The sequence below is a fragment of the Bifidobacterium scardovii JCM 12489 = DSM 13734 genome (genome assembly GCF_001042635.1).
GTDB classification, from domain to species: Bacteria; Actinomycetota; Actinomycetes; order Actinomycetales; family Bifidobacteriaceae; genus Bifidobacterium; species Bifidobacterium scardovii.
The window spans coordinates 57672-173014 of record NZ_AP012331.1 but is presented as its reverse complement, the minus strand read 5'-3'; the positions used below and the strand labels follow the sequence as shown (position 1 = coordinate 173014).

At 64.0% G+C, this 115343-nt stretch carries 90 protein-coding genes, 2 tRNA genes and 3 pseudogenes (1 of these 95 only partly in view); 43 read left to right on the top strand and 52 right to left on the bottom strand.

Annotated features, from left to right (window positions below):
• A protein-coding gene (locus BBSC_RS12685) for a tetratricopeptide repeat protein (RefSeq protein ID WP_051923212.1) crosses the window boundary here: on the top strand, positions 1 to 1183 show its 3' portion. Its footprint begins 74 nt before the window's first position; only the last 1183 of its 1257 coding nucleotides appear in the window; the start codon falls outside the window, past its left edge; its stop codon occupies positions 1181 to 1183.
• A 307-nt stretch (positions 1184 to 1490) separates the two neighbouring features.
• Here BBSC_RS12685 and ilvC read toward each other — a convergent pair whose 3' ends face one another.
• The 9 genes from ilvC to fbaA form a co-directional block, all read right to left on the bottom strand.
• The gene (gene ilvC, locus BBSC_RS00705; protein ID WP_081892974.1) at positions 1491 to 2588 is read right to left on the bottom strand and encodes a ketol-acid reductoisomerase; all 1098 of its coding nucleotides are present in this window, start codon (positions 2586 to 2588) and stop codon (positions 1491 to 1493) included.
• Positions 2589 to 2769: 181 nt separating this feature from the next.
• Positions 2770 to 4134, bottom strand: a complete 1365-nt coding sequence (locus tag BBSC_RS00700) for an MFS transporter (protein WP_033519622.1) — start codon at positions 4132 to 4134, stop codon at positions 2770 to 2772.
• 509 nt (positions 4135 to 4643) lie between these two features.
• Entirely contained in the window at positions 4644 to 6398 is a 1755-nt protein-coding gene (locus BBSC_RS00695; protein WP_231649357.1) for an MFS transporter, read from the bottom strand.
• Positions 6399 to 6578: 180 nt separating this feature from the next.
• Positions 6579 to 8099: a sucrose phosphorylase gene (gene gtfA / locus BBSC_RS00690; RefSeq protein WP_033519623.1), complete on the bottom strand. Its 1521-nt coding sequence runs from the start codon at positions 8097 to 8099 to the stop codon at positions 6579 to 6581.
• Positions 8100 to 8781: 682 nt separating this feature from the next.
• On the bottom strand, positions 8782 to 9930 hold the full coding sequence (locus BBSC_RS00685; protein WP_081892975.1) for a LacI family DNA-binding transcriptional regulator: 1149 nt from the start codon (positions 9928 to 9930) through the stop codon (positions 8782 to 8784).
• A gap of 196 nt (positions 9931 to 10126) precedes the next feature.
• Positions 10127 to 10501, bottom strand: coding sequence for a fluoride efflux transporter FluC (locus BBSC_RS00680; protein ID WP_033519624.1), 375 nt, complete (start codon positions 10499 to 10501; stop codon positions 10127 to 10129).
• Positions 10498 to 11262: a fluoride efflux transporter FluC gene (locus tag BBSC_RS00675; RefSeq protein WP_231649356.1), complete on the bottom strand. Its 765-nt coding sequence runs from the start codon at positions 11260 to 11262 to the stop codon at positions 10498 to 10500. The genes BBSC_RS00680 and BBSC_RS00675 overlap by 4 nt, the downstream gene beginning before the upstream one ends.
• A gap of 336 nt (positions 11263 to 11598) precedes the next feature.
• Entirely contained in the window at positions 11599 to 12885 is a 1287-nt protein-coding gene (locus tag BBSC_RS00670) for an adenylosuccinate synthase (protein ID WP_033519625.1), read from the bottom strand.
• Positions 12886 to 12990: 105 nt separating this feature from the next.
• On the bottom strand, positions 12991 to 14079 hold the full coding sequence (gene fbaA / locus BBSC_RS00665; RefSeq protein ID WP_033519626.1) for a class II fructose-bisphosphate aldolase: 1089 nt from the start codon (positions 14077 to 14079) through the stop codon (positions 12991 to 12993).
• Positions 14080 to 14711: 632 nt separating this feature from the next.
• Between fbaA and BBSC_RS00660 the strand changes: the two genes are divergently transcribed.
• Together BBSC_RS00660 and BBSC_RS00655 are read left to right on the top strand one after the other, a co-directional pair.
• Complete coding sequence (locus BBSC_RS00660; protein ID WP_051923221.1) at positions 14712 to 15770, top strand: polysaccharide deacetylase family protein; 1059 nt, start codon at positions 14712 to 14714, stop codon at positions 15768 to 15770.
• 170 nt (positions 15771 to 15940) lie between these two features.
• Positions 15941 to 16579, top strand: coding sequence for a mismatch-specific DNA-glycosylase (locus tag BBSC_RS00655; protein WP_033519627.1), 639 nt, complete (start codon positions 15941 to 15943; stop codon positions 16577 to 16579).
• A 230-nt stretch (positions 16580 to 16809) separates the two neighbouring features.
• Here BBSC_RS00655 and BBSC_RS00650 read toward each other — a convergent pair.
• The 11 genes from BBSC_RS00650 to BBSC_RS00600 all read right to left on the bottom strand — a co-directional run bounded on the left by BBSC_RS00650 (position 16810) and on the right by BBSC_RS00600 (position 32542).
• A tRNA-Gly gene (locus BBSC_RS00650) sits at positions 16810 to 16883 on the bottom strand.
• 136 nt (positions 16884 to 17019) lie between these two features.
• Positions 17020 to 18678, bottom strand: a complete 1659-nt coding sequence (locus BBSC_RS12680) for a tyrosine-protein phosphatase (RefSeq protein WP_051923213.1) — start codon at positions 18676 to 18678, stop codon at positions 17020 to 17022.
• A 76-nt stretch (positions 18679 to 18754) separates the two neighbouring features.
• Entirely contained in the window at positions 18755 to 19903 is a 1149-nt protein-coding gene (locus BBSC_RS00640; RefSeq protein ID WP_046726271.1) for an ABC transporter ATP-binding protein, read from the bottom strand.
• 2 nt (positions 19904 to 19905) lie between these two features.
• Entirely contained in the window at positions 19906 to 21552 is a 1647-nt protein-coding gene (locus tag BBSC_RS00635; protein ID WP_046726270.1) for an ABC transporter permease, read from the bottom strand.
• Entirely contained in the window at positions 21542 to 22582 is a 1041-nt protein-coding gene (locus tag BBSC_RS00630) for an ABC transporter substrate-binding protein (protein ID WP_033519628.1), read from the bottom strand. Before BBSC_RS00630 ends, BBSC_RS00635 begins: the two co-directional genes overlap by 11 nt.
• Before the next feature lie 211 nt (positions 22583 to 22793).
• Positions 22794 to 23711: a MurR/RpiR family transcriptional regulator gene (locus tag BBSC_RS00625; protein WP_081892980.1), complete on the bottom strand. Its 918-nt coding sequence runs from the start codon at positions 23709 to 23711 to the stop codon at positions 22794 to 22796.
• On the bottom strand, positions 23708 to 24655 hold the full coding sequence (gene htpX / locus BBSC_RS00620) for a zinc metalloprotease HtpX (RefSeq protein WP_046726269.1): 948 nt from the start codon (positions 24653 to 24655) through the stop codon (positions 23708 to 23710). Before htpX ends, BBSC_RS00625 begins: the two co-directional genes overlap by 4 nt.
• Positions 24656 to 24731: 76 nt before the next feature.
• The gene (locus BBSC_RS00615) at positions 24732 to 25760 is read right to left on the bottom strand and encodes a serine hydrolase (protein ID WP_033519630.1); all 1029 of its coding nucleotides are present in this window, start codon (positions 25758 to 25760) and stop codon (positions 24732 to 24734) included.
• 411 nt (positions 25761 to 26171) lie between these two features.
• Positions 26172 to 27623: an FAD-dependent oxidoreductase gene (locus BBSC_RS00610; protein WP_033519972.1), complete on the bottom strand. Its 1452-nt coding sequence runs from the start codon at positions 27621 to 27623 to the stop codon at positions 26172 to 26174.
• A gap of 238 nt (positions 27624 to 27861) precedes the next feature.
• The gene (locus tag BBSC_RS00605) at positions 27862 to 30219 is read right to left on the bottom strand and encodes a heavy metal translocating P-type ATPase (protein WP_033519975.1); all 2358 of its coding nucleotides are present in this window, start codon (positions 30217 to 30219) and stop codon (positions 27862 to 27864) included.
• Positions 30220 to 30607: 388 nt separating this feature from the next.
• Positions 30608 to 32542: a trypsin-like peptidase domain-containing protein gene (locus tag BBSC_RS00600; RefSeq protein ID WP_046726274.1), complete on the bottom strand. Its 1935-nt coding sequence runs from the start codon at positions 32540 to 32542 to the stop codon at positions 30608 to 30610.
• A 518-nt stretch (positions 32543 to 33060) separates the two neighbouring features.
• Between BBSC_RS00600 and tgt the strand changes: the two genes are divergently transcribed.
• The 5 genes from tgt to BBSC_RS00575 all read left to right on the top strand — a co-directional run bounded on the left by tgt (position 33061) and on the right by BBSC_RS00575 (position 37872).
• Positions 33061 to 34362: a tRNA guanosine(34) transglycosylase Tgt gene (gene tgt / locus BBSC_RS00595; RefSeq protein ID WP_033519973.1), complete on the top strand. Its 1302-nt coding sequence runs from the start codon at positions 33061 to 33063 to the stop codon at positions 34360 to 34362.
• 177 nt (positions 34363 to 34539) lie between these two features.
• Complete coding sequence (locus tag BBSC_RS00590) at positions 34540 to 36099, top strand: gamma-glutamyltransferase family protein (RefSeq protein WP_197074457.1); 1560 nt, start codon at positions 34540 to 34542, stop codon at positions 36097 to 36099.
• A gap of 355 nt (positions 36100 to 36454) precedes the next feature.
• A complete protein-coding gene (locus BBSC_RS00585) occupies positions 36455 to 36775 on the top strand; it encodes a transposase (RefSeq protein ID WP_162180140.1) in 321 nt (106 codons plus the stop codon).
• Complete coding sequence (locus BBSC_RS13820; RefSeq protein WP_269447127.1) at positions 36772 to 37203, top strand: transposase; 432 nt, start codon at positions 36772 to 36774, stop codon at positions 37201 to 37203. The genes BBSC_RS00585 and BBSC_RS13820 overlap by 4 nt, the downstream gene beginning before the upstream one ends.
• Positions 37204 to 37789: 586 nt before the next feature.
• Positions 37790 to 37872 (top strand) — tRNA-Leu (locus BBSC_RS00575).
• 139 nt (positions 37873 to 38011) lie between these two features.
• Here BBSC_RS00575 and BBSC_RS00570 read toward each other — a convergent pair.
• On the bottom strand, positions 38012 to 39103 hold the full coding sequence (locus BBSC_RS00570) for a tyrosine-type recombinase/integrase (protein WP_033517596.1): 1092 nt from the start codon (positions 39101 to 39103) through the stop codon (positions 38012 to 38014).
• Between the two features lie 3 nt (positions 39104 to 39106).
• On the bottom strand, positions 39107 to 39715 hold the full coding sequence (locus BBSC_RS12675; protein ID WP_144414379.1) for a helix-turn-helix domain-containing protein: 609 nt from the start codon (positions 39713 to 39715) through the stop codon (positions 39107 to 39109).
• Between the two features lie 142 nt (positions 39716 to 39857).
• On the opposite strand from BBSC_RS12675, the gene BBSC_RS00560 reads away from it, so the two are divergent.
• The 11 genes from BBSC_RS00560 to BBSC_RS00515 all read left to right on the top strand — a co-directional run bounded on the left by BBSC_RS00560 (position 39858) and on the right by BBSC_RS00515 (position 45648).
• Positions 39858 to 40073 (top strand): hypothetical protein, encoded by a 216-nt coding sequence (locus BBSC_RS00560; protein WP_033517599.1) that lies wholly within the window; start codon positions 39858 to 39860, stop codon positions 40071 to 40073.
• Positions 40070 to 40297: a hypothetical protein gene (locus BBSC_RS00555; protein ID WP_033517600.1), complete on the top strand. Its 228-nt coding sequence runs from the start codon at positions 40070 to 40072 to the stop codon at positions 40295 to 40297. Before BBSC_RS00560 ends, BBSC_RS00555 begins: the two co-directional genes overlap by 4 nt.
• Positions 40298 to 40477: 180 nt before the next feature.
• The gene (locus BBSC_RS00550) at positions 40478 to 40711 is read left to right on the top strand and encodes a hypothetical protein (protein WP_033517602.1); all 234 of its coding nucleotides are present in this window, start codon (positions 40478 to 40480) and stop codon (positions 40709 to 40711) included.
• Positions 40708 to 42072: a hypothetical protein gene (locus BBSC_RS00545; protein ID WP_033517604.1), complete on the top strand. Its 1365-nt coding sequence runs from the start codon at positions 40708 to 40710 to the stop codon at positions 42070 to 42072. Before BBSC_RS00550 ends, BBSC_RS00545 begins: the two co-directional genes overlap by 4 nt.
• 225 nt (positions 42073 to 42297) lie before the next feature.
• A complete protein-coding gene (locus tag BBSC_RS00540; protein ID WP_033517606.1) occupies positions 42298 to 42492 on the top strand; it encodes a hypothetical protein in 195 nt (64 codons plus the stop codon).
• 1 nt (position 42493) lies between these two features.
• Positions 42494 to 42796, top strand: a complete 303-nt coding sequence (locus BBSC_RS00535) for a hypothetical protein (RefSeq protein ID WP_033517607.1) — start codon at positions 42494 to 42496, stop codon at positions 42794 to 42796.
• A gap of 254 nt (positions 42797 to 43050) precedes the next feature.
• Positions 43051 to 43431, top strand: a complete 381-nt coding sequence (locus BBSC_RS00530; RefSeq protein ID WP_033517609.1) for a hypothetical protein — start codon at positions 43051 to 43053, stop codon at positions 43429 to 43431.
• A gap of 223 nt (positions 43432 to 43654) precedes the next feature.
• Entirely contained in the window at positions 43655 to 43789 is a 135-nt protein-coding gene (locus BBSC_RS14320) for a hypothetical protein (RefSeq protein ID WP_269429191.1), read from the top strand.
• Between the two features lie 5 nt (positions 43790 to 43794).
• The gene (locus tag BBSC_RS00525) at positions 43795 to 44946 is read left to right on the top strand and encodes a phage major capsid protein (RefSeq protein WP_051923215.1); all 1152 of its coding nucleotides are present in this window, start codon (positions 43795 to 43797) and stop codon (positions 44944 to 44946) included.
• Between the two features lie 149 nt (positions 44947 to 45095).
• Positions 45096 to 45281: a hypothetical protein gene (locus tag BBSC_RS00520; RefSeq protein ID WP_033517611.1), complete on the top strand. Its 186-nt coding sequence runs from the start codon at positions 45096 to 45098 to the stop codon at positions 45279 to 45281.
• Positions 45282 to 45384: 103 nt separating this feature from the next.
• Entirely contained in the window at positions 45385 to 45648 is a 264-nt protein-coding gene (locus tag BBSC_RS00515; protein WP_033517613.1) for a hypothetical protein, read from the top strand.
• Between the two features lie 646 nt (positions 45649 to 46294).
• Here the strand turns inward: BBSC_RS00515 and BBSC_RS00510 are convergent.
• The gene (locus BBSC_RS00510) at positions 46295 to 47083 is read right to left on the bottom strand and encodes an aminoglycoside 3'-phosphotransferase (protein ID WP_033517615.1); all 789 of its coding nucleotides are present in this window, start codon (positions 47081 to 47083) and stop codon (positions 46295 to 46297) included.
• A gap of 211 nt (positions 47084 to 47294) precedes the next feature.
• Here BBSC_RS00510 and trhA point away from each other — a divergent pair, with 211 nt between their 5' ends.
• Entirely contained in the window at positions 47295 to 48287 is a 993-nt protein-coding gene (trhA, locus tag BBSC_RS00505; protein ID WP_392387059.1) for a PAQR family membrane homeostasis protein TrhA, read from the top strand.
• Between the two features lie 60 nt (positions 48288 to 48347).
• Here trhA and BBSC_RS00500 read toward each other — a convergent pair whose 3' ends face one another.
• The 3 genes from BBSC_RS00500 to BBSC_RS00490 form a co-directional block, all read right to left on the bottom strand.
• Positions 48348 to 48797: a GNAT family N-acetyltransferase gene (locus BBSC_RS00500; protein WP_033517619.1), complete on the bottom strand. Its 450-nt coding sequence runs from the start codon at positions 48795 to 48797 to the stop codon at positions 48348 to 48350.
• Between the two features lie 114 nt (positions 48798 to 48911).
• Positions 48912 to 49280: a metallopeptidase family protein gene (locus BBSC_RS00495; protein WP_033517621.1), complete on the bottom strand. Its 369-nt coding sequence runs from the start codon at positions 49278 to 49280 to the stop codon at positions 48912 to 48914.
• Between the two features lie 425 nt (positions 49281 to 49705).
• Positions 49706 to 50038: a putative heavy metal-binding protein gene (locus tag BBSC_RS00490; protein WP_033517623.1), complete on the bottom strand. Its 333-nt coding sequence runs from the start codon at positions 50036 to 50038 to the stop codon at positions 49706 to 49708.
• Between the two features lie 203 nt (positions 50039 to 50241).
• Between BBSC_RS00490 and BBSC_RS00485 the strand changes: the two genes are divergently transcribed.
• Both BBSC_RS00485 and BBSC_RS00480 read left to right on the top strand, forming a co-directional pair.
• A complete protein-coding gene (locus tag BBSC_RS00485; protein WP_033517732.1) occupies positions 50242 to 50655 on the top strand; it encodes a (deoxy)nucleoside triphosphate pyrophosphohydrolase in 414 nt (137 codons plus the stop codon).
• Positions 50656 to 50761: 106 nt separating this feature from the next.
• Positions 50762 to 53938 (top strand): DEAD/DEAH box helicase, encoded by a 3177-nt coding sequence (locus BBSC_RS00480; protein WP_033517624.1) that lies wholly within the window; start codon positions 50762 to 50764, stop codon positions 53936 to 53938.
• A 3-nt stretch (positions 53939 to 53941) separates the two neighbouring features.
• Here the strand turns inward: BBSC_RS00480 and BBSC_RS00475 are convergent, their stop codons facing one another.
• The 4 genes and pseudogenes from BBSC_RS00475 to BBSC_RS00460 form a co-directional block, all read right to left on the bottom strand.
• A complete protein-coding gene (locus BBSC_RS00475) occupies positions 53942 to 54862 on the bottom strand; it encodes a glycosyltransferase family 2 protein (RefSeq protein ID WP_033517625.1) in 921 nt (306 codons plus the stop codon).
• A 76-nt stretch (positions 54863 to 54938) separates the two neighbouring features.
• The gene (locus BBSC_RS00470; RefSeq protein ID WP_046726128.1) at positions 54939 to 55607 is read right to left on the bottom strand and encodes a pyridoxamine 5'-phosphate oxidase family protein; all 669 of its coding nucleotides are present in this window, start codon (positions 55605 to 55607) and stop codon (positions 54939 to 54941) included.
• On the bottom strand, positions 55604 to 56560 hold the full coding sequence (gene msrB, locus BBSC_RS00465) for a peptide-methionine (R)-S-oxide reductase MsrB (RefSeq protein WP_081892983.1): 957 nt from the start codon (positions 56558 to 56560) through the stop codon (positions 55604 to 55606). The genes BBSC_RS00470 and msrB overlap by 4 nt, the downstream gene beginning before the upstream one ends.
• Positions 56561 to 56634: 74 nt before the next feature.
• A pseudogene (locus BBSC_RS00460) lies at positions 56635 to 57072 on the bottom strand (EamA family transporter); the annotation flags it as partial.
• Positions 57073 to 57358: 286 nt separating this feature from the next.
• Here BBSC_RS00460 and BBSC_RS00455 point away from each other — a divergent pair.
• The 5 genes from BBSC_RS00455 to BBSC_RS00435 all read left to right on the top strand — a co-directional run bounded on the left by BBSC_RS00455 (position 57359) and on the right by BBSC_RS00435 (position 61916).
• Complete coding sequence (locus BBSC_RS00455) at positions 57359 to 57913, top strand: carboxymuconolactone decarboxylase family protein (protein WP_046726129.1); 555 nt, start codon at positions 57359 to 57361, stop codon at positions 57911 to 57913.
• Positions 57910 to 59076 carry an iron-containing alcohol dehydrogenase gene (locus BBSC_RS00450; protein ID WP_033517629.1) on the top strand — a complete coding sequence of 389 codons (1167 nt, stop codon included), beginning with the start codon at positions 57910 to 57912 and terminating at the stop codon, positions 59074 to 59076. The genes BBSC_RS00455 and BBSC_RS00450 overlap by 4 nt, the downstream gene beginning before the upstream one ends.
• A 90-nt stretch (positions 59077 to 59166) precedes the next feature.
• Positions 59167 to 60282 carry a methionine ABC transporter ATP-binding protein gene (locus BBSC_RS00445; protein ID WP_171818088.1) on the top strand — a complete coding sequence of 372 codons (1116 nt, stop codon included), beginning with the start codon at positions 59167 to 59169 and terminating at the stop codon, positions 60280 to 60282.
• A complete protein-coding gene (locus tag BBSC_RS00440; protein ID WP_033517631.1) occupies positions 60279 to 60959 on the top strand; it encodes a methionine ABC transporter permease in 681 nt (226 codons plus the stop codon). The genes BBSC_RS00445 and BBSC_RS00440 overlap by 4 nt, the downstream gene beginning before the upstream one ends.
• Positions 60960 to 61046: 87 nt before the next feature.
• On the top strand, positions 61047 to 61916 hold the full coding sequence (locus tag BBSC_RS00435; RefSeq protein WP_033517633.1) for a MetQ/NlpA family ABC transporter substrate-binding protein: 870 nt from the start codon (positions 61047 to 61049) through the stop codon (positions 61914 to 61916).
• A 353-nt stretch (positions 61917 to 62269) separates the two neighbouring features.
• Here BBSC_RS00435 and BBSC_RS00430 read toward each other — a convergent pair whose 3' ends face one another.
• From BBSC_RS00430 to BBSC_RS00420, 3 genes are all read right to left on the bottom strand, one after another.
• Complete coding sequence (locus tag BBSC_RS00430) at positions 62270 to 63346, bottom strand: iron-containing alcohol dehydrogenase family protein (RefSeq protein ID WP_033517635.1); 1077 nt, start codon at positions 63344 to 63346, stop codon at positions 62270 to 62272.
• Between the two features lie 145 nt (positions 63347 to 63491).
• A complete protein-coding gene (locus tag BBSC_RS00425; RefSeq protein WP_081892985.1) occupies positions 63492 to 64808 on the bottom strand; it encodes a pyridoxal phosphate-dependent aminotransferase in 1317 nt (438 codons plus the stop codon).
• Between the two features lie 204 nt (positions 64809 to 65012).
• Positions 65013 to 65381 carry a YccF domain-containing protein gene (locus BBSC_RS00420; RefSeq protein ID WP_033517637.1) on the bottom strand — a complete coding sequence of 123 codons (369 nt, stop codon included), beginning with the start codon at positions 65379 to 65381 and terminating at the stop codon, positions 65013 to 65015.
• A gap of 376 nt (positions 65382 to 65757) precedes the next feature.
• Here BBSC_RS00420 and BBSC_RS00415 point away from each other — a divergent pair, with 376 nt between their 5' ends.
• Complete coding sequence (locus BBSC_RS00415; protein WP_033517639.1) at positions 65758 to 66213, top strand: Hsp20/alpha crystallin family protein; 456 nt, start codon at positions 65758 to 65760, stop codon at positions 66211 to 66213.
• A 214-nt stretch (positions 66214 to 66427) separates the two neighbouring features.
• On the opposite strand, the pseudogene BBSC_RS00410 reads toward BBSC_RS00415, so the two are convergent.
• From BBSC_RS00410 to BBSC_RS00370, 9 genes and pseudogenes are all read right to left on the bottom strand, one after another.
• Positions 66428 to 67503, bottom strand: a pseudogene (locus tag BBSC_RS00410) (alpha/beta fold hydrolase).
• 111 nt (positions 67504 to 67614) lie between these two features.
• Positions 67615 to 69939 carry a YhgE/Pip domain-containing protein gene (locus BBSC_RS00405; protein ID WP_033517641.1) on the bottom strand — a complete coding sequence of 775 codons (2325 nt, stop codon included), beginning with the start codon at positions 69937 to 69939 and terminating at the stop codon, positions 67615 to 67617.
• Complete coding sequence (locus BBSC_RS00400) at positions 69936 to 72668, bottom strand: YhgE/Pip domain-containing protein (protein WP_033517643.1); 2733 nt, start codon at positions 72666 to 72668, stop codon at positions 69936 to 69938. The genes BBSC_RS00405 and BBSC_RS00400 overlap by 4 nt, the downstream gene beginning before the upstream one ends.
• A 312-nt stretch (positions 72669 to 72980) precedes the next feature.
• Positions 72981 to 73877, bottom strand: coding sequence for a family 43 glycosylhydrolase (locus tag BBSC_RS00395; protein ID WP_046726130.1), 897 nt, complete (start codon positions 73875 to 73877; stop codon positions 72981 to 72983).
• 248 nt (positions 73878 to 74125) lie between these two features.
• Entirely contained in the window at positions 74126 to 75103 is a 978-nt protein-coding gene (locus BBSC_RS00390) for a carbohydrate ABC transporter permease (RefSeq protein ID WP_033517647.1), read from the bottom strand.
• The gene (locus BBSC_RS00385) at positions 75103 to 76044 is read right to left on the bottom strand and encodes a carbohydrate ABC transporter permease (protein ID WP_033517648.1); all 942 of its coding nucleotides are present in this window, start codon (positions 76042 to 76044) and stop codon (positions 75103 to 75105) included. Before BBSC_RS00385 ends, BBSC_RS00390 begins: the two co-directional genes overlap by 1 nt.
• A 131-nt stretch (positions 76045 to 76175) precedes the next feature.
• The gene (locus tag BBSC_RS00380; RefSeq protein WP_033517649.1) at positions 76176 to 77561 is read right to left on the bottom strand and encodes an ABC transporter substrate-binding protein; all 1386 of its coding nucleotides are present in this window, start codon (positions 77559 to 77561) and stop codon (positions 76176 to 76178) included.
• A gap of 664 nt (positions 77562 to 78225) precedes the next feature.
• Positions 78226 to 79329, bottom strand: a complete 1104-nt coding sequence (locus tag BBSC_RS00375) for a LacI family DNA-binding transcriptional regulator (protein WP_269429192.1) — start codon at positions 79327 to 79329, stop codon at positions 78226 to 78228.
• A gap of 1318 nt (positions 79330 to 80647) precedes the next feature.
• Positions 80648 to 83161 carry a prolyl oligopeptidase family serine peptidase gene (locus BBSC_RS00370; RefSeq protein WP_033517744.1) on the bottom strand — a complete coding sequence of 838 codons (2514 nt, stop codon included), beginning with the start codon at positions 83159 to 83161 and terminating at the stop codon, positions 80648 to 80650.
• Between the two features lie 279 nt (positions 83162 to 83440).
• Here BBSC_RS00370 and BBSC_RS00365 point away from each other — a divergent pair, with 279 nt between their 5' ends.
• From BBSC_RS00365 to pknB, 7 genes are read left to right on the top strand one after another with little or no spacing between them, the layout of a single operon-like run.
• The gene (locus BBSC_RS00365) at positions 83441 to 84142 is read left to right on the top strand and encodes an FhaA domain-containing protein (RefSeq protein WP_033517651.1); all 702 of its coding nucleotides are present in this window, start codon (positions 83441 to 83443) and stop codon (positions 84140 to 84142) included.
• A gap of 25 nt (positions 84143 to 84167) precedes the next feature.
• Positions 84168 to 84704 carry an FHA domain-containing protein FhaB/FipA gene (locus BBSC_RS00360; RefSeq protein WP_033517654.1) on the top strand — a complete coding sequence of 179 codons (537 nt, stop codon included), beginning with the start codon at positions 84168 to 84170 and terminating at the stop codon, positions 84702 to 84704.
• Positions 84705 to 84711: 7 nt separating this feature from the next.
• Complete coding sequence (locus BBSC_RS00355) at positions 84712 to 86385, top strand: PP2C family protein-serine/threonine phosphatase (protein ID WP_033517656.1); 1674 nt, start codon at positions 84712 to 84714, stop codon at positions 86383 to 86385.
• Complete coding sequence (locus BBSC_RS00350; RefSeq protein WP_033517746.1) at positions 86382 to 87776, top strand: FtsW/RodA/SpoVE family cell cycle protein; 1395 nt, start codon at positions 86382 to 86384, stop codon at positions 87774 to 87776. The genes BBSC_RS00355 and BBSC_RS00350 overlap by 4 nt, the downstream gene beginning before the upstream one ends.
• Positions 87773 to 89236: a peptidoglycan D,D-transpeptidase FtsI family protein gene (locus BBSC_RS00345; RefSeq protein WP_033517658.1), complete on the top strand. Its 1464-nt coding sequence runs from the start codon at positions 87773 to 87775 to the stop codon at positions 89234 to 89236. The genes BBSC_RS00350 and BBSC_RS00345 overlap by 4 nt, the downstream gene beginning before the upstream one ends.
• Positions 89233 to 90252 (top strand): serine/threonine-protein kinase, encoded by a 1020-nt coding sequence (locus tag BBSC_RS00340; RefSeq protein WP_231649091.1) that lies wholly within the window; start codon positions 89233 to 89235, stop codon positions 90250 to 90252. Before BBSC_RS00345 ends, BBSC_RS00340 begins: the two co-directional genes overlap by 4 nt.
• On the top strand, positions 90249 to 92414 hold the full coding sequence (gene pknB, locus BBSC_RS00335) for a Stk1 family PASTA domain-containing Ser/Thr kinase (protein WP_033517660.1): 2166 nt from the start codon (positions 90249 to 90251) through the stop codon (positions 92412 to 92414). The genes BBSC_RS00340 and pknB overlap by 4 nt, the downstream gene beginning before the upstream one ends.
• 208 nt (positions 92415 to 92622) lie before the next feature.
• Here the strand turns inward: pknB and BBSC_RS00330 are convergent, their stop codons facing one another.
• The 3 genes from BBSC_RS00330 to BBSC_RS00320 all read right to left on the bottom strand — a co-directional run bounded on the left by BBSC_RS00330 (position 92623) and on the right by BBSC_RS00320 (position 95594).
• Positions 92623 to 93267, bottom strand: a complete 645-nt coding sequence (locus tag BBSC_RS00330; RefSeq protein ID WP_033517662.1) for an anthranilate synthase component II — start codon at positions 93265 to 93267, stop codon at positions 92623 to 92625.
• A gap of 312 nt (positions 93268 to 93579) precedes the next feature.
• The gene (locus BBSC_RS00325) at positions 93580 to 94620 is read right to left on the bottom strand and encodes a class E sortase (RefSeq protein WP_046726139.1); all 1041 of its coding nucleotides are present in this window, start codon (positions 94618 to 94620) and stop codon (positions 93580 to 93582) included.
• Positions 94621 to 94805: 185 nt separating this feature from the next.
• The gene (locus tag BBSC_RS00320; protein WP_033517664.1) at positions 94806 to 95594 is read right to left on the bottom strand and encodes a DUF881 domain-containing protein; all 789 of its coding nucleotides are present in this window, start codon (positions 95592 to 95594) and stop codon (positions 94806 to 94808) included.
• A 99-nt stretch (positions 95595 to 95693) separates the two neighbouring features.
• Between BBSC_RS00320 and crgA the strand changes: the two genes are divergently transcribed.
• Positions 95694 to 96152, top strand: coding sequence for a cell division protein CrgA (gene crgA / locus BBSC_RS00315; protein WP_033517665.1), 459 nt, complete (start codon positions 95694 to 95696; stop codon positions 96150 to 96152).
• A gap of 164 nt (positions 96153 to 96316) precedes the next feature.
• Here crgA and BBSC_RS14110 read toward each other — a convergent pair whose 3' ends face one another.
• Together BBSC_RS14110 and BBSC_RS00300 are read right to left on the bottom strand one after the other, a co-directional pair.
• On the bottom strand, positions 96317 to 97918 hold the full coding sequence (locus tag BBSC_RS14110; protein ID WP_308201342.1) for a THUMP-like domain-containing protein: 1602 nt from the start codon (positions 97916 to 97918) through the stop codon (positions 96317 to 96319).
• Positions 97919 to 98582: 664 nt separating this feature from the next.
• Positions 98583 to 99395, bottom strand: a complete 813-nt coding sequence (locus BBSC_RS00300) for a rhomboid family intramembrane serine protease (protein ID WP_046726132.1) — start codon at positions 99393 to 99395, stop codon at positions 98583 to 98585.
• A gap of 257 nt (positions 99396 to 99652) precedes the next feature.
• Between BBSC_RS00300 and BBSC_RS00295 the strand changes: the two genes are divergently transcribed.
• Positions 99653 to 99871, top strand: a complete 219-nt coding sequence (locus BBSC_RS00295; protein WP_033517666.1) for a hypothetical protein — start codon at positions 99653 to 99655, stop codon at positions 99869 to 99871.
• A gap of 514 nt (positions 99872 to 100385) precedes the next feature.
• On the opposite strand, the gene BBSC_RS00290 is transcribed toward BBSC_RS00295, so the two are convergent.
• Positions 100386 to 102842 (bottom strand): glycogen/starch/alpha-glucan phosphorylase, encoded by a 2457-nt coding sequence (locus tag BBSC_RS00290; protein ID WP_033517668.1) that lies wholly within the window; start codon positions 102840 to 102842, stop codon positions 100386 to 100388.
• Positions 102843 to 103240: 398 nt separating this feature from the next.
• Here BBSC_RS00290 and BBSC_RS00285 point away from each other — a divergent pair, with 398 nt between their 5' ends.
• Complete coding sequence (locus BBSC_RS00285; protein WP_033517757.1) at positions 103241 to 103687, top strand: sterol carrier family protein; 447 nt, start codon at positions 103241 to 103243, stop codon at positions 103685 to 103687.
• A gap of 80 nt (positions 103688 to 103767) precedes the next feature.
• On the opposite strand, the gene BBSC_RS00280 is transcribed toward BBSC_RS00285, so the two are convergent.
• Positions 103768 to 104172: a DUF3073 domain-containing protein gene (locus tag BBSC_RS00280; RefSeq protein WP_033517669.1), complete on the bottom strand. Its 405-nt coding sequence runs from the start codon at positions 104170 to 104172 to the stop codon at positions 103768 to 103770.
• A 141-nt stretch (positions 104173 to 104313) separates the two neighbouring features.
• On the opposite strand from BBSC_RS00280, the gene trpS reads away from it, so the two are divergent.
• A complete protein-coding gene (trpS, locus tag BBSC_RS00275) occupies positions 104314 to 105414 on the top strand; it encodes a tryptophan--tRNA ligase (protein ID WP_033517671.1) in 1101 nt (366 codons plus the stop codon).
• Between the two features lie 80 nt (positions 105415 to 105494).
• Here the strand turns inward: trpS and BBSC_RS00270 are convergent, their stop codons facing one another.
• The 3 genes from BBSC_RS00270 to BBSC_RS00260 all read right to left on the bottom strand — a co-directional run bounded on the left by BBSC_RS00270 (position 105495) and on the right by BBSC_RS00260 (position 108959).
• Positions 105495 to 105851, bottom strand: a complete 357-nt coding sequence (locus tag BBSC_RS00270) for a nuclear transport factor 2 family protein (protein WP_033517673.1) — start codon at positions 105849 to 105851, stop codon at positions 105495 to 105497.
• A 261-nt stretch (positions 105852 to 106112) separates the two neighbouring features.
• Entirely contained in the window at positions 106113 to 106865 is a 753-nt protein-coding gene (locus BBSC_RS00265; protein ID WP_144414378.1) for a hypothetical protein, read from the bottom strand.
• 135 nt (positions 106866 to 107000) lie between these two features.
• Positions 107001 to 108959, bottom strand: a complete 1959-nt coding sequence (locus BBSC_RS00260; protein WP_033517675.1) for a threonine/serine exporter family protein — start codon at positions 108957 to 108959, stop codon at positions 107001 to 107003.
• Between the two features lie 317 nt (positions 108960 to 109276).
• Between BBSC_RS00260 and BBSC_RS00255 the strand changes: the two genes are divergently transcribed.
• The 4 genes and pseudogenes from BBSC_RS00255 (at position 109277) to BBSC_RS14425 (ending at position 115292) form a co-directional block, all read left to right on the top strand.
• Positions 109277 to 112036, top strand: coding sequence for a phosphoenolpyruvate carboxylase (locus BBSC_RS00255; RefSeq protein ID WP_033517677.1), 2760 nt, complete (start codon positions 109277 to 109279; stop codon positions 112034 to 112036).
• Between the two features lie 529 nt (positions 112037 to 112565).
• Positions 112566 to 113846: an OFA family MFS transporter gene (locus BBSC_RS00250; protein ID WP_033517679.1), complete on the top strand. Its 1281-nt coding sequence runs from the start codon at positions 112566 to 112568 to the stop codon at positions 113844 to 113846.
• 135 nt (positions 113847 to 113981) lie between these two features.
• Positions 113982 to 114278, top strand: coding sequence for a hypothetical protein (locus BBSC_RS00245; protein ID WP_033517681.1), 297 nt, complete (start codon positions 113982 to 113984; stop codon positions 114276 to 114278).
• Positions 114205 to 115292: pseudogene (locus BBSC_RS14425) on the top strand (virulence RhuM family protein). The gene BBSC_RS00245 and the pseudogene BBSC_RS14425 overlap by 74 nt, the downstream one beginning before the upstream one ends.
• The last annotated feature ends 51 nt before the right edge of the window (positions 115293 to 115343 follow it).

Sequence of the window (115343 nt, the reverse complement as noted above, 5' to 3'; positions counted from 1 at the left end):
CACACCGACGCCGTTGATGTCCGCCGACAAGGAAGCGACCATGAGAGAAGCCGAAGAACTGTACGATCTCGCCAAACGATACCAAGCCGGCGACGATGGCGTGGGACAAAACCCGCACAAGGCATTCGAACTATGCCGCGAGGCCGCGCTCCTGGGGTATCCCGCAGCCCAATACCTGCTGGGTCAGCTATACGATTCCGGCTGCGGGACCGATGAGGACGCCGCTCAAGCGGTGGATTGGTACCGCAAGGCGGCATGCAACGGCGACGTATCGGCGCAGTATGAACTTGCGAGTCGGTATGAGAAGGGGAAGGATGTGCCGCAGGATCTGGCGGAGTCGCTGCGCTGGCATCGGTCCGCCGCTTTGCAGGGGTGCGCGCAGTCGCAATACACGCTGGGCGACGCCTATATGAACGGCAAAGGCGTGGACGCCGATGCGGAATATGCCGAGGCCTGGCTCCGGGTGCTCTCGGCGAATCCGAATGCGGACGCCCTGCAGCGGTACTCGGCAAGATATCTCATCGGCGATCTGTACCAGCACAAGGAGAAGATTGCCCGGGAAGTCGGGGGAAGCGGCCTCCGCGAAGCCAATCAGGCGTTCCGATGGACGCTGTATGCGGCGTCGTGCGACGACCCGGTCGCCGGATATGCGCGGAGTACGATCGCCTCATTCTACTGGTATGGGTATGGCGTGCCACGCAATGCGGAACGTTCCCGGTACTGGGACGACATCGCCGTAAAGAACGCAGAGGACATGAGCAAACTCATCGACTACGGGCACAGCAAATACATAGCGCACTTGCAGGGCGACGCGCTGATGACCCGCCGGGAACGGTATGACGCCGCTCACGATTGCCTCACCTATGCCGCGGCGATGGACCTGCCCGATGCGATATCGTATCTGGAAATCCGTGATACCACCATCGCCGATATGGCGGCGAAGCACAAGGTGAGCGACGATGACATCATCTCCGTCCTTCGCGAAAGCGGCTATGAAACGATTCTGGGCAGAGCCGCGCAGCCGGGGGATAAGTTGGACGGCATCGCCGTTACCGTCATCGATGCGCACTACCGAAACCTTCGGCTTGTGGACGCTCAGACCGTGGACGAGGCCATTCTCAACGAGGCCAGGATACTGGACGAGATGCGGGAGGCCGATAGGGAGTGCCTCCGCCGCGAATAAACGCGGAACGCTATCTACGTATTCCACGTCATCACTTCGTTTAGTAATTCCGGCTCCCCTCAGACTGCTTCGCGGCCAGCTCATCCTGCGAGAGGGGAGCCAGATGCAGTAGGCGAACTTATGAGGCGCGGCACACCATAACGGCCGAAAGCGTCCGGTAAACGTCCGGCAACCGTCGTGCCGCACGGCCCGGCACGCAAAAGACCCGCCGCTCCCGAATGAACGGGAACGGCGGGTCTCGTTATGCACCGCCCTCAGTCAGCCTGCGGCTGACGGCTCCCGGCAGCGGGAGCCGGAGCGGGAGCAATCACTGCACCTGGGCGCGAGCGATCTTGCCGGTGAAGGACTCAGCCTCGTCCTGGTCCTTGGCCGGGCCGTTGTTCCAAGAGAACATGGCGCGCAGCTTCGGGCCGACGGTCTCAAGGTGCGGGTGAGAGTACTCTTCCTGCAGCTTCTTGAACTTCGGGGCGCCGGCGGCCTGGTCATCCATGAACTCCTTGGCGAAGGAGCCGTCCTGAATGCGCTTGAGCTGGTACTGCATGCGCTTCTTGGTCTCCTCGGTGATGACCGTGGAGGTGTAGTCGCCGTACTGGGCGGTGTCGGAGCAGGACCAACGGGCCTTGTTCAGGCCACCCTCGTTGGCCAGGTCGACCAGCATCTTCAGCTCGTGGAACACCTCGAAGTAGGCGATCTCCGGCTGGTAACCGGCCTCGGTCAGCACGTCGAAGCCCATGTCGCACAGGTGGTTGATGCCGCCCATGAGGACATCCTGCTCGCCGAACAGATCGGTCTCGGTCTCCTCCTTGAAGGTGGTCTTGATGGCGCCGGCGCGCAGAGCGCCAAGGGCCTTGGCGTAAGCCAGGCACAGCGGCCAGGTCTTGCCGTCCGGGTCCTGCTCGACGGCCACGACGACCGGGACGCCACGGCCGGCGGCGTACTCACGACGCACGATGTGGCCCGGGCCCTTCGGGGCAACCATGAAGACCGGGTGATCCTCGGAAGGCTTGATGTAGCCGTAGTGGATGTTGAAGCCGTGGGCGAAGGCCAGAGCGGCGCCCGGCTTCAGGTTCGGCTCGACCTCTTCCTTATAGACCTTGGCCTGGTACTGGTCAGGCAGCAGGATCATGACCACGTCGGCCTCGGCGACCGCGTCGCCGACCGACTTGACCTCGAGGCCCTGCTCCTTGGCGAACTCGACCGACTTCGAGGTCGGACGCAGGCCGACCACCACGTCGACACCCGAATCGCGCAGGTTCAGCGCATGCGCGTGGCCCTGGGAGCCGTAACCGAGGACGGCGACCTTCTTGCCATCGAACACGCTCAGATCAGCGTCTTTTTCGTACCAGATTGTTGCTGCCATGATTGGCACTCCTTTGTAGAGGTAGCGATGATGTCGAGCTAGCATGCTCGGCAACCGTTGTGATTGCGAATGGATTTTCCGTTCGGGATTGTGTCCCTATCTCACGGAAGCGCCATCCGCCTCTGGGGACTGTTCTAGTCCCCCTTACATTGGCGTGATCGCTCACGTCCAAATATTGAATGTGTTTTTGCTCTCGTAACGAGAGCCTGCTTATCGGGCGCCGATATCACTTGGTGAAATCAACGTCTTTGGTCTCACGGCACGTCAGCACCGACACCAGGCAGCACACGGCCATCACGGCGAGGTACAGACCCACGGAGTGGACGCCCCAGTGGGCGCTCAGCCAAGTGGCGATCGTCGGCACGAAGGCCGCGCCGACGATGGCGGCCAGGTTGTAGCCGATGCCGGAGCCGGAGTAACGCACGTTGGCGTCGAACAGCTCGGGCAGGAAGGCGCCGATCGGCCCGAAGGCGATGCCCATCAGCGCGAAGCCGACGCACAGGAACACCATGTTGGCGAAGAAGTTCTTCTGGCCGACCAGACCGCCGTCCAGCAGGAAGGGGAACGCCACGGCGAACACGACCAGCGCGCAGGAGGAGAAGGTCAGCACGCGACGGCGGCCGATCTTGTCCGCGTACAGGCAGGACAGCACGATGAACAGGGCGAACACGCAGATGGAGACCATCAGCATGAGCAGGTATTCCTGGTTGGTGAAGCCGAGTCCGCCGCCGCCTTCGCCCTGCTCCTTGGTGCCCCAGGCGAGGGACCAGGTGGCGAGCGTGTAGAACAGCGTATAGGTCACGGCCACGAGGAAGGTGGCCTGCAGCACCTGACGCCACGACTTGCGGAAGACCTCGGTCAACGGGGACTTGACGACCTTCTTCTGCTCCTGGGCCATGCGGAAGATCGGGGTCTCCTCCATGTGGACGCGGACCACAAGGCCGACGATCACCAGAACGGCGGAGAGCAGGAACGGCACGCGCCAGCCCCAGGCCAGCATCGCGTCCTGATCATTGAAGGACTCGAGCACGAAGTAGGTGCCGTTGGACAGGAAGAAGCCGATCGGGGCGCCGAGCTCCGGGAAGGAGCCGTACAGGGCTCGCTTGTCCTCGGGGGCGTTCTCGGTGGCGACCAGCGCCGCGCCGGACCATTCGCCGCCCAGACCGATGCCCTGCACCAGGCGCAGCAGGCACAGGACCGCGACCGCGGCGACGCCGACCTGATCGTAGGTGGGCAGGCAGCCGATGAGGAAGGTGCCGACGCCCATGGTCATCAGGCTCACGACCAGCGTGGCCTTGCGCCCCAGGCGATCGCCGAAGTGGCCGAAGATCAGCGAGCCGAGCGGGCGGGCGACGAAGGCGATGGCGAAGGTGAGGAAGCTCATCAGCATCGCGACGGTCGGGTTGGTCTTGTCGGAGAAGAAGATGTGCGGGAAGTAGTTTGCCGCGGCGGTGCCGTAGGCGTAGAAGTCATAGAATTCGATGGCCGTGCCGACCATCGAGGCGGCGATGACGGTTTTGACCGAATCGCGCACCAGCGCGCCGGCTTTGCCGGCGACGGTATTTCCAGTCGTGGTTTCGACTGCTGACATGATGTCTCTCTTCTGCGTTCGCCACGTTTCACAATATGTTTCACATTGTTCCACGCGGGGTTTCACGGTTGGTGGATATCTGCGGTTGCGCTGTGCGAGCTTGGAATGACGGGCGGTGACCTTGTGGGGCGCATCAAAAAAAGCCCCGCCACGGTGGCAGGGCTTCAAGAAAAGCTTGTGACTCGCTCTCAGCCCTGCCTTCGTTGGCGGGGCTTCAAGCTGTATGCCGAATCAGTCCGCCAGCGAAGACGGAATAATAATTCGTGCGGACAGCAGAGCGTTGGTGTGATCAACGGCAGCGTAGGCAGTGTATCCAGTCATCGTGGCGAACCTCCTTCCGGTATCGAACGTTTCCGCCGAGCTGTTTGCTCGACTGGTCCCATAACATAGGAGCGCCCCCGCCGATGTACCAGTGGGTGTTCACATTGTGAACACCCACTCTCGTGTCGCCGGCCATCGCCGATCCACGTCGCCGATCGGAGGCCGCCCGCCGTACGGCCACGGGCCGCCTATCTGGCGCAGACCATCAGCAGGGCCGAGACCAGCACAAACACCAACGCGGCGACGAACAGTGCGAAGTACCCGAACGCGACGGCCACGCACGCGCCGATCACGGAGGCATTCGCCGGCGCGATCACATTGGCCACGTTGAACATGCCCAGATCACGCCCGGACGTACGCGGATCGGGCAGCGTCTCCAGCACGAGCGTCTGGTTGAACACGTCGTACAGGCCGAACGCGAAGCCGGAAACCAGGGCGAACACGGCCAATCCCGTCATGTTCGGCGCGACGACCGGCACCAGCATGAGCACGCCGTACAGCACGCAGGCGGGAACCGCCACGCGCCGCGCGTCCTCGACCCGGTCCGCGATCCGCCCGGCTACCAGCGAGGCCAGCGCGGAGCCGGCCAGCGTGGCGAGCGCCATCAGCGCCAGCATCAGGCCCGTGGGAATCGTCGCGGGGAAGGACGACATCGTCCGGCACTGGACGGCATCGGCCACGCCGTGCCGCACGATCAGCCACAGGAACACCGAGACGAAGCCGGCGCCGGTCATCATGCACAGCCGCGCCGCGAAGGCCATGCGGAACCTGGGAGCGTCCTGCGGCATGCGGAACTGCGCATGCACGCTCCCCAGATCGAACGGCTGGCGCGCGTCAGCTTGGCTGGAACGCTCCCTTGGCCACACCAGCAGGGGGATGATCGCGCACAGCAGGAACATCACCGCGCAGACGGCGAAGGGCAGTTCGCCGAACCCGCCGACCATGCGGCCATCGACCACGATCACCCCGAACGCGGCGAGCCAGACGCCGGCCGCCTGCCCGAGCATCAGCCCGACGCCGCGCCAGCGCATGCTGCGTTCGCGGAACTTGTCGGGCATGCGTTCGGCGAATGCGGCCGCGAACGGCGTGGCGACCATCGCGTATCCGATGTTCAGCACGATCCACAACAGCAACGCGCCGCTGATGCCTTCGATGGCACCGAGCATCAGCGTGCCCAGCGCGCACAGGGCGCCGCCGGCGAGGATCCACGGTGTGCGGCGGCCGATCGCCGTGCGCGTGCGGTCCGACACGACCGCGACGACGGCGTTGGCGAACAGCGCCACCACACAGCCGATCGCAATGATGGCAGCCAAGGGGATCACGGACGAGACGCCCAGCATGCCGTCCGCCTCGCCGTTGTGGCAGAACGCCGCAAAGTCATCGAAGTATCCGTTGCCAGCCAGCCGGTCCACCACGGCGGGCAACAGCACCATATTGAGCATGACCCACGGGATGGTGCGCAGCGCGGCCGCAAGGCCGAAGCCCCACGTCAGGCGCCTGACCTGCGCGGCGTCGGGGCGCTGCCCGTCCGCGGAGACCATCGGATCGCGCATGTCGAGGAACGCGGAGGACATGTCGGGGATCGCCGCGTCGACCGCCGACGCAGCGGTTGCGGGGGAGCCGGCCGCGGACAGGCGGGCGGCCTGGGTCTCCGGCTGGGCGGCGGCCGCCTCCGGAGCGCGGCGCCGCAGCGGCACGGCCAGGCGGGCCACGGCGGCCTTGTCCTCGGGGCTCAGCGCCTTCTCGTAATCCGGCCGGTCGTCGATGCCGGGGCGGATGAAATGCTGGCCGGGCAGCGGGCGGGGTTGGGGCGCCGGCTGAGGCTGGGGTTGGGACTGGGGTGTGGATTCTGCGGGAGATTGCGGGGATTGGGCCGGGCTCTCAGGGGATTGGGCCCCACACTGCGGGGATGTCGATTGCTGATCGTACTGATCGTCGGTCATGGCGTAGTGCGCTCTCTTACTTACTCTCTATTGGTGTACGGGACGTATCGTAATAGCGGTCTCAGACGCCTTGCGCCGCGCCGCACGCGACTCGCCTATGGCTGCGCCCCTTTCCGCCGCGGCCCGTCCAACAGGGCGGCGGAAGGAAGGGGCGCGGTGCAGGCGGCGGCCGGAACGCGATCAGGCCGCGACGGGCGGGTCGGCGATCAGATCGCCGGTCGTATGCTTGCCGGCGGCATCGGTCCAAGTCAGCGTGGCGACGGACTCGTCGCTGTCCACACCCAGCCCCTTGCCCGGCTCGAACACGAGAGCGGCCGTGCTCGCCCCGTCGGCGGACGCCCACTTCAGCGTGATCGAGCGCTCGCCGTCCGCTTCATAGCCGAACTCGCCGTTGAAGGCGGGCAGCGTGTTGCGGAAGCGGCACAGCGCGTTGAGCGCCTTGACCACCGGACGCTCCAGCTGCTCGTCGATCTCCGCGGTCGAGTAGTAGTGGCGGTTGATGTCGCGGCCGACATTCGTGCGGCGCAGCAGCTCCATGTCGTTCACGCCGGCGAGCGCGCCGACGTAGTACACCTGCGGCACGCCCGGCACGAAGAACTGCACGGCGCGGGCGGCGATGTAGTGCTGGTCATTGCAGCCGAGCGCCGAATAGTACGTGCTGTTGACCTGGTACAGGTCGAGGTTGGACGCGGCGGCGCCGGTGGCGGCCTGCGATTCGCCGTGGGTGTTGGCGTGGATCGTGTTGACCAGATCGTCCACGTCCTTGTCGGGCACCAGGCCCTTGAGGGAGCGGTCAAGCTGGTCGGAGCCGATGTCGATCACGCCGATGCCGTCGTGCGTGTCCAGCACGGTGACGGCGTTGTTCGGCCGCACCTCGACCCAGTGGGCCACGGCGTCGGTCCTGCCGGTGAAGATCGCGTGCAGCAGCAGCGGGGGCAGCGCGAAGTCGTAGACGCGGTCGACCTTGTGCGCGATCTCGACCTGCTTCCGGTAATAGCTGTGCACCTCGATCAGAGTCTCGAGGCCGCGCTTGGCGCCCTCTTCCTTGATGCGTTCGATGAGTGCGAAGGTCTTCGGCGTCATGAAGCAGCTGGAGTGGGCCTCCTTGGCACCGTAGCCGACGGCGTCGAGGCGGATCGAGCTGACATGGCTCTCGGCCAGGCGGTCGAGGATGGAGGTCAGGTACGCCCACCCCTCCGCGGAATCGGTGTCGATATCAACCTGCTGCGGGGTGAACGTGGTCCACACCAGACGCGTCTTGCCGGCCCAAGTGTAGTGGGTGAACGGCAGGCCCGGGCGCGGGCGGTAGATGCCGGCGAGCTCCTCCTCGGTGGCGCCGTCGGGGAAGATGGTGCTCATGGTCAGGAACATCCCGTAATACGGGCTGTCCTCGCCGCGCTTCATCACGTCCTGGAACTGCTTGGACTCCCAGCTCATGTGATTGACGATCGTATCGACCATGATGCCGTGGGTCTTGCTCAGTTCGCCGATGTCGTCCCACGTGCCCAGACGCGGATCGACCTCGGTGTGGTCGACCGGGTCGAAGCCCGCGTCGGCCCCGTCGAACGGCGTGAAGAACGGCAGGATGTGCACGCCTTCGTACACGCCATCGAACCGGGTGCGCAGTATGTCGGTCAGCGACGCGAGGTTGCCGTCCCCCAGGCGATCGGCGTAGGTAATGAGCTGAACGGTGTTGTCCATCATTCCTCCTTGTGTGTCGGGTTCGCGCGCCGCGATGCCCCGTATTGCACCGCGATCACGCGAACCGTGATTGGTTTTATGGTATCGAACCGGTTCGATGCTGTCAAACCACCCCACCACACCCGATCCGCCACACGCATTTTCGGTTGTCGGCAGTCCCGATGCACGGGAAAGCCGAGTTGTCGGTGCGCCACTTTCGAGACCAAGCTCCAACAGCCCGTTGTTGACGTTGCCAACCCGCATTGTAGGGCTAAAAACCGGCCGGTCTCCGATCCCACGCACCGACAACTCGAAGCTAGTGGCCTATCTTGCAAATGGCGGAGTGGCTGATCCTCCCGCTGGATGGATAGCCCTGTGGGCTATCCATAGCAGTGCACGGAAGTGCACGCCGCATGTAATGTCGGGAGGTGGCGCGTAGCGCCGGGGGTGGTCGAATGCTTGACGCTGCATTGTTTCCGGCCACCCCCAGCCGGCTGCGCCGACAGCCCCCGACATTACATGCGACGTGCGCTTCGCGCACTGCTATGGGCAATCCACAGGATTGCCCATCCAGCGGGGGCGCGAACCACTCAATCATTTGCGAGACAGACCACTGGGATACCGTCAGGGAAAAATGGCCACCGATCCGGCGCCGCAGCGGCGTTGACGCGGCGTTGACGCAGTGCCGGATCGGCCGGCCGGGTCAGCGCGTGGTCTCGCCCGCACGCATCCGCACGGGAACGAACACGGACGATTCCGCCGCGGCCTCGGTCCCCGCGATGCCATCCGCGCGAATGGCGTCGCCGGCATCCCCGGCCTCACCGGAACCGCCTTCGCCCGCACCTTCAGCATCCGGTTCGGCACCCAGCGCGGAGGCTCCGGCGCCCTCCGCCGGCGAACCCTCTATCGCGTCCATCATGCGCGTGGCGATCGCGGCCGCGATGGACTCGAAATTCTGGCAGACGGCCGTCAGCCGCATGCCCGCGACATCGGCCAGATACGTGCCGTCATAGGCGATGATCTGCAGGTCCTCCGGAATGCGGATGCCCCGCCGCATCGCCTCCTGCACGCAGTACGCGGCCCCGATGTCCGAGCACACCACGGCATCCACCGCGTCCTCGCCGTCATACCGCTCGAACACCTCGCGCACGGCCGAACCATAGCCGCCGAAGTCGTAGACCTCGCCCGCCTCGATGTAGTTGTGCCGGATGCCGGCGCGGTCCAGCTCGCCCTCAAGCGTCAGGTAGTAGCGGATCGTCGGGAAGGTGGTGCCCTCCCCCATCGGGCGATCATGGAATTGCTCGCGGGGGCCGCCGATCATCGCCACATGGCGGGCGCCGGACGAGATCAGCTGCTCGGCGATCAGACGGCCGCCCTGCTCGTGGTCGGAGCCGACCGAGGGGATGTTCGAGCCGAGGAACCGGTCGAACGCCACCACGGAACGGCCGACCGACTCCCAGTACTCCGGGTCGTGGGTGGTGTGCGACGACACCACGATGCCATCCATCATGCGCCGGCGCAGCCTGTCGACGTATTCGGTCTCGCCGGAGTCCGTGTCCATGGTGGAGCACAGCAGCGTGCGCAATCCGCGCGCGGAGAACTCGCGCTGCAGATTGGCGGTCAGCGTGGCGAAGAACGGATGGCGGATCGTCGGCACGATCACGCCCACGATATTGGTGCGGTCATGGTACAGATTGCGTGCCAATTCGTTGGGGATATAGTTGAGTGACCGCATCGCCTCGCTGACGCGATCGCGCATTTCGTCAGAGACATAGCCGGTCCCGTTCACCACCAGGGACACCGTGCTCAAGGACACTCCGGCCTTTTTGGCAACATCACGCATACCTACCACAGCACACACTCCTTCGTTTCGCATGAACCCAACCACCACGACAAACTTCGTCAACTTGTCTTATTATAGTTCATGGTCGAACCGGTTCGCTCGCGAAGCGGGACAAGATACAAGGCGCCTACACAAAAACCTTCCATCACACGCTCGTGCTGCCGCTTGCACCCGCCCGCGCCGGCCGCAACCGACCGGCGGCCGGCTATCTGGTCGCCGCGATCAGCGTCCAGCCCAGCGCGACGCAGCACAGCGGCACCAGAATCGTCGCCAGGCAATACAGCGCCGCCATGCCGAAACGTTCCTTGCGCGCCAGCGACACCATCTCGTTGATGGCCGTGGAGAACGTGGAGAATCCGCCGAGGAAGCCCGTGACGAACAGCAGGTAGGTGTACTCGTCGACCGTCTGGTAGGCATAGGCCGCCGCCGCGACCCCCGCGCAGAACGTGGCGATCACGTTGATCACGAACGTGGACAACGGGAATACGCGGTTCCACCAGCGCTGGATCGACGTGTTGAGAATGAAGCGGGTCACCGCGCCCAAGCCGCCGCACAGGGCGATCAACAAAGCCGTGGTCATTGCTCGCGAGCCTCCCCCCGCATCGGATCGGCGACCAGCGGAATCTCATCCGTCACCGGATCCGGCTCGAACGATGGCACCAGCGTGGTGTCCTGGCCCTGGCCGGAGATGCCGCCAAGCGCCAGCCCACCAGCCGTCGCCTGGCCGTGCCGCAGCGGCTGCCCGTAGTCGCCGGACGGCGGAGCCGACGCCCTGACCGAAGACCCGGGATTCGCCAGCGATTCGCGGATCACGCTCACCGACCGTTTCGTCGCAAGCACGAGCGCGATTCTGGTTCCGAGCCATGCCACGATCAAGCCGCATGCGAAACTGACCAGCGTATAGAACATGAAGCCCGCGACCCTGCCCTGATGAACGGAGGTCAGGTCCTCGATGGCCATCGCGGACAGCGTCGAGAAACCGCCGCACATGCCCATGCCGACGCCGCGGCTGGCCAGTTGGCGCACGCGCTTGCGAATCCACGACGCCTGGGACATGTACGTGGTGAGCATGGCGAAAATGCAGCATGCGAGCATATTCGCGGTAAAAGTGGCCAGATGGAACGAATGCAGGAAGCCGCTGGATGCCGGCGAGGCTGGAATGACCAGGCTGAGGCCGTAGCGCATCGCCGTGCCGAAGAAACCGCCGACGAACACCACCAGATACATCATGCCGTCGGCCAGCGGGTTGAACCGGGCCTGCATGCGCTTGAACGGCGCCAACGGGATCTGCGGCGGCGCGGCATGGCCGCCATCATTCAGGCGCACCGCCGACGCGGCCATCTCCATGGTCGCCGGAGCCGGTTCCCCGGCAACGGCTCCCGGTTCGTTGGCCGGTTCGGCGCCTGATTCGGCTCCCGGCTCCGCAACGGCGTCCGAGCTCTCCGAATCAGCGGCATCGCCCTGATCACGGGGCTCACGAGGTTCACGGGGCTCACGCGAGTCGCGCGCGGGCGGCAACGGCGGCGACGGCGGAGGGGGCGCAGCCGCCTCCCCCGCGTCATCCGCAACGGCATGATCCGGCGTTCCCGGCATAACCGCACTCAAAATCGGCAGTTCGAGTGCTGGGACGTCATCGTCAGTCATCGTGAATCTTCAGGAAATTCGAAGTGACGGCGATCAGTCGATCAGCGAACGGATCTGAATGATATGGTCGCGCTGCGGGCCGGTGCCGATCACGGAGATGCGGCATCCGGACAGCTCCTCGAGGCGCTTCACATACGCCTGGCAGGTGGCCGGTAGGTCCTCGAAGCGGTGCACGCCGGAAATGTCCTCGTCCCAGCCGGGCATCGTCTCGTAGATCGGCTTGGCCGCGGTGAAGGCCGCCTGATCGGTCGGCATATCGTCGTAGCGTTCGCCGTCCACGTCATAGGCGACGCAGATCGGAATCTCCTTGAGCCCGGTGAGCACGTCGAGCTTGGTGAGCACGATGTCGGTCAGGCCGTTGACCTGGCTCGCATAGCGGTTGACCACCGCATCGAACCAGCCGCAGCGGCGCGGGCGGCCGGTGGTCACGCCGAATTCGTGGCCCTGCTGGCGCAGCCATTCGCCGGATTCGTCGAACAGCTCGGTGGGGAACGGGCCCTCGCCGACGCGGGTCACATACGCCTTCGAAACGCCGATCACGCGGGTGATCTTGGTCGGGCCGACGCCGGTGCCGGTGCAGGCGCCGCCGGCGGTCGGGTTGGAGGACGTCACGAACGGATAGGTGCCGTGGTCGACGTCCAGCATGGTGGCCTGCGCGCCCTCGAACAGCACGGTCTTGCCCGCGTCGAGGGCCTTGTTGAGGATCAGGCCGGTGTTGGCGACATACGGCTTGAGCCGCTCGCCGAGCGCGAGCAGTTCGTCGGTGGTGCGGTCCACGTCGACGGCGCGGCGGTTGTACAGCTTGACCAGAATCTGGTTCTTCTGGTGCAGGCTGGCCTCGACCTTGTCGCGCAGATGCTGCTCGTTGAACAGGTCGTGGACGCGGATGCCCACGCGGTTGATCTTGTCGGCGTAGGCCGGGCCGATGCCACGGCCGGTGGTGCCGATCTTGTGCTTGCCGAGGAAGCGCTCGGTCACCTTGTCAAGCGTGCGGTGATACGGCGCGATGACGTGCGCGGCCTCGCTCACCAGCAGACGGGAGCAGTCCACGCCGCGGCTCTGCAGGCCGTCGATCTCCTCGAACAGCACTTCCGGATCGATGACGACGCCGTTGCCGATGACCGGGGTGGCCTTCGGGCTGATGATGCCGGACGGCAGCAGGTGCAGCGCGTACGACTCGTCGCCCACGACCACGCTGTGGCCTGCGTTGTTGCCGCCGTTGAAGCGCGCCACATAGTCGACCTTGGTGCCGATCAGATCGGTCGCCTTGCCTTTGCCTTCGTCGCCCCACTGGGCACCGATCAATACGATTCCGGGCATAACACACCTCCGCAACATCGCCTTTTCCGCCGAACACAGACTACCGTACAGCCTCTACCGCTACCACGCCGGCGAACGCGAGTCCGAAGGCCGCCCGCCGCTTCGCTACTTCAGTGCCTTGCCGGCCGAGCCGAGCTGCCGGCACGCCTCGACCACGCGGGCGGCCATGGCCGATTCGGCCTCGCGGCCCCAGGAGCGCGGGTCGTACAGCTTCTTGTTGCCGACCTCGCCGTCGATCTTGAGCACGGCGTCGTAATGCGCGAACATGTGGCCGGCGACCGCGCGCGTAAAGGCGTACTGCGTGTCCGTGTCGATGTTCATCTTGACCACGCCGTAGCTCACCGCGCGAGCGATCTCGTCGGGCGTGGAGCCGGAACCGCCGTGGAACACCAGCGCGAAGGGCTTGCGCTCGGGCATGTCCGGCAGCGCGCACGCGGACACCGCCGACGCGCCCAGCGACCCAAGACGGCCGTCGAGGGCCGCGTCCCACACTTCGGACTGGATGTCGCGCAGCAGTTCCGGGCGGAGCTTGACCACGCCCGGCTTGTATGCACCGTGCACGTTGCCGAAGGTGAAGGCGGCCATATAGCGGCCGTGCTCGCCGAGGCCGAGCCGCTCCGCCACGCGCACGCCGTCGGCCGGCGTGGAATACAGCTTTTCGTTGATCTCCGCGGAATGCCCGTCCTCCTCGCCGCCGACCGCGCCGATCTCGATCTCCAGCACCGTATGCGCGCGGACGGATTTCTCGAGCAGCTCCGCAGCGATGTCCAGGTTCTCCTCCAGCGGCACAGTCGAGCCGTCCCACATATGCGACTGGAACGTCGGCTCCTCGCCGCGCTTGACCTGTTCGGCCTCGTGCGCGAGCAGCGGGCGGACCCAGCCGTCCAGGTACTGCTTGGCGCAGTGGTCGGTGTGCAGCGCGACCGTGATGTTCGGGTAGCGCTTCGCCACCTCGTGCGCGAATGCGGCGAACGCGAGCGACCCGACCACGCGGTCGTTCACGCTTTGGCCGGAGAAATAGGAGGAGCCGCCGACCGACACCTGGATGATGCCGTCGGACTCGGCCTCGGCGAATCCCTGCAGCGCGGCGTTGAGCGTCTGCGTGCTGGTCACGTTGATCGCGGGATAGGCGTATCCGCCGTGGCGGGCGGCATCCAGCATTTCGGCATAGCGTTCGGCAGTTGCGATAGTCATGGCTTCCATTATCCCGCCGCCGAGTGACGAATCGCATTGTCGGGGAGGCCTCGGCGGCGAATGTGCGCAAGATCACCTTGCCCGCGCGGCGCGGAGCTCACCGAATGGCGGTATGCCGGCGGAACGGGGCGCAGCGGGCATCGGAATCGGCAATCCATGGGGTCATTCCCGCGTTTCCGCCCCGGCGTACACCCCCGAATCCCTTGGCTACGCACCGCTGCCGGAGCGCGGCCGGCCGGCATATCCCAATCCCGGAAACACTCCGGCCGCAGTACCAGCACGATCGGAAACGATCCATAACCATGCCGGGCAATACCCCCTTGCCGCGGCATGGCACGACATGATGCCGCAGGGCATCGCGCTCCGCGCGCCACCAGCCATACAATAAGCTACATGCCATGAGCCGCACGCCGGAAGCACCGGTCGCGCAGGCGGGCGCGCCGGGCCGATCGGCCGCAAGCGTCAATAGGATTACAGGGAGAGGCATGTACGGCAACGCATCACGGGTGAATCCGCCATTGGGCAGGCACCACAGGCCACTCAAACGGCGCGTATGGCCGCGTGTGCTGGCCGGCATAGCGATCACTGTGGCGATCGCGGCCGGAGCCTGCGCGGCGGCATGGTCGTGGTGGATGTGGCAACATCACTGGCGTTCCATCGACATCACCGTCAACGGCTCATCGGTCAGCATGCGCGTCGACACCACGCTGGGCGCGCTGATGGCCGGCAACGATGATTTCGGCGCCGTTCCCGGGCGGTTGCTGGCGGTCACCGGCGACGTGCTCGACCAGCATGGCGGGGAACCGGTCAGCACCGCGGTGAACGGCCATGAGATCGCCGCGCGGGACCGCGAGACCACCGCCGTTCCCGAGCACGCCGACGTGACGGTCGAATCCGGCAAGGATACGACCGAAGCACATGACGTGAGCCGCGAACCGGTGCCGCACGGCTCGAATATCGTGATCGCCGGCGGCGCCATCCAACGGGTCAGGCAACACGGGCGCGACGGCGTGCGCGAGATCTGGGTCGGCAAGAAGTCCGGGAAGAAGGCCGACAAGGGCGTCACCGAACCGCCGGTCGATCTGGTGGTCGAGCCGCTCAATCCCAGACCGGCCGGCCGCAAGGTGATCGCGCTGACCTTCGACGACGGGCCGGGCCCGCAGAGCCCGGCGATCCTCGACATCCTGCGCGACAAAGGCGTTCACGCCACATTCTTCAATCTGGGCTCGCAGGCCGCGGCGTTCCCGGCGGTCGAGCAGCGCGCTCTGGCCGAGGGGCACCAGATCGCCAATCACAGCAACACGCACCCGGATCTGACCAAGCTGGACAAGGCCGCGATGCGGGCCGAGATCACCGGCGGATTCGCCGGCATCAAGGCCGCATCGGGCGTGGATACGCGGATCCTGCGAGCGCCGTACGGGGCGTTCGGCACGAAGCAGTGGACCGACGCGTCGGATCTGATCGACATGAACGTGCTATGGGACATCGATACGCTGGATTGGAAGCGCCCCGGGCCGAACGCCATCCACGACGCGGTGCTCAGCAACGCGCACAACGGCGCCATCGTGCTTATGCACGACGGCGGGGGCGACCGCTCGCAGGACGTCAAGGCGCTGCCTCGCATCATCGACGATCTACGCGCCCAAGGGTACGAATTCGTCACCATCGATCAGCTGATGCAGATGGCGTGAGGGGGCTTTGGTACGGCACAGTCGAGTTGTCGGTGCACGCTCTCGGACACTCCCCCACATATAACGTTTGACATGCGCCATTCGATCCAGAACAACCGGTTTCACTACTGACCGGCGCACCGACAACTCGAACCTACGCCGCAAACCGCCGTAAGCGGGGCACGACTACCATGGAACCCGTGAGCGATATTCGACATTCTCCGCTGGAAGGCCGTCGTCCGAAACGCACCGAGCTCGCCGGTTTCGTCGACGGCACGGTCGACGACATCCGCTGCCCGCACCCCAAACTGCTTATCGTGGGCATCAACCCCGGGTTATGGACGGCCGCGGTCAACGCGCCCTTCGCCTATCCCGGCAACCGATTCTGGCCGTCGCTCTTCGCCTCGGGGCTCACGCCGTGGCAGGTGGACGCCAGTTACGGCCTGCATCTTCGCGATGAGCGCATGATGATCGACCGCGGCATCGGGCTTACCAATCTCGTCAATCGCGCCACCGCGAAAGCGAGCGAGCTGAACACCGCCGAGCTGCGCCAAGGCGCCGATCGGCTGCGGGAGCTGTGCGCGAGGATCCATCCCCGGGTCATTGCGATACTGGGCATCACGGCGTACCGGCAGGCGTTCGCCGACAAGTCCGCCTCGCTGGGACTGCAGGACCTCACCGCGGAAGAGACCGACCGGTTCGGAGGCGCGCAGCTGTGGGTGATTCCCCAGCCCAGCGGGTTGAACGCGCACGCCACCATGCCGGTGCTGGTCGACTGGTGGCGCAGGGTCGCCGACGCAGCCGGTCTGGATCTCGCCGCCGCGCGCTAGTATCCCATGCCGTTACTTCGTTGGGTAATTCTGGCTCCCCTCAGCGAGGGGAGCCAGAATTACCCAACGAAGTAACGGCGCGAAATACTAGCGAAGACGCACCGTGACGGGGCTGCACAGCAATGGGACCTCGGTAGGGCACTGAAACGGGCCCTATGCCTCCCGTGGCACAGAAGCGCCGCCTGCACCCCGAAAAACAAAGAAACCGTTGGAATTCCAACGGTTTCTGGTGGAGCGGATGACGGGAGTCGAACCCGCCTCTACAGCTTGGGAAGCTGTCGTTCTACCGATGAACTACATCCGCGCTCGCACGCTTGCGCGCACGAGTTGCCAGTCTACCACGGATCACGGGACAGAGGCAATGCCGCCACGGCGCATCCGCGGCGGCGTGAAAAAGACGCGAAAGCGACGCGAGGCAACGCGAAGGCAACGACGGCGTATCAGCGCGCGGCCGCCAGCTCGACGCTCGGCCGCGAATGATGCTGGTGCCCCGGATGGGTGGAGGTGCCGGCCGGCACCGAAAACAGCGTGTCGTCGGCAAGGGACATCGGCACCGTCGTGACGCGCAGTCCCTCGGGGCCGAGCTCCTCGATGCTGAAGGCGGTGCCGCTGCGCCCCTCGACCAGCCCCGTTCCGGCGTCCATGCGCTGTTCGTAAGCCATGGATGGCGCCACGCATACCGGCACGCCGTGGAACACGCCCTGCATCGCATGGTGGAAATGCCCGGCGAGGATCAGCCGCACGTCCGCGCCGGAGATCGCGTCCGCCAAGGCATCCGCGTTATGCAGCGCGATGTGCCGCAGCGACGGCATCAGCGATCCGACGGGGCTGTGGTGCATGACCAGAATCGACGGACCGCCGCAATTCCCGCTCGCCGAGTCCCGACCGGACAAGCCGGCCCCGTCCTGATCGGCCCCGTCACCCGCGCACGGCGCGTGCAGACTCTTCCGCAGCCCGGCCAGCGCCTCGGGAGCGATATATCCCTCGCTGCTGTCGAGCAGATGCAGGGTGTACCCGCGGACGCCGAACGACTGCGGCGCGACGGCGGCCGTGGTATACCGCCCGAGCGCATCCGCCGCGGCATCCACGTCGTCATGGTTGCCCGGAACGACGCACAGCGGCGCGCCAAGATCGTCGGACAGCCGCTGCAGCGCCTCGCATACCCGCCGATAGGCGCGAACGTCATGGTGGATCAGATCGCCGGTGACGACGATCGCATCAGGCCGGACCGCCAGGGAGCGCAGGTAATCGGGGACCTTGGCCACCGCATCCAGGGAGTCGATGTGGCCGAACAGCCGTGCCGGGGGCTGCTCGGCATGCAGATCGGACAGGTGCAGTATGGTGAGCCGCCCGGCGGACGCGCATTTGCCGCGCAGGGCCGCGAGCTGGGTCTGCGCCAGGCCGTTGCGCAGCAGATAGCGCACGGCGCCCTGCGGCCCCTGCAACTGGTCGCAGATCGACGCCATCATGCTCACCGGGCTGTCCAGCCGCATGCGAAGGGTGTCGGAATGCTCGGGCTCGCCGGGCGCATCCTGGTCGACCTCCTCCAGCGTGCGCCGGCGGATGGCGTCGCCCAGCCGGCCCCCGGAAAGCGCGTAGTCGTCGATGATCCCCTGTTGGGCAGACCCCGCGGCGAGCCGGGCCAGCGCGACGACCAGCCCGGTTCGGTCCTTGCCGATGCTGCAGTGCACCAAAGCCGCGCCCGGCGCGTCGGCGATGGCGCCGACGGCCCGCGCGAGATCCGCGCCGCGGTGCCGGAGCATGAACGCGTAGATGCCTTCCAGCGTGCCGGTGCGCGGCGCTCCGCCTTCAAGGCGGTATATCGGGACCGGCACGGTCGTGATGCCGCGGAAATGCCGGGGATGCCCCTCGCCGGGTTCGCGCAGGTCGACGATGGTGGACACTCCGAGCCCCCGCAACCGTGCTTCGTCGGCGTCGGTCAGATCGTCCGGCGCCGCGGAGCGGATCAGCCACGGGCTGCCGTCATCGCGCCGCTCCACGACCCGGGCGTTGCTGCACCGCTCGAACCGCACCTCGCCGCCGTCCGCCGCGGTCGCCGTGCCGGTTCCCGTACCGCCGGCTCCTTCACTGCCATTCATGACACATGTATCCATTTATTCGTTCCTGTTGCCTTTCACGCATGGCCACGGCGCCCAGGCACCGGGCCGCACGCCCCTACCGTTCGTCGGCGCCGTCCAGATAGAACATGCCGCGGCCCACATTCAGGGCCACTGGCTCGCCGGTTCTGGGCGCGATGCCGCTCACCGCGCACCGGAATTCCAGTCCGCCCCAGTTCACGACGACCGTGTTGACCACCTGCCCGTACAGCGACGCCGACACGACCGGCGCACCGGCCGAAGCGCCCTGCGCACCGGAACCGGAACCGGCACCGGCACCGGAGCCCTCGTCGCCGTGCCACGCACCCAGCGACACGGCATGCGGCGACACGGCAAGCACACCATGGCCCCAGGTGCCGTGCGCGGCGACATGATCCAACGGCACGGTCAGCGGCAGCGAGTCGGCGCGGAACCCGCGCTCGTCGCATGTGCCCGGTATCAGCGTGGCATCGCCAAGGAACGCCGCGACCATCGGGCTGGCCGGATTGTCCAGCAACTCGCTCGGCGTGCCGATCTGACGGATGCGCCCATGGTCGAGGATCGCGATGCGGTCGGCCAGCGCCAGCGCCTCGCCGCGGTCGTGCGTCACATGCACGGCGGTCAGATGCAGCTGCGCGGTCATATGCTTCAACTCGATGCGCAGCGCCTCGCGCAACGGCTCGTCCAATGCGGACAAGGCCTCGTCCAGCAGCAGCATGCGCGGCTCGGCCACCACGGCACGCGCGATGGCGACGCGCTGCCGCTGGCCTCCGGACAGTTCGCCGGGGTCGCGGTCGGCGTACCCGTCCAAGCCGACCATAGCGAGGGCCTTCGAGACCCGCGCGCTGCGCTCGGACCGCGGCACGCGGGCCTGCACCAGCGGATAGGCCACGTTCTGGCCGACGTTCATGTGGGGCCAGATCGCGTGCTGCTGGAACACCATGCCCAGATGCCTGCGTTCGGGCGGCACGTTGACGTGCGGCGCGGCCATGGTTTCGCCGTTCATCCGCACGCTGCCGGACATCGGATTCAGGAATCCCGCGATCGTGCGCAGCAGCGTGGTCTTGCCCGAGCCGGACGGCCCGATCAGCACCATGAATTCGCCCGGGCGCACGTTCAGACTCACGTCGTCGAGGCCCAGATTGCCGTTGCCGTAACGCACGGTCACCCCGTCGACGTCCACCGCGTCGGCGACCGCCGCTCCGGGCTCAGCCAGTTGTGTGTTCATGCTCATCTTCCTCTCATGGCCCGCGTCACCATCCGCAGCGCGGCGAGCCCAATAACGGTAATCAGCAGCGACAGCGCCGCGGCCGCGTTGTACGCGCCGGACTGCTGCAGCCCGAATATGACCACGCCGAGCGTCTGCGCATCGGGGGCGAGCAGCAGCGACGAGATCGTCAGCTCGCGCACGGCGGTCAGCACCACCATCGCCGCGCCGGTGACGGCGGCCGAAGCGCCCATCCGCCAGATGACGTCACGCATGGCGGTCAGCGGCGAAGCCCCGCTGATGCGTGCGGCGTCGACCAGTGCGTCGGGAATGGCCTTGAGAGGCGCCTCGACCGTCTGCACCACCAGTCCGATGAAGGCCGTCACGTATGCGGCCAGGATCACCCACGGGGTGTTGAACAGGCCGACGTGGGGAGCCAGCAGCAGCCAGCCGACCGCGATGATCAGCCCGGGCACCGACTGGGGCAGCAGCGCGATGCTGCCGAGCGCGTGGTCGGAGCGCTTGCGCGAGCGGGATGCCAGCGAGCCGATCGCCATGCCGACGATGCCGCAGATCACGCCGGCCCCTATCGACAGGGCCAGCGACGTGGTCAGGCCGACCATGGTCGTCGGGCTTTCGAAGGCGGTCCGGTAGCTGTCGAGCGTCAGGTTCTGCCAGGTCAGGGGTATGCCCGGCGCAGCCAGCAGCGACTGCGAGGCCAGGGCGAACAGCGGCAGCAGCGTGATCGCCGCGCCGAACACCCACAGCACCGCCGCGATCGGCAGGCGACCGCGCAATTGCAGCGGCGTCGCGTTCGCGGAGCGCGGCGCGAACATCACCGTGCGCTGCGGGATCCGCTTGACGGCGGACAACGCCAGCATCGTCACCGCCAGCATCATGATGCCGATGCCGGCAACCACCTGCAGCGGGTTGTCGACCGACCCCGACTGGACGTAGCGGTAGATCAGCGTGGCCAGCGTCGTGTACCGTTCCGGCGTGCCGACGATCGAGGGGATGCCGAAGTCAGCCAGATTGCTGACCACCTGCAGGATGAACGCGCTCAGCGCGGCCGGGGCGACCAGCGGCAAGGTCACCGAGGACAGCACCCGCAGCGGGGCCGCGCCGCTGATGCGCGCCGCCTCCTCCAGCTCGGACGGCACGCGGTCCAGCGCGACCGAAATCATCAGGTACGCCACCGGGTAGCCGTGCAGCGCCAGCAGGAAGATCACGCCGTCGGCGCCGTACAGGTTCCACAGCGTGTGGCCGAACCACTGCGTCCACTGCATGTTGATGGGGCTGGCCGGACCGAACACGCCGGTCCACGCGATGGCGCCGATGAACGGCGGCACCAGCAGCGGGGTGAGCAGGATCATGCGCAGCGCGCCGCGCCCGGGCAGATCGGTGTGCTCGACGAAGATCGCCAAAGCCAGCGCGACCACGGTGGCGATGACGGCGGCGGACAGCGACGACACCGCGCTGTTGATCGCGGCCTGCAGCACTTCGCCGTTGAGCACTTCGGCGCCGCGCCACGAGAAGATGCCGTACACGGCGATCGCACCCAGCGGCATCACCACGAACAGCAGGCAAAAGACCCATAATACGGCGCGAAGCGCCCCGAGCGACCGCCCGGAACGCCTCGCGGAGGTCACGGCGATGGTGTCAGCCGACATGATCCGTGAACGACTTGAGCGCTTCGCTCTTGGTGCTGGTCACCGAGGCGAGGTCTGGGTTGAGCAGCTTGATCTTGTCGAGCGCCGGGGCGCCCTCCGGGCTGCCGACGTCGTTGCGCACCGGCAGGTAGTTCTGCTTGACGGCGAGCTTCTGCCCGCGCTCGCTGAGCACGTAGTCGATGAACGCCTGAGCGGCCTTCTCGTTCTTGGTGGACTTGAAGATGCCGATGGGCTCGGAGACGAACGGCACGCCTTCGGACGGATAGGACACGGCGACCGGCGAGCCCTTGGACTTCAGGTCGCGGATCAGGTAGTCCACGACCACGCCAATCGGCTGGGTGCCGGAGGCGACCGCCTGGGAGACCGGGCCGTTGCTGTCGGCGATGACGGGCTTGTTGGCGCCCAGATCGGTGAACCACTGCTCGCCGAGGTTCTTGTCCATGTACCACACGGCCGCATTGTAGGCGGCGGCGCCGGAGACCGAGGGGTTCGGCATGACGATCTTGCCGTTGTACTGGGAGTCGGCCAGGGACTTCCATGACTTCGGCGCGGACTTGACCGCGTTCGTGTTGTACGCGATCACCGTGGGGATCACGCGGGTGCCGGTGTAGTAGTGGTCCACGTCGGCCACGCCGCTGATCAGCTTGTCGGCCTCCTTCGGCTGGTATGCGGCCAGCGAGTCGGACTTCTTGTACTTCTCGAAGGTGGAGGCGTCGGCGGCCCACAGGATATCGGCCTTGACGCCGCCGTTGGCCTGCTCGGACTCGATGCGGGCGTTCAGGTCGCCGGTGCCGGCGCGGAACACCTGCACCTTGACGTTCGGCTCGACCTGGTTGAAGTCGCGGGTCAGCTCGTTGAGCTTGTCCTGCGGCTCGGAAGTGTAGACGGTGATGGTGCCGCTGAGCGACGAATCCTTGGCGGTGTCCGAAGATGCCGCATTGGTGTTGGCGTCGGCGCTGCCGCAGCCGGAGAGCACCATCATGGCCGCGAGCGCTCCCGCGGCGACGGTGGCATATGCACGAACCTTCATGTTTTACCTTTCCTCATGGCTCGCCGCACTACCTCAGCCCGGCGAACCAGCTTTATTCCAGAATTCCGTGAACCATGAAATGAATTCCACTAATGATTATCCGCAGGAACCCTACGCGGGAATGACGCCGATATGACTGATCGGCGACGGCAAGTTGAACATTGGGAAATATCGACGGATGCACACCGGATACGAATCGGATACGGACCGCTCAACGATCGGCCGAATCCGTCACCGATTCCGCGATCACCTCGCGCACGTCGTCTTCGCCGTCGCCCGCGGAACGCTCGCCGACCATGGCGCACAGCGCCTGCAGCGCCACCAATTCGGCGACGCGGTCCGCCCCGGGATCGACGCTGTGCGCCTGCGGCATCACCCCGGTGACCAGCGCGACGTCGGCGAGATCGGCCAGCGGGGCCTTGGAGAAGTTGGTGACCGCCACCACCGCCGCGCCGCGTTCCTTGGCGATCCGGCAGGTGTTCAGCGTATGGACGTTGGCGCCGGAGTAGCTCACCGCCAGGCACACATCGCCGCCGACCAGCGTGTGCGCGCAGAACTGCTGGCTGATGACGTCGGCGGGAGCGCGCACCGGCAGACCAGCCACGGACAGGCGCAGCGCCGCGTCCTGTATCGGGGGGGAGGAGAACCCGGTCGCCGCGCATAGGATCCGGCGCGCGTTCACCAGCAGCGCCGAGGCGCGGTCCATGGCCGAAAAATCAATCGTCCCCGCCGCGACCGTCAGCGCGGCGATCGCGTTGGAGAACGCGGCCGAAGCGGCCGACTCCTCCGCGACGGTGTCGCTCGCCGCCGCATCGCGTTCGGCATCGTCCGATATCCGGGCGAATTCCAGACGGATGTGCTGGTACCCGCGGAAGCCGACCCGCTGGCAGGCCCGCACCACGGTCGACAGCGACGTGCCGGCGTGCTCGGCCACATCGGCCGTGGACCAATTGGGCACATCCTGCGGATGCATCAGCATGGCGGAGATCACCCGGCGCTCACCGCCGCCCAAAGCCGGCAAGGCGGCCCGCAGCTGGGCGAGCAGGGGCGGGTCGGACGGTGACGACGCCAAACCAGCCGCGGCATCCACCGCCGGTTGGGTCACGTCAGGATGCGCGGCCGAGCTCATCGGCCGACGCCCACACCGGGCCCATAGGATTGCGTGATGCCCTGGGCGCGCATGTCCTGCGCCATCTGCATGAGGCGGGCGATGCGCTGGTCGGTCGGGGGGTGGGTGGAGAACAGCTTCGAGAAACCGGTCGCCGAGAACGGGTTGGCGATCATCATCGCGGACACGGACTGCGTGCCGGCGGTCTTGGCCATCGGCGTGGTCTGCGCGCCGTACGAGATCTTGTTGAGCGCCGAGGCGAGAGCCTCCGGGTCGCCGGTCAGCAGGCTGCCGTCCTCGTCGGCGTCGTACTCGCGCGTACGGGAGATCGCCATCTGGATCAGCGATGCGGCGATCGGCGCCAGCACCACGCTGATCAGCACGCCGATCAGGCCGAACGCACCGGAGCCTTCCCGGTCGCGGTCGTTGCGGGACCCGCCGCCGAGATACATGAGCGAGTAGCCGAGATAGCTGATCACCGTCGCCATCGCGGAGGCGACGGCCGAAGTCAGGATGTCGTGGTTGTAGACGTGCATGAGCTCATGGCCGAGCACGCCGCGGATCTCGCGTTCGTTGAGCAGCTGCAGGATGCCCTGCGTGCAGCATACGGCGGCGTGCCGCTCGTTGCGCCCGGTGGCGAAGGCGTTGGGGCTCATGGTCGGCGCCACATAAATGTGCGGCATCGGCTTGCCGGCCTTGGCCGACAGTTCGCGCACGATGCGGTACAGCGCCGGGGCCTCCTGTTCCGACACCTCGCGCGCGCGCATCGACGCGATGGCGAGCTTGTCGGAGAACCAGTAGGATGCGAACGTGGTGGCCAAGCCGATGACGATGTATACGCTCAGCGTGCTGCGGCGAGCCCCGGTGGCCCACCAAATGAGCATGATGATGCCCCACATCAACGCGAAAAGCAGCGTTGTTTTCAGGCCGTTGAAATGGCCGTGCACCCGCAGTTTGCCGTTCATAGTGCACACACTAAATTCACTGTCTGAATGTTGGCTGGATATCCGCCGCGAGCGGAAACCGCCCCGGCCGCGCGGGTCAGGCGCTCATCGACGCGCTGTGGATCGAGTCGAGCAGCGCGATCAGATCGGTCAGCAGCCCGTATTCGCCGCACGCGTCGGTCATGACGGCCAGCACGTAGTCGCCCGACGCCGACGAGACGATGCCCGCATCGTTCAACGCGTAGTAATCGCCTTCGCCGTTGATCCACCCAGCCTTCGAGTACACGGCATATTCGTCGCCCAGAGCCATGTGGATGCTGGAGTTCAGCGTGTCGCCGAATTCGCCGGCGAGCCACTGGCGGGCGCTGTCGGAAGCGGAGGACGAGGCGGCGGAGGAGGACGAGGAGGCATCCGAGGAGACGGAGGCGCCGTCGGCGTTTGCGTCGAAGAGGAAATCGTAGCCCTGCGCCCACATGCGCGCCATATCGCCGGCGGACAGATACAGGTACTTGGCCTCGGTCACATCCGCATCCGTTCCGGCTTGGGCGGCCCATTGCGCGAACGGGGCGGCTCCGTAGGTGTCGTACAGCGTGACGTAGGCGTCGTTGTCGGAGACGGTGATCGCCTGATCGATCAGCTGCTGTATGTAGGCGTCCGATTCCGTAGCGCCCTGCGAAACCACATCTAGGTCAAGGGCGCCGGTCGCGGCGAGCGACAGCACGTACGGCCCCTTGATCGCCGACGCGGAGTAGCGGGCCGTGCCGCTGTACGAGGAGAGTGCCTTTCCGGTGGTCATGTCGACCATCACGAACGATGCGGAATAACCGTATGACGAGAATACGGACAACTCCTGCTCGAGCTGCATCTGCGCGTTGGAGTCGAGGGCGAACCCCGACTCGGAAATCTGCGCGGTGCCGTCCAGCCCGGCGATGCCGTTCAGCGCGGTCTCGGTGGGCGTCAGCGTCTTTGCCGCCTCGCTTCCGGCATCCTTGTTCGCCGCGGACTTGTCGGCCGGGGCGGAGGACGAGGAAGACGCCACGTCGTCCAGGCTCCGCGACGCGGAAATGTCCGATATCACGCTGCCGGCAACGCATGCGACGACCAGCGCCGCGGCGGTGCCGACCATCAGACGGCGGCGGCGATACGTGCGGGCCGAAACCGGCGCGGAGTAGTGCGAAGCGGCATGCCCCGATACATGACGCGTTTGATGTGGCGCTTTCCTGTTCCGTATTGACATACCAACCTCGATACGTGGTGCTCACCGGTGCTTTTTTGGGTTCCTTGCAGTAAGGTACCAGCGGTGCAGCCCCCGCAACGCGGAAAATCCGGGGAATACGCTGAGAACGGATGGGGAAAACGGGGATTATCGGGGGATAAGTTGGCGCATATGACGAACCGCGCCCCGGCCGGCCGGATCTGGATTCGTTCAGATCCGGCCGGCCGGGGCGCGGTTCACGGATAGTGCCGGCGGCGGCTCGCAGCATCAGTACTCAGTCGGCCGCAGCGAGCACGCTCGGGTTGGCGGACGCCTCCGGCGTCACGCGTGGGCGAGATCGCGCATCTGGTCGGGTTCGATGACCTTCTTGTGCTCGCGGCCTTCCTTGGCGCCTTCGGAACGCTCGAACGCGTCGATCTTCTTCCAGCCGGCGAAGTCGATCGGCTTGACGCCGCGGCTCTCCAGCAGCCGGTCGATGGATTCGGGGTCGCGGTCCGCCGCCACGCGGCCGCCCTCGGCGGCCTTGGCGAGATCCTCGAGCATGTTGGTGACGATCATCAGGGCGTCGGACTTGGTCGAGCCGATCAGGCCGACCGGTCCGCGCTTGGCCCAGCCGGTGGCGTACAGGCGCTCGCGGACGTCGCCGCCGTCGGCCTCGGTCGTGATGCGGCCATCGCCGTTCGCGTTGGCCAGGTGCGCGCCCTTGTGGTCGTAGACGATGCCGGGGGCCTCGGCCGGCTGATAGCCGATCGCGTGGTACACGGCCTCGACCGGGTAGTCGGTGAACTCGCCGGTGCGGTGCATTTTGCCGTCGGCGCCGGTTTCGGTGCGCTCGACGCGGATCGCGGTCACCTTGCCGTCCTCGCCGAGCACCTCGGTCGGGGCGGAGTTGAAGTGGACGTAATACTTGCGGTCGGCGGGGTTGCCCTCGAAGTCGACGTCGCCGTCGTCCTCCATGTCCTCGGCCATCTCGCGGATCGCGAACAGCTCTTCGACCATCTGGCGGGTCAGCTTGTCCTTGCCGGCCACCTCGATGGTGTCGTCGTCGAGTTCGAAATCGTCCTCGTTGATGATGAGCTGCACGCCGGGCAGCTTCTCCATTTCGCGCAGCTCCTGCACGCTGAACTTGGCCTGGGCCACGCCGCGGCGGATGAACAGGTGCAGCACGCGCGCCTTGTTCCGCCCGATGCCCTCGTAGACGTTGTCGGGGATGTCGGTCTTGGCCTTGAGGTCGTCGGCGTTGCGCATAAGCTCGCGGGCCACATCCATCGCGACGTTGCCGCCGCCGATCACGGCGACGTTTTCCGCGGTGAGCGGCCATTCGCGCGCGCCGGTCGGGTACCCGTCGTACCACTCGACGAACTTGGCGGCGCCGTACACGCCGTCAAGGTCCGCTCCGGGCAGGTTCAGCGGCTTGTCCTTGACCGCGCCGGTGGCGAACAGCACGGCGTCGTAGCGCGCGAGCAGATCGTCGAGGGTCACGTCCTTGCCGAACTCCACATCGCAGTACAGGTGGATGTCGGGGTTGTCAAGCGTCTTCTCCAGCGCGGAGGCGATGAACTTGATGGAGGGGTGGTCGGGGGCCACGCCGTAGCGCACCAAGCCGAAGGGCACCGGCAGCTTCTCGAACAGGTCGATGCGGGCGGCGGTGCCGAGGCCCAGCTCCTCGCCGAGCTTCTTGAGCTGGCGCAGGAAGATGTCGGAGGAGTAGACGCCGGCAGGACCGGCGCCGATAACGGCAATGCGGAGTTCAGTATTCACAGATTCAGTCACGCGTTACAGCCTAGCGCAAAGCCTTCCGTTGCAACAGGGGGCGGGTGGTGGGAATTCTGTTCGTTTGGCGATGATTTGTGTGTTTTGGAGTCATACCGCATACGCGAGCGGCGCCCCAGGCGGCGCGCGGAGCCCAGTGCCCTGCTGTTCGGCATTGCACGTTCGTCTGTCATGTCCGGTTTCCCTCGCCGAGGCTGAGGGAAACCGGACGTCATCCGCGCATTAGCGCGATCTGGAGCTAATCCCGATCGATCAGCGCGGTGAGGGCCCAGAGGATGCTCACCACGTCGATGGCTTCCTGGAGGAAGGCGCCGACAACGACGGGAATGAGGTTGAACGCGGCGGCGACCATGCCGACGAGCGCCAGCGCAAGGCCGGCGATCACGGCTTGGAGCATCACGCGCTTGGTGCGCCGGGCGATGGCGATGGCGCGCGGCACGGCGGCGATGTCGTCGTTCATGACGACCACTTGGGCGCTCTCGGACGCGGCGGTGGAAGTGCCGTCGGTCATGGCCACGCCGATGTCCGCCACGGCGAGCACGGGGGCGTCGTTCACGCCGTCACCGACCATCATCGTGACGGCGTTGCCATTGGTGGCGGCCTTGACGGCGGCCACCTTGTCTTCGGGGAAGAGCTCGGCATGGACCTCGTCGATGCCGACCTCACTCGCGATGATTTCGGCGGAGGCGCGCTTGTCGCCGGTGAGCATGGCGAGCTTGGCGACGCCCAATGCATGCAGCTCGGCGAGCGCCGTTTTGGCGTTGGCTCGCGGCACATCACGCAGCACGATGCGCGCGATCAGCCGGCCATCAACGGACACATAGGACGCCATCTCATCCGGCTGCAGCAGCCCGAAGCGTGTGCGGATGTCATCCGCAGGAACCACCGCTTCACGCCCCCGCCGGCGGGGGCTGTCAGTCGCAGACTGACTGGAGGTGGTCCGATCAACCGCCAGAAATCCGTCCTCCCCGGCAGCCGCGAAAGACAGCCGGCCCACGCGCACCGCGTGTCCGTTCACTTCGCCGGAGACGCCCTTGCCGGCGTCTTCATTGATGTTCTTGACGACCGGATACTCACGCCCATGCCCAGGCCAGCTGGCCTCCGGCTCAGGGCACAGGCGCTGGCCGTCCTCGAACCGCCGGCGCAGCCGGGCCATCGCCTCCGCGCCGGCCTTGGCGATGCCCTTGGACAGGATGTGCACCGAATAGCTTTCCACCACGCCGGCCATCATCAGCACGTGATCCTCGTCAAGTTGAGCCGCGGCGCCGGGCAGCATCTCGACGCGCACCACCTGCGGTTGCTTGACGGTGAGCGTGCCGGTTTTGTCGAAGAACACCTGCGTGACCCGCCCGAGGTTCTCGAGCACGTCCTGCGCCTTGATGAGCACGCCGGCTGCGGCAAGGCGGCCGGTGCCGGCGATGTACGCCACCGGCGCGGCGATGAGAAGCGGGCAGGGCGTGGCGAGCACCAGCACCTGGGCGAATCGCGTCGGTACGCCGGACACCGCCCATGCGATGCCGGCGATCGCCAGCGAGAGCACGGTGAAGGGCACGGCCAACCGGTCGGCCGTCTTCACCACGGCCGGGCGCGACTCCTGCGCGGACGAGACGAGTTCGAGGATGCGCTGGTACTGCGAATCGGCGGCAAGCTGGGTGGCCCGCATGGCCAGAGCGGTCGAGCCGTTCACCGCGCCGGACATCACGCGGGCGCCGGCGAACACTTCGCGCGGCATCGGCTCGCCGTTGATGTTGCTCAGGTCCAGCGTGGCCGAGCCGGACAGCAGTTCGCCATCGACCGGCACGGTCTCGCCGGGCAGCACCATAAGCACATCGTCCAACTTCACCTGCTCGACCGGCACCGTGTCGAAGCGGTGCGCGGCTGCCTGGCCCCGGCTCTGGCTCCCCTCAGTATCGCTTCGCGATCCAGCTCCCCTCAGAGCGGGGAGCCAAGTTTCTTGGTTCTTGCTCCGCGAACCGACATCCCCCAGAGAAGAAAGCCCAGCGCCACCACCTTGGCTCCCCTCTCCGAGGGGAGCTGTCGGCGAAGCCGACTGAGGGGAGACTGCCTGAGGGGAAGGCATCGCCAGAGCCGAGTCCACACGCCTGAAACCGTCGGACGAATCGCCCTTATCGGCGGCAAGCCCACGCCCAACACCGGGCAGGGTGACGACGTGCGCGGTCCTCGGCGCGGCGTCGAGCAGCACGGTCAGGCTGTGTTCGGCCTTGGCCTGGGCATATTCCTCGATGGCTTCTCCGGACGTGACCATCAGGGCGACCGCCCAGCTCGCCCAGTATTCATGGACGGCGACGGTGGAAAGGATCGCGACCACGGCCAGCAGGTCGACGCCGGCCCGCCCGTGGCGAAGGTCGTCGATCATGCCGCGCACGGTGTCGACGACGATGATCAGCACCAGCACGATGACCAGCCACTGCCCCAGCCCGGGACCGCCGAGCACCGGCATCGCGATCGCGTCGCCCCACGGCCGCCAATCGCCCAGCAACGCCAGCGGTATCGCGGCGATGACGACGACGGGCAGCATCGGCACGAGACGGCAGACAGAAAGAATTGTGGTGAAGAATTTGATGAGTCCGCTCATCATTGCTCCTTACGCTCGTATACGGAGTCGACTGCGGCAAGCGTGGCCCGCGCAATCGGCGCTGCGATCACGCCTTGTTAACCCACCGGCGGCTCTGCCGGGGCCTGTTGGCTCCCGCTCGACCTTCCGATACACGGCGTAAAGATGTTCGTATTCAGTTATGTGTTTAGTGTCATGCGCGGCGTGCGGAACAACACGGGTTCCGCCTCTCGCGCCCTGCCCACACTATCAGCCGGCGCTCGGCGACATGCCGGGAGGAAGCCTCTCTTGCCGGAACCCACGAAAAAAGGCGTGGCGGGGAACATTCCCTGCCACGCCCTGATAAGCGCCCGGTATCGACCGGTATCGGCCAACGGCCGCCGATCATGCGGCGAGCCGCCCGCCGGCTTTACCACAGGCCGAACGGATCGGAGAAGCCGCCGTCGTCACCGGAGCCGCCGCCGTTCTGGCCGTTCGAACCGTTGCCATAGCCGTCGGAGCCATTGCCGTACCCGTTCGAACCGTTGCCGTTCTGGTCATTCTGGTTGTTCTGGTTGTTGCCGTTCGACTTCGAGCTGCCGGAGCCGTTCACGGACGACTCCTCCTGATCGAGCGTCACATCCACATCCATGGTCTTGCCGTCGCGCACGATGGTGAGCGTCACCTTGTCACCGAGAGCCGAGGCGCGCACGTAGCCGAGCAGCGAGTAGTTGTTGCTCACCGCGTTGCCGTTGAAGGCGACGATGGTGTCGTTGGCCTTCAGGCCGGCCTTGTCGGCGGGGCCACCGGAGACGACCGCGGAGCCGCCGGTGGACGAGGTGGCGATCTGCGCGCCGCCGCGGGTCACGCCGTCAGCCTCGACCGTGGCGCTCTTGATCGTCACGCCGAGCGCGACGTGCTTGACCGAGCCGTCCTTGACGATCTCGTTCGCCACGCGCTTGACGAGGTTCGACGGGATCGCGAAGCCGATGCCGATCGAACCGGCGGAGTCGGACGACGTCGCCGTGGATGCGATGGACGAGTTGATGCCGATCACCTGGCCGGCGCCGTTGAACGTCGGGCCGCCCGAGTTGCCGGGGTTGATGGCCGCGTCGATCTGCACGGCGTTGGTGACGACCTCGTTGTTGTTGTCGTCGGTCACGGTCACCGGGCGGTTCAGCGCGGAGACGATGCCTGTGGTGGCGGTGTCGTCGTAGCCGAGCGGGTTGCCGATGGCCATCACGTTCTCGCCGACGGCGAGCTTGTCGGAATCGGCGAACTCCACGGGCTTCAGATCGCTCGGCGGGTTGTCGAGCTTGATCACCGCCAAATCGGTGGTGGAATCGGTGCCAACGACCTGCGCGGAGTACATGGTGCCGTTGGCGAGCGTCACCTGGATCTGCTGCGCGCCGGAGATCACGTGGTTGTTGGTGATGATGTGGCCTTCGGTGTCGAGAATCGCGCCGGAGCCCTTGGCGGTGCCGTTGCTCAGCACGGTCTGGATGGAGACCACGGAGTTGGACACGCTGCTCGCCACGGACGTCCAGTCAACGGATTCGCCGCTCTTGACGGTGGCCGAGCCGGAACCGGACTTGTTGGAATCCACGCTTGTCAGCGAGCTGGTGGTCGGCACCTTCACCCAGCCGTTGGTGATCGCCGTGTAGCCGACGCCCAGGCACAGGGCGGCGGACACCAGCGCGGCGACCACGGCGACGATCACGCCGTTGACGGTCTTGGACCCCTGGGAGACGCCCGGACGGCCCGGCTGCGAACCGTTCGTCATCGGCCCGTTCGCGCCGAACGGCGGGAACGGGGGCTGCGAACCGTTCTGCTGGCCCTGGTTCTGGGGGTTCTGCCCCTGCTGGCCTTGGCCGTTGTTCTGATTCTGCTGCCCGGCGAGGAATGGGTTGCGGAACGGATTGTGACCGCCATGCTGCTGGCCGTTCGCCGCATTCGACTGCCCCATCGGATTCTGCTGCCCGAACAGGCCGCCGAACGGCTGGTTCGGGTTGGCCTGCGTGCCAGACTGCTGCGGCTGCTGCTGAGGCTGCTGGGGCTGAGTCGGGGTCGGACCGTACGCGCCGTATTCCGGCGCCGGACGATATTGCGGCTGCTGCTGGGACTGCTGCGCGTCGCCGGCGTTCTGGTTGGACACCACCGTGGTCTCCCCCGCCGCAGCCGCATAATTCGGCGTATCGGCGGTCGGCGGCATCTGCACGGTCGGCTGGTCACCGGACGGCGCGGCTGCGGAAGCCGGCAACGTCACGGTCGGCTGCTCGCCGGCGCCGGATGCCGTGCCCTGCGCGTCCGCGGAGGTCGCGTTTGCCGTATCGGTCGTGTCCGCCGGTGCCGTCACCGGAGACATGGAAGTGGTCTGCTGCGCGTCGCTGGTCGGCTGCGCCGGCTGGTCGCCGCTGCGGGCGCCCCAGTCGTTGTTGTTCTCTTCAGCCATTGCTGCTCCTTACGTCGTTACCGGGTTCGCGGAGGGATGTCGGCTCTCGTGACCACCCCGGTGAAGTGCTACCTAAGAGTAAAGATAGCTGCTCTGGAAGTTTCCTGAATGTTTATTGGAAGGAATGGATGAATTAGCTTTCGGATTCCGCAATGCCGCTGCGGGGCCGTTTCGCAACCCGATAATCGCTGTGGGCGCGGGTCGCCGCCATGCGGCGGCAGACGGCGTCGGGCCGCGGTTCGTATGGGCTCCGCGCGGGCGGAAATACGCCATTCTGCGGCGCGCTCGGTGGGCGTGCGCGCCGACCTCCGCCCCGGCCGGCATGGGCCGGCGGACGAGGCGGCGGATCCTTCCCGACGGAGCGGGGATCGAGCGGTCTTCGGCGCGATGGCGGTCTTGATTCCTACCGGGCTTCGCCTAGAGTGAACCTTATGACAAGTCTTCTGGATCATCCCCGCGGGGCACGGCCCGGACAGCCCGGCGACCGCAGCGCATTCTCCTTCGAAACCGTCACCCGGCTGCCCAACACCGCCGACGGGCTGGGGCGAGGAGGCGCCCGATACGGCCGCACCGGCATCATTCACACGCCGCACGGCGACATCCGCACGCCGGCGTTCGTGCCGGTCGCCACGCAGGCGGCGATGAAGGCGGTGCTGCCGGAAACGATGCGCGATCTCGGCGCGCAGTGCCTGCTGTCGAACGCCTTCCACCTGTACGAGCGCCCCGGCGAGGACGTGCTCGACGCGGCCGGCGGGCTGGGCCGGTTCATGAACTGGGATGGCCCGACCTTCACCGATTCCGGCGGCTTCCAGGTGCTCTCGCTCGGAGCCGGATTCAAAAAGACGCTGGCGATGGACGTGACCGGCATGAAATCCGATGACGTGATCGCCGAAGGCAAGGAGCGCCTCGCCTTCGTGGACGAGGACGGCGTGACGTTCAAATCGCCGCTCAACGGGTCGCTGCACCGTTTTTCAGCCGAAATCTCGATGGGCATCCAGCATAAGATCGGCGCGGACATCATGTTCGCGTTCGACGAGCTGACCACGCTGATGAATACGCGCTCGTATCAGGAGCAGTCGGTGGAGCGCACGTATCGCTGGGCGCAGCGCTGCGTGGCCGAGCACCGGCGGCTGACGGAGGAGCGGGTCGGCAAGCCGTATCAGGCGCTGTACGGCGTGGTGCAGGGCGCGAACTACGAGGATCTGCGCCGGCATGCGGCCGAGCAGATCGCGTCGCTGGACTTCGACGGCGTGGGCATCGGCGGCGCGATCGAGAAGCGCATCATCGGCAATACGTGCGCGTGGATCTGCGATGCGATGCCGGAGAACCGGCCGCGCCACGTGCTCGGCATCGCCGCCGTGGACGACATCTTCGCCTGCGTGGAGAACGGCGGCGACACCTTCGACTGCGTCGCCCCGGCGCGGTGCGGCCGCAATGGCGCGATTTTCACGCGCGACGGCCGGTACAACGTCAAGCGCGCCGAGTTCAAGGCCGATTTCGGCCCCCTGGAAGAGGGATGCGACTGCTACACGTGCACGCACTATTCGCGCTCCTACGTGGACCATGCGCTGCGCGCCCGGGAATTCAACGGATTCACGCTGGCGACGATCCACAACGAACGGTTCTTCGTCAAGCTGCTCGACGACATCCGCGACTCGATCGACGGCGGGTACTTCGACGAATTCCGCGACGCGACGCTGGCCAGGTTCTACGCGAACGGGTCGCGGGGCTGAATCCGCCGAAGCGCTGGGGCGCTGGGACCGAAACGCTGGGCCAATGAGCCGATGCATCGCGGGCGGTAACCCGCTATAGCGGATCCGCGCGATAATGGCGATATGGTGCATACGATGTTCGATCCGTTATCCCAGCGCTACCCGTCCCAGCGATTCCCGATATATGCGGGGCACGCAATGGTGAATTGCTCCACCCCGCAGGCCTCGGCGGCCGGCATGCAAGCGCTGCTGCGGGGAGGTAACGCCTTCGATGCCGCGGTGGCCGCCGCATCCGCGCTGACCGTGGTCGAACCGACGGCCAACGGCATCGGGGCGGATGCCTTCTGCATCGCGTGGAGCGCCAAGGAACACCGGCTGATCGGCCTGAATTCCAGCGGTCCGGCGCCGCAAGGCATATCCATCGACCGCGTGATCGCCGACGGGCATGCGGGCAACGGGCATATGCCCGCGCTCGGATGGACGCCGGTCACCGTGCCGGGAGCGCCGGCCGCATGGGCCGCGATCAACAAGCGCTATGGGCGGCTTTCGCTGTCCGAGGATCTCGCGCCGGCGGTGGACTACGCGCGCAACGGCTATCCGGCGAATCCGAATCTGGCGATGTGGTGGGATCGCGCCACCGCCAGCTACCGGCGCCACAACGCGGATGGCCGGTTCGACGAGTGGTTCCGGGTATTCACGAGCAATGGGCGAGCGCCCGCGGCCGGCGATATCGTCACGTTGCCCGAGCATGCGGCCACGCTGGAGAGCATCGGCGCGAGCGACGCCCGTTCATTCTACGAAGGCGATCTGGCCCGGCTCATCGACAAGGCCAGCCGGGAGGCGGGCGGATACCTGCGCTACGACGATCTTGCGGCGTACCGGGCGCAATGGGGCGAACCGATGCGGCTCGACTACCGCGGATGGCAGGTGTGCGAGATTCCGCCCAACGGGCAGGGCATCGTCGCACTTATGGCCTTGAACATCCTGCGCAACTTCGATATTCCGGCAAAGCCGGATGCCGCGACGTATCACCGGCAGATCGAGGCCATCAAGATCGCGTTCGCCGACGCCTTCGATACGGTCACCGACCCGGATGACTCCAGCGTCGACTACGCACGGTACCTCGCCCCCGAATACGGCGAGGAAAAGGTCCGTCTGATCGGGAACACGGCCAAAATCCGCACCACGCGAACGCCGTCCAGTTCCGGCACCGTGTACCTGTGCTGCGCGGACGGCGAAGGGAACATGGTGTCGTACATCCAGTCGAACTACATGGGCTTCGGCTCGGGCATCGTCGTGCCAGGCACCGGCATCGCCCTGCAGAATCGCGGAGCCGACTTTTCGCTCGACCCTTCGCGGGCGAACGCGCTGAAGCCCGGCAAACGCACGTATCACACGATCATCCCGGGATTCCTGATGCGCGATGGCCGACCGGTCGGCCCGTTCGGAGTGATGGGCGGATACATGCAGCCGCAGGGGCATGTGCAGGTCGCGATGAACACAATCGACTTCCATCTGGATCCGCAGCAGGCGCTCGATGCGCCGCGGTGGCGGTGGGACCATAGGAACGCGATGCGCGTGGAAGCGCTGCGCTTCGACGCGCGGATCGCCCGCGAGCTTGCCAGCCGCGGGCATGATACGACCATGAGCCTCGAACCGGCCGACTTCGGGCGAGGCCAGATGATCATGCGGCTCGACAATGGAGCTTTGGTCGGCGGCACGGAATCGCGCACCGACAGCAATATCGCGTGTTGGTAGCGGGCGACTGGCGGCGGGAAGCTGCCGGCGCTGACCGTCACCGAACGCCACCACGCCGGAAGCCGTTTTGCCGGAAGCCGTCTTGATGGGGCGAGCGTTTTGAGGGGCGGCCACTTTTGTCAGAAGCTGTTTTGCCGGAATAGTGCGACCATCCTCTGGCATCCCGCACCATAAATTCGTTTAGTAATTCTGGCTCCCCTCTCCGAGGGGAGCTGTCGGCGTAGCCGACTGAGGGGAGCCAGCATAGTACACGAACTTACGGCGCGGGATACTAGGGTGTGTTTACACTATATTGGTTTTGTGTGATAATTGTCGTATGTGTACGCCGAGGTATGGCATCACGCTGGATCAGTTCATGAGGGTCGCGCACCTGTTGCCGCGTCAGCGCGGCAACGTGGCGGTCGACAACTACACGTTCGTCAACGCGCTGCTGTGGATGTGCCGCACCGGCGCCCCGTGGAGGGATTTGCCCGCCTGTTACGGCAAGTGGATCACCGTCTATCAGCGGTTCAACCGCTGGTCCGGGAACGGCGCGATCGAGCGCCTGTTCACCGCCCTGCAGGAGGAGCGGATCATCGCCGTCGAGGTCCGGGTGCCCGCGTTGGACTCCACGAGCGTGAAGGTCCACCAGCACGCCACGGGCGCCCCGGAAAAAGGGGGCCGCAGTCCGTCGTGATCTCCCGGGGAGGCAGGAACGCCAAAGTTCACGTGGTATCCGACAGCGAGTCGACGCTCGTCGAAATCCATTTGAGCCCGGGCAACGAGCGCGACGCGGCCCACGGGCGCCGCTCCATGGCCGCGCTCGGCGCGTTCATGGGAGCCAGGCTGCCCATGGACCGCGCCCACGAAGGGGATTCCACCCGTCTGCTGGCGGAGTCGTTCGGCCTGACGCCGGTCGTGCCGCCCAAGAGGAACCGCACGGCCCCATGGGATTACGACAGGCGGGCGTACAAGGGGCGGAACATGGTCGAACGCGTCTTCAACCGCATGAAGCACTACAGGAAGGCCGCCACCCGCTACGACAGGCTCGACGCCACCTTCCTCGCCAACCTCCAACTCGCCCTCATCGCCATCCAACTCAAAAACACCAGCAAAACCAAATAGTATAAACACACCCTAGAAGGTTTGTTCCGGTAAGAGGTCTGTCAGCGAGGCACATTTTCTAGAGGTTAAAGGTTTCACCTCTACTGGCACTACCAGCAAGGCAATCTCACTACGCTCTAGAAGTCCTGCACCGCTGCGGCACCCGTAAGCGGAGCAACCCGCATACCCCGCAGACGATACGCCCCGATAGGAAGCATGCCAGCGAGATATATCCTCTAGAGGCTGGCGACTTCGCTACCACTGGCGTTATCAGCGGCGAGTTTTCTCTACGGTCTAGGAGATCGGCACCATTACGTGCCTTGCCAGCGGGACACCCCTTCTACCTTGTAGGAGATGAACCCCGCCAGCAGTATCCGCAAGAAGCGCATGCCACAGTCTGCAGAAGCGCCGCCCCGCTGACAATGGGTTCAGCAGGGCAAAACCTCTACAAAGTAACGGTTCGGCTCCGCTATTGGCTCGGACGGATTCAATCGCCATCCGCGCCGAGCCAAGTCCCTGGCCATGAACGACTTCGCCAGCACTTGCCACCATCGCGACACGCCGAATTGCATACCACGCACACCCGTGGTAAGTTAAACGCTTGTCTGCGAGTGTGGCGGAATGGTAGACGCGCTGTCTTCAGGTGGCAGTGAGTGTATGCTCGTGGGGGTTCAACTCCCCCCACTCGCACGCAGGGAGAAACCCCGGGAAACGTTGGAATACCAGCGTTCCGGGGTTTTCTCATATCCAACGGCCTAGCTGAAATCCAACGGAAAATCCAGCAATCTAAAAACAACACCGCTGAACTCCACTGAGCTTCAGAGACTTATCACGCGATTTTTGACATGGTTTCATCCATCCTTGCGGCCAGTTCGTCCAGATCATCATCGAAAAGGTCGGCGTAGGTGTCCAACGTCATAGCCGCCGACGAATGCCCCAGCATCCTCTGCACGGCCTTCACGTTCGCACCGCTATGAACGGCTATGGAGGCCGCTGTGTGGCGTAGGTCATGGCACGTCAGCTTGGGCACGCCGCTTGTCTCGACCGCCGTCTTGTACCAGCAGCGGTGATTCTTGCCAAGCGACTGGGGAGCGACATAGCCACCATGCTCGCCCTCAAAAAGCAGATCGGTTGGCTTCTTGCCCTTGACCTGTTCGCGCAGCGCGTCACGGACGAGTTGCGGCATGGGTACGTCCCTCGCCTTGTTGCTTTTCGGCGTGCCCTGCTCGAAGGTCGCGCCCACTTTGGTGACGCCCTTGGAGACATGCAGCCGGTTACGCTTGAAATCCACGTCCCACACGGTCAACGCGGTTGCCTCGCCCCAACGCAGTCCGCATAGGCCCAATACGAGTATCAGCGGCCTGTATGCGCCGCTAGCATCCGCAAGGGCCAACAGTTGCCCCGGCGTGAGGTATTGGCGCGGCTTTCGGCTTTTCTTCGGCAACTGGATATCCACCACCGGCACACGAACTATGCGCCCGTCCTTCACCGCCGTGTCATAGATGCCCTTGAGTATGCCGAACGCTCGGATAACCACCGTGGCAGATCGTGCCTTCGCCAGTTCGTTCACCCAGTCCTGTACTTCGGAGTGGGTTATCTTGGATAGCTGCCGTTCTCCCCATTTCGGCTTGACATGGACGCGCCACGCGGTTTCGATGCTGTGATAGTGCGACGGCTTCCACACGCTCTCATGCGCGGCCACCCATTCGTCGCCGAGCTTGGATATGAGGGCGCGCCCGCCTTGCGGGTCCACATATGCGCCGTCGTTCATGGCTATGGTCACGTTGCGCGCCGCCCAGTCCTGAGCGTCTATCTTGCGACGGAACCCGCTCTTTTCCTTGGTCACGTGGCTGGGGTCACGGTAGTGGACGCGCCAGCGGGTCTCGCCGGACTTCAGCACGTACTTCTCATAGGAGACCATAGGCTATTCCTTACTTGCAATCCCCTGCTCGGCATTGCCTTCACGAATTATTCTTGCAATCTCGTTTTCGGCTTTCTCTCTGACTTCGTCAAAACGAGCGGAGGCCATCGCGTCTCGGTATTTGTCCATCAGCTCAGTGGGGAGATAGCTTGCCGGGTCGGTATTACGGCTTTCAACAGCGGGGACGGCACGCGATCGATACTCGGCTATGGCCCTTGCTGTATCAGGCGAACCGTAATGCAACATGGCATCGTTGGGAACCTCCAACGGTTCGGAACCCAGCGCCCACAGCCATGCTATATTCGACCCGATTTTATGCGGATACCCAGTTACGTTCGTAGCTATCGCCCTGCTGCCATATTCGGGCATGAGAAGCGTTAGCGGGCTCACACCGAACACAATCGCAAAGGCCATGAGGTCGTCAACATCCACCTTGCGTTCACCAGACTCAATACGCTTCAGCCCTAGCACCGCAATAGGTCTTCCAACTTCCTCCAATCGGTCAGATAACTCTCTATACGTCATCCCACCGCGCAGGCGCTTAATATTCGCCGCAACTTGTCTGCCTGTATCTTCAACCGCATTAACATTACGTTTTTTTGATTCACTCATACACACATCTTATCTATCAATTTGATAGAAATCGAATCAAGCGACACGCCAAGCATACCTATTTGACATGTTTGGTATGAATTTGATAATACTGATACTAACAATATCAAATTGATACCAATTCAATCAATGGAGGTAAATCATGACATCGGCAACACCTCTCCCCGCCATCACGGACGGCGACATGTGGCTTACGCGCAAGGAGGCCGCAGCGTATGCGAAGACCACCACGGGCACGCTCGCCACGCTCGGATACGCGCATAAGGGGCCGCGCTTCTTCAAGCCCAGCCCTCGCAAGGTGCTGTACAAGAAAAGCGATCTAGACGCATGGCTCATGGGAACGGCGGTGAACGCATGAGCATTGTCTTCACCGAAGAGCAGTTGGAGCAGGCGCGTTCGATTCCGCGCAAGAGCATGGATACGGTGGTGGCTTCGGCCACGGATACTCCCGTCTCCTATTGGCGTGAACTGCGTTTGAACGGCATGGGCCCCGAATACGAGACCAATGTCAGCGGCAAGGTTTTCTACCACCGTGATTCCGTCCTGCACTACATCCACCAGCACATGAAACGGGAGGCATAGCCATGTTGAGAATCATCGCGATGGCGCTCGCCACCGCCGCATTGGAACTGACCGGGCTTGAGGAATGGGCTTGGGCCTACACATGCGGCCTGCTGGCCCTGCTGCTCATCGTCTTGGAATACAAGGGAGCGCCCGCCCCACAGGCCGGGACAGGCGCTCATAGAAAGGAGGTTGCAGGAGATGGAACCAACCGAACCCGACATGTCCAGTCTAGGCCAGTCCCCGCGCGACTTCCAAGCCGAATCCAAGTATCTTCAGGCCGTGGCCGACTACCGGCGTTACCTGAACTTCCTGCGTTGGATGCAGGACAACGATATGGAGCCCACCGGCTCCTATATGGGCGACGGTGTGCCGAGGGACTTCGCCGGGCATCCGTTCGAGCCGTTGGACTGGAAAGGGGTGAGTAGGCTGTGAATGATTCCGAGTTCTGGCGTTCGCGCGAGTGGATACGCTACGTGCATGACTACGCGAAGGCGGAGAACATCAACCCGTTCGCGCTGCTGGTCATGGTGCTCATGCGCGAGGCCATGCGCATTCCGCCGAACCTGCTTATCCCCTCGCTCGGCATCGGTGGCAGGGGCCGTGTGGCCGGGGTGAACGTGTTCGTAGCCCTGGTGGGAGGCCCCGGCGACGGCAAGGACACCACCGAGTCCGCCGCCGCCGATCTGGTGCCCGACATCCTCGACGCCGACGTGCATCTTCCGGTAAGCGGCGAGGGCATAGCGGCCATGTTCGCGGACAGGGTGCCCGATCTGGACGACAAGGGCAAGCGCATAGGCTCCCACCAGTCGTGCAGGAACCCGCGCGTGCTGCTGTCAGTAAGCGAGGTCGGCCAGTTGTCGGGCGCGGCGCGCATCAGCTCCAGCACGCTGATAAGCACCTTGCTGAACGTGTTCATGGGCAAGCAGTTCGGCGCGTTCAACAGGAACGCGGACAACCGCTTGCAGATACCCGCCTACGCCTACCGGCTGTGCATGAGCGTGAACGCGCAGCCGTCCGCCGCCGACGCCTTCACCGAATACGAGGGCTTGGGCTGGCCGCAACGCTTCATGTGGGCCGACGTGCTCGACCCCGATTGCGACACCGACCCGGACAGACGCACCCCGCACCCCAAGGGCGAGTTCACATGGCATGTCCGCTACGAATCCCCCTCACCGGCAGCGTTCGACGCCGTGTACAGGGCGGAAAGCTGGGGCGCCTACCACAAGCAGCACAGACAGGCCGGACGCGACTCCTACGAGCTTTTGGAACTGGAATACCCGACCAACGCGCTCGACGACGCCTTCAGGGACAGCGTGGCCCGCAACAGGGGCACCCGCAGCCCATTGGACAGCCACACGATGCTGCTCACCGCGCACGTCGCCGCAGTGGTCGCATCCATGCGCGCACCCGACCTGAAGGTAAACGCCGACGACTGGATGCTGGCCCGCAGGATCGTGGACATGAGCAACAAATGCCGCGAACGCTACCTGTCGAAGGCAAGGGAGAACGTTACCGCGAAACTGGCCGACGAAATGCAGGTGAAGGACGACGCCCGCGCCGAAGCCGACGTGAGAATGCTCGACCGGGCCAGAACCCGAATACTCAAGGTGCTGGGCGACAAAGACCCGAAGCGTGAGGGCATGGCCGAACGCAATCTGAGGAACAGCATGAACACGTCTCAACGCAAGGTCTTCGCATCGGCCATCGAATCACTTAAAAACGACAACAAAATCGACTGGCGGAAAGGTTCGGACGAAGGCATGTACTACTCACTGTCAATCACACGCGCATGAAAAAGTGTCTACAGTGTCTACACCTACTCCCGCAAGGGTTCCCGGTGTCTACACGAACCGTCTACACGTGTCTACAAGTGTCTACGTGGCCGGGCTTCGCGTAGACACTTGTAGACACTTGTAGACACATCATGTAGACACCGAAACCCCAATGATTCCAACGTGTAGACACCGTAGACACTTTTACCGCCGCGCTCGCAAAAAACAGAAAGGAAAGACATAGCCATGCTGGACACCTACAAGCTAATCAAGGGCTTCAATCCATATAAGCCGAATGGTTTCGACTTCGAGGAAACCGCCTACATCGCCACACTCGCGCTGCTCGACATAGCCCGATCCCAACAACAGATAGCCGTCGCATTGGGAGACCTATCGGAAAACGGCATAGAAAACTATCCACGCACCCCGGAAGGACATTGACATGGTGAACATCGGCCCTCAATGGAAAGGCGACTTGAGCGCGCACTTCATCGCGGACATGAGCCAACCCCGCCATGAGGCGAAGGCGCTCGCCGCCAAGCTGATACGCGCCACCGCATACGCCATGAAGGGCGGCGCCAAGGATGTGAGCTTCAAGGTTCCCGCAGACCCGCTCATAGCGTCCGTCCAATCGGCAAGCCTGTTGCGGCTCGCGCAGGAGCTCCAGCCCGAGACCCTGCATATAGACCCGAAGTGGGAGAAGCCCGACGACAGGCCACGACCACGCGGAAGGGGGAGGCCATGACCTAGCCATAGCCGAACCCTCGCCCGTATCCCATCTGCCACACGCTCCGATTGTTGCAGCAGCCGGAACGCGGGGATACGGGCGGGAGAACCAAACGCCCGATTGCCTTCATGGCGTCAAACCGCAGGCAGCGAAGCATCCAGCCAGTTCAGGAAATGAGGAAAAACGGTTGTCCCGGCGCTACCAACACCGGGACACCCATCAACAAATGGTTCCGGCCAACCCACGTAGCCGGAACCGAGAAAGGAACCACCATGAACGATAATCCCGACACCAACACTAGCAGCGATACGAACGAGCCACCGAAGCCCAAACTCATGCTCGACCATACGCCCGGCTTCGTGCATGAGGAGTATATAGACCAAGGCGATATCGTGCTGTTCAGATCGACCCAGCCCGACTTCAGGCTGGACTTCCAGGCTGACATCTCATGGTTCACGGAAGGCGACCCGCAGACCGCGCTCAGCTTCTACATGGAACCGTCAGGAAACAACTACTGGCAGTTCACCGACCCCGACCAGCCAAGCGATCTAGCGAACCATTGCGGGGAACTCGAACGCTGGCTGGACGACATCGGCGCGGTATGCGAATACCTGCAACGCCGCTACCCGGAATTGCCGGTGTTGGAATGCTGACCCGCATACCCGCCGCCTACCGGCACCGAATCAAACGAATGAAGAGCCACGCAAGGTGGAAAACCAAGCGTGCAAGCCCGCCCAGCAAGCGGAAAACCCAGTGAACCCCGGTTCACACCCGGTAACTGTCGATTTACCCGACAAGTTGCCGGGTTTTTCTGTAGTCTGGAAACCGATAGGAGAAACCGTTATCAATATCAACAACAAGGACAAAGGAGACGGCATGAAGAAACTCGCCGGAATCATCCGCAAACTGATCTTCAGAATCAAGCGCCGCAGGGAGATGCCCGAACTGCTGCGCATGGCCGAATACGTCAACAACATCCAGATCGACACCACCGAAACCAAGGAGCGATAAGAACAATGGGATACATGGAACAGCTGGCCGCCGAGAAGAAGGCCATGAAGGCCCTCATGGCCAAGGCGGGCCCGAACGGCGAGAACCTCACCGAGGCCGAACGCAAGGAACTCAAGGAACGCTACGAGAAGGCCAAGAAGCTGCAAGAGCGCGTAGACCTGTTCAAGGGCGTCAACGACCTGAACACGGACGAAGTGAACACGTCCAGCCGAAACGCCGCCACGCCGGGCCGCCTCTCGCTGCGCAGCCTCGCCACCGACATCCCGCGTCAGGCCATGAGCTACAGCGGCAAGTTCGGCGTCAAGGGACTCATTCAGGCGGGCAGCACGCTCGTGCCCGTGCCCATCGTCAACCCCGGCAAGCCGACGCCCAGCTACGCGGGCGCGGAAATCCCGCCGCGACTCGTGGACTACCTGCCCGCCGTGGGACGCGAACCCGTGTACGACATCATCCGCGAAACCGCCGTGGAAAACTCGGGCAGCGCCGCCGTCGTGCCCGTGGGCAAGGAGAAGCCCGTCAAGAAGCTCAACCTCGTGCGCGACACCCAGACCCTCAAAGTGGTGGCGGTGCTCACCGACGAGATCGACCGCTTCGTGCTCGAGGACGCCACCAGCATCCGCCAGTGGCTCGGCACCCGCCTCACGCTGGAGGTCATCAACACCGTCGAGAACGAGATACTGCACGGCGACGGCACCGCCACACACCTGCTCGGCCTCGACCACGTGACCGGCACCCAGACGCAGGAATGGCACAACAACATCTTCGACACGATCATGCTCGGCATCAACAAGCTCGAAAGCATCGGCGTTGGAGTGCAGGTCATCGCACTGAGCAGCGCCGACTGGATGGAGGCCCAGACCCGCAAGGACGCCGAAGGCCACTACTACATGGGCAACGTCATCGACCCGACCAACCGCACCATGTGGGGCTATCAGGTGGCACAAGTGCCAGGACTGGCCCAAGGCACCGGCTGGGTCATCGGAGCCGACTCCCTCGCCATCGGCACCGACAACATGATGCGCCTCGAATGGGACGCCGCCACCGGCTTCAGCCGCAACGCGGTACGCGCCCGAGTCGAAAGCCGCTACGCGCTCGACGTGTACAAGCCCCACGGCCTAGTCAAGCTCAACCTCACCGCGCCCACCACCGGCAAGTAAGCCGCAGGGTTAGGGCAAAGGCGCGCGGCTTCACTCCTTGGCCGCGCGCCGGAGGGTGGGACTGGACAGGCGAACGCCGCAGCGAACAGGCGGTGCCCGTGAGGAAGGCGGGCACCGCCACACAACACAACCGGAAACAGGAACGACGAATGAGCGACCACGGGAAGATAGCCGAATGGATACACGACGCGGTAAGCCAGCAGCCCACGCCCACCGTGCAGCTGCTCGCCATCATCGCACGCCAGCAACTCGAAACCAACGACCACCTAGCACGATTGGAACGCCTCGCCAACACACGGCGACCGGAACCAACGATCTATGAACACAAGGGGTAGGGGCGGTAGAATCCCAAAACCAGCCATCGACGGGACACTATCCGCATGGCCCCACTTCCTCTCCCTCCGCATCTTTTTCACCCAATTTGAAAGGCCGCAGGCCATGAGCCAGACGCATATCAGGGCAGTGAACCGCACCATAAACGCGCTGCGAATCGACAAGGACGACCGTTACAGCGCCCTCGTGGAAACGGCCCGCACCTTGGCCCGCCAGATGGACAAGGCGGGCGCGGAACCCTCCACACGACTCGTCGCCGCCTACCTCTCCAGCCTCAAAGACCTCAACAGAGCCACCCCGACAGTGGAAACCAAGACTTCCAGCAGCCCCACCGACGAACTCGAAGAATACCTAAAACAATTCGCCTAACCATCGGCAAGGCAAGCAGCAGTTCGGGCCTGACTGGGGCCCGACGAAATTCACAAAATGGCATAGTATGCCGTAACCGCTCCGCCACCAGTGAGTTGAATCAACGAAGCACCCCGATTGACACCCCTCATGGTGACATTCGAGGCGCTTTCGTCATATCCGGGGCCTGACCGGGGCCCGACAAACTTCATAATCCAACGAAAATCCAACATCTTGCACCTGAAACCGTTGAAAATCATTGATTTGCAATGACCTAGAATCGTTGGAGTTTCAACGAAAACGGCTTGATCGCAACATGTCCCCAAGGGTTCAACTCCCCCACTCGCACCAGCACCAAAGAGCTGGAACCGAAAGGTTCCAGCCCTTTCGCTTTCTCAAAAAGCAGGGCCGCAGTAACAGAATCAGTTGCCTCGATCACGTCGATTCGCGTTCGGCTGTCACCGGCAAGCACCGAGACGACCCATCAGAGAAACATCTGATTTGCACGTCCCTCACACAGTCACATGACTGTCACATGACAGTCATCCCGCCATTCACACAGTCATACGACTGTGATAGATTGCGGGTTATAGGAACTTTTGATTCCACAAGCCCATCCGGTATGACGATCACGGAAATGACTCGCGCATCCGCGGCGAGCCTGAGCCTATCCGAATACCTCCACGGCGGCGACAGTCCGCAGCCGTTCCTCGTCAATCAGATCACGGCCATAGGCGTCCAGGAACCGGTCTCCGTATGCGTCGGTGTGCAGGTTGAACCGCAACGTCCACAACGCCCAGAACACGTCGACGTGCCGGTCGCCGACGCCGGCGCAATCCAAGTCCACGAATCCGCCGAATCTCCAATCGTCCAGAATAACGTTCGGCAGACAGTAGTCCCCGTGCAACAGCACATCGGCATGCAAGCTTGAGCCCTGCAATTTCACTATGCCATAGACGTCATCGACATCCGCATGCCCATACCGTTCGGTGTAGAACGAAAGATCATGCCGGCCAAGTCCATGATTGCGTTCCGCGGTCGTCAGGTACGAAGTGGTGAGATCCGATACGGGGCAGTCGGCGCACGGCAGCTCATGCAGCGCGTGCAGCCGTTCGCCCAGCAAAGTGGCGAGCCGCTCGGGGTTGTCCAGATACTGCGCAGCCGTGCAATCCTCGCCGGGGACGCGTGCCGTCAGCAGCCAGTCGCACCCGTTCCACTGCCCGTAATGCAGCACGGCGCTGGCCAGCCCTTTGCCGTGGAAATACGAGGTCATGACTGCCTCGTGCCGCAACGCTCCCTCATGCGCGGTTTTCAGAAAGTACCCGCCTTCGATGTCCGCATAGTAGACGGTGGCCTGAGGCGATGAACTGCTGTCGAAAAGCTTGCCATCCGCAACATAGCGCCGGACCTCTTTGGGGAACAGCTCCGGATCACGGTGCACTGAGGTTCGTTTCATGGCGCCTCCCTACCCTGCCTCACCGCAGCGGCGTGCCGCATACAGGCCGTGCGATGAGCGCCGTTGGCATACATTGCATTCACTCGTTTCCAACCATAGCTGAAAAGTGCACCCCATAATCAATCGCGCCTCCCCTTGCCGCCTACACTAGGTTACGGTAGCGTAAGTTAATGGTCGAGCGAGCGCCACCGACCATACCGAGGTGATTAGCATGAGTGTTTCCACCAGCACGCCGGTTACACAACAAACCGCGCTTCACCGTCTGCCGGCGCAGCGCATCCGGGGAGGAAAACCGCACGGCGCTCCCGCGCGCACCCCGTCCACCAAACTCCGCCCGGAACCGATTCCCGGAGCGATGGAACCCGCACAAGCGGCGCAAGAAGCAGCTTCCACTGCAATAAACCAAGCTGCCCGTTCCTCCAACACCGCCAATACCGCCGACGCCAACAACGCCGCGCTCAATCGCGCGCTGGCCCGCTACAAGGCCGCGAAGGCCCGCTATCGCCAGGCGAAATCCGCATTGAAGGCGGCCGAACGCCGGATCGTCCCCGTCGATGCGTTCGGCAAACGCAAGCCGCGCCTGCGCGGATGGCTGCACCTCATCACGCTGCCGCTGTGCATCGCGGCGTCCATCGTGCTGATCTGCATCGCGCCGGCCGGCCCGGTCAAGGCGGCCTGCGCGATGTACGGCGCCTCGGCCATGCTGCTGTTCGGCAACAGCGCGCTGCTGCACGTCGTGCCGTGGCGCAGCGCGAAAGTGACCCGCGTGCTGTGCGGCATCGATTACTCGAACATCTTCCTCATCATCGCCGGCACCAACACGCCCGTGCTCTTCGCGCTCAGCCCGGCGATCCGCCGCCCGTATCTCACGGTGATCTGGGTGACCGCGGCGGTCGGAACGATACTGCACATCGTCTGGCTGCAAACCCCGAACTGGGTGTTCACCACCGTGTACGTCGTGCTTGGCCTGGCCCCGGTGACGCTTATCCCGCAGCTATGGGCGGCCCCCGCGGTGGGCCCGGCGCCGACCGTGCTCATCGCGTGCGGTGGCGCCGCGTATATCGCCGGAGCCGTATGCTTCGCACTGCACAAGCCGAATCCCATTCCCGGCTGGTTCGAGTTTCACGAGATGTTTCACTTGGGCACGGTCATCGGGTACACCTGCCACGTCGTGGCGATCTATCTGATTGTCTGCGCGCTGTAGCCCTTGCGAACCGCAGGGCCCACCCGGCTCCGGCGCATCGCGCGAAGACAGGACTTTCCTTCATGCGAGGCCGGGCAGATCCTTCACCAACCAACCGTGGCGGCCGCCTTCGTAGACCTCGTCGGTGAGGCGGTAACCGCGTTGCTCGTAGAAACCATAGTGATCGTTCTCCGAGTGCACGGCGGCCATGGTCCCGCCGAGCCGGGCGATGCGCCGCTCCGCATCAGCCAGCAGCCGCGACCCGATACGCTGCCCTTGTGCCTCGGGCAATACCGCCAGCCGCGCGATGATGTACCGTCCCGGCTGATCGGGATGATCGGGGTCGGCATAGAACCGGCAGGTCGCCACGGCACGGCCGGGATCGGTCGGCTCGAATGCCAGCAAATGCACGGATACGGCATCCCATTCATCGAATTCCGGCCTCCAGTCACGTTCACGGATGAACACCCGTTCGCGGATGGCGCGGGCGTCATCGGGCAGGTGATCGCAGGCCTCGATTCGTATGGTCATGGACGACAGCGTAACCAGCGCCGGCGATATACGGCACCCGTCAATTCGCTGGATTGAAAGCCCCATATGCACGAGAAGAATGCTGGGAACAACTCCTACCAGCAATCATGAAGATCAGTAGCCGTGGGCGTGCAGATACTCGTCGTCGAAACCGAAATAGTGCCCGATCTCGTGCAATACGGTCTTGCGGATCTGGCGCCGCAGCTGTTCCGGCGTCGAGCACAAACGCTCATGCGGCCCCTTGAACAGGGTGATGACGTCAGGCATCACACCACTGTAGCCCGTGGTGCGCCGCGTGATCGGCACGCCCTCATACAGGCCGAGCAGCTCGCCGCGCGGATCGCTCATCGTCGCGCGCTCCCGCTCGTTCGGCTCGTCGGCCATGGCGATACCCACATTCTCCAATACCCGCTTGAACCGTTCAGGCAGGTCGGCCAGTACCTCTTCGATGGCATGTTCGAACTCGTCGTCACTGATGCGCATTTCGCCCGCCTTCCTGCCGCTACGCCTTGCCGGCACCCTATCACAGTCACCTAAAGCATTATTCGGACGGATTACGGATTATCCGACGCTCAGCTGCATCCATCCCGTGGCATCCGTGCAGCGGAACATCGAGTTGTCGGTGCGCCCCGTAGTAGTGGAACCGGTTGCAGGTACGATTCCACCGATGAAAATGACCTGTTTTGAGGCTAGTCTCGCCGCCCACGCACCGATAACTCGCATTTACGACTCATTGGGCGCCCGGCGACGCACGGTATCCCGTACAAAGACCCGTGCCGCACCGCCCGCAGTCCTGGTCCTTCTCATCAGGGGCTCCCGGCGCACCCCAGACGCGAGAATCACCATGCTCAGGCAGTCACAGGCGCCCGAGCGCCAGCCAGCCGACCGTATTCGATATACGAGTACCGTCACCCCTGACGGACGATCTGCACGGCGGTACCGGACGCGGTGACCATCAGCATCGACCCATCGGCGCCGAGCACCTCGTAGTCGATGTCCACGCCGACCACGGCGTGCGCGCCCATCGCCTCAGCCCGCTGCTGCATTTCGGCGATCGCCTCGTTGCGGGCGTTCGTCAGCTCCTCCTCATACCCCTGGCTGCGACCGCCGAACACGTTCCGCAGGCTCGCGCCGATATCCCTGAACATATTCACGCCGGCGACGACCTCGCCGAACACGATGCCCTGGTAATTCGTAATCGCATACCCTTCGACGGACGGTGTGGTGGTGACGAGAATCATGTCAATCTCCTCTTGAGTTGCTGATGTTCGGTGATATCCGGTACGCCTGCCGTGCATTTTCGGTGATCCGGCCATCACAGGATCATGTTCCATGAATGGCCCAATCTCCGTGATCACCACAATAGCCCGCCTGCCCTTCACCAGCATCCCCCGTGCCGCAACGAATCACACCCGGATCTTGCAGCGTTGTATCCTGGTTGTTCATGGAGCCGAAGCGCAAAATCATCAATGTCGTAGGAGCCGTTATCGTCAAAGACGGCGCAGTGCTATGCGCGCAGCGCGGTCCGGGAAAAACGTTGTCGGGATATTGGGAGTTCCCCGGAGGGAAGATCGAGCCCCATGAAACGGCTCGGCAGGCGTTGCACCGCGAAATCGAAGAAGAGCTGCTGTGCGAGATCAACGTCGCGCAGGAAGTGTGCACCAGTGAATACGACTACGACTTCGGCACGGTGCGGCTGACCACCTTCATCTGCCATCTCGTCGAGGGCTCCCCGCACCTCACCGAGCACACCAATATCCAATGGCTGGCCCCTGCCGATATGCCGCAACTGAATTGGGCCCCGGTGGACCGTGAGACAGTCGCCGCACTCGTCAGCGACCAATCGATAATCCGATGAGCGCGCCGCAAAGCGGCACGGTACATGCAAGCAAGGCAATCAGCAACACAAGGAACGAGCGACAATGCCCACAAGTTCAGACGACGAACCAGAGTATTCGGCAGGCATGCAGCATGGCGATTCCGGTCCGGCATCGTCGATGCTCGAAGACATCGTCTCCGGTCTGATCGCGGCACGGTTGGACGCGCCCGGCGAATATAAGCCGACACTGATCGCCAATCGAGCTGGAGGGCCGACCATGCGGGAGGAGATCGGCGACGCCTTGGCCACCAGCGACTCCTTCGACATCTCCGTCGCATTCGTCTCCGCCGGAGCCCTGCTCAGCCTGTTCGAGGACTTCAGAAGCCATCGCTCGATAGCGAAACGGACCAGCAGGCTGATAACCTCGACCAAAAACCATTTCAACGACCCGCGGGCGTTCTGGGAGCTGCTGCATTTGCGGAACATCGCCGGCATTGACGTTCGCGTCTGGGAAGGCTCTGCCGATGCCGAGACCGATGCGATGCACCAAGGCCAGCCGTTCCATCCAAAAGGATACATTTTCGCCCGTCGCATGAAGGACGGCACGCCCTACTACGACATGTACGTGGGGAGCTCGAATCTCACCGACACCGCATTGACCACGCAGCGCGAATGGAATCTCAAAGTCTCCTCGCTGGCGGAAGGTGATCTTGTCGGGCAGTTCCAAGACGAAATCGCCTCGCAGGTCGACGATTCCGTGCCGCTCACCGAAGAGTGGATCAAGCGGTATGAAGAAGATTTCAAGAAGTACGCCCCGCCTCGCCGCGCGATCCTGGAATCGCTCGCCAAGCGCGATATACAACCGAATGCCATGCAACGGGAGGCGTTGGCCAACCTGAAGAGGCTGCGCGAGCAAGGCGAGCGCCGCGCGATCATCGTGTCCGCCACGGGCACCGGGAAGACGTATCTTTCCGCATTCGACGTGCGCGAATACCGGCCGAAACGCATGCTGTACATCGCCCAGCAGCAGATGATTCTTCAAGCCGCGATGAAGTCCTACCACAAGGTGCTCGGCTGCGACGAATCCGAACTGGGACTGTATTCGGGGACCAGCAAGCAGCAGGACCGCCGCTACGTGTTCGCCACGGCGCAGACGATGCGCCGGCCGGAGATTCTGGCGCAATTCCGATCCGATGAATTCGACTATATTCTGGTCGACGAAGTTCATCATGCCGGCGCCGACGGATATCGGCGCATCATCGACCACTTCAAAGACGCCGATTTCATGCTCGGCATGACCGCCACGCCGGAGCGCACGGACGGCATCAACATTTTCGAGCTGTTCGGGCATAACATCGCCTATGAGATCCGCTTGCAAAAGGCGCTGGACGAGAACATGCTCTGCCCGTTCCACTACTACGGCGTCGCGGAATATCTTGGCTCCGACGACGATCCGGAAGACTCCTCCCACCGCCTCGATGTGGCCAATGGCCTGGATGCGCAGGACTCGAAGCAGCTCAAGTACGAGATCGAACAACTGGCCACCGGGCAACGGGTGCGTTACATCGTCGACAAGTTGCAGGAATATGGGCAGTTCAACATTCCCGTCACCGGACTGGTGTTCTGCAGCCGCCAAGAGGAGGCGCGCAAACTGTCCCGATTGTTCAACCGGCAATGGAACCAGCAGGCGGAACGTCTTTATCGCACCGCGGCCGTCACCAGCACGGACGACAACGGCAAGCCCGTATCCCAAACGCAGCGGGACGAGTATGTGCGCAAGCTCACCGAAGGCGAGCTCGACTACCTCTTCACCGTCGACATGTTCAACGAGGGCGTCGATATTCCCGCCGTCAACCAGATCGTCATGTTGCGCAGCACCGAATCCAGCATCATCTTCACGCAGCAGCTGGGCCGAGGCCTACGTAAATTCCCCCACAAAGACAGCGTCGTGGTCATCGATTTCATCGGCAACTACACCAACAACTACCTGATCCCGGTGGCGTTGTACGGCAACACCGGCGACCGCGATCGAGCGCGCCGGAACCTGCAGCGCAAATCGATCGGCCTGTCATCCATCAGTTTTGACCCGATCGCCAAGGAACGCATCCTGAAGTCCTTGGACACCGCCGATTGGTCCGACATGAAAAAGCTGTCCGAACAATACCGGCAGGTGCGTTACGAGCTGGGGCGCATCCCCATGCTCACGGATATCTACGACTATGACCCCTCGCTGCCGTGCACGCTCGCGTCAAAGCGCAGCAACTATCTTGATTTCGTGCGTTCGCGCGAGAAAAGCCTGGGCAAGGGCAGACACCACGAAGCGACGTTCGAAGACCAATTGGATCCAGTAACCGACGTTGAGGATGCGGTGCTCAAGATGGCGACGGAGCTGCTGCTCCCCGGATTGCGGCCGCACGAGTTGGTCATTCTCGATCGGCTCTGCCGCTTCGCCGACGAGCGACCGGGCGACGGCGCGCCTCACCATTGGGACGCCGGCTCACCAATCGGCCGCAGCGCACTGCTCGACGCGATTCACGCCGAATTCCCGCAAGCCGACGCATCGGACGCGCAATTCGACTCGGCGATCAGCGTGCTCGATTACTCGTATTTCACCGGTCCGAATCGCAGCCGTTTCGGCAATCAGCCGTTGATCGAGACACTGGGCAACGCCACAGGCGGCGGAACTGTGGGAGACGACATCGCCTATCGGCTGAGCGACGCATTCGCCGCCATGCTTGCCGCGAACCGAACGTTCCGCATCTTCTTCGCGGATACGTTGCGCACCGGCTTGGCCAACTGCCGCGGCATCTTCCGCGAGGCCACCGCCAAACAGCAGGCTTTCGACCATATGTTCCTGTACGAACGCAAGTATTCCATGGCCGACGTCATGCGGCTGTGCGGCTGGAAAAAGGAGAACACCCCGCAGAACGTGGGCGGCTATCTACTCGACAAAGAGACCGGAACCATGCCCATCTTCGTGAAATACGCAACCAGCCAGTACGAGGATGAATTCCTGAACACGCAGGAGATGAAATACTTCAGCAAGAATGGGCGCACCCCGCAGTCCCCGGAATTCCTATGGGCGCTCAACGGCGTCGGCCCGGACTGGCACCGTACGCATTTCGTCCCGCTGTTCGTCATGCGCAAGGCGGAGGAGGCCGACGGCAAGTACTACTACGTCGGCCATGTCGCCGCGTTCGGGCATCCCCGGCTCACCACCAAGCCCGATGCGAGCGGACAGGGCAGCGTGAAGGTAACCTTGTCGGTCCTGCGCCTGGCCCGGCCGGTCGACCCGGAGCTCTATCGGCATTTGGTGAGCTGACCCTCAGCTCCGCAGCCGCACGGCGGCGGCCATGCCGCCGTCGCCGTAGGTGGGATTGGCCATGAACGCCTTGCTGGCCTCGGCATCCCCGCGCATCAGCGATTCCCACATGGCAAGGCGCCGCATAGAGATCGCCTCGACCCCGAGCACCGCGTCGGCAAGGTGCCCGGCGTACAGGCCGTGATGCTTGGCGATGAGGAACCGCATCAGATCGAGCCGTTTGGCCATGCTGGTCACGTTGGGCGACACCGGGGCGGTGCGATATGCGATCAACGGCTCGGGGACGATGCCGATATGGGCACCGTCCACACCGTCTGCACCATCCGCACCGCCCGCGCTCTCCAGCATCGACAGGAAGAAGTCCCAGTCCTCGAATCCGCTGCGCATCGATTCGTCATAGCCGCCGCATCGCTCCCACGCGGAACGGCGAATCAGGCACGTCGCCGGGCAGCAATTGCGCGCTACGAACGCGGAGGCGCCGCCGCCGGACGGTCGGACCACCGAATCCAGCACGCCGAACGTCCGCAGCCAACCGGACGCGGCGACCATCGCGCCGTCGCCTTCCAGCAACGGCAGCGTGCGTTCGATGAACTCCGGCATCAGACGATCGTCGCCGTCCAGCACCACGACGAACGGCGTCTCGGCGGCCGATATGCCCCGGTTGCGCGCGGCCGACGGCCCCGCATTGGGCTGCCCGATCAAGTCGACCGCAACGCCGCCGGCGGCCGCGCGTCCGATCTTCGCCCCATGTCGGCAATCGTCGAGAATCGCGTTCAGCGCATCGATCGAGGCCGCATCATCCGACCCGTCGTCGACGATGATGATGCGCTGCGGCCGGACCGTCTGCGTCAGCGCCGATTCGACGGCTTCACGGATCAGCGGACCCTGATTGTAGCTGGTAATCACCACTGTTACTGCTGCCATGCGGCAAGTCTATCTGGTTCGGGCGCGGACCGCCCACCGGCGCGGATACGGCCGCTGCGCCAACGCCACGGCACGCCTATTCCGCTTGCGGATGAGGCGCACCCGCCGAAGCCGAAGACGAAGACGCAGCCGACTGCTGATGCTGATGCGCATGCACGGGCGCCGGCTTGGCACGGACCTTGGCCGTCAGATAACCGACCTCGATCTTCCACACGGTGACGCTGCGCACCTGCGCATCGGTGAACTCCACATGCGGCATATGCGCCTGATGGGCCATCAACGCCTGCAATCCGTGGCGACGCTCGTCCATATCCTCGACCAGCGAGGCCTCGCCGTTGCCGACGACCGACTTGAACGCCTCGCCCCAGTTGCACGCGGCACGGCCGGCCACCACCTCGCAGTCGGTCCGCATGGCGAACGCCACGGGCAAGCGCCCGCCTGCCGCAGCCCTGATCGCGTCGAGCTTGCGGCCGTGCGGCGCCGAGTGGAACCAGAGGGTCATAGCGCCGGACGCCACGTCGTAGTCGTAACCGAAATTAAGTAGCACGACGGTCAGCCCCTCGGCATCCGTGTAGGCCACGTCGACGATGTCGCAGCCCGCGAGAATCGCGGCGATCTGCTCACGATCCGTCACCTCCCGGTCCGCGCGCCTCATCATGCGCCGTTCGCCGGCGACCGTGCGCTCATCCTCGCGTTTGGACGGCGTACGCGCTCCGGTGGTATTCCCCGTGTTCTCCATGCTCATGACCGATCGTCACCGTCCACCACGCCGATCCAGTCGCCATAGCCTTCCTCAGCCATCCGCGAGCGCGGCACGAACCGCAGGGCGGCGGAATTCATGCAATACCGCAGCCCGCCGCGCTCGGCCGGACCGTCGGTGAATACATGGCCGAGGTGGATCTGCGTATCCGCCGTGCGCACTTCGATGCGATCACGCCCGGGAATGCGGTGGTCCTCGTGCTCGGTCAGCGTCGCATCCGAAATCGGTCGGGAGAACGCGGGCCAGCCGCATCCGGAATCGAATTTGTCGCGCGAGGAGAACAGCGGCTCCCCGCTGACGATGTCCACATAGATGCCCGGCTCGAACTCCTCGTCGTACTCGTTGACGAAGGGGCGCTCGGTGGCCGCATGCTGGGTGACGGCGAACTGCTCGAGCGTCAGGCCCCAGATGCGCTCCACGTACTTCTGGCGGCGCTTCACATTCGCGATCGCGGCGAGCGGAATGTGGCAGTATCCGCCGGGGTTGTTGATCAAGTAGTCCTGATGGCGCTCCTCCGCCGGGTAGAAGTTGCGCAGCGGCTCGACCAGCACGGCCGGCCGCTGCGGCTGCCGGTCGACGAGCTGCTCCAGCGCGGCGACGTACACGGCCTGCTGCGCCTCATCCGTGAAGAACATCCCGGTGCGGTACTGCCGCCCGTGGTCCTCGCCCTGGCGGTCCACGGAGAACGGATCGATGACCTCGAGGAACAGCAGCGCCAGCGTGCGCAGCGTCACCTGCTCCGGGTCGAATTCGACGCGCACGGTTTCGGCGGCGTCCGTCGTTCCGGCGCAGACCTGCTCATAGGTCGGCGATTCGACGGTGGATTGCGCGTACCCGACCGTGGTTCCGGTCACGCCGTCGACGTTCTGGAAGTACCGTTCAAGACCCCAAAAGCAGCCGCCGGCGAAATAGGCGGTCGGCGTGTTGTGTTCGCTCATGGAACTCACGATACTACGGATGCGCGGCACGGCAACCGGCGATCAGGAACCGGCGGCCGGCGCCGGTCTCCCGCTCACCGCACTAGGAACACCATCGCGAGGATCATGACGAATCCGATCAGATCGGTCAGCGTGAACACCGCCCCGGTGAACATGACCGCAGTGATGGTGGCGGCGACCGGCTCGCTGGTGCCGAGCATGGTGGCGCGCATCGAACCGACGCGCATCATGCCGCCCAGGAACAGCCAGTATGCACCGAATGTGCCGCCGACCACCGTATAGACCATGAGCAGCACGCCGACCCAGTCCAATGCCGGCGCGGTGGCCCACGGCCGCACGAACGGCAGCAGGATCATGCCGGAGATCACGAACATCAGGCCATTGACCGTCAGGTTGCCCCAGCGCGCGATCATCTTCGCCGGCATGATCGACAACTCGACAGTACGGCACATCGCGGGCCCGGGCAGCCCCGCAACAGACCGGGAACGAACCGGAAGGCCCCAAAAGCAGCCTCCGCGGAACGCATCGGCTCATCAAAGCAGCCACCACCCGCCCCATACGCGTCCACATACTGGACACACCGCCGTTTCGAGGCATATTCGCCCCCGTCAGCACCCGCACGGCCGCAACGCCCTGATATGGGCCTATCAATTCCACGTATAACCAACCCGTTCCCCGGCCACCATCGGGGCCATACGATGAGTCAGGCAGTGCGGAAGGCGCGACGCCCGCGACGGGCGGCACACGCGCGGCGCACACAAGACAACGCACGGATACCACACAGGAAAGAGGATCATCATGGCACGAGTCGGATCGGCGGACCCGAACAATCTGACCGCAGACGCCAGCAAGGCGTGGGACGATCTGGACAAGAAGGGCACGTTGACCAACATGCAGCAGACCCTGCTGCGCGATTACGGCACCTTCCTCGCCTACCGCGCCTGGCACTACTCCTGGGACAGCTTGGTCGCCACGCTCGGCATCAAGGACGCGACGATCTTCGCCCACGCGATCTCGCGCACCGGCAGCTGCCTGCTGTGCTCGCTGTTCTTCGTCAGCGACCTGCGTGATCTGGGCGTGGACCCGAATGAGTTCGAGCCCGATGAGCGCGAGCAGCTGCTCATCGACTTCGCCGAAAGCATCGTCAAGAACCCGACCGCCGTGCCGGACGAGCTGTTCGCCCGCGTCCGCAAGGCGTTCAACGACGACGAGATCGTCGTGATCGTCGGCTTCGCCGGCCAGATGATCGCCGGCAACACCTTCAACTCCGTGCTGAAGGTGGACGTCGACGGCCGCCTCAAGCCGCTCGAGCACACCTTCACCCCGGCCACCTGGAGGGACGCGATCAAATGACCTTCACCTATTCCAGCAAGAACCAGCTGATCTTCGGCGTCGGCGCGCAGCACCAGCTCAAGGAGCTGCTCGCCGCCTACCACCCGACCGCGATCCTGTTCGTGTACAGCGGCGACTACGTCTTCGATCTGGGCATCCGCGACGAGGTCAAGCAGGCCGCGGACGCGCTCGGCGCGCGGCTGTACGAGAACGGCGACGTGGTGCCAAACCCGCATATCGAGCTGGTGCGCACCCTGGTGGACGAGGCCCGCGCCAACCATGTGGACTTCGTGCTGGCGGCCGGCGGCGCAAGCTCGTTCGACACGGCCAAGGCCGTGGGCGTCGGCGTGCCCTATCAGGGCGACGTCTGGGACCTGTTCGACGGCACCGCAACGCCGGCCGAGACGCTGCCGGTCGGCGTGATCAGCACGATCCCCGGCTCCGGCTCCGAAGTCTCCGACTGCGCCGTGCTGCAGCAGGGCCATGACAAGCGCGCGCTCGAAACCCGCCTGATCATCCCCGAATTCGCCATCGTCAACCCCGAGTACTCGCGCACCGCGCCGTTGCGCCATCAGGCCGCCGCCGTGGCCGATCTGGCGGTCGGATTCCTCGAACCGTACTTCACCTCCGGCGAGCGCATCGAGTCGGCCGACCGGCTGCTGGAAGGCGGGCTCAAGGCCGCTTTGCTTGCGGGGCGCCGCTTCGCCGCGGACCCGCAGGACCTCGCCACCCGCACCGAGCTGCACTGGCTGTCGGCCACGATGTTCAACCACTGCTGGCTGTCGACCGGCGGCGAGAACGACTGGACCACGCACCGCGTCGAGCACGAGCTGGGCGGCGAGTACGACGTGATCCACGGCGAGGGCATCGCGGCGATCCTGCCGTCGATCATCCGCTACGTGGCCAAGCGCAAGCCCGAACGCTACGCGCAGCTCGCCGCGCGCGTGTTCGACGCCGACCCGTACGACTACACGCCCGAGCAGGCCGCCGATCTGCTGGCCGATCGGCTTGAGGAGCATTTCCGCGCGCTGGGCCTGGCCGTGAGCCTGCACGAGCTCGGCATCCCCCGCGAAGGCATCGAGCACGTCGCCGACGTGCTGACGCACGGAGGCACCACAACGGTCGGCAACTATTCGCCGCTCACCCGCGACGACGTGATCGCCGTGCTGGAGCTGGCGTACTGATCCGCGCGGACCTGCAGGCCCGATAAGACCGCCAGTCCCGACAGGCATCGACAAGCATCACGGAACACGCATCGCAAGAGAGGAGACACGATGACGGAACACGCGCATGACGACGCGACCACCGGCGCGACCGGCACGCCCGACAACGCGACCGGCAACGCCGGCGAAGTGCCGGCGGTCGCCATTCACGACCTCAAGAAGATCTACCACACCGAGGAGGGCGACAAGGTCGCCCTGCAGGGCATCAACCTGACCATCGAACGCGGCGACATCTACGGCATCATCGGCCTGAGCGGCGCCGGCAAGAGCACGCTGGTCCGCTGCATCAACGGCCTGGAACCGTTCGACGGGGGGTCGCTCGAGGTCAACGGCCGCGGCATCGGCGACCTGCGCCCCAAGGAGCTGCGTTCGCTGCGCCGGCGCATCGGCATGATCTTCCAGTCGTTCAACCTGATGCCGTCGCGCACGGTGGCCGGCAACGTGGAGCTGCCGCTGTTGGGCGGCGAGCTCGACCGGGAGGCCCGCGCCGCGCGCGTCGCCGAGCTGCTCGAGCTCGTCGGGCTGGCCGAGAAGGCCGACAACTACCCGAGCGAGCTGTCCGGCGGCCAGCAGCAGCGCGTGGCGATCGCCCGCGCGCTGGCCAACAACCCGGACATCCTGCTGAGCGACGAGGCGACGAGCGCGCTCGACCCGAACACCACCAAGTCGATCCTCAAGCTGCTGCGCCAGCTGCACGACACGCTGGGGCTGACCATCGTGATCATCACCCACCAGATGTCCGTCGTCAAGCAGATCTGCAACAAGGTAGCGGTGATCGACCACGGCACGATCGTCGAGGAGGGCCGCCTGTTCGACATCTTCGTCAACCCGCAGGCCCCGCTGACCAAGTCCTTCGTGGCCACCACGTCGAATCTCGACAAGGTCAACGACCTCATCGAGGAGCACTCGCCGCTGGTCAGCGTCGGGGACGGCGGCGTGCTGCTGCGCATGCGCTACATCTCCAAGGAGGTGTCCGAAGCGCTGGTCTCGCACATCTCCCGCCAGTTCGACATCGACGTGAACATCGTGTTCGGCGACATCGACGTGGTCGAGGGCTCGCCCCTTGGAGGTCTCGTCGTCGTCATCACGGGCGACCGGAACAACATCCTCGCCGCGATCGACTACCTGAAGAACCGTAACATCGGAATCGAGGTTTTGGCATCATGACCGATTTGCTTTCCAGCTGGTTCCCGAATGTCGTCACGCGACTGCCGGAATTCTTCGACAGCTTCGTGCAGACGCTCATCATGCTCGGCGTCACCGGCGTGCTGTCATTCGTGTTCGCCACCTTCTTCGCCGTGGTGCTGACCGTCACCCAGCACGGCGGGCTGACGCCGAACCCCGTGGTGTTCAACGTGATCGACAAGATCGTGAACCTGTTCCGTTCGATCCCGTTCATCATCCTCGCGGCGGCGCTCGTGCCGGTGACCCGCGCGCTGGTGGGCACCGCGATCGGCACGAAGGGCGCGATCTTCCCGCTGATCGTCGGCATCACGCCGTTCTTCACCCGCCAGATCCAGTCGGCGCTGAGCAGTGTTGACCCCGGATTCGTGGAGGCGGCGGTGTCGATGGGCATGAGCCCGATCGAGATCATCTTCCGCGTCTACCTGCGCGAGGGCGTCCCCGCGATCATCCGCGTCACCACGATCACCCTGATCAGCCTGATCGGCCTGACCGCGATCGTGGGCATCGTCGGCGGCGGCGGTCTCGGCGACTTCGCCATCCGCTACGGCTACCAGCGGTACATGCTCGACGCCACCTACGCGACGATCATCGTGCTCGTGCTGCTGATCGGCCTGATCGAGTTCATCGGCCGTCTGCTGGTCGAGATCACCGAGCACTGACCGATCCGCATCCGTTCCATCCTCATTCAGATCCTTATTCATCACCCATACGCCATAACGCAATATCACTAGAGAGAGGGGCATATTATGGCATCCGCAACATCCAAGAAGAAGGCGAAGACGCAGCTGATCGCGGTGCTCGTCGCCATCGTCGTCGTCATCGCGGCGGTCATCGGCGTCACGCTCGTGCGCAACGCGCACGCCGGCAGCGACAAGGTCGTGACGGTCGGCGTCGTCGGCAACTCCGACGACGCGGTCTGGACCGCCGTGCAGAAGAAGCTCGATTCGGGGAACGCGCATATCAAGCTCGAGCTCAAGCCGTTCCAGGACGGCATCTACACGAACCAGGCCCTCGCCAACAAGGAGCTGGACATCACCGCGTTCCAGCACTACGCGTTCCTGGAGCAGGAGGAGAAGGAGAAGGGCTACAAGTTCACCGTGATCGGCGACTCGTACATCTCCCCGCTCAACCTGTACTCCAAGAAGTACAAGAGCGTCAAGGACTTCAAGCCCGGCGACAAGATCGCCATCCCCAGCAACGCCACCAACACCGGCCGCGCGCTCAAGGTGCTCGACAGCGCCGGACTGATCAAGCTCAAGGACCCGAACGCCGCCAACCCGACCGTCGACGACATCGTCGAGAACCCGAGCGGCGTGCAGATCGAGCTGAACGACGCCGCGGCCATCATCAACCTGCTGCCCGACTACGCCGGCGGTATCACCAACACCAACTTCATCATCGATGCCGGCATGAGCACCGACGACGCGATCTACCAGGTGCCCGACAGCCTGACCAACAAGGCCTTCAAGGAGTACATCAACGTGATCGTGGCCAACACCGCCGACAAGGACAACCCGACCTACAAGAAGATCGTGGACGCCTACCACACCAAGGATGTGGCCGACGCGATCAACAAGAACTACAAGGGCGCGGTGATCCCGGCCTTCAAGTACTGACGGACGGCGTTATTGCCGCATAGTCAAGGGGGCTTCTCCCACGGGAGAAGCCCCCTTTTCGTATTCCGGCTCCCCTCCTGGAGGGGAGCTGTCGGCGTAGCCGACTGAGGGGAGAATATGTGAATCGGCTGATTCAGGTGTTTGCGGGAATGCTCCCCTCAGGCCACTTCGCGGCCAGCTCGCCCTGCAATCAAGGATGGCCTTGCGGCCGGCAGCCTGTCTGCTCGGCTGTCGCCTCGCCTTCGCCTACAAACGCCTCTGGCGTTTGCTTCACGGCTCAGCCTCACAGAGGGGAGCCAAGTGTAGCCATGATTGCGGGCGGCTTTGCGTCGATGCCGACGCCCCTTGCTGAGTTACAGCCGCTCCGCCTCGCGCATGGCGGCGATTATCGCGTCGGCGGTGATGCCGGGCACCGCAAGGCAGAACGCGGACTTCGGGCCGGCCGCGAATTCCGCGACCATGCGCCAGTCGCCCTCGTTGGGCTCCAGGCCCATCGTCGCGAACGAGTACGGCAGCCCGACCGCGCGGTAGAACGGCAGCAGCGAGCGGGCCTCATCCTCCTTGCCCTCGGCGATCAGCTGCACGATGATGCCATACGCCACCTTCGACCCGTGCACCACGCGCGTGCTGCCAGGCAGCAAGGTGAGCGCGTCATGCATCGCGTGCGCTCCCGAGGCGCGTGCGCGCACGCCGCCGAAGCCTCCGACCGTGCCGCCCAGCCCGATGATCACGTCGACCACAAGACGCAGATGCCCGTCGACGTTCCCGGAATCGTAGGATGCGAGCGCGGCCTCGCCTTCGGCCAGCAGCACATCGCGGATCAGCCGCGCCGACTGCTGCGCAAGGCGGTCGAAGGCACCGAGCTCGCCGGCCCGGGCGAACACCGGCACGGATTCGTACCATTTGGCCAGGGTGTCGCCGATGCCGCCGATCAGGAACTCGCGCGGCGCCTTGCCGACCAGCGCGGCGTCGACCAGCACCAGATTCGAGTTGCGCGGGTGCAGCGGCGCGCTGACATAACGGTGCTTGTCGTCGTAGTTGACCGACAGCGCCGAATACGCCGCGCAGGTCGCCGCCATCGTCGGCACCATGATCAGGTCGGCGCCGGTGAATTCGGCCACGTTCTTGGCGGTGTCGGCGAGTTTGCCGGCGCCGATGGCCACGATCGCGTCGGCGCCGAGCTCGGCCACCCGGTCGGCGACCTCATGCGCGTTGCGTATCGTCGCGCTGCCGTCGTACCGCAGCACCGGCAGGTCGGGCGCCGCGCCGGCGGTGTAGCCCGCGAACGCCGCGAACGACTTGCGGCCGGTGATGATCACCGGCTTGCGATAGTCCTGCAGATAGTCGCCAAGCCGCGCGGCGGCACCGATCTCGCTGACATAGCGATCCGGCCCGCTGCGCACATCGCTGTCCTGAACGTGAGTGCTCATGCATGCTCCTTTGATCGTGATCCGGTCTGTCCCGCGGATCGGCCCCGACCGGAATGCGGCCGGCGTGGCCGTGCCAGTATCCTACGGTCGGGCTCGTTTCGTGTTGTTTGTGTCCGTGTTAACCGGTGTGGATGGGACCCCGGCGTCACCATGCCATGCCGCGGATGCGGGCCGCAGCCTCGATGAGGTGATCCTCGCTTTCCAGCAGGCTCAGCCGTATATAGTCCTTGCCGCTGGCCCCGAAGCAGGAGCCCGGCATCACGGCCACATGCGTCCGGCGCAATATGGCGCGGGCGAAGGCGTCGCCGTCCCCGGCGAAGGTATCCGGCACACGGGCCCAGACGAACAGGCCATACGCCGAGTCGAAGGAGCGGATGCCGGCGGCGGAGAGCGCCTGGGACAGGATCCCGCGCCGGTGCGCGTACCGTTGAGACAGCTCGCGCACGCTCGACTGGTCGCCGTTCAGGCCGGCGGCGCCAGCGTCCTGCACGGCTCCCGCCGGGTTGGTGCACATCTGGTGGTGGTAGTCGCGGATATGGGCCATCAGTTCGGCCGGCGCGGCGGCGAACCCCGCGCGCCAGCCGGCCATGCCGTACATCTTCGACAGCGAGACGACCTCGATCGACACGTCCCGCGCCCCGTCCACGGCCAGCAGGCTCAGCGGGAGCGCCTCCGTGCCGATGCCCGCATACGCGAAATCGTTCATGACCAGGAAATGATGGCGGTGGGCCAGCCGCACGACCTGCTCATAGAACTGCCGGGTCGCGGCCGCTCCCGTGGGATTGTTCGGATAGTTGAGCAGCAGCAGCTTGGCGTCATCCCACACCTGCGGGTCCACGGCGTCGAGATCGGGGATGAATCCATGCTCCTCATCGGTCGGAATGGTGACCATACGCGCGCCGGCGACGGCGGCGAGCGCCGCATATGGCGGATAGTACGGCTCCGGCACCACGACGGTGTCGCCCGGGTCGAGCAGCACCTGCGTCACGGTGGACAGCCCCATGATCGCGCCGCAGGTGGCCAGCAGTTCGGTGGTCCAGTCCACGTCCACGCCCTGCTCGCGCCGGTACCACCCGGCGGCGGCCTGCAGGAAATCGGGTTTGCCGTCGAACGGCGTGTACCGGTGGTTCTCCAGCCGCCCGGTCGCGGCCCGACCGGCCTCGACGATGTATGCCGGCGTCGGCAGGTCGGGGTTGGCCTTGCTCAGGTCGATGACGTCGAACCCGGCCGCGCGCTCCTGCGCCACGACCTCGTCCATCGACGCGAAGACGTTCGCCGGCACGGCCGCCGCGCGGCGGGCCAGCAGACCGGCATATCCCCCACCATCGGCCGGCCAGGATCCCCGCTCGGGTCCCTTGTCGCTCTCATACTGCGCGTATTGCGCGCGCTCCGCGTATCCGGTGCGTTCCGCACGCGGATTCTCCGCCTGCCGCGCGGACTGATGCTTACGATCGTCGGCCATGCCGCTCCCCAGCTTCCTGATAGTCGTGCCGTATCATACGCTATCGGGAGCGGCCGCGGGACGCGCGCAGCAGGTTATCGGATGTGGTTATGGCAGCGTATAAAGGCCCCGACGCCGGCCGGGGCAGCGATCATTCGCGTCCCCCACGACGCGAACGTCCCCGCAACGCGAGCGCCGCGAGGGTGCGAACGCCGTACCATCCGTTCAGCGCAACGAGAGAATCTGCGCGCCGAACGGCCAGAGCGCCAGTTTGGCCATCTTGAAGGACTGGATGCCGAACGGGATGCCGATGATCGTGACGCAGTTGAGCGCGCCGGCCAGCACGTATCCGATCGCCATCCACCAGCCGACCAGCACCACCCAGAAGATGTTCATCAGCGTGGAATCGAAGCTGCGATCGTACACCACGGTCTTGCCGAACGGCGTCAGCGTGAGCTCCGCCATCTTGAATGCCTGGACCCCCAACGGGATGCCGATGATCGTGATGCACAGCAGCAAGCCGACCAGCGCCCATCCGATCGCGATCGCCAACCCGCCGAGGACAAGCCACAGAATATTACCCAAAAGTCTCATGCCACCATCATGGCACGGTTGGGGACGGCAAACACCCCCCGAACGTCACTGATTCATCCCTGATTCACAATTGACCGCGGCAACGACGCCGCAGCCCATGCCCGCGCGATCGCCACCGCCAATCACAAACTTGAGTCCAATAGACTCAAGTTTTTTCACCGTGGGTAAAACTCGGCTCCATCCGCTCCCGAACGACCTACATTATGAAGTGAAAGGCAAGGCAGGAGCCCTGAGGAAGGGTTCCGGGAGCGGCAACGATACCGAAGCCGCCAGCCAAAGCCCGAAGGCCAACGGCCCCGATAGCCGCCCCGAAGACCGCGGATGGCGCTTCGGAAGCCAAGCCACTCCGCCTCGCGTTGTGTAAGGAGTACCGATTATGGCAATGTTTCCGGCGTTGATGAACGATACGATGTTCTCCGATCTGTTTGACGATCCGTTCTTCAAGGGTTGGCGCAGTGCGGCCAACAACCGCGCTGCGGCTACTCCGGCCAACATGATGAGCACCGACGTGCGCGAGACCGACAACGCCTATGACGTTGACATCGACATGCCGGGGTTCGACAAGGACGACATCAACGTCGAACTGAGCAACGGCTACCTGACCGTCTCCGCCCGCAAGGACGAGGATCATTCCGACAAGAATGACGAGGGCAAGTGGCTGCGCCGCGAACGTTACGTGGGCACCTGCTCGCGTAGCTTCTACGTCGGCGACGACGTGAAGGAATCCGACATCCACGCCAGCTACAAGAACGGCACGCTGTGCCTGCAGGTCCCGAAGGTCCAGGCCCAGCCGCAGGTTGAGTCCAAGCACACCATCGCCATCGAAGGATGACGCTGCTTTCCCCGAATGCCGTCGCGCCGCGTACCGGCCCACGTCCCCGCTCCCCATTTGGGGAGACGGATGAATCGGCCGTGAATGAACGGCGTTGACGGGTTCCGCGAGCCCCCTGCCGGCGAGGAGCGATTCCTCGCCGGCAGGGGGCTCGCGTCGTTAAGGAGCGCCGCCAGCGGTCTATCTCGCAAATGATTGAGTGGTTCGCGCCCCGCTACCTAGCGATCGTCTCCATCTCCGAGGCGCCGAGGAAATCGAAGATCTGCGTAAGGTACGGCCCGAGCACCGCATTGGGCATGCTGAAGATCTCGTGCAGCGAATCGTCGAACCGGGATTTGCGGATATCGCCCCCGGCGTCGGCGACGTTGCGCACGAAACGGTCCTGCGGCTTGTTGAGCACCCACACGTCACGCCCGGCCTGGAACAGGAGGATGGGCGTCTCGATGTTCGCGCACGCGTCCTGCCGCTGCACGGCGCGGGATAGGCGCAGCGCCTGGCGCACCCATTCGAAGGTGGCCGCGTTCGTCTGCTGGTGCACGTCATTGACGCGCTGCTCGTGGAACCAGCGTATGCGCGCCTCGCTGGCGCCCCGATACGCCGACATGTCCAATTCCGGGCTGAAATCGCTCTGCCCGAAGACGACGTGGCGGCCCAGGCCGACCGAGCACAGCGCCTCGGCCAAGCCGACGGCCAGCCAGTTCGGCATGCCGGTGACCGGCGCGATCATCGGCGCCGAAAGCACGGCCTTGTCGAACAGGGTCGGATGGGTCTCCAGCACGGCCGCGCCGATGCCGCCGCCCATCGAATGGCAGTACAGGTCGAGCGGCTGCCCATCCGCATACCGCTTGCCGACCGTATCGGCGAACTTCGCCAGATCGGCCTCATACCGACGCCAATCGTCGATCCAGACCAACGACCGGTTGTCGACGTCGCGGGCCGAATAGCCGTGCCCCCGGTGCTCGAGGACGCACACCGAATATCCCGACATCAGGAAGTACCAGACCATTTCGGCGTATTTCGCCGCGAATTCGGTGAATCCGTGGGAGATCACCACGGCGCCGCGGAACACGCCGGTCGCGCCGTCCTCACGCAGCGCGTCGAATTTCGCCGAATCGTAGCACACGTAATGCAGTCTCCCGCCGGACGAGCCATCGACGCTGTGCGGCGTGGGAACCCCGCCACCTCGGCCGGTTCCATCCACCCTTCGACCCGGCATTCGGCGAGCGCCGGCAGCACCCTGCCGTTCATGTCCTCGGCATAGCGGTTCTCATCGATCAACTTCAGCTGCATGATTCCTACCCTAGCGGATGTTCCCGATGCCGGCGCGACACTTCAGCCCCGTCGCGCCGCAGGCACCCCACGTCACCCGACAAGCCGGGAGTGCCGGCCGCGCCGGCCGCATCACATCACCTTGGTGCTCTCGAGGTTGCGGATGATCCAGTTGTTGAGGCGGATCACCGGCTTGCGCAGCATCAGGCCGAGCAGCAGCGAGGGGATCAGGAACAGCGCGAGCTTGCCCATCGACACCCAGTACTCCATGCCGTACGAGCCGGCCATCGCGGCGTGCATCGCATCGACCGCGTAGGGGAACAGCAGGAACTTCGACACCGCACGGAAGAACGGCGGCAGGGTCTCGATCGGGAAGGTGCCGCCGGAACCGGCCACCTGCATGACCAACAGCACCACGGCGATCGCCTTGCCGATGTCGCCGAACGACACGGTGAGCGTGTACACCAGGTTCGAGAACACCAGCGAGGCCAGCCATCCGACCATCAGGAACTGCACCGGGTGCTCGCACTGCACGCCGAGATAGAACATGTCGCCAAGGCACACGAGCGTGCCCTGCATCAGCGCGAACAGCGCGAAGATCAGATACCGGCCGAAGTACTCCTGGTACAGGTGCAGCCCGAAACCGCGCGCGTTGCCCGGCGACTCGGCGCGCGGCTTGCGCAGCACGTCGATCATCGCCCCCGGCCCCGCGGTGCGGCCCGCGATCATCGCCTCGCGCAGGCCGGTTTCCGCGCCGAGCGGCAGCACGTTGCCGAGTCCCAGGATCTTCGCCTTTTCATGGTCGGAAACCGTCACCTTGAGCATGGCGACCAGAATGATCGACCCGACCCAGATGGACAGGATCGTATAGAACGGGGCCATGGCCGACCCGTAGTTCTCCACCGGATACACGGCGATGCGGTCGACGGCCACCGGCGCGGACAGCATCGTGGCGATCGTGTCCGAGTCGGCGGACGTGAGCGCGGACAGGTCAAGGCCGCCGCCGCTGAGCACGGAGAAGAACTTGCCGTTGAGATCGTCGAGTTTCGTGGCGGCCTCGCCAAGCGACGCAGACGCATCGGAAAGCGTCGACTGCACGGCCGCCAGGCTGCCGGAGATGCCGCCGGACAGCCCGGATACGTCGTCGATGGTCGCGCCCAGCCCGTCGATCACGGCGGTGGACTGCGTCATGACATCGCCCATCGACGACGACAGCGCGTCGAGCTGCGGCTTGAGCGTGGTCCGGTAGGTGTCGGCCACCTGCGTGACCGAAGCCTTGGCATCGGCGATGTTCGAGGCGAGATCCTTGCGGGTCGTCTCCAGATCGGCGCTGCCGTCGGTAAGCCGCCGCGCCGCGCCGCCGATCGCCGTGGCGACGTCATTGAGCTTGGTCTGCGTGGCCTGAGCCTGGTCGGCGGCCGCATCGAGCGCGTCCCGCACCGCTTGCGCGCCGGCGGAGGAAGCCAGCGAGCGCAGCGCCGAGGCATAGCCGCCGAACCCGTCCGCTTGCGACTGCACATGGCTTTGCAGGTCGGTGAGCTTGCCGGCGACCTGCGTCGATTGATCGTTGATGTCCGAGAATGCGGCGGCGATCTGCTTGTCGACCTTGTCGTAGGCCGACGACGCCTGATCCAACGCCGTGTTGACGCCGCTTGTGGCACCGGACAGCGCGTTTTCCAAGCTGGTCACGGCGTCGGTGCCCTGCTGCATCGCCTGCTTCGCGTCGGATGCGGCCGACTGGTTGGATCCGAGCAGCTTGTCGGTCGACTCGATGATGCTGGTGGTCGCCCCGATCAGCCCGGCGTAGGCGGTGGCCTGGTCGGACGCGCTCTTCAGCTGCGACGACAGGGACGAGATATGCTCGGTGGCGTTGGTCACGTACTGCGCCACCTGGGGGCTCTGCGCATAATCGACCACATTCGAGGCCAGGCCGATCGCGACCTCGCCAAGCGTCTTGACGAAGGTCTGGTCGATGGTTGTAGCCACCGTGCTCGCGCCCTGATCGGTGATGTGCGGCGCGATCGGGTTGATTTTCTCGTTGAGGTAGTATTCCAGCTTCGCGTGCTTGATGTTCGGCGAGAACAGCGTCATCATGTCGGCGCTGAAGCTCTTGGGGATGATCAGCGCCGCGTAGTATTCGCCCGAGTTCACGCCGTCGATGGCCTCGCTTTTGTCGACGAACTGCCAGTCGAGGTCGTGGTTGGCGCGCAGCGCGCTGGTCACGGTCTCGCCGACGTTGATGGTGACCGGGATCAGGTCGGACTTGTAGCCCTTGTCGACGTTCGCGACGGCGACTTTCAGCGCCTTCGTGTTGCCGTACGGATCCCAGCTGGCGGCGATGTTGTACCACGCGTACAGCGCCGGCACGACCACCAGACCCATCGCGACGATGAGCGCGATCACGTTGCGCGTGGCCTGGCGGACGTCGCGCACGAAGATCTTCCATATGTTCCTCATCGCGCGCCTCCTTCACCGCTCATGCCATCGGCCGTGCCACCGGTCATGCCGCCGGTCGCTCCGTCGCGGCCCGGCGCGATCTCCTCGGTGTCCTCGCCCACGGCCGTAGCCGCAGCCCCGGCAGTCGTAGCCGCCGCATGCCCGGGCGCATGCCTGCCTGCGCCCCCATGCGTGCGCCGCCACACGTACCCGTGCAGCATCACGTCGCGGAACTCGTCGGCGCTCATCGTGCTCACGCCGAGCTGGCGCGCGTAGCTGTCCCTGGTGTATTCGACGACGATCAGGTACGCGTCGATGACGATGATCGACACGATCCACGCGGTGAGCATCGCGATCTTCTCCTGCGTGACGAACAGCAGGATCAGGAATACGACCGGCAGCACCAGCAGCACGATCAGCCCCGATCCGATCATCTTCGGATAGCGCGCGAAGAATCGGTGCGCGCGCCGCTTGACCACGGTGTGCAGCTCGTCGGTGCCGGAGATCTCGCGGAACACGGCGGTCAGACTCACCCGCTCGTTGACCATGCTGTTGTGCTCGGTGATCATCAGATCCGTGTCGCCGAGGCGGCGGTCGAACAGCGCGTTGAGGTTCAGCGCATACCGGCGCACCACCAGCCCGACGAACAGCGCGACCGGCAGGTACCACGACAGGTGCATCATATCGACCCAGTAATGGTTGCCGTACGTGCCGGCGATCGGCCCGCGCATCGCGTTGATGCCATACGTGAACGGCAGCCACGGGTGCAGTTTGCGGAAGAAGTCGGGCATCATCTCGATCGGGTACAGGCCGGACGCGCCGGGGATCTGCATGATCACCAGGATCACGGCCACGGCCTTGCCGATATGGCGGAACGCCACGGCCAGCGCGTAGATGATATTGATGTACACGAACGAGCAGAACACGCCGGCCAGGATGAACAGGAACGGATGCTCGCACTGGATGCCGAGCACCAGATCGCCGACGGTCGCGATGATCGCCTGCAGGAAGCCGATGGTGACCAGCAGCAGCCAACGCCCCATATACGCCTGCGAGGCGGAGAAGCGCGCGATCGACTCATGGTCGACTTCGAGCTTGTAGATCGCGATGAGCACGAATCCGCCGACCCACAGCGCAAGGTTCGTGTAGAACGGCGTGACGGCGGAGCCGTAGTTGTCGGTGGGATAGACGACCTTGGTGGTCAGTGAGACGGGGTTGCCCATGAACTCGCCGAACGCCTCGTCGTCGAGGTGCAGGGCGTCGCTGATCTTGCGGTAGGTCTCCGAGCTGTTGATCGCGGCGATGTCGGTGCGCACGGTCGCCACGCTGCCGGACAGCTGGCCCAGCGAGGTCTGCGTGCCGGCGATGGCGGACGTGGCCTGGCTGATGGTGGACGACAGCTGGTCGAACAGCCCGTCGGTCTGCTCCAGCGTGTTCGACAGCGAGGCCAGCGTGCCGTCCAAGGTGCCGTTCAGCGCGGCGAAGCTGTTCAGCGATGCGGTGAGATTCGGCATGATCGTGCCGGTCAGCGAGCCGCGGGCGGCGTTCATCGCCGCGATGCCGCCGACCGCCGTGTCGCCGACCGCGCCGGACAGATTGCCGGTCGCGTCCTTGCCGGACGTGATGAACGCCGTGGTGTCCTTGTGGAAGGCGTCGACCTGCGTCTGCTGCGCGCTGACGGCATCGTCGATCGCGTTGATCTGCGACCAGATGCGCTGGCCGACCGGATCGGCGGTGTCCTGGCCGAGACCGGCCTTGTTCAGCGCGTCCTTGAGATCGCCCAAGGTGGCCGCGGTGGCGTCCAGCGGTCGGGAGATCGCATCGGTGATGGCATCGATGGAACTCTGCGCGGTGTTGAACGATCCGATGACCGTGCCGGCGGCGTTGTTGGCGTTCACGGCCAGCCCCGACAGCTGGATCGATCCGTTGTCGAGCGCGCCGACCAGCGTGTTCGCGAAGGACTGCGAACCGGTCTGCGCCTCGGAGAGCAGCGTTCCTGACTGCTTGGAGGCCTGCCGCGCCGCGGCCACCGTGCTCTTGAGCGCGGCCGTGGTGCGTTTCGCGTCCGCGATGGCCGTATCCGCCTGATGCAGCGTGGTCTGGGTATCCGCGAGCGCCGTGTTCACGGTGCCGATGCTGTCGATCACCTTGTTGAGGTCGCCGATCACGTCGTTCTGCGTGTTGGTCGTCGCCTCGTCGAGTTCGTTGCCCGCCTGGGATATGGCGGATGCGACCGCGTTGCTCACCGTGGAGACGAAAGTGGAGTTGATCTGCTCGTCGATGGTCGTCGCGCCCGTATCGGTGATTTTCGGCGCGATCGCGTTCTTTTTCTCGTTGACGTAGTACTTGATCTTCGGCCGGGTTCCGGAGCCGGTCACCGAATCGACCAGACTTTCGCTGAAGTCCTTGGGCAGGACGATCGCCGCGTAGTATTCGCCCGACTGCACGCCTTCCAGCGCCTTTTCCTCGCTGACGAACCGCCACCCCAGCTCGTCGTTTTTCTTGAGCTCGCTCACGACCTGCTTGCCGGCGTTGAGATCGCCGACCAGATCGTTGCTGGCGCCCTTGTCGTCGTTGGCCACGGCGACCTGAAGGTTGCCGGTGGCCGAATACGGATCCCAGTTGGCGAGAATGTTGAACCACGCGTACAGCGAAGGGATGATGGCCACGCCGAACGTCACCACCAGAGCGACCGGATTGCGCAGAATCCGGATGAGATCACGCGTGAAAATACGCCACACCGTTCGCACTCGATCCCTCTTTTCGCCGCGAGCCTTACTATCTGGTTGCCTTCCAAGCAGTATATTCCCGCCCCCGAGCAAACCGGCATTCAGCGAACAAAACCGGATAAATGGAACTCGTTTGACGCAATTCGCGGATCAAGGTGCGGCGCCGGGCCGCTAAATCTGGCTCCCCTCCATGAAGGGAGCTGTCGGCATGGCCGACTGAGGGGAGCATATGCGAATCGGCTTGATTCAGGCGTTCGTGGTAGTGCTCCCCCTCAGACCGCTTCGCGGCCAGCTCCCCTCATAGAGGGGAGCCAGACTGTACGCACCGAGCCGCTAGCGCTCGTAGGTCCATTCGTCGTGCCACTCCAGCATCGCCTCGCCGCCGCCGATGCGGATCGGCAGCCACAGCGTGGGCGAATTGCCCAAGTCGTCGGGATTCCAACGGTCGCCGATGTAGAGGAACTGGCCGTCGGGCAGCGGCATCACCAGATTGCACTGCGACTCGAAGGTCTTCGAGCCGAGCGGCGTGAACGGCTTCCATTCGCTCCACGGGCCGTGCAGGTCGGCCGCGGTGGCGAACATGTTGTCGTTACAGTTCCACCCGGTCAGCTGCGAGCCGAACCAGTAGTACAGGCCCTCATGCCTGATGATGGTCGGCGACTCGTAGCCGTATTCGTAATTCGTGCCCCGCTCGCAGGCCACGTCCTCGACCACCGAATGGTAGTCGCCGGACAGCCGGTAGATGTGCGTGCCGTGCTCGCGGTCCTCGGAAATGAGGTATCCGGCCCCATCCTCGTCCTGGAAGACGCCGATATCGCGCGAGATGTTGCCGAACGGCTGCATGGAGAACAGGAAGCGGAACGGACCGAGCGGGTTATCGGCCACGGCCACGCCGATATGCGCGTAGTTGTAGTCGCCGCGCTCGGTATGGATGTACATCACGTATTCGCCGGTGGACGGGCAGCGCAGCACCTTGGGGCGTTCGGCGATGGTGTCGGCGGCGAGCAGTCCGCTTTCGCGCACGCCCAGCACGATGCCCTCGCTGCGCCAATGGGCCAGATCGTCGGACGTGTAGCAGGCCACGCCCTGGAACCGGTTGCCGTTCACCTTGTTCTCGCCGTAGGCATAGTACGTGCCGCCGAAACGCTGGATGCCCAGCCCGTGCAGCTGGGCGACCTGGCCGTGGTCGTCCAGCGCGAGGCTGACGCCCTTCATGGTCACTGTAGTCATCGATGACTCCTTTATATATAGGTATAGGTATGCGGGCATGCGCGCGCGACGCGCACCGGCGGCCCGGGAAGTGCCGCACGGTCACGGCGCGCGCATGATATCAATGGGGAAACTGACGAGGGTGGGACCTCGGACGGGAATCGGCAGCGGCCCGGACGGACAAGGGCCGCGAATCATTCCTTGAGGAATGGTCCGCGGCCCCAGGATTTGGCGTACCTCCGTATATCAGGCTACTGCGCGAACCTGAATTATTGCTTGACGGAACCTGCGGCCAAGCCGGACTGCCAGTACTTCTGCAGGAACAGGAAGCAGATGATCAGCGGGATGATGGCGATCAGCGAGCCGGTCAGGATCAGGTTGTTCGGCAACTCCTTGACGGACGTGTCATTGCCCATCTTCAGCCATACGTTCAGGCCGACGGTCAGCGGGTAGTCCTTCGTGTCCTGCAGCATGATCAGCGGCAGGAAGTAGTTGTTCCACACGCCGACCAGCGCGAACAGCAGCACGGTCACGAAGCCCGGGGACAGCAGCGGGAAGCCGATCTTCCAGAAGATTGTCCAATGGCTGGCGCCGTCGAGTTTGGCCGCCTCGACCAGCGAGATCGGTATCGACGTCTGCGCGTAGATGATCATCAGGTACAGGCCGAACGGGTTGCTCAGCTGCGGCAGGATCACGGCCCACGGCGTGCTGACCAAGCCGACCTGCGAGTACATGAGGAACAGCGGCACGGTGATGACCGTGCTGGGGATCGACATGAACGCCAGCGTGATCCACAGCAGCCAGTTGCGGCCGGGGAACTTCATCGTGGCCACCGCGTAACCCGCGAAGGTCGCGATCAGCGTGGAGCCGAGACCGGCGACCACCGCGTACATGAGGGTGTTGAGCAGCCAGCGCGGGTAGACGCCGTCCTTGAACGTGAAGGTGTCATGCACGTTCTGGAAGAACACGTTCTTGTCGGCGAACCACAGACCCGGCGAGGTGTACAGGCCACTGTTGCTCTTGGTGCTCGAGAACACCAGCCACAGCAACGGCACCAGGCAGTAGATGACCATCACGGCCATCACGATGTGCAGCAGCCAGCTCATCACGCGCTGCTTGCCCGTGAGCTTGACCTGCTGCGCCTGCTTCTCGGCGCGCCTGCGGTTGCGCTGGCGGTTCTTCCAATCCTTCTGCGCGAGCTTCTCCTCGCGCGTCGCCTTGCTCGGCGATACGGTTGCGGCACTCATTACTTATCCCACCTGTTTCCGATAGCCTTGACGATGGCGACGAGCACCATCGTGATGATGCCAACGACCAGCGATACGGCGGCCGCGTAGTTCGCGTCCTGGCTGGTGAACGCCAGGTTGTAGGTGTACATGTTCGGCGTGTACGAGCTGTTGATCGTCTCCGGAGCCAGCGTCTTCAACACGTTCGGCTCGTTGAACAGCTGGAACGAACCGATCAGCGAGAACAGCAGCGTCATCACGATCGAGCCGCGGATCTGCGGGATCTTGATCGACCATGCGATCCTGAGCTCCGAAGCGCCGTCGATGCGGGCCGACTCGTACAACTCCTCCGGGATCACGCGCAGCGAGGAGTAGTAGATCAGCATGTTGTAGCCCACGAAGCACCATGTGGCGATGTTCGCGATGGCGAACAGCATGAGCTGGCTGCTGAACATGTTCGGCGCCTTCGCCCCGAACAGATGGGCGATCTGGCCGAACAGGCCGTAGTCGCTGCCGTAGATGTAGCCCCACATCATGGCCGCGATCACGCCCGGCACCGCATAGGGCAGGAACATGAGGATGCGCGGCACCGCGATGTGGCGGATGCGCTGCGAATCCAGCATCAGCGCGGCCATGAGGGCCAGCGCGAGCATGAGCGGCGTCTGGATCCAGAAGTACAGGAACACGCGGCCGAAGCCCGTCCACATCAGCGTATCGCGCAGGGCCTTCAGATAGTTGCCGAATCCGACGAACGAGGAGCCGCCGATCATCTGCTGCTTGAAGAAGCCCAGATACAACGCGTAGAACAACGGGATGATCGTACCGAACAGGAACACGATCACGTAAGGCAGGCAGAACGGGATGCCGATCCAATCCGGCTTTTCCCTCCTGACCTCGACTTTCCGCGCTTTCGCGGGCTTACCCGCGCCCCGCGCGGCGGGGGACTCAACTGCTGCACTCATTTTTTGCGCCTATCCAATCCTTCGATGGTCACTGTGAACGGACCGGGTGGGGTGGTCGCCTCGCGCATGGCGCCGACGGCCACCCCACCCATCAGTTCGCGATCACTGGAATCGTTCCGGGATCGACTCCGTCACTTCGCGGTGACGTTGAAGCCCTGCTCGGTACCGTAGGTCTTCAGCTTGTCCTGGAACTTGCTCAGCGCGGAGGTGATGTTGCCGCCTTCCTTCATCTCGGGCACGACGATGTCCTTGAAGTCGGAATCCATCTGGTTGTTGTACGGCAGGATGGACCAGTTCGTGTTGATCTTCTCGGCGGCCTTGAAATAGATCTCGTTCACCTTCTGGCCGAAGTACGGATCGTCGGTCTCGGCGTACTTGGAATCGGACTGGAACGACTTGGCTGCGCAGAACAGGGAGCCGCCGACGGTCTGGAAGGCGTCGATGGACTCGGGATCGGAGTTGACCCAGTTGATGAAGGCAAGCGCGGCGGCCTGCTTCTCCTTGGTGTCGGCCGTGGTGGTGACGCTCAGCAGCGAACCGCCGGCCTCGCCGACCTGCAGGTCATCCTCGGAAGAGCCCCAGCTCGGCGGTAGGGCGGCCTTGAGCTTGCCCTTGAGCTCCGGGTTGCCGGTGGCGAACAGGCCGCCACGCCACGACCCGTCGATCCAGGAGGCGTACTTGCCATCGGCGAACGCACGGTTGAACTCGTCGGTACCGGACGGCACGGCGGCGAGAACGCCCTCGTCGATGAGCTTCTGGGTGAAGTCGGAGATCTTGGTGGACTTGTCGCCAGTCAGGTTCAGCGTGACGTCCTTGAGACCCTCGACGGTCCACGGGTTGGCGTCGCCGGCGTGCAGCATCTGCACGAACTGGCGGTTGCCCGAGGTGTCGATGAAGCCGAGGTACTTGCTCGGATCGGCCTTGTGCAGCTTGATGCCGGCCTGCTCGTACTCATCCCAGGTGGTCGGGATCTTGATGCCGTACTGGTCGAGGATGTCGGTGCGGTACCAGGCGGCGATAGGCGCCTGATCCTGCGGGATGCCGTACAGGCCGTCGCCCACGTGGACGTTCTTCCACGCGGCGTCGTTGTACAGCTTGCCGATGTTGGAGTCGATGCCATCGCCGTTGAGGTCGACGAGCGCGCCCTGCACCGCGTACTGCGGCAGCGCGTCATACTCGAGCTGGACGATGTCCGGCAGGCCCTTCTTGGCCTTGATGGCGTTCTGCACCTTGGTGTAGTGGTCGGCGGAGGCACCGGTGGACTTGAAGTCGATCTTGATGTGCGGGTACTTCTTCTCGAAGGCCTCGACGCTGGGCTTCATCGTGTCGTACGACCATGCCCACATCGTCAGGTTGATGTCCTTGTCGCTCTTGAGAGCCGCCTCGACATCGGAATAGCTGACGGCCGTCTTGCCGGAAGCGCTGCCTCCGTTGCTGCCCGTACCGCAAGCTCCGAGAGTGAGAGCCATGGCCGCTGCGGACACTGCGGCAACTGCTGCTTTCATCTTCATTGACATGTTGAGTTCTCCTTCGCTTCAGCGCATCCTGCTTGGATGCGCCCCGATCCACAGCCGGCCACTGCACCGGCCACGAATTCGTAAGTGGGCTTTTCGTTGCCCGCTTGTGATGTTGACGTTAACACATGGTGGATGTTAACGTCAACTTTTGATCACGAAATTGTAGGGATTCGCACCGGAAACGCGCGTTTTGTAATCGATACAACCGTTGATTTTCCTCACGAAACGCCGATGGAGGATCTTGTTGCCGACGTGATCGAATCGCCGGGATTGGTACACCGGTGGTTCTTGGTGACGAAGATGGCGGGGCATGCCGTCACGGCTGCTTGCGGACCGTACGGCCTCGGCGGCGTACCTGCCTCAGAGCTTGGGGCGGATGGTTGCGGACTCAGGAACCGTAGGGGCCGCTTACAGGCACGGACTCACGGGATTACGAGCCATGTGGGCCGTTAAGACTTACAGACTTGCGAACCGTGTGAGCCGTACAGCCTGCCACGGCCCGCTACGGACCGCTACTATCCCGCCGTAAGTTCGTGTGTACCATGTCTGGCTCCCCTCGCTGAGGCTGAGCCGAAATCACTGAACGAATTAACAGCGTGGGATGCTACGGGCCGCCACCTGCTCGTTGTGACTTTTCAGCTCGTTTACGGCTTGCTGCGGTTCTTTACCGTCCGCCAACCCGTTCACGCATCGGACCGGTGGTGCCGCGCACGATCAGATCGTCGCCGACCATGACGTGCTTCGGGCCGCCTCCGTTGATCCGATCGATCAGAAGTTCGACCAAGGAACGGCCGGCCTCGGCGTACCGCTGGCTCACCGTCGTCAGGTTGTTGTTCGGGTAATAGCCGTTCACGGAATCGTCGACGCCAACCACGCTGACATCCTCCGGCACGCGCAGCCCACTCTCCTGCAACGCCTTGATCACGCCCAGAGCCAAGGTATCGTTCGCGCAGAACACCGCCGTGCAATTCGGATCCTCGGCCAGTTTCTTGCCGACGTGATAGCCATCATCGGCCCACCATCCCGCATATTCGAATGGCGGGACCTCGCATCCCCGCTCACGCAGCACCTGCTCCCAGCTCTGGGCGCGCTTGATCGCGGAATTCGAGATCTGCTCACCGCCGACGTGATACACGGTCTTGTGCCCCAGATCCAGCAGATGCTCCACCGCCAACCGCCCGATCAGCTCCTGGTCGAGATCCATCGAGGACCAGTTCTCGCGATCCGGGTTCTTGCCGATCGACACCACCGGCGTATCGGGGAAGAACTGATCGATCGCCTCCGCCACCGCAGGCCGGTCGTTGACGATCATGCCATCCACGTCGAGGCTCGCCACGAACGGCGACGAGGCGATCACCGAAACCTGGGCGTCATTGCCGATGGGGATCAGCGTCAAGCCGTACCCCCGCTTCGCCGCAGCATCCATCAGGCTCTCCAGCATCAACTCGGAGCCCGAAGTCTCCAGACGCTCCACGAACAGACCAAGCGTCCACGTTCGGCCCGACCTCAGCGCGCGGGCCACGCGATTCGGCCGGTATCCCAGCTCATGCATCGCACGGGTGACCCGCTCTCTCAGCTGCGGACTCACCGACGCGCTTCCATTGCTGACACGGGATACGCTTTGCATCGAAACGCCAGCCAGCTTCGCCACATCCTTGATGGACACCGATTTTGAAGGCGCCGCCGCGCACACGGGCGCCTCGGATCCAGAAACAGCATTCTTATGGCCCTCGTTACCGGCCCGATCAACAGCGCTCTCGCCAGACATTTGCCACCTCGCCTTGTACATCCTGTTTTCTCCGCCCAGCGTATGCGCCGAAGCGTATCACAACGCTCAGCATGCTATCTGAGATGCACATGTCGCATGCCGGCCCCTCAGCCTGGGCCATGCGTCAAACGTAGAATATCAGTAATGTTGACGTTAACACATATCGGGATGACGAGTCAACCCCGTGTCGCACCTCCCAGAGACCAACCGCTACGCCCCGCTGTCCAACTGCAGTGCCCCGACGTTCAACTACCGTGCCCCCACTGTCCAACTACCGTGCCCCCACTGCATGGATTCTCAGCGGGGCACAGCTATGATAGGCTCCACGGTTTTCCTCGATTGACGACCTCGAGCAAAGTAAATCACCAACACTCCAAGCGAGACACCCCGCTGAGAAACCGCCAAACAAGGTATAGCCCCTACCCTCTAGACAAGCTATCCCGCGGAAAGAACAACAGGCGAAGTACACCTCCTATACTCCAGACAGCACGCCACGCCAAACAACATCAAGCGAGGCAGACCTTTTAGCCCATAGAAATTCCGTCCCGCAGAAGGAACTCCAAGCGAGGCATGCTTTCTACCCTATAGAAGCTTCACCCGGCCGGGAACCACCAAACAGGGTATAGCTCCTACCCTCTAGACGAACCGCCCCGCTGAAGGAACAGCAGGCGAAGCACACCTCCTACGCTCCAAGCAACATACCACTCCAAACCACACCAAACGAGGCACGCCTTCTACCCCATAGAGATTCCGCCCCGCGGAAAGAGCTCCAAACGGACCATACCCGCGAGAGACTATGCGATCCTCCTCATCGACAAGCGTCAAACGAGCAAACCACCGACCCTCCAGATGAACCACCTCGCTGAGGGAACGATAGGCGAAGCGCACCTCCTGCACTCCAGGCAATATGCCACGCCAAACCACACCAAGCGAGGTGCACCTTCTAACCCATATAAGATCCGCCTCGCCAAGAGGCTTCCAAGCGAGGCATATCCATGAGAGAGTATGCGTCATCCTTCGTTGACAACGTCGAACGGAGAAGGGCATCGATCCTATAGACGAATCGCCCCGCGGAAAGGGGCCCAAGCGAGGTGTACCCTCTGCACTCCAGAAGCGCCGCTCCGCCAAGAAAAACAAAAGGGGCGTGGCGCCATCAGCGCGCCATGCCCCACAGCAGCGAAACCCGCCAAGCCGAGCCGGCCGGGCCCACCGAGCCAGACAACCCAGCCCGCCCAGCCCGCTCAACCCAGCTCAGCCCAACCAGCCCCGCTCAACCCGGCCAACCAACCGGCTCACCGCAAACGGCGCCGGCAACGGCTCACAGATCCAACGCGTCGTACAGGAAGTCGCGCTGCAGCGTGAGCAGGTTCTCGGCGACCGTCTCATCGTTGGTCATATGCGTGATGCCCGTGAGCGGCAGGAAGGTATGCGGCCGCCCCGCCGCCATCAGCGCCTGGCTCAGGCGAAGGCTGTGCGCGATGGTCACATTGTCGTCGGCGAACCCGTGGATCAGCATCAGCGGGCGCGAGAGCTTCGGCGCGTCCTGCACGATGCCGTTGCGGCGGTACACCTTCGGATCAAGGCCGAGGTAGCGCTCGGTGTAATGCGTGTCGTACAGCGTCCAGTCGGTGGGCGGCGCGCCGGCGCAGCCGGCGTGGAAGGTCTCCGGGGCATCGAGCACGGCCAGCGCGGAGAGGAATCCGCCGTACGACCAGCCGATCATGCACACCTTGTCGAGGTTCGGCGCGGGAATGCGCGTCTCGCCGTCCGCATTCAGCGCGGCAATCGCCTCAGGCAGCGCGTGCACGGCCTCGACCTGATCGGCAAGGGTCACGTCCTTCATGTCCTCGAAGATCTCGCGATCCCACTTCGGCCCGCGGCCGGTGGTGCCACGGCCGTCGGCGGTGACCACCAGGAAGCCTTGGTCGGCCCACCACTGCGCATCCCAGTAGAACGCCTGGCTGACGATGACCTGCTGGTACCCCGGGCCACCATACGGCTTCATCAGCACCGGCAGCTGCTCGGCGCCGGCATAGCGGCTGCCGGCGCTCGGCGCGATGATCGCCGTGTACAGCCGGTGCTCGCCAAGGCGGGTAAAGACGATATTCGGCGCAAAACCAGGCTCCGCGGCATGGTTCGCAATCAGCGCCGACGACGATTCCCCGACGGTCCGGCCCGCAGCGAGATGCTCCATCCGCGACTTGGCGTGGGCCATATCCCGCCCGGAGACCACGATGCCGGCCGACGCGCGGGAGACGGTCCACTGGCCGGGAACCGTGGTGACCGGCGTGACCGTGCCGTCATAGGCGATGCTCACCACATCGAAGCTGCGGGCATCGTGCCCGTCCACGTTATCCGCCCAGGCGGCCGGCACCTCAGGCGCCGATTCGGGCGTGCGCTGCACGGAGACCAGCACATCCGCGTCGGTCACATCGAGCACGCCGCGAACCTGCCAGCCGACGGGCGTGAACAGCTTGCCATCGACGGTCAGCCGGTTCGTGTCCGTGTCCATGTCGTTCATCGGGCAGACCAGCCGGCCGTCCGGCGTGAACGCCGGGGTGCCGGGCACCAGATCGATCCACTGATCGTTCGCATGGGTCTCCAGCACGCTGACCGCCCCGGACGGCGCCACTTCAAGCACCTGATCCTTGGTCTGGCGCCGGTTCTGCACCAGCACCAACGGGCCATGCCCCTTGCTCCAGCTGACGGCGGCGATGTACTCGTACTCGTCGCGGTCCCATTGCACGTCGTGGCCGACGACGCCCGCATAGCGGCCCTGCCCATCGAATTCCAGCTCGGCGATGGTCAGATAGGCATCGACGTTGCGGGTCAGCGCGCGCGGGTAGCGGCGGCCAGCCGCCGGCGTCTCCGGATTGGCCGGATCGCTGATGTACCACGTCGGCTCGTACTGCGTGTCATACCGCTCGAACAGGATGTGGCGGGAATCGGGCGCCCACCAGAACCCGTCGTAGCGGTCCATCTCCTCACCGGCCGCGAATTCGGCCAGTCCGATGCGCCAGGTGTTCTCCTTGCCGCCCCGCGCGCAACCGCAACCGCACTCACCGTCACGCTCATCACCGCGATCACCGCAAGCGCACGCATCGCCGCACACGCCCCAGATCGACCCGATCACGTCGCCGGCCGCCGGGCGATCGCCCTCATCGGCGCCGAACGCACCCTCGGAAATCGCCTCCTCATCGGCGTCCGCCTCCACGAACACCCCGTCGTTCACCTCGCCGGCAGCCACGGCAGCGTCATGCGCCGCGGCGCTCTCCCAATCGGCGATGTCGACGAGCTCGAGATGCTCGCCGGTGGTGTACAGCACATGCTTGCCGTCCGGGCTGATGCGCGGATTAAGCACCGGGCCGTACACGCCCTGATCGTCGGTGTCGAGCTCGCTCGCCGCCAGATGGCGGGTGCGGGCCCCGTCGCCGTCCTCGTCGATTTCGGTCAGGAACAGACGCCCGTTGATCGTGTAGATCACACGGCGCCCGGCCGCATCGACCGAGTAGCTGACGATGCCGGTGCCGCCCTCGCGCGCACGCTCGCGGCGGGCCTTCTCCTCGGCCGGCACGTCCTCGCTGTCCGCGTTGGCGAGCAGCTCGCGCGGGTCGGCGAGCAGCACCTCGCGGTGGCTGCCGTCGCCCTCGAGCACGCTCATCCACAGCGCGGTCACCAGATCCTCCGGCCCATCCGAGCGCAGGAACAGCGCACGGGACCCGTCGCCGATCACCCGCGCCGAACGCGGGGCCCCGCACCCGAAACGCAGCGTGCGCGCCTTGAGCCGCGGGAACGCATCGATTGCTTCCTTGACGTCATATGCATTGGTCATATCGTTCATGGCCACAACCATACTCACCAACCGGTCGCCGGCATGTTACGGCTGTTACGGCGCCAACGCACGAGACGCCCATCGCTCCCGGATGCAAAACGCCCCGGGCGACCCACACCCGCGGCGCAGGGCCAACGATGCCGCCGAAAGCCCCCAACCGCCACCGAACGCGCATTTGCGTGGAAATTTTGCGCTCATACCGCCGTTTTTCTCCCGAAATTTTGATCTTATTCCCCACTGCCGCGTAGGATAAGGTGAAGATATAAGAAAGGGATCACTATGAGCGTTCTCGACCGTTTTGAGAAAAGTGTAGAAGGCGCGGTCAATGGCGTGTTCGCCAAATTCGGGTCCAAGGACCTGCAGCCCGTCGACCTCTCCAGCGCTCTCGAGCGCGAAATCGACGCCGAAGCGATGCCGGTTGGCCGCGATCGCACGGTGGCCCCGAACGAATACCGTTTCAAGCTGAGCACCCCGGATTTCGACCGCATCGAGCAGTGGGGCTCCGAGACGCTGGCCAATGAGCTGGCCGACAACCTCACCCAGTACGCCAAGAGCCAGCACTACGCCTTCGTCGGCCCGGTGGTCGTGATCTTCGAGGAGGACCTCGACCTGACCAAGGGCAGCTTCACGCTGAGCTCCGAATCCGTGCAGGGCAACGCCGTGCCGCGCACCACCGACGAGCAGTCGCAGGACGACCCGATGCTGGAGATCAACGGCAACCAGTATCTGCTGACCAAGGAGAAGACGGTGATCGGCCGCGGTTCCGGCTGCGACATCATCATCGACGACCCGGGCATCTCCCGCCACCACATGGAGATCGATATCACGCCGAACGGCGTGATCGCCCGCGACCTGGGGTCCACGAACCACATGTACATCGAGGGGCATCAGGTGCCGGTCGCCACGCTGCTCGACGGCAACACGATCACCATCGGCCGCACCCGCATCCTGTACTGGGCCTCCTCGCAGGAGCAGGAGTAGCCCCGCACGGGAGCCGCATTCCGTTATGCTCACTGAACTGACCTTCGCGATCCTCAAGTTTGGATTCCTGATTTTCCTCTGGCTGTGCGCGGGACTCGCCATACGATCGCTGTACAAGGACATGGAAACGTACAGCCCGCGCGCGTCGCGCGCGCATCGGCGCAAGGAGCGCCGCGCACGCAAGGCCGTGGCCGCCCCGGCGCCGGTGGCGACCGCATCCGCCGTGCCGTCCACGCCGCGCACCAACGAGATGCCGGCGACCAATGCGTCGCCGACCCTGCTGGTCATCATCGACGGCCCGCTCGCCGGCTCCTCCGTGCCGCTGACCGAGGGATCGATCTCGCTTGGCCGCTCCGCGTCGAACACCGTGGTGCTGAACGATGAGTTCGTCTCGTCCCACCACGCCCGCGTGTATCAGGACCCGGCCACCGGATCGTGGGCCATCGAGGACCTGAACAGCACGAACGGCACTGTCGTCAACGGCCAGCGCATCAACACGCCCACCATCCTCTCCGCGCGCGTCCCCGTCCGCATCGGCGCCACCACCTTCGAATTGAGGTGATTGCCGCATGCCGAACTCCTCCGCTTCGCAAAAACTGTTCCTGTACTCCACAACCGTCTCGGATGTGGGTACCGTGCGTTCCAACAATCAGGATTCGTCGTTCGCCGGCGAGCACCTGATGGCGATCTGCGACGGCATGGGCGGCCATGCCGGAGGCGACACCGCCTCGACGATCGCCATCCGTTCGCTCGCGCACATCGAGCGCGATGACGTGAACGGCGATATCCAGACCGTCTCGAAGATGATGGAGACATCGGTGATGGCCGCGCACGACGCGATCGTCGGCAAGGCCAAGCGCGAGCGGCGGCTCTCCGGCATGGGCACCACGGTGACCACGGTCGTGCTCGTATCCGGCTACTGGGTGCTGGCGCATATCGGCGACTCGCGCGCCTATCTGCTGCGCGACGGCAAGCTGACCCGCATGACGCACGATCACAGCTACGTGCAGCATCTGATCGACACGGGGCGCATCAGCGAGGCGGAGGCGAAGAACCATCCGCAGCGCAACGTCGTGATGCGCGTGCTCGGCGACTTCGACATCGACCCGCACCCCGACATCGCCATCCGCAAGGCCCATCCGACCGATCGCTGGCTGCTGTGCTCCGACGGCCTGACCGGGGTGCTCGAGGATTCGACCATCGAACAGGTGATGGCCGACTGCACCGATCAGGAGGAATGCGCGCAGCGGCTGGTCAGTATGGCGCTCAAGGCCGGCAGCACCGACAACGTGACCGCGGTGATCGCCGACGCCACGCTTGCGCTGGACGCGCAGGCCTTCGATCTGCCGAACCAGACGATTCTGGTCGGCGGGGCCGCAAGCGCCAGCTTGGAGCCGATCGCCGACATCGTCAATGCGCCGGTGGCCACCGCGCCGATGCTGCGCGAGGACTCGACCTCGCCGGCCCAGCGCGCGGCCGCGCTGATGCAGGATTCGGCGCCAGCCGCATCCCCAGCCGCCGCCCAGCAATCCGCGAAATCGCGTGTGGTGCAGCCCTCGACGGTACGCGAGGAATCCGGCGACCGCATGATGCCCGATACCGGCGAGATCCCCGTCGTGCAGAAGTCGGACGGCCGCGTCAGCGCCGATCCGAACGATCCCGAGGTCGCCAAGGCGATCCGGCACGAGCATATCGAACAGCGCAAGATCACGCGCGACAAGCACCGGCGTTCGCGCATCGTCACGGTATTGTGCATCATCGTGGCGCTGCTCGCGCTGGCCGGCTGCGGGTGGGGCGCGTACGCCTGGAGCCAGACCCAGTACTATCTGGGGTCCTCCAACGGCGTGATCACGATCTACCAGGGCGTGAACACCAATCTGTTCGGCCTTGAGCTCTCGCACGAGGTCAAGAGCACGAACATCACGATCTCCAGCCTGCCGCAGTCATGGCAGAATCAGTTGGAGCAGGGCATCGCCGTCGGCAGCTACGACGAGGCCCAGGCCCACGCCAAGCTCATCGAGCGCGAACGCGACAAGGAGCAGAACAAGACCGCCGACAGCGCGAAGAAGTCCACCGACTCCTCGTCGGACAAGGCGGGCGATTCGTCCGGCAAGTCGACGTCGTCCAATTCCGGAGGCAACTCCGGCAAATCCTCCGACGGCAACTCGTCCGGCAACAACACGTCCAACAACAACTCGGGCAATTCGACCAACGACAAATCAGGAAGCGAGGCAGGACAATGATCATGACCCGCCTGCGCCAACTGTCGCTGCTGGTGCTCGTGCTCCTGACCGGGTTTCTCGGATTCTTCCAGATGCTGGAACGCACGACCAACGGGTTTCCGACGAAATACGCCATCCTGATCGGCGCGGTCAGCCTGCTGAGCTTGGCGGTATGGGCGCTGATCATGCGGTTCCAGCCCCACGCCAGCCAGACGATCCTGCCGTGCGTGCTGCTGCTCAATTCGGTCGGCACGGTGCTGATCGTGAGCATCGACCAGAGCAAGAACACGCCGTCGAGTGCCGGTGTCAGGCAGCTGCTGTGGCAGATCGTGGCGTTGGTGCTGTTCGCGTTCGTCATCATCTTCCTGCAGGACTACCGCGTGCTGCGCCGCTTCTCCTATGTGAGCATGGTGGTCGGCCTCGCGCTGCTCCTGTCCCCCATGCTGCCGTTCATCGGCGCGTCGATCAACGGCGCGCGCGTCTGGATCCAGATCCCGTTCACCAACAGCACCATCCAGCCGGGCGAATTCGCCAAGCTGTTCCTCGCCTTCTTCTTCGCGGCCTACCTGTTCGACCACCGCGACCAGCTGGCCGTCGGCGGCAGGAAGTTCCTGGGGCTGCAGCTGCCGCGCATCAAGGACCTTGGGCCGATCATCATCGTGTGGATCGCGTCGATGGGCGTGCTGGTCCTGCAGCGCGATCTGGGCACGTCGCTCATGTTCTTCGCGATGTTCGTCTCGATGCTGTACGTGGCCACCGGCCGCAAGAGCTGGATCGTGATCGGCCTGATCGCCTTCGCGGCGGGCGCGGTGGCCGCGGCCGGCATCTTCAGCCACGTCGGCTCGCGCGTCGACGCATGGCTGCACCCGTTCAGCAACGAGCAGTACTACAAGGAATTCGGCGGTTCCGGGCAGATCGTGACCGGCATCTTCGGCCTTGCCTCGGGCGGCCTGATCGGCACCGGGCTCGGGCAGGGATACCCCTCGCTCACGCCGTACGGCAACTCCGATTTCATCTACACGTCGGTCGGCGAGGAGCTCGGCCTGACCGGGCTGATGGCCGTGCTGGTGCTGTATCTGATCATCATCGCCTCCGGCTTCATCACCGCGATGAAGATCAAGGACGGATTCGGCAAGCTGCTCGCCTCCGGCCTGGTGTTCACCATGGCGTTCCAGGTGTTCACGGTGGTCGGCGGCGTCACGCTGGTGATCCCGCTGACCGGCATGACCATGCCGTACATGGCGGCCGGCGGGTCCTCGCTTGTCGCCAACTACCTGCTGGCCGCCCTGCTGGTCGTCATCTCCAACGCGGCCAACAAGCCCGAGCCGCCCGCCGAGATGTCGGACACGTTCCAGTACGAGGCCCTCGCCGTGCTGCGCGACCATGAGCTCAAGGAGCGTGGCGTGCAATGAACAAGTCCCTGCGTCAACTTTTCACCGCGGTGATCGTGCTGTTCGTCATCCTCGGCCTGTCCTCCACGGTCTGGACCGCGATACAGGCCGATTCCCTCAACGCCGATTCGCGCAACGCACGCGCCATATACCATACGTACGGCACGCATCGCGGCGCGATCCTCACCTCCGACGGCACCGTGCTGGCCCAATCGACCGCGACCAACGACGCGTTCAAGTACCAGCGCGAATACTCGAACGGCGCGGTGTACGCCCCCGTCACCGGCTACTACTCGATCAATCAGCCGACCGACCGCGGCATCGAATACTCCCGCAACGCGCTGCTCAGCGGCGACGCGGACGCCCTGCTGTGGGACCAGTTCAAGGCGGTGCTCTCCGGCTCGCAGAACACCGGCGCGACGATCGAGACCTCGATCAACTCGTCGCTGCAGACACTCGCCTACCAGCTGCTCGGCAGCAACGACGGCTCGGTCGTGGTCATGGAGCCCAAGACCGGCCGCATCCTCGCGATGGTGAGCACGCCAAGCTACGACCCGAACCAGCTGGCCAGCCATGACACGGCGAGCGCGAACCAGGCATACAGCCAGCTGATCAACGACGACTCGAACCCGATGCTCAACCGGGCCACGAGCCAGCTGTACCCGCCGGGATCCACGTTCAAGACCGTGGTCGCCGCGGCGGCGCTCGAATCCGGCGACTATCAGCTCGACACCCAGATTCCGGCCGGCAACAGCTACACGCTGCCCGGAACGTCGGTGCCGCTGACCAACGCCAGCCCGCTGGCCGACGGCTCGAACGGCAAGATCGCGCTGCAGGATGCGATCGCCTATTCGTCGAACACCGCGTTCGCGCAGCTCGGCGTCTCGCTGGGCAGCGACAAGATCGCCGCCATGGCCAAGAAGTTCGGCTATGGCAGCTCGATCACCGTGGATTCCTCGTCGGGCAGCGGCGCGATGTCGTCCGTGGCGGCCAAGCTGCCGGACAACCCGACCAACGACCGGCTCGCGCTGGAATCGATCGGTCAGGGCGACAACCAGACCACCCCGCTGCAGAACGCGATGATCGCCTCCGCCATCGCCAACGACGGCAAGCTCATGCAGCCCACGATCGTGGACCGCGTGCGCTCGAGCGACCTGTCAGTGGTCTCCGAGACCAAGGCCCGCACCATGAACCAGGTGATGAGCTCGGACACCGCCAACAAGCTCACGCAGGCGATGGAGGGCGTGATCACCAAGGGCAACCCCAATCTGGCGATCGACGGCATCGCGGTCGCGGCCAAGACCGGCACCGCGCAGATCGGCAACGACAACCAGTCCATCGATGGGTGGATCATCGGCTTCGCCCCCGCCGACGATCCGAAAATCGCCATATCCGTGGTGGTGCATAATGTGGACCTCTTCGGCTCCCTGGTGGCCGGGCCGATCATGAAATCCCTGATGGAGGAGGCGCTGAAACAATGAAACTGATCGAAGGACAGCTGATTCACCGCCGATACCGTCTCGACAAGCGCCTTGCGCAAGGCGGCATGGGCGAGGTCTGGAAGGCCTACGACATCCAGCTCGGCCGCCCGGTCGCCATCAAGGCGCTGCGCTCCGACCAGTCCAACGTCGAGGCGAAACTGCATCGCCTGCGCGCGGAAGCGCACAATTCCGCCAATCTGGCGCACCCGAACATCGCCGCGCTGTTCGAATACTACGAGCACGACGGCATCGGATTCCTCATCATGGAGTACGTGCCGAGCAAGTCGCTGGCCGACCTGTTCCACGAGCGCGGCGCGATGAACCCGACCGAGCTGCTGCCGATCCTGATCCAGACGGCCCGCGGCCTGTTCGTGGCGCACAGCCACGGCGTGATCCACCGCGACGTGAAGCCGGCCAACATCATGGTGTCCGACACCGGCGAGGTGAAGATCACCGACTTCGGCGTCTCCTACTCCACCAATCAGGAGCAGATCACGCAGGACGGCATGGTCGTCGGCACCGCGCAGTACATCTCCCCGGAGCAGGCGCAGGGCAAGCAGGCCACGCCGCAGTCCGACATCTACTCGCTCGGCGTCGTCGCCTACGAGGGGCTGTGCGGGCACCGCCCGTTCACCGGGGCCACGCCGGTCGACATCGCCGCGGCCCACGTCAACGACCCGGTGCCGCCGCTGCCGGACACCGTGGATCTGCAGCTCAACCAATTCGTCATGTCGATGCTCTCCAAGGATCCGCTCGACCGGCCGAAGGACGCGCTGGTGGTGTCGCGCACGCTCGCCCGCATCGAACGGCGGCTGCTGGACCAGGAGACCGCACAGACCGATGACACCTTCATCGCATCCGGCCGTCTGCCCCGCCGCGTGGTCAGTCTGCCGCACACCGTGAACACGCTGCTGCGCGAACTCAACCTCTCCGATATCGGGCAGCCCGGGGGAACCGCCGTGAACGTGGATAACGCCTCATTGAATCTGGGGACATCGTGGAAGGAACAGCAATGAGCACCATCATGCCGAAGTCGCTCGCTGAGGGGCGCTACCAGCTCGGCCAACTGGTCGGGCGCGGTGGCATGGCCGAAGTGCGCGTGGCGCTTGACACGCGACTGGGCCGCACGGTGGCGATCAAGATCATGCGTTCGGATCTGGCCAACGACCAGATCTTCCTCTCCCGGTTCCGCCGCGAGGCGCGCTCGGTCGCCCAGATGAACAACATGAACATCGTCAACATCTACGACTCCGGCGAGGAGACCGTCACCGACGAGAACGGCAACGTGGAGCGCCTGCCGTACCTGGTGATGGAATACGTCAAGGGCCAGACCCTGCGCGACATCATCAAAGCCAACGGCCCGCTGAGCCAGCGCGACGCCGAACAGGTGATGCTCGGCGTGCTGTCGGCGCTTGAATACTCGCACCGCATGGGCATCATCCACCGCGACATCAAGCCCGGCAACATCATGATCTCCGAGCAGGGCATCGTCAAGGTCATGGACTTCGGCATCGCCCGTGCGCTCGACGATTCCGCGGCGACGATGACCCAGTCGCAGGGCGTGGTCGGCACCGCGCAGTACCTGAGCCCCGAGCAGGCGCGCGGCGAGACCGTCGACATGCGGTCCGACCTGTATTCCGCCGGCTGCGTGCTCTACGAGATGCTGACCGGACGGCCGCCGTTCACCGGGGATTCCGCGGTGGCGATCGCCTACCAGCATGTTTCCGAGGTGGCCACGCCGCCGAGTTCCGTGGTCCCGGGCCTGCCGAAGATGTGGGACTCGATCTGCGCGAAGGCGATGGCGAAGGACCGCCAGAACCGCTATGCGACGGCCAACGAATTCAAGAACGACATCCTCACCTTCATGAACGGCGGCGTGCCGGTGGCGGCGGCCTTCAACCCGCTCACCGACCTGTCGAACATGAAGGCGCGCAAGCAGGCCGAACAGAACGCGGCGACCTCGGCCACCATGGCCACGATGGCGATGGGCCAGCCGCAGGGCGAGACCACGGCCACGCAGGCGTTCAACCCGGTGACCGGGCAGTTCGAGGTGGTTCCCGGCGCGATCAACCCGAACAACGCCGCGGCCAACACGGCGGTCAAATCGCGCGCCGAGCAGCGCGCGGCGGCCGCGAAGGCCAAGCGCAAGAAGAAAGTGATCATCGGCACGCTGATCGGCGCCCTCGTGGTGGCGCTGGTGGCGCTGGCCGTCTACTTCGCCATGAGCGGCAGCACGACCAACCCGGCCGACGAGATGGTCAAGGTTCCGGACTTCACCTCGCAGTCCAACATCAGCGAATCCGGCGTCAAGAAGGCGCTCGAGGATCTGGGGCTGAAGCTGGTGTCCAAGCAGGACACCACGTCGTCCGAGGCCGAAGGCACGGTCACCAAGCAGGATCCGGAAGGCGGCAAGCAGGTCGCCAAGGGCTCGGAGGTGACGGTGTGGTTCTCGGCCGGCCCGCAGACGGTCACCGTGCCCGACGTCTCCAAGCAGACGCAGGACGCGGCGGAATCCACCCTGACCGGGCTGGGCTTCAAGGTGAACTCGGTGGTGCAGAGCGAGAACAGCGCCAACATCGACAAGGACAGCGTCACGCGCACCGAGCCGGCGGCCGGCAGCGCAACGCCCAAGGGCACGTCGATCACGCTGTACGTGTCCAACGGCATGAACGCGGTGCCCGACAACCTGGTCGGGCAGGCGCAGGATGCGGTCACCAAGGCGCTCAACGACGCCGGATTCACGGTCAACACCGAGCATGAGAACTCGGACACCGTGGCGGCCGGTTCCGTGACGCGCATGAGCGTCGAATCCGGGCAGGTGCTGGCGCAGAACACGTCGATCACGATCTGGGTTTCCGACGGCAAGGAGCAGATCGCCGTGCCGACCTGCTACGCGGGCCAGACCTACAGCGAATGCGCGACGCTGCTGCAAGGGTCCGGCTTCACGCCGCAGGCGAGCGGCGCCGGCGAAAACGGCACCGTGATCAGCACGAACCCCGCCGGCGGCACCATGGCCGACAAGGGCGCCACGGTGACGGTGACCACCAAGACCACCACGGTCACGCCTCCCACCGGCGACGACGACAAGAAGGATGATACCGGTAACGGCGGCAACACCGGCAGCGGCGGGACCACCGGCAGCACCGGCGGCAACACCGGCACCGGTTCCGGCAACTGATACCTCCCGCTCGCCGTGCATTCCGGCTCCCCTCTCTTCTGAAGGGGGAGCCGGGGGCGATCACACGGCAGAAGGTTGCCTGACTCCCCTCTCTGAGGGGAGCTGCCCGCGCAGCGGGCTGTGGGGAGCCAGCCGAATAGGCACAACATCGACATGCGCCCCGCCGGATGGTCTATCCGGCGGGGCGCATGTCGATTTGAATAACGCTCTATCGCGCGATCTTGGGCTGCAGGCCCTGCGACTTGGCCACGGCGCTGTCCTGCCCGCAGACGGCCAGCCAGTTGGCCAGCAGGCGGTAGCCGTCCTGCGTCATCACCGACTCGGGGTGGAACTGCACGGCGTACATCGGCAGATCGCGGTGCTTGATCCCCTGGATGATGTGGTCGCCCTGCGTCCACGCGGTCACCACCAGATCATCGGGCACGGAATCCGGTTCCACCGCCAGCGAGTGGTAGCGCGTCGCGGTCATCGGATTGGCGACCCCGGCGAAGATCTCATCGTCGATGTGCTCGACCAAGCTGGTCTTGCCATGCATGATCGTCGGGGCATGGTCGACGGTGCACCCGTATACCTCCGCGAGCGCCTGCAGCCCGAGGCAGACGCCGAACATCGGTTTGCGTTCGCTGGCGCAGCGGCGGATCATGTCCTCGCTGGCGCCCGAATCGGCCGGGGCGCCCGGGCCAGGGGAGATCAGCACGCCGTCGTAGCCGTCGAGCACCTGCGGCTGTGCGGGGTCGATCGCGTCGTTGCGCACCACATCCACCGTTGCGCCCAAGGTCTTGAGGTACCCAACGATCGTGTACACGAACGAATCGTAGTTGTCGACCACCAGAATATGCGCCGAATCCGTCATAGTGCTCCTTGCCAGACACGTCGGCGCCATCGCGCCGACACCCTGCCGCCCAGTGTATCGCCCGGAGGCCCCCGGAACGGGAAAATGCATCAAAAGTTCGAGTTGTCGGTGCGCGACTGTGTAGCCCCAACCGTTTATCGAGCGAAATCTATCGAAAAACGATAGAAAATCACGCCGAGAACAGCCACTCTCCGTTTCCGCGCACCGACAACTCGCACCTACCGCTCAATCCACGGCCGGGGACGGCATATTACGGCGCAACGCAGCCTCAGCGGCACCTCATCGGCACCCCGGCCAAGCCTCAGCGCCGCCTCACGACACCGAGTAATTCGACATCGCGCGCAGCGCCGGGATGTTCGAGGCCGCCCACGGGAATCCCCATTGGAACAGCGCGACCGCAGCGGCGAACAGCAGCAGCGCGAGCAACACGAAGCGCACCGGCAGCACGCCCGGCTGGTGGCGGATCAGCCATCCGTAGATGCTCGCCTCCGGGCGCTGGCGGTATCCGTCGCGGATCTCGCGCAGCACGGGGAAGCGCCATGCCGCGAGCGCCGCCAGGAACAGCACCGCATACACGGCCAATGCGCCAAGCATCAACGGCACCAGCGAGTCAAGCTGCGCCGCCCATGAGGTCTTCTCGTTGGAGACGAAGGTGACGTCGCTGGCGGCCGTACCGTCCGTCAGCTCCTTTGGGGTGCCGTCGGACACCTTGGCCCAGTAGGTCAGCTCGCCGTAGCTGATCCATCGGTAGATCGGCGTCGAGTACTTCGGCTCGCAGGTGGTCATCGTGATCATGCGCTTGGTCGGGGCCTCCCCCGGATGCTGCGGGTCGGCGCCGATCACGCGAACCTCGTCCGGCTTGACGATCTCGTAGTTCGTGTAGTGGTACACGTACCAGTAGTCCTTGGTGCGGATCACGATCGTATCGCCCGGCTGGAGCTTGTCCACGTCGCCCAGCGGCTGGCCATAGCCGTCGCGGTGCCCGGCTATCGCGAAGTTGCCGAGCTGCCCGGGCCACTGCGTGTTCTCGTAGTGGCCGAGCCCGTGCTTGTTGAGTTCCTCGAGCGACGTGCCCTCGACGATGTTGCGGTGCCAGTTCTCGCCGAAACGCGGGATGTAGATCTGCGCGATCAGATCCCCCTCGTTCGCCGAATCCTGCTGGACGGGAGGTTCGCCCTCCTGCGCCTGCGCGATCTTGGCGGCGTCGCCTTCGCCCGGATCGGACCATGACGCCGATTGCAGCACCTCATGCTGCGTCCGCTCGGCCTCTACGCCGGTCCACCACAGCAGCCACGCGATGTACAGCGCGCAGACGACCGCCATGGTCAACAGGATTTCGGCGATGATGCCCATAACGGCCCAGAACGGCCTGTGACGGCGCCGCGCCGGCTCCCGTTCCGGCCACGACTGCGCCCATGCGGCTTCCGACCCGCCGTCATCGGGGTCGCTGACCTGGTCGAGCCGGTCGGCCATGTCATATGATTCGCGATCGTACCGCTCGCGCCCATCGCCATCCATCTGCGGTTGCTTTGCGTGTCTCACTGTTCGTTCGTCTCTTTCGAATCATCAATAACGCTTGAGTACTTCAGCGACTGCAGCAGCGCCGCCGATTCGGGGAATTCCAGCTTGTCCTTGGTCTCGACCTTCCAGCCTACGCCGAATGCGCTGACATACTCCTTGTAGATCTTGATCGCTTTCGAATCATTCAATGCCTGCAGCATATCATCGACCGGCCCGATGGCCGATATCGTGTACGGCGGCGAGTACTTCTTGCCCTGCAGCAGCAGCACGTTGCCCTGGCAGATCACCGCGGAATTGAACAGCACGCGCTGGTCCTGGATCATCATCGACTCGGCGCCTCCGGCCCACAGCGCGTTCACCACGGATTCGATGTCTTCCTGATGGATCACATAGTCGTTGATGTTCGATGTCGAACCGGAATTGTCGACCATCTTTTCCCACAGCGGCGAATCGTTCAGCGTCACCGTCACGCCCGGCCCTTCGACAGCTTTCAGCGTGGTGCCCGATCCGGCGCTTTCGGTGCTGGTGCCGGTGTCGGCCATCCCGGTGGCGTCGGAGGTGCCGTCCCCCGCGATGGATTTGAAGGTGTCGATCTGCGAGCCCAGCTTGGAGATGTCGTCCTGCAGCTGGTTGACGCGCTTGACGCGCTGCTCGATCAGGTCGGCGGTGTCCGACGACACCGAAGCGGTGCGGTTCACCTGCAGATTGACCGCCAGCAGGTACCCGGACAACGCGACGACCACGAACACGGCGACCCCGCCCAGCCATGAGTGCTTCGCGCCGTGCTTTCCGGTGTGCTTTGCCATGGATATTCCGCCGTTTCAGTTGATTATGGGCTCGCTATTCGCCAGTTTCGAGTCTAACCACTATTATGACTTTTAGCCTATATAAAGGAGACTACGCTGATGGCAGATACACAGCTGCACGAAACCGACTCGGAAGAGCAGAAGGACTGGCAGTCCGACACCGATGCCGCCAAGAACGCCGATGAGAAGGCAGTCGCCGCCACCGACGGCGCGGCCGCAGCGACCGACGATGATGAGGATTACGGCGTCCCGATGGACCAGGTGGAGGCCGTGCTCAACGCCAGCGCCGACAAGTCGGCGCTCACCCCGCAGATGCAGCGCATGATGCAGCGCCAGGCCGAGAACACCAAGCGCGTCGAGGAGACCATCAAGGGCACCAAGTCGAATCCGCGCTGGTTCGTGCCGCTGTTCTGCACCCTGATGGTCATCGGCCTGGTCTGGGCCGTCGTCTACTACCTGACCGGCAACTATCCGATCCCGAACATCAGCTTCTGGAATCTGGTCATCGCCTTCGCGTTCATCATGGTCGGCTTCATCATGACCATGTGGTGGCGCTGAGTCCGGTTCCAACCCCGGCCTGCTGCCGTCCACAGGATAGATTCTCCCGGCTCCCCTTCCCATGGCAGGGGAGCCGTTCGTATGCCGCAACGCATGCGAGGGGCCGGTATTAGCCGTTTGCCGTGTCTGGCTCCCCTCTCTGAGGGGAGCCAGACACAGGATTACTAGCGGTCCGTCGACGCTTCCGCACGGACCTTTGCCGCGCGGATGAGCACATGCCGGCCTCCCTGCATGGTCGTGCCGAACAGATAAACGTCGCCGCCATCCGCGAGTTTGAGCTTGGCCCGCAGCTGAGGCGCGGTGAGCGGGAAATTGCGCACGGAGATGTTCGCCCGGGTGATGCCGGCAAGAGCGGTCTTACGCTCCCTTTTGCCCATCGCCGTCACTGTGTCGATGGCGAACGCGCGCCCCGGAAAATCGTCGATGCGCCGCGCGCCGACGAACAGATGGCTGTCCGGGCCGATCTGGACGACGCCGTACCGCCTCTCCACCAGCGCGAAGCAACCGGCCTTCATGATGGAGGCATTCGGCTCGTACAGGTATGCCATCGGTTCCGGCAACGGTGCGAGTCTCAGCGAACGATCCGACGAGGCGCCGTTCGGATCGTAGTCATATGACACCACGTCCCCGTCGTTGACGCAGTATACGCGCAGCGTGAGCGGCGGATCGGGGTTCCCCGGCGTCCCATCCGATGCCGGTGCGATATCGGGGCTGGGGCCATGCATGGCGGCTGCGGCGATGACGGCCGGGTTGCCCGGGGCTGAGTTGTCCGGGGCAGCGTTGCCCGCAGCAGTACTAGTGTACGCGCCGGTGCTACCGGCGGCATCGGCAGTTCCGGTGTCCCCGGCTCCGGACTCGTGCCGCTGGAGCACCAGCAGCAGTTCCTTGCATTCGTTGCCGGTGGAGACGATGTGCACCTCGCTGACCGCTCCTCCGAAATCGGCCACGGCCTTGCGCCAGTCCAGCATCGGCGACAGCTTGATCATGACGCAGGGGGCCGCCGCCAGCAGCCGATCACGCAACTCCAGCACGTTCGGTGTGCAGTCCTCGATCGCATAGGTGCGCGCGCCGTGCTCGTCGCGCCGCGCCGGGTCCAGAAAAATCAGCGATACCGGCGTCGCGGCAGACGCTGCAGCCGGTATAGTCGGCACAACCGTGGAGCGCGAATCCGCGGACTCGGACTCCTGCCGATGCGAGCCGCCTATCCACGAGGATTCCCGATCCTGCCGGAGTTCCTGGGCTTGCCGGGCGTTCGGATCCGGGCAATGCAGATGATCCGAATGGTCTTGATGGGATTCCGGGCGACGATCGCCGGATTCGCCCGTCAATGCACGCAGATACTCCTCCGCATCCGCGTTGACGACGGCGACATGGCGCAAACCCAGCGCGTTCATATTGTGCACGGCCAGCACGCAGAGATGCTCCTGGCGCTCCACATAGACCGCATGGCTGAATTCGCGCGACATATAGGAGCAGTCGACGCCGAAGCCACCGGTCAGATCCACCAGCGTGCCGGAACGCGGCGGTTCGCGGTCGGCATGTTCCGAGACCGGTGCCGTGAGACGCCGCGCGACCGACGCCTTGTACCGCGCGGTGAACTGCGATGAGCACTGTTCCATGGACAGATGCGGGGGATAGACGATCCCATCGCAGCCGGCCCACTCCGGCAGCTTATGCCGTGCGGTCTGCCAGCCGGCGATCTGATCCAGCGCAAACGGCAGGTCCAGTCCCTCGCTCTTCTTGGCCCGCAACGCCAAATCACGCACGTCTTCCGTACGATGCGCGTCGATAAAGGCCTGTGTCTGAGGAGAAATGCCCATGGTTGTCATGGTAAGCCATGGTAACCGGTTCGGGGAATCACCGGCCGCAGACTCAACCGGGACGGTCATGATGGAGCAGCAGGAGTACCGGGCGACAGACATGACGGCGACGAGCACCATGCGTGACGTCGATGGTCCAATATGTGATTAGGTAACGATTCACCATGTGATTTTTACTGCGCGTGCAGTAGTCCACATTACTTATCCACATCAGAAACCCTTGATTTTACAGGGCTTTCGGTAAGTTATCCACCACTTATCCACCGGTTGTCCACTCTATATCCCCAACTTATACACAATCCACAATGTGTTATCCACAATTGTGGATAACTATGGGGAGTGTTATGCACACTATGCACAACCCATAAAACCCTGCAATTTACAACATTCCCAGCGAGCCATTCACATTGCTATCCACAGTTATCCCCGAGTTATACCCAAGTTATCCACATCCTTTTCCACATGATGTGGAAAACTACACGAATGTAATTCACTGCATCCAACGGTCCTTCACCGGTGCATCACCAAGACCGTCACGCACCGGCCGACGGCACCACAACAAACGGGCCGCGCCCCCACGATTCCGTTGAATCGTGGGGGCGCGGCCCGTTCATCCAGTGATGGTCTCACGGCATGCGGAACAGCAGGCTGAGTACTCGGCCGGGTTACCCATATCGCACAGCAGAACAGCCACGACCAGCAGCACGAACACGATCGCGCCGTACACCGCGGTGCGGTAGGTGAGGCTCTTGCCACGCAGCGAGTGGGCTCCGGAAATCAACAGCCACGTGAATAGCGCACCGATCAGGAAGCCGCCGACATGCGCCTGCCACGCGATATTGCGCATCACGAACGGCATGGCGAAGTTGATGACCATCCACACCATCATCGAGCTGATGTCGATGCCGATGCGCCGATAGACGATCAGCAGGCTGGCGAATAGCCCGAACAACGCGCCGGATGCGCCATAGGACGCGTTCAGCCACCCCGACCCGTTGGGGGTGATCACGCCCCACGCCATCATGCCCAGTCCGCCGCCGATGCCGGACAGCAGGTAGAGCGCGAGGAACGGCCAATGGCCCATCAGGCGCTCGAGGACGGGCGCCACCGCCCATAGGGAAATCATGTTGAACAGGATGTGCATCAGCGATGTGGGCTGGTGCAGGAACATCGAGGTGATGAACGTCCACGGACGGCTCACGGCGTGCATGGGCTGGAACATGCCGAAACCAAGCAGTTCGTTCAATCCGCTGGGCCATAGCAGCCACAGCAGCAGTTCGACGATCCACACCGCCACGCAGATCAGCAGGATCGCCGTTGTGATGACCGGTCCGTTGTCGCGCCACTGGTAGCGGATCGCACGCTTGGAAAACATATCGCGTATGGTCGGAGAGCCGGGGAACAAGTTGAATCGGTAAGCCATGTCTCTACTGTAGTCGACCCTCACCCGCGAGCGCGGAATCCGCCACCGCGCGGTCTCGTGATCGGCCAGTGCCCCGAACCGCCCCTCGGCGGCATCCGGGCATTACGGCGATCATTGCGCGATTCGCCGGAGCGCAGCCGTTGCGGCGAGAATCGTGCGGCGCGTAAATCCACTCAATCGTCACATTCTTCGGCTTAAGATAGAGAGCAGAGTTGGCTTGGATGGGCAGGCCAGCCAGTATTGGGAAAGGAGCCGTCATGGAGAACAAGTCTTCTAACGGTTGGAAGTTCTTTGCGCTGCTGTTCGGCGCGCTGCTCGCCGGCCTGGTCGGTCTGTACATCTACAAGCAGCAGAATCCGGATTACGACCCGTGGGAGGAGCCTTGGGAGAACAGCTCGTCTCCGGTCGATCTGGGGCTGACCAAGGATACTGGGGAAGATGCCGGCGAAGAGGAAGCCGCTCCGGCCACCGCCTGATTCCGCACGCCGAGAACCATATACGCGAACCGTAGTAAAGCCCTGTGCCGCAAGATCGCTTGCCGCGCAGGGCTTTTGCTATGCCCTACGACGCCGAAATCGGCATACCCCAGCCGACCAACAACCCCAGCGGGGGCCTAGCTTCCACAGGATAGAAGAGATACCCCGCTGAGAAGGCGCCGAGCGAGGCAAACCACCTATAGGACCGACACTCCGCTCCGCCCATCATCGCCAACAAAGAAAAATGCGTGGTCTCTTGTGGGTTTGCCCCGCTGAGCACTCACTCAGCGGGGCAAACCCACAAGAGACCACGCATTACATCACGTCGGTCTAATACCGGCCTGTCAGGCCATCAGACCAGCGGGCAGACGTGCATCAGGCCAGCGGGCCGGTGTGCCAGATGCGCGGAGCCGTTAAGCAGACAGTCCAGCGGACTGTCTGTAGGCGACGCCGAGCGCCGACAGGCGCGAGGTAGAAATACCGTCTCGCAGCTGGCGCACCGGGCAGACGTGCATCAGACCAGCGGGCCGGTGTGCCAGATGCGAGTCAGATAATCCTCGATCGAACGGTCGGAGCTGAAGTAGCCGGAGTTCGCGACGTTGAGGAGCGCCTTGCGGTTCCACTCGAGCGGCTCGCGGTACAGGGCCTCGATGTCGGACTGGATGGAGCAGTAGGCGGTGAAGTCCGCGAGGGTCATGAACCAATCCTTGGTGAGCCAGTCGGCAACGAGCGGCGCGTAGGTGTTGCGGTCGCCGTTGGAGAAGGTGCCGTCGGAAACCATGTCGATGGCGGCCTTCAGGCGCGGATCGGCCTCGTAGTACTTCGCCGGCGAGTAGCCTTCCTCGTAGAGCTTGTCCACCTCATCGACGGTCATGCCGAAGAGGAAGAAGTTCTCGGCGCCGACGCGTTCGCGGATCTCGACGTTCGCGCCGTCGAGCGTGCCGACGGTCATCGCGCCGTTGAGGGCGAACTTCATGTTGCCGGTGCCCGAGGCCTCCTTGCCGGCCTGCGAGATCTGCTCGTCAAGGTCGGTGGCGGGGATCAGGTGCTGGGCGAGACGCACGTTGTAGTTCCACGGGAAGTACACGCTCAGCTTGCCCTTGACGTCCGGATCGTTGTTGACGACCCGGGCGACGTTGTTGATCAGCTGGATCGTCATCTTGGCGAGGTAGTAGCCGGGAGCGGACTTGGCGCCGAAGATCACGGTGCGCGGCAGCACGTCGTCGGCGGAGAGCCTGCCAGACTTGATGTCCGCGTAGCGGGCGATCAGGGCGAGGATCTTCAGCGACTGGCGCTTGTACTCGTGCAGGCGCTTGACCATCGTGTTGAACATGGTGTTCGGGTCCAGCTCGAAGCCGTACTCGCGCTTCGCGTAGTTGGCGAAGTCGACCTTGTTGGCCTGCTTGACGGCGGCGAACTTCTTGACGAACTCGTCGTCCTTGGCCAGCGGCTCAAGGCCCTTGAGCAGCTCGAGATCGCTCAGCCACTTGTCGGTGCCCAGGCCCTCGGTGATCAGCGCGGACAGGCGCGGGTTGGCGAGGCGGATGAAGCGACGGGGGGTCACGCCGTTGGTCACGTTGGTGAACTTGTCGCCATACAGGTCGGAGAAGTCGCGCAGCGTGACGTCCTTGAGCAGCTCGGAGTGCAGCTCGGCCACGCCGTTGACGTGCGAGCCGCCGGCGACGGCGAGGAACGCCATGCGCACCTGCGGGTTGTCGCCCTCGGTGACGATGCGCATGCGGTTGATCTTGGCCTTGTCGCGGGTCTTGGTGGCGAGCTCGGCGAGGAAGTTGGTGTTGATCGCCTTGATGATCTCCAGGTGGCGGGGCAGCAGCTCGCCGATCAGCTCGGCCGGCCACACTTCGAGCGCCTCGGGCAGCAGCGTGTGGCAGGTGTAGTTAAAGGTGCGGGTGGTGATGTCCCACGCAACGTCCCACGTATAGCCGTATTCGTCGATGAGGACGCGCATGAGCTCGGGGATGCCGATCACCGGGTGGGTGTCGTTGAGCTGGAAGCAGATCTTGTCCGGGAAGGTGGTCAGATCCGGCTTGTCCTGGCCGGGGTAGAACACGCGGATGGCGTCGTGGATGGACGCGGCCACGAAGAAGTACTGCTGCTCGAGACGCAGCGCCTTGCCCTGCGGGGTGGAATCCTCCGGGTAGAGGATCTTGGAGATGTTCTCCGCGGCGACCTGCGGCTTGACGGCGTTGAGGTAGTCGCTCTTGTTGAAGGTGGCGAGATCGAACTCGTCATAGCTCCTGGCGCTCCACAGGCGCAGCGTGTTGACGCGGCCGGAGGCGTAGCCGGGCACCATGTAGTCGACCGGTACGGCGCGCACGGACCACTCCGGCTGCCATTCCTTGGACCCGTCGGGACGGGTGACGACCTTGCCGCCGAAGTTCACGCGCTGCGAACGGTTGTAGTCGACGTGGCCCCACGGCTCCTCGTTGGCCTGCCAGTATTCCGGCTTCTCGACCTGCTTGCCGTCCTTGTCGAATTCCTGCTTGAAGATGCCGTACTTGTACTGGATGCCGTAACCGAAAGCGGGCACGCCGAGCGAGGCGAGGGAGTCGATGAAGCAGGCGGCGAGACGGCCCAGGCCACCGTTGCCGAGCGCGGGCTCATATTCGGCGTCGACGACGTCCTGCGGCTTGAATCCGAGGCTTTCCACAGCCTCATCGAACTGGTCGAGCATGCCGGCGTTGAGCAGCGCGTTGCGCAGCTGCTTGCCGATCAGGAACTCGGCGCTCAGGTAGCCGACGGCCTTGGTGCTGCCGTTGATCATATCCTGCTGGGTCTTGAACCAAGCGTCCTGCAGATAGTGGCGGACGACGAGAGAAGACGCGACATACACGTCCGCAGGCGTTGCCTGCTCCGGGGTCACGCCCTGCGCGTACTTCAGCTGTTCGCGGATGCCATCTGCGAACTCGGCGGTCGTAACCGGTGATTTGGGTGCGGTGATTCCAGTCATATCCTGAACTCTCTTTCCGGATTGTTGTCCTTGTCAATTATGCCCCGCCACTGTGACCGGCCATAAACGCCAAGGTGAACGCAGCATTACGTTCTGCAATCGTTTGCATCAACATGAGCCATAATACCGCAATTATCGCGATGCGCAACGTAGCTGCCCATGCGCACTACAGCCATCGCAGTAATGCTGGGCGACACGCTCAGCCAGCGCGGCACGACACCTCCAACGTTTTCATTCGTTGGATCACGCCGGCACCGAGCGATACGACCAAGCGATACAACGTTGTGCGGATACGCGCCGGCCGAACGCGACGCCGCGCGGAAACGGCAACGTGCAGACGCGACGTCACCACGCAGACACAGCGCCGGCTGTGCAGACGCAGTGGAAGAATGGTCGGCATGCCAGTGATACGCGAACAGGACATGGATAAGGGCCGCAAGGCATGGGATGCATGGCGCCGCGCCGCCAAGCAGGACGCAGAGCCCGGGCAGCAGTACGAAGGCGCCACCGGCACCAAAAGCGCGGCGCAACGCCTCGAAGTCAACCCGGACCTGCCCCGGCCGACATGGGCCATGGCCGTGCGATACACCTTATTCCTGTTGGAACGCAAGGCGCCCGGCCCCGGCGTGGAAGTGCGCGTGGCACCGTGGGGCGCCATCAAGATACTGGACGGACCGGCGTCGGATCCGCATAATCTCACGCCACCGGACGTCATCGAGCTCGACCCGGAGGTATGGCTGCGCTTGGCCGCCGGCATCACCACATGGGCGGAGGAAAAGGCCGCCGGGCACATCACGGCCGTCGGCGAGCGGGACGATCTCAGCGATCTGCTGCCGCTGGCCTAACGCCTGCCCTGATGCCGGGACTGCGCCGGGACTAACGCCGCATCGACCTATGCCGCATAGATTACCGTAAGATTCAGCTTTCAGGCCTTCTTGGGCTTGAGCGCGCTCGGCACGGGCATGGGGATCGGCTTGTGCGGAGCCGGCTTGGGCTTCGGCGCGGCGGCGGACGGCTTGGCCGTGGTCACCGGGATCTCGCCGCTGGTCGCCTTCGCGGCGGCCTCGGCAGCCCACTTGGCGTACTCATCCAGATCATCCTCGGGCGCGGAAGCGGTCGTCTCGGCGTGGTCGTCGGCGACGGCATCTACATCAGAGTCCGCATGATGAGAATATTGAGCTTCAATATCGGCAAATGGATCAGCGGAACCAACGCCCGGCTCCTGCGTGCTGAGTTCCTTGGCAAGCTCGTCGTAATCGGTATCGGTGGTCAGGTACTTGAGCTTTCGGGCTATTTTCTGCTGCTTGGCTTTCTGACGTCCGCGGCCCATGTGACCCCCTGGATAATTACTGTACGTATCGATTCATCACATAAGAGAGTACCACTTGTTTGCGGCGGCGTGCTTGTCGGCTCGAACTTTTACGATAAAAGCGATATTTTCAGGTGTTTCAACACGCGCAAAGGCGGGAATATGACGGACGAATCCCAGGAACAGCAGCTGACCGCAGCCGGCAATGAAATGAGCGCGAGCTTCCTCGCAGCCAAGAAGCGTTCGGACGAGACGCTCGCCAAGCTGGAGGCGAACCCGGGCAAGTTCACGATGCTCACCGGCGACCGCCCGACCGGCCGCCTGCACCTCGGCCACTATTTCGGTTCCATCCGCGAGCGCGTCGCCATGCAGGAGCGCGGCGTGAACACCAACATCATCATCGCCGACTATCAGGTGATCACCGACCGCGACACCACCGAGCACATCGAGGACAACGTGCTCAACCTCGTGCTCGACTACATGGCCGCCGGCATCGACCCGACCAAGACCATGATCTTCACCCACTCCGCCGTGCCGGCCGAGAACCAGCTCATGCTGCCGTTCCTCTCGCTCGTCACCGAGGCCGAGCTGCACCGCAACCCGACCGTGAAATCCGAGATGGAGGCGAGCGGCCACGCGCTGACCGGCCTGCTGCTCACCTACCCGGTGCACCAGGCCTGCGACATCCTGTTCTGCAAGGCGAACGTCGTGCCGATCGGCAAGGACAACCTGCCGCATGTGGAGATCACGCGCACGATCGCCCGCCGTTTCAACGAGCGCTACGCCAAGAAGAACCCGGTGTTCCCGGAGCCGGCCGCCATCCTGTCCGAAGCGCCGGAGATTCCGGGCCTCGACGGCCGCAAGATGAGCAAGTCGTACGGCAATTCGATCATGCTGGGAGCCACCGCCGAGGAAACCGCCAAGCTGATCAAGAAGAGCCCGACCGACTCCGAGCGCAGGATCACCTTCGACCCGATCGCCCGCCCGCAGGTGTCCGCGCTGCTGACCACCGCCGGTCTGGTGACCGGCCGCGACCCGCAGGAGATCGCCGAGGAGATCGGCGACGCCGGCGCCGGCGCGCTGAAGAAGTACGTCATCGAGTCCGTCAACGAATTCCTGGCCCCGCACCGCGAGCGCCGCGCCGAGCTGGCGAAGGACATGGACTCCATCCGCGACATCCTGCACGACGGCAACGCCCGCGCCAACGCGATCGCCGAGGAAACCCTCGATCAGGTACGCGAAGCCATGGGCATGAAGTACTGATCCCGGCCTTCACCCGAATGGCACGGGCCGTCCGGCGCGCCAACGCGCCGGACGGCCCGTGCCATATCTACCGCCGCGTACTACGGATGCCCATAGCCACGGCCCAGATATTCACGTTCCGTGACGATGCGGCCATCGCGCAATTCGAACACGTTAACCGAGAGTCGCCCCTCGCACTCCAATTCGGCATGCACCACCCCGCGCGAGGCATCGGCGCCGATCGATCGCACCGTGAACATCGTCGCGTCACGCCCCTTATACATCTCTTGCACACCGGCTATAAACCCATCACGACCGCGACCGCACTCGCCTGACGGATACTCCTCATATACGATATCCGGGTCGACCAGCGCCTCATAAGAAGACCAGTCCCTTGCGTTCTCCGCCGCGTAGAACGCAAGAACCGTTTCAATCAGCGATGCCGCATCATTGCTCATCACTCCATTATCAGGCATACGCACTTTCGCCATCAACGGCAAAGCAAGACATTCAGCGCCGAAACGCATAAGGCATCCGCCATTACGCAATCTGAGGGGCAGAATGGACGGTCGGTAAGCGTCATTCATTGATTTGAGGGGCATGTGTTTGTGGAGCCAGCCGTCATTGCATAGAGGATTTGATGCAAAAGAGCCTTTTAGCGTGTGGATATGTGCCCCTCAGATCGCCGAATGACGCTTACCGACCGCCCATTCGGCCCCTCACTTCGCCGATTGGCGATAAACATCGGTCGCCTTATCCAATACGGTCTTCCTGCGGCGCCGGTGACCGTTGCATATCTGTTCGCCGCTAAAACGATGGTAACTTCCATCGTATTCAATCGCGATCTTCAGCTCCCGATACGCCATGTCCAACATAATGGTTCTCACAGTTTGCGGCAGCTGCAACGCATAGTTCACTTCAGGCTCCGGCAAGCCGTACCGCATCAACGCAATTCGGGTTCTCGTCTCCTGGGATGAATCGGTATCCCCTTGCATGATCCGTATCGCCAACCTGCATTTAGCAATGCCTTCGAAGCTTTTGGCATTGCCGACATAACGCACGAAATCGTCGATCGTGGCTCTTTTCAAACGCCTGTCACGCCTCATCATGGACTCACCCAGCACAATGAGTTCCTCAAGCGTCAGGATAGCGGCGCAATGAGCCCAAGTGCACACCGGCGTGGTGCATTCGAACCTACGCCCGACGGTCTGCGTCTCAATGGGGCCACTCCACGCCAGACATCGCACGCCAGACACTTTCTTGCGTGTGTTGAGTGTCGGCGCAACAGCGCAAAACAGACTATCCCGCCCTCGCTCCACAGGCATACTCGGTTTTTCCACGGCAAGAAGCTCCAAAGCAGTGGCGCGCGCGAACACCAGTTTGGTCTTCGTGCGCGCCGACAGCTCGGCGCACTGCTGCAGCCGCATGTTTTTCAGTTCGGTAAGCGCTTTGAGCGACAGTGATTCAGCCATGCACCGAACCTACCGAGAAGTTGGACGCCGCGCCACCGCTCCCGAGAAAAATGTGGAGATGTGGACGACGGTGCATATCACGCAAGCAATACGAGCAGCCGGCAATAGCCCGACCATCACGCCTCTCGCGCGCTCTCAGATGTCGTAACGCCAGGACTTGTCGGTAATGACGCGGGCCATGGCCAGCCCGATCGGCAGGCAGATGATGACCATGAACGCGCGGAACGCCCAATCGAGCGCGTTCTGCGTATCGAACTGGCCAAGGTAGAACATCGCGCGGTACATGTACAGGCCGGGCACCATGATCACGATCGACGGCACGGTCAGGCAGATGCGGGGATAGCCCAGGTGAGGCGGCAGGATGCCGCGCCGGACAGCCGAACGCCATCCGGAGGCGAGCAGACCGGCCAGCAGCGCGCCGATGAACGCTCCGGCCTCGGGGGGCATGCCGGCATCCGTCAGTTCCAGACGCAGCGTATCGGTGATCGCCCCGATCACCGCCGCGGTCATGCACATGCGCTGCGGTGAATTGAATAGCACGGAGAAGCCCCAGACGCCGAGGAACGCGGCCACCGCACGCAGCCCGGCATTCACCCACGGGTTAAGGCCCAGCGGCTCGAAACCGGTGGGGTTCAGGTGCACGATCGACGCCACCATCCACCCCGCCAGCGTGGCCATCAGAATGATGCACAACACGTAGCAGACGCGCTGAATGCCCGAAGGGAAGTCGATCTTCGCCATATCCAACCCGCCGGTGATCAGCGGGAAACCGGGGATGACGAACAGCATCGCGCCGATGTAGGCGGTGTCGTGCGTCAGCGCGATCGGGTCGAACAGGCCGATCAGGCGCAACGTGCCGGTGCAGGCCAGCGCGGCCAGCGCCACCGAAAGGAACGTGACGAAGAACTGGTTCAGATGCTTGGCGAACAGCTTGCGCCGCAGCCAATGGCCCAAGCCGGCTCCGACGAACGCACCGGCCATGTCGTAGGGGCCGCCGCCGAGCAGGAACACGAAGGCCGCGCAGGCAACCGCCGATGCGAAACCGGCGAATTCGGGGGAGTACAGCGGTTTGCGGCGCTCGATCATATCCAGCCGTTCATGCGCCTGGCGCACGGTGATGCTGGGGCGGGACTCGTTCGGATCACGGCCGACATCGTCGAAGTGCTCGGCGTATTCGCCCTTGATCGGCTTGTGCACGCGCGGCTTGCGGCCGACCGCCGGTGCGGGCGAAGACACCGGGGAAAACGGGAAGGACGTGGAGGCCGCTCCCGAATCAGGACCGGCAGCCGATGCGCCGGCCGGCGCATCGGCCTGCGCGGAACGCGAGGCCGCTTCACGCCGCTCCACATCATTGACCTCGTGCTCGGTGATGTCCCCGGCGAGATTCTCGACATTCAGTTCCTTGGCGGTCGATTTCACCGCCACGCCGGGCACCACCGTCTCGGCTCGTTCCAGCGCGTCCAGCACGGCGTCATGGAGCCGCTCGCCGTCCCCGGAGCCAGCGTCCCCGTCCTCGCCCTCCTGCCGTTCGGCCTCACGAAGCTGCTTCGCCAGCTGCGCGGACACCTCGGACACGTCGCTTTTGTCCAGATTCTGCACCAGCCCTTCGGACACGGCGCTGGTGCTGTGATACATCGAATCCAACCCCAGGTTCACGCTGAACCAGTCGGCGTAATGCTCGAGCAGCCAGATGCGCTCGGTGTTCACGCCGGTCGTCGGCAGGTCGATGACCTCCGTGATGCGGTTCTTGCCGTCGGTGCACGCCGCCTCGATGTCGGTCAGGTTCACATCGGCACGGACATGCACGCCGAGCGGGTAGGCGATGCGGTGCATCATCTCGCGCACGCGGAACGACCCGGTGCCGGCGCCCAGGTCCAGGGCTCCGACGCGCACGACGACGCTGGTCTTCGCCGCCAGCCCGGCCTCCGCGATCGGCTTGTCCCAATCACGCTTGATGTCCTCCATATCCAAGGGGATGGAATGGGTATGGTACTTGCGTACGGCCGTCGCGCTGCTGGATTCCTGATACTGATGCCCTGATTTCACAGTATTCAGTACTAGCGCGTGGCGTGGGCTCAGCATGCGGAAGATCATAATGACGTCCACGGATCGGACATGGGTGGCTCAAAACATGGATTTTGCAGGCTTCGACGCCCGGCGTTCCCGTAATGCCACGCGGCGGCGCCCCTCCAAGCAGCCCGACGCAGACCGTCAATGCACGTATCCCCGCCGATCGCCGACAGCGCACATAATGGACTATGTAACGTAAGTGTCGATTACGGGGTCCTACAATGGTCGGCACAACCGTTAAACCAAGGGCTTTGGGTTCGCAACGGCCTGTCAACACAACTGCGGAGGAGCCGCGGAGGGCAGGCAGACCGAACAACCGGCGGTTTGGCAAAGGAGGTCTGATGACAAATACCGATGATCAGCAGATCACGCCCGCCGATGCCACGATAGTGGCGTCGGGCTTGGGGACCAAGGGTCCCGAGGAGCGCGATCTTCCCGATTCCCTTAAGCAGGACATGGATCTGTGCCTGCATATTCTGCGCGACGTGCTGGGCGAGTTCGATCCCAAGCTGCTGTCCACCTTCGACACCGTGCTTGGCTACGCGGTCGAGGCCAGCGCCGAACACTTCGAAGACGTGATGGACGATCCGAACCCGGATCAGAACGGGCTTGCGAAGGCCGTCGAGACCATCGACAACATGAAGCTGCACGACGCCCAGCTGCTGGCGCGCGCGTTCGCCACCTACTTCCACCTCGCCAACCTGAGCGAGGAGAACTACCGCGTGGCCGTGCTGCACCAGCGCGAGAACGACGTGGACGACAGCCAGGCCGTGGATCCGGTCAACGAAATGACCGGCGCCTACCACCAGCTCATCAACGAGATGGGCCCGGCCAAGGCCAAGGAGCTCCTCGACAAGCTCGAGTTCCACCCCGTGTTCACCGCGCACCCCACCGAGGCCCGCCGCAAGGCGGTCGAAGGCAAGATCCGCCGCATCGCGGAACTGCTGGAGGCCCACAAGATCCTGGGCGGCTCCGACAAGAAGGAGAACCTGCGCCGCCTGTACAACGAGATCGACGCGCTGTTCCGCACCTCGCCGATCGCGCTGAAGAAGCCGACCCCGGTCGAAGAGGCGGACACGATTCTCGACATCTTCGACAACACCCTGTTCCACACGATCCCCACCGTCTACCGCCGCTTCGACGACTGGATGCTGGGCAGCAAGGCAGGCCTCGTCGAGCCGGTGTGCCCCGCGTTCTTCCACCCGGGCAGCTGGATCGGCTCCGACCGCGACGGCAACCCGAACGTCACCGCCAAGGTGAGCCGCCAGGTGGCCCGCAAGTTCTCCGATCACGTGATCGAGGCGCTGGAGGAGGCCACCCGCACCGTCGGCAAGAACCTGACGATGGAGACCGGCACCACGCCGGCCAGCGACGAGCTCAAGAGCCTGTGGAACCACCAGAAGGAGATGAGCGAGCGTCTGACCGACAAGGCCGCGCTGATCTCCACGAAGGAGACGCACCGCGCGGTCATGCTGGTGATGGCCGATCGCCTGCACTACACCGTGACGCGCGACGCCGATCTGATGTACCACTCCTGCCAGGAATTCATCGACGACCTCAAGGTGGTGCAGCGTTCGCTGGCCGCCGCCGGCGCCCACCGATCCGCATACGGCCCGCTGCAGGACCTCATCTGGCAGGCCGAGACCTTCGGGTTCCACATGGTCGAGATGGAGTTCCGCCAGCACTCCGTCGTGCATTCGCGCGCGCTGGAGGACATCCGCGAGCACGGCCTGCACGGCGAACGCGGCCCGCTGCAGCCGATGACGCACGAGGTGCTCGACACGTTCCGCGCGCTCGGCGCGATCCAGAAGCGCAACGGCATCAAGGCCGCCCGCCGCTACATCATCTCGTTTACCAAGTCGGCGCAGAACGTGCGCGACGTGTACGAGCTGAACCGCCTGGCCTTCGCCCATCCGCATGATGTGCCGGTCATCGACGTGATCCCGCTGTTCGAGCAGCTCGAGGATCTGCAGAACTCGGTGGACGTGCTCGAGGAGATCATCAAGATCCCCGAGGTGCAGGCGCGCCTCAAGGACACCGGCGGCAGGATGGAGGTCATGCTCGGCTACTCCGATTCGTCGAAGGACGCCGGCCCGACCACCGCCACGCTGGCGCTGCATTCCGCCGAATCGCGCATCGTCGCTTGGGCCGAGTCGCACAACATCGACCTGACCCTGTTCCATGGCCGCGGCGGCGCCGTCGGCCGCGGCGGCGGCCCGGCGAACCGTGCGGTGCTGGCCCAGCCGAAGGGCTCCGTCAACTGCCGCTTCAAGCTCACCGAACAGGGCGAGGTGATCTTCGCCCGCTACGGCAACCCGGTGCTGGCCATCCGCCACGTCGAGTCGGTGGCGGCGGCCACGCTGCTGCAGTCCGCTCCGAGCGTCGAGAAGACCAACACGGAGATGACCGAGAAGTACGCGGAGATGACCAAGGAGCTCGACGACGCCTCGCACGAACGCTTCCTCGATCTGCTCAACACGCCTGATTTCGCACCGTGGTTCTCCACCGTGACCCCGCTGACCGAAGTCGGCCTGCTGCCGATCGGATCCCGCCCGGCCAAGCGCGGCCTCGGCGCGAAGTCGCTCGACGATCTGCGCACGATCCCGTGGGTGTTCTCGTGGGCGCAGGCGCGCATCAACCTGGCCGCATGGTACGGCCTGGGCACCGCGTGCGAGAAGTTCGGCGATCTGGATACGCTGCGTGAGGCGTACGAGGAATGGCCGCTGTTCTCCACGTTCATCGACAACATCGAGATGTCGCTGGCCAAGACCGACGAGCGTATCGCCAAGATGTACCTGGCGCTGGGCGACGACGACGAACTGGCCAAGAAGGTGCTCGACGAGATGGAGCTCACCACCGAGTGGGTGCTCAAGATCGTCGGCGACGAGTGGCCGCTGCAGCACCGCCACGTGCTCGGCCAGGCCATCCGCATCCGCTCGCCGTATGTCGACGCGCTGTCCGTCACCCAGGTGCTCGCGCTCAAGTCGCTGCGCAAGAAGGTGGACAAGGAAGAACTCAGCCAGAGCCAACAGGCCGAGTTCATCTATCTGATTCTCTGCACCGTTTCGGGAGTCGCCGCCGGCCTGCAGAACACGGGCTGATTTTCCCCGCATCAAGGTGTTGTGGTGTCGGCGTGCATAAAGTCCTGCGCGCCGACACCACAACACCGGTAATGAGAAAGCCTCCGCTTCGCCGCGGAGGCTTTCTCATTACCGGGCGAATCAATGCTGAATCAATACTGCTGGCTTAGGGTCTGCGCTAAGGCGCAGACCATGTCATTAGGCCCCGTACTATCAGTGCCTGCCTCCACACTCCATCACTCACATCGATACCGTCCTATAACCGTTTTCGATGTGAATAATCTCACAGCATTCAACCGCAGAAACCGGCCGATTCACTGCCGTATCGGCGTTATAGTACTGCTTGTCGGCGTTGACAAGAGCCAGCAGCGCCGATGAAAAGCACACCAAGGATGTTCAGCGAATTGTTCGCAGTTCGCACGATCTGATTCGATTCGTGCGTCCCGAACAACCCGCAGGGCACGCCGCATGATGTGCGTTTATGCGGGCGCGGCATCTCTTGAGCAAGCCGGCAGGTCATCGTACGCCAGTTACGAAAGGATCCGCCTGCATGGCAAGGTTTACCGAGAATCGTTGGACCAGCGCAATCATCCCCGCACTGCTAATTCATATCCCGATCGGTACCGTCTATTGCTGGAGCGTGTTCAAGCAGCTTATCGCCGATCGCCTCCACGCCAGCCCCACTTCCGTGGAATGGGGCTTTTCGCTCGCCATCTTCTTCCTCGGCATGTCCGCCGCGTTCGCCGGGCCGATGGTGGAAAAGAACATCAAGAAATCCGCACTCGTCTCCATGGTCTGCTTCGTGGTCGGCTTCGCCGGCACGGGCGCGAGCATCGCCCTGACCTTCCTGCCGGGTGTGTTCATCTGCTACGGCGCGATCATGGGTGTCGGCCTGGGCGTCGGCTACTTGACCCCCGTCAAGAACCTGATGCTCTGGTTCGCCGATAACAAAGGCCTCGCCACCGGCATCGCCGTCGCCGGTTTCGGCCTGGCCAAGGCCATCGCCAGCCCGCTGATGGAATATCTCATCGGCACGGTTGGTCTGGTCAGCATGTTCTTCATCCTCGCCGCGGTCTACGCGGTGATGATGTTCGTCGGATTCCTGCTCATCAGGCGCCCGGCCGGTTGGGTCTACGATCCCGCGACCTCGCACGTCAGCCGCAATACGATCCTCAGGAAACCCGTGTTCTGGGGCATCTGGATCGCCTTCTACATCAACATCACCTGCGGCCTGGCCCTTATCAGCCAGGAGAAGGACATCCTTCACGATGTGCTCGAGGCCTTCCCGCAGTATGCCGGCCTGAGCCCCGCCAAGTTCGCCGCAGCCATCGCCGGCATCATCGGGCTGGTGCTCGCCGTGGACTCCGTGTTCAACACGGCCGGCCGCGTGGGCTTCTCCACGCTCTCCGACCACTTGAAGCGCCGCGAGACCGTCTATCAGGTGATCTTCATCATGTCGATCGCCGTGTGTCTGCTGCAGATCTTCACCAACAGTCTCAACAACGCCCTGCTGTGGGCTGTGCTGACCCTGCTGTTCCTCGTCAACGCGGGTTACGGCGGCGGCTTCTCGACGCTGCCCGTGCTGCTTGACCAACACTTCGGCACCAAGACCGTCTCCACCACGCACGGCCTGACGCTGAGCGCCTGGGCGTTCGCCGGTCTGTCCGGCAACCAGCTGGCCTCGTTCGTGGTCACCCACGCGCCCGATCAGGCCCACCGCTACGCCGCGCTCATCCCGGTGTTCACCAGCCTGTTCGCCGTGGCTCTGATCAGCATCAGCCTGGTCAAGTACCTAGGCGATAAGAACGGTACGAAGGCCGTCAGGGCCTGAGGCCAAGCCTGTCGTAATACCAGCACAAAGCGGGTGAGAATCCTCACCCGCATTTGCCGTATTATCGACTATTTGTAATCACGCCCCGACACCTAGCATTGGATGAATATTCATACATTTTGATATCGTATTGTTATGGCGATCAAAGGTAGGCAGTGGAGCGATCTCGAACAGGCAATGGCGGAGTATTTCACACAGTTGCGGAATACGTCTGACAAGACGCCGTCATATCGGCGCATCGGCGCCGATACCGGCATGACGCACAGCCGCATTATGGACATATTCCGGCAGAAAAATGGTACGCCAACGCTGTTGGAATTCATGCTGCTATGCCGATTCTTCAACAAAGACCCTGCCGATGTGCTCCGCGAACTGGAACACGAGACAACTTTTTTCTCGGAAGGAGATGATCGGAATGGGCACCATCAATGACGAAAACAACATACCAGCCGAAGACTCGACTGGGACGCCTGTCATCCTGTTCCAAGCTGATGGACACAATGTGCCAGTTCAAGTGCGGTACAAAGATGAGACATTCTGGCTGACGCAGAAGGCAATGGCGGAACTATTCGACGTTACCGTGCCCAATATTTCATACCACTTACAAGGCATTTACGAATCAGGCGAATTGGAGCGAGAACGAACTATTCAAGATTCTTTAATAGTTCGGCGAGAGGGCACTCGACAGGTTTCTCGCACAGTCACGTTCTACAATCTCGATGTCATTATCGCCGTAGGATATCGCGTCAATAGCATAAAGGCGACCCGTTTTCGCCAGTGGGCCACACAAACCCTACGTGAATACATCATTAAAGGATTTGTGCTTAATGACGATATGCTCAAGAACGGTCGCCCGTTCGGCAAAGATTATTTTGATGAGCTGTTAAGCCGCATCCGTGACATCCGCGCGAGCGAACGCCGTTTTTATCAAAAAAACACAGATCTGTTTCAGGACATCAGTGTGGACTATGACTCAAAAAGCCAAGAAGCACGAGACTTCTTCGCCAATGTACAGAATCGGTTCCACTACGCTGTCAGCGGTCGCACCGCAGCGGAAATTATTGACGAACGAGTCGATGCCGAAAACCGCATATGGGCTTGATGACATGGAAAGGGGCGCCAGAAAGCAGAATCCACTCCTCGGATGTGACCATAGCTAAAAACTATCTCAATGAAGACGAGCTCAGCCATCTGAACCAGTTAGTCTCCGGGTTCTTGGATGCCGTGGAGCTACGCGTACGTAATCATCAGACCACTACGATGGCACAGTGTGCCGAACTCTGCAATCAATACATACTGTTCACCGGTGGTCAGTCACTACAAGGACGAGGCAACATAAGCAAGAAACAGGCAGATGCCAAAGCAGTGGCGGAATTCCGCAAGTTTAATGACGCTCAGCTTTCGGATTTCGACCTCTTTGTACAGGAGGTTCAGCATAAACGCTAGCAGACAACGATTCTGCAGCGACTAGAACATATTGGAAAATATGGGAGATCG

Bases quoted from the DNA above. Each gene is read 5' to 3' on its own strand.
- ilvC (WP_081892974.1), bottom strand. From the start codon at position 2,588: ATGCTAGCTCGACATCATCGCTACCTCTACAAAGGAGTGCCAATCATG.
- BBSC_RS00700 (WP_033519622.1), bottom strand. From the start codon at position 4,134: ATGTCAGCAGTCGAAACCACGACTGGAAATACCGTCGCCGGCAAAGCC.
- BBSC_RS00695 (WP_231649357.1), bottom strand. From the start codon at position 6,398: ATGACCGACGATCAGTACGATCAGCAATCGACATCCCCGCAGTGTGGG.
- gtfA (WP_033519623.1), bottom strand. From the start codon at position 8,099: ATGGACAACACCGTTCAGCTCATTACCTACGCCGATCGCCTGGGGGAC.
- BBSC_RS00680 (WP_033519624.1), bottom strand. From the start codon at position 10,501: ATGACCACGGCTTTGTTGATCGCCCTGTGCGGCGGCTTGGGCGCGGTG.
- BBSC_RS00675 (WP_231649356.1), bottom strand. From the start codon at position 11,262: ATGGCCGCGTCGGCGGTGCGCCTGAATGATGGCGGCCATGCCGCGCCG.
- BBSC_RS00670 (WP_033519625.1), bottom strand. From the start codon at position 12,885: ATGCCCGGAATCGTATTGATCGGTGCCCAGTGGGGCGACGAAGGCAAA.
- fbaA (WP_033519626.1), bottom strand. From the start codon at position 14,079: ATGACTATCGCAACTGCCGAACGCTATGCCGAAATGCTGGATGCCGCC.
- BBSC_RS00660 (WP_051923221.1), top strand. From the start codon at position 14,712: ATGTGGCAACATCACTGGCGTTCCATCGACATCACCGTCAACGGCTCA.
- BBSC_RS00655 (WP_033519627.1), top strand. From the start codon at position 15,941: ATGGAACCCGTGAGCGATATTCGACATTCTCCGCTGGAAGGCCGTCGT.
- BBSC_RS12680 (WP_051923213.1), bottom strand. From the start codon at position 18,678: ATGAATGGCAGTGAAGGAGCCGGCGGTACGGGAACCGGCACGGCGACC.
- BBSC_RS00640 (WP_046726271.1), bottom strand. From the start codon at position 19,903: ATGAACACACAACTGGCTGAGCCCGGAGCGGCGGTCGCCGACGCGGTG.
- BBSC_RS00635 (WP_046726270.1), bottom strand. From the start codon at position 21,552: ATGTCGGCTGACACCATCGCCGTGACCTCCGCGAGGCGTTCCGGGCGG.
- BBSC_RS00630 (WP_033519628.1), bottom strand. From the start codon at position 22,582: ATGAAGGTTCGTGCATATGCCACCGTCGCCGCGGGAGCGCTCGCGGCC.
- BBSC_RS00625 (WP_081892980.1), bottom strand. From the start codon at position 23,711: ATGAGCTCGGCCGCGCATCCTGACGTGACCCAACCGGCGGTGGATGCC.
- htpX (WP_046726269.1), bottom strand. From the start codon at position 24,655: ATGAACGGCAAACTGCGGGTGCACGGCCATTTCAACGGCCTGAAAACA.
- BBSC_RS00615 (WP_033519630.1), bottom strand. From the start codon at position 25,760: ATGGTCGGCACCGCCGCGGCGCTGGTCGTCGCATGCGTTGCCGGCAGC.
- BBSC_RS00605 (WP_033519975.1), bottom strand. From the start codon at position 30,219: ATGAGCGGACTCATCAAATTCTTCACCACAATTCTTTCTGTCTGCCGT.
- BBSC_RS00600 (WP_046726274.1), bottom strand. From the start codon at position 32,542: ATGTCTCCGGTGACGGCACCGGCGGACACGACCGATACGGCAAACGCG.
- tgt (WP_033519973.1), top strand. From the start codon at position 33,061: ATGACAAGTCTTCTGGATCATCCCCGCGGGGCACGGCCCGGACAGCCC.
- BBSC_RS00590 (WP_197074457.1), top strand. From the start codon at position 34,540: ATGGTGAATTGCTCCACCCCGCAGGCCTCGGCGGCCGGCATGCAAGCG.
- BBSC_RS00585 (WP_162180140.1), top strand. From the start codon at position 36,455: ATGAGGGTCGCGCACCTGTTGCCGCGTCAGCGCGGCAACGTGGCGGTC.
- BBSC_RS00570 (WP_033517596.1), bottom strand. From the start codon at position 39,103: ATGGTCTCCTATGAGAAGTACGTGCTGAAGTCCGGCGAGACCCGCTGG.
- BBSC_RS12675 (WP_144414379.1), bottom strand. From the start codon at position 39,715: ATGAGTGAATCAAAAAAACGTAATGTTAATGCGGTTGAAGATACAGGC.
- BBSC_RS00560 (WP_033517599.1), top strand. From the start codon at position 39,858: ATGACATCGGCAACACCTCTCCCCGCCATCACGGACGGCGACATGTGG.
- BBSC_RS00555 (WP_033517600.1), top strand. From the start codon at position 40,070: ATGAGCATTGTCTTCACCGAAGAGCAGTTGGAGCAGGCGCGTTCGATT.
- BBSC_RS00550 (WP_033517602.1), top strand. From the start codon at position 40,478: ATGGAACCAACCGAACCCGACATGTCCAGTCTAGGCCAGTCCCCGCGC.
- BBSC_RS00540 (WP_033517606.1), top strand. From the start codon at position 42,298: ATGCTGGACACCTACAAGCTAATCAAGGGCTTCAATCCATATAAGCCG.
- BBSC_RS00535 (WP_033517607.1), top strand. From the start codon at position 42,494: ATGGTGAACATCGGCCCTCAATGGAAAGGCGACTTGAGCGCGCACTTC.
- BBSC_RS00530 (WP_033517609.1), top strand. From the start codon at position 43,051: ATGAACGATAATCCCGACACCAACACTAGCAGCGATACGAACGAGCCA.
- BBSC_RS14320 (WP_269429191.1), top strand. From the start codon at position 43,655: ATGAAGAAACTCGCCGGAATCATCCGCAAACTGATCTTCAGAATCAAG.
- BBSC_RS00525 (WP_051923215.1), top strand. From the start codon at position 43,795: ATGGGATACATGGAACAGCTGGCCGCCGAGAAGAAGGCCATGAAGGCC.
- BBSC_RS00520 (WP_033517611.1), top strand. From the start codon at position 45,096: ATGAGCGACCACGGGAAGATAGCCGAATGGATACACGACGCGGTAAGC.
- BBSC_RS00515 (WP_033517613.1), top strand. From the start codon at position 45,385: ATGAGCCAGACGCATATCAGGGCAGTGAACCGCACCATAAACGCGCTG.
- BBSC_RS00510 (WP_033517615.1), bottom strand. From the start codon at position 47,083: ATGAAACGAACCTCAGTGCACCGTGATCCGGAGCTGTTCCCCAAAGAG.
- trhA (WP_392387059.1), top strand. From the start codon at position 47,295: ATGAGTGTTTCCACCAGCACGCCGGTTACACAACAAACCGCGCTTCAC.
- BBSC_RS00500 (WP_033517619.1), bottom strand. From the start codon at position 48,797: ATGACCATACGAATCGAGGCCTGCGATCACCTGCCCGATGACGCCCGC.
- BBSC_RS00495 (WP_033517621.1), bottom strand. From the start codon at position 49,280: ATGCGCATCAGTGACGACGAGTTCGAACATGCCATCGAAGAGGTACTG.
- BBSC_RS00490 (WP_033517623.1), bottom strand. From the start codon at position 50,038: ATGATTCTCGTCACCACCACACCGTCCGTCGAAGGGTATGCGATTACG.
- BBSC_RS00485 (WP_033517732.1), top strand. From the start codon at position 50,242: ATGGAGCCGAAGCGCAAAATCATCAATGTCGTAGGAGCCGTTATCGTC.
- BBSC_RS00480 (WP_033517624.1), top strand. From the start codon at position 50,762: ATGCAGCATGGCGATTCCGGTCCGGCATCGTCGATGCTCGAAGACATC.
- BBSC_RS00475 (WP_033517625.1), bottom strand. From the start codon at position 54,862: ATGGCAGCAGTAACAGTGGTGATTACCAGCTACAATCAGGGTCCGCTG.
- BBSC_RS00470 (WP_046726128.1), bottom strand. From the start codon at position 55,607: ATGAGCATGGAGAACACGGGGAATACCACCGGAGCGCGTACGCCGTCC.
- msrB (WP_081892983.1), bottom strand. From the start codon at position 56,560: ATGAGCGAACACAACACGCCGACCGCCTATTTCGCCGGCGGCTGCTTT.
- BBSC_RS00455 (WP_046726129.1), top strand. From the start codon at position 57,359: ATGGCACGAGTCGGATCGGCGGACCCGAACAATCTGACCGCAGACGCC.
- BBSC_RS00450 (WP_033517629.1), top strand. From the start codon at position 57,910: ATGACCTTCACCTATTCCAGCAAGAACCAGCTGATCTTCGGCGTCGGC.
- BBSC_RS00445 (WP_171818088.1), top strand. From the start codon at position 59,167: ATGACGGAACACGCGCATGACGACGCGACCACCGGCGCGACCGGCACG.
- BBSC_RS00440 (WP_033517631.1), top strand. From the start codon at position 60,279: ATGACCGATTTGCTTTCCAGCTGGTTCCCGAATGTCGTCACGCGACTG.
- BBSC_RS00435 (WP_033517633.1), top strand. From the start codon at position 61,047: ATGGCATCCGCAACATCCAAGAAGAAGGCGAAGACGCAGCTGATCGCG.
- BBSC_RS00430 (WP_033517635.1), bottom strand. From the start codon at position 63,346: ATGAGCACTCACGTTCAGGACAGCGATGTGCGCAGCGGGCCGGATCGC.
- BBSC_RS00425 (WP_081892985.1), bottom strand. From the start codon at position 64,808: ATGGCCGACGATCGTAAGCATCAGTCCGCGCGGCAGGCGGAGAATCCG.
- BBSC_RS00420 (WP_033517637.1), bottom strand. From the start codon at position 65,381: ATGAGACTTTTGGGTAATATTCTGTGGCTTGTCCTCGGCGGGTTGGCG.
- BBSC_RS00415 (WP_033517639.1), top strand. From the start codon at position 65,758: ATGGCAATGTTTCCGGCGTTGATGAACGATACGATGTTCTCCGATCTG.
- BBSC_RS00405 (WP_033517641.1), bottom strand. From the start codon at position 69,939: ATGAGGAACATATGGAAGATCTTCGTGCGCGACGTCCGCCAGGCCACG.
- BBSC_RS00395 (WP_046726130.1), bottom strand. From the start codon at position 73,877: ATGACTACAGTGACCATGAAGGGCGTCAGCCTCGCGCTGGACGACCAC.
- BBSC_RS00390 (WP_033517647.1), bottom strand. From the start codon at position 75,103: ATGAGTGCCGCAACCGTATCGCCGAGCAAGGCGACGCGCGAGGAGAAG.
- BBSC_RS00385 (WP_033517648.1), bottom strand. From the start codon at position 76,044: ATGAGTGCAGCAGTTGAGTCCCCCGCCGCGCGGGGCGCGGGTAAGCCC.
- BBSC_RS00380 (WP_033517649.1), bottom strand. From the start codon at position 77,561: ATGTCAATGAAGATGAAAGCAGCAGTTGCCGCAGTGTCCGCAGCGGCC.
- BBSC_RS00375 (WP_269429192.1), bottom strand. From the start codon at position 79,329: ATGTCTGGCGAGAGCGCTGTTGATCGGGCCGGTAACGAGGGCCATAAG.
- BBSC_RS00370 (WP_033517744.1), bottom strand. From the start codon at position 83,161: ATGACCAATGCATATGACGTCAAGGAAGCAATCGATGCGTTCCCGCGG.
- BBSC_RS00365 (WP_033517651.1), top strand. From the start codon at position 83,441: ATGAGCGTTCTCGACCGTTTTGAGAAAAGTGTAGAAGGCGCGGTCAAT.
- BBSC_RS00360 (WP_033517654.1), top strand. From the start codon at position 84,168: ATGCTCACTGAACTGACCTTCGCGATCCTCAAGTTTGGATTCCTGATT.
- BBSC_RS00355 (WP_033517656.1), top strand. From the start codon at position 84,712: ATGCCGAACTCCTCCGCTTCGCAAAAACTGTTCCTGTACTCCACAACC.
- BBSC_RS00350 (WP_033517746.1), top strand. From the start codon at position 86,382: ATGATCATGACCCGCCTGCGCCAACTGTCGCTGCTGGTGCTCGTGCTC.
- BBSC_RS00345 (WP_033517658.1), top strand. From the start codon at position 87,773: ATGAACAAGTCCCTGCGTCAACTTTTCACCGCGGTGATCGTGCTGTTC.
- BBSC_RS00340 (WP_231649091.1), top strand. From the start codon at position 89,233: ATGAAACTGATCGAAGGACAGCTGATTCACCGCCGATACCGTCTCGAC.
- pknB (WP_033517660.1), top strand. From the start codon at position 90,249: ATGAGCACCATCATGCCGAAGTCGCTCGCTGAGGGGCGCTACCAGCTC.
- BBSC_RS00330 (WP_033517662.1), bottom strand. From the start codon at position 93,267: ATGACGGATTCGGCGCATATTCTGGTGGTCGACAACTACGATTCGTTC.
- BBSC_RS00325 (WP_046726139.1), bottom strand. From the start codon at position 94,620: ATGGGCATCATCGCCGAAATCCTGTTGACCATGGCGGTCGTCTGCGCG.
- BBSC_RS00320 (WP_033517664.1), bottom strand. From the start codon at position 95,594: ATGGCAAAGCACACCGGAAAGCACGGCGCGAAGCACTCATGGCTGGGC.
- crgA (WP_033517665.1), top strand. From the start codon at position 95,694: ATGGCAGATACACAGCTGCACGAAACCGACTCGGAAGAGCAGAAGGAC.
- BBSC_RS00300 (WP_046726132.1), bottom strand. From the start codon at position 99,395: ATGGCTTACCGATTCAACTTGTTCCCCGGCTCTCCGACCATACGCGAT.
- BBSC_RS00295 (WP_033517666.1), top strand. From the start codon at position 99,653: ATGGAGAACAAGTCTTCTAACGGTTGGAAGTTCTTTGCGCTGCTGTTC.
- BBSC_RS00290 (WP_033517668.1), bottom strand. From the start codon at position 102,842: ATGACTGGAATCACCGCACCCAAATCACCGGTTACGACCGCCGAGTTC.
- BBSC_RS00285 (WP_033517757.1), top strand. From the start codon at position 103,241: ATGCCAGTGATACGCGAACAGGACATGGATAAGGGCCGCAAGGCATGG.
- BBSC_RS00280 (WP_033517669.1), bottom strand. From the start codon at position 104,172: ATGGGCCGCGGACGTCAGAAAGCCAAGCAGCAGAAAATAGCCCGAAAG.
- trpS (WP_033517671.1), top strand. From the start codon at position 104,314: ATGACGGACGAATCCCAGGAACAGCAGCTGACCGCAGCCGGCAATGAA.
- BBSC_RS00270 (WP_033517673.1), bottom strand. From the start codon at position 105,851: ATGAGCAATGATGCGGCATCGCTGATTGAAACGGTTCTTGCGTTCTAC.
- BBSC_RS00265 (WP_144414378.1), bottom strand. From the start codon at position 106,865: ATGGCTGAATCACTGTCGCTCAAAGCGCTTACCGAACTGAAAAACATG.
- BBSC_RS00260 (WP_033517675.1), bottom strand. From the start codon at position 108,959: ATGATCTTCCGCATGCTGAGCCCACGCCACGCGCTAGTACTGAATACT.
- BBSC_RS00255 (WP_033517677.1), top strand. From the start codon at position 109,277: ATGACAAATACCGATGATCAGCAGATCACGCCCGCCGATGCCACGATA.
- BBSC_RS00250 (WP_033517679.1), top strand. From the start codon at position 112,566: ATGGCAAGGTTTACCGAGAATCGTTGGACCAGCGCAATCATCCCCGCA.
- BBSC_RS00245 (WP_033517681.1), top strand. From the start codon at position 113,982: ATGGCGATCAAAGGTAGGCAGTGGAGCGATCTCGAACAGGCAATGGCG.